Source organism: Pseudomonas sp. LBUM1646, assembly GCF_059716165.1.
Window position 1 is genome coordinate 4,619,885 of sequence record NZ_CP166810.1, and the last position, 115,343, is coordinate 4,735,227.

Below are 115,343 nucleotides of genomic sequence, written 5' to 3' on the forward strand. Positions count from 1 at the left end.
ATTACGGGTTGTGGTACCCGATTGTGATTGCGGTGATGACGGCGGTGCTGGGGATTTTCTTTATGCCGGAAACCAAGGATCGGGAGATTCATCACACGTAAGCAGATAGCTATTTGTAGGAGCCAGGCTTGCCGGCGAAGGCGTTTTTGAGGACGCCTTCGCCTGCAAGCCTGGCTCCTACAGGTGTTGGGGGTGTACGTGAGATTCGTGTCAGCGCTTGGGCAATTCGATCACGACTTTCAACCCACCCCACTCGCTTTCCTGCAACAGCAGTCCACCGCTCCAGGTGTCGACGATGTCGCGCACAATCCCGAGCCCCAACCCGTGCCCATCCGTTTGTTCATCCAGCCGCGTGCCGCGACTGAACACCTGAGCGCGCTGGTCTTCGGGGATGCCCGGGCCATCGTCTTCCACGCTCAGCTCAAACTTGTCTGCCCTCTCGACCACACTCAAGCGAACCTCGGCGTCCGCCCATTTGCAGGCGTTATCCAGCAGGTTGCCGAGCAGTTCCAACAAGTCTTCGCGATCCCAAGGCAGTTGCAAGCCGGCCGGGGCGCGATAGCTCAAATCAAGGTGCTCGCCATGAATCATGTTCAACGTGGCCAGTAACCCCGGCAACTCTGCATCGCAATCAAACAACACTCCCGGCAGCGCATCGCCGGACAAGCGCGCGCGATTGAGTTCGCGATTCAAGCGTTGCTGAACCTGTTCCAGCTGTTGCTGGATGACCTTGCGCAACTCCGGGTGAGCGTCGAGTTTTTCGCTGGAAGCCAGGCTGAGCAACACCGCCAGCGGGGTTTTCAAGGCGTGGCCGAGGTTGCCCAGGGCATTGCGCGAACGCTTGAGACTGTCTTCGGTGTGGGCCAGCAAATGGTTGATCTGCGCCACCAGCGGCTCCAGCTCCACCGGCACCTGATCATCGAGTTGCGAGCGCTGGCCCTGTTGCAGTTGAGCGATCTGCTCGCGGGCCTTTTCCAGCGGACGCAAGGCGCGGCGCACGGTGATTCGTTGCAGCAGCAGAATCAGCAGCAGCCCCGCCAACCCGAGCCCGAGGCCGACTTGCTGCATGCGCAGGAAACTCTGACGCACGGGCGTGTAATCCTGGGCCACGCTGATGGAAATCGACTGGCCGAGCCGTCGATAGTCCGAGCGCAACACCAGCAATTGCTGCCCTTCCGGGCCCAATTGCAGATTGCTCTCCAGACCGGGGGTCTCAAGGCGAGGCAGTTCCTGGTCCCACAACGAACGGGAGCGCCAGTGGCTGTCGGCAAAATCGATACGGAAGTAATGCCCGGAAAATGGCCGTTGATAGGCCGGCGCCAAATGTCGTTCATCCAGTTGCAGCCCCTGAGGTCCGCGCACCAGCGCCGACAGCAGGTTTTCACTGTCATTGCGCAACCCGGCTTCGAGATAACGCTGCAAACCCACTTCGAACAACCACAGACTGGTTTGCGCCAGCACCAGGCCGACAATCACCATCACGCTGATCAGGCCCAGGCTCAAGCGGCGCTGGATCGACCTCACTGGGATTGCCCGCCGAACAGGTAACCCTGGCCGCGACGGGTTTCAATGACGCTGCGGCCGAGCTTGCGCCGCAGGTGGTTGACGTGGACTTCGAGCACGTTGGAATCGCGTTCGGTTTCGCCGTCGTAGAGGTGTTCGGCGAGGTGGCTTTTGGAGAGGATCTGTTCCGGGTGCAGCATGAAGTAACGCAGCAGGCGGAATTCAGCGGCGGTCAGTTGAATGTCGGCGCCATCGCGGGTGACGCACTGGCGACCTTCATCCAGATGCAAGCCAGCGGCCTTGAGCGTTGGCTGATTGGCCTGGCCGTGAGAACGACGCAGCAACGCCTGGACCCGCAGGTGCAGTTCTTCGGGGTGAAAAGGTTTGGTCAGGTAATCGTCGGCGCCGGCCTTGAGGCCTTCGATCCGCTCGGCCCAGGAACCGCGCGCGGTGAGGATCAGCACCGGCGTCGACAAGCCGCCGGCGCGCCATTGGGTCAGCACCTCGAGCCCCGGCAAACCCGGCAGGCCGAGGTCGAGGATGATCAGGTCATAAGGCTCGCTGCTGCCCTGATACACCGCGTCGCGCCCGTCGGCCAGCCAGTCCACGGCGTAGCCCTGGCGGTTGAGGCCGGCCATCAATTCGTCGGCCAGGGGCACGTGGTCTTCCACCAGGAGCAAGCGCATCGATCAATCTTCCTTGTCTTTCAATAAACGGCCGGTGGCGGCCTCGATGTCGAGTTCACGAACCACGCCTTCGGTGGTCAGCAGCTCGACTTCATAAATGTAGACGTCGTGTTTTTCTTCAAGCTCCGCCTCCAGCAATTTGGAGCCGGGATAGCGGTCGAGCGCCTGCTGCAACAGCTGCTCCAACGGCAGGATCACGCCCTGCTGACGCAAGCGCAGCGCCTCGTCCTGATCCAGGTCGCGAGCCACGACCACCGAGCAAAACGCCAGAAGCACCAGCGCCGTGCGTGAAACTGAAAAAAACTTCATTACGTATCCTGATGATCCTTGAGAACCTGCCCGCTGACAGCGTCCAACTCCAGGTCCCACTCAATACCCTGCGGGTCGCGCATTTCCACCTGATAGATGTACTTGCCGTACTCTTCTTCCAGTTCGGTTTCGCTGATGGTGGAACCGGGATGTTTGGCCAGCGCGGTGGCATTGAGCTTCTCGAAAGACACAATGGTACCAGCGTCGCGCAGTCTCAGGGCTTCATCGGGACCGAGGTCACGAGCGTGAGCGAGGCTGGCGGTCATGGCTATGACGGACGCGGTGAACAGGGCAGTCAGGGTTTTCATGGGGTGTCTCCGTATTTTTTTATGTGTTGCGTACGGGGTGCACCATAGCGGGGCGAACTTAACTGAAACTGAATTGCCATCATTGGTCATGACAACACTGCACCCTGTAGGAGCTGCCGAAGGCTGCGATCTTTTGATTTTCAGCGGCTTCCCTATCGTCAAAGATCAAGATCAAAAGATCGCAGCCTTCGGCAGCTCCTACATTGATCGGGTGCGGCGCGTCTATAATCCCCCGCTTGCCCGACATCGAGACCGGTATGACCGCTATCCACATCAAGTTCCCCTCCCTGACCCTCAAGGCCGGCCCTCGGGCCTTTGCGCGGATTCGTGAAAACGGTCTGAGCGCCGCCGACGTCGGCACGCTGCCGGGAGCGGCCGGTGGCCCCAAGGCGTTGGGGATTCAAGGTCTGGACCTGGCGCTGTTCGGCGAATGGCTGCCCGCGGCACCGCGGGAGCGTTCGTTGATTGGTGCGTCGGTGGGTTCCTGGCGGTTCGCCAGCGCGTGTCTGCCGGATGCGGCCGAAGGCATTCGCCGCCTCGGGCATCTGTACACCGAGCAGAATTTCGACAAGGGCGTGACCATGGCGCAAATCAGCCAGAGCTCCCGGCGCATGCTCGATGAGTTGCTGGACGGTCGCGATGCCTTGATCCTCGACAATGCGCATTACCGACTGAACATCATGGTGGTCAAAAGCCACGGCCTGCTCGCCCACGACCATCGCGGCCGCCTCGGGCTGGGCCTGTCGTCGGTGATCGCCGACAACCTGCGCGGTCGGGCGCGGCTGTCTCGGCATTTCGAGCGACTGATCATCCACGACCCGCGCCTGGCACCGCCGGTCAATGCGCTGAATGACTTCCCGTCGCGCTTCGTTGCCCTGAATGCCGGCAACTTGCGCCAGGCCTTGCTGGCATCGGGCTCGATCCCGATGGTCATGGAAGGCGTGCGTGACCTGCCGGGGGCCGGTGCCGGGACGTTCCGCGACGGCGGTCTGCTGGACTATCACCTGGACCTGCCCTACAGCGGCAACGACATCGTGCTCTATCCGCACTTCACCGATCGGGTGATTCCCGGCTGGTTCGACAAGACCCTGCCGTGGCGCCGCGCCTGCTCGACGCGCCTGCAAGATGTCCTGCTGCTGGCGCCGTCGAAGGATTACCTGTCGCGCCTGCCCTACGGCAAACTGCCGGACCGTAACGACTTCAAGCGCTTCATGGGTGACGCCCCGAGCCGGCAGAAATACTGGCGCGCGGCGATGGATGAAAGCCGCCGCATGGGCGACGAGTTCCTCGAACTGGCCGCCAGCGGTCGCCTCGGCGAGCGCTTGCTGACCCTTTAGTCAGGACAAACTGGTAAACTCGCCGCCTGCCCACATCGCCGCGGCGATCGCCACCTGACAGAGCTGAAAATCACTGTGGAAATCTTCAAAGAGTTTACGTTCGAATCCGCCCACCGCCTGCCCCACGTGCCGGATGGCCACAAGTGCGGTCGCCTGCACGGTCACTCGTTCAAAGTGGCGATCCATCTGAGCGGCGACCTTGATCCGCACACTGGCTGGATCCGCGACTTCTCGGAAATCAAGGCGATCTTCAAGCCGCTTTACGAGCGCCTGGACCACAACTATTTGAACGACATTCCTGGCCTGGAAAACCCGACCAGTGAAGTGCTGGCCAAATGGATCTGGACTGAATTGAAGCCACTGCTGCCGGAACTCAGCGCGATTCGTATCCACGAAACCTGCACCAGCGGTTGCATCTATCACGGTGAGTAACAACACCTGATTGAGAAGAACCACCGGCGACGGTGGTTTTTTTATGCCTGTCGTTTCACCCTCACGCCGAGTACAGTCGGGCCCCATCCTTGGCCCAAAGGAACCTGTCTCATGTCGCTGCTTATTCGTCCCGCTACGCTTGAGGACATCGCGCAGATCGAGGCCATCGTCGAGGCGGCGTACTCGCCTTACATCGAGCGCATCGGCCGCAAACCCGCGCCGATGCTGGATGACTACGCCAGTCAGGTACTGGCCCGGCGCGTCCATGTCCTCGTGCATGAACAGACGCTAAGCGGTTTTGTGGTGCTGATCGACACGGAAGAATACTTGCTGCTGGACAACATCGCGGTCAGCCCGGCGGTCAAAGGGCAAGGTTATGGCCGGCAGTTGCTGGACTTCGCCGAACGCCATGCGCTCGACGCGGGTTACCCATCCATTCGGCTGTACACCAACGAAGCGATGAGTGAAAACATTGTGCTGTACATCCGCCGAGGGTATGTCGAAACCCATCGGGTCGAAGAAAACGGCCTGCGGCGGGTGCACATGAGCAAATCACTGAGCTAAAAAACACTCGCTCCCACGGGGAATAGGCATTTCGTCAGTGAATATAAAAACAGCCTTCAATGGCTGTTTTTTATGCCTATGCTTTTTGGCTCCCACTTGCCAAGAGGACACCCCCGATGACTGACTGGCCGCTGCCCCAGACCTATCGCTTCAATGGGCATTCCGTACGCTACGCCGTACGTGGCGACGGCCCGCCGTTGGTGTTCGTGCATGGCACGCCGTTCTCGTCTTACGTGTGGCATCGGATTGCGCCGCACTTCATCACTACTCATCGCGTGCATTACTTCGATCTGCTGGGTTATGGACAATCCGAGAAAATCGACGGCGATGTGTCCCTCGGCGTCCAGAACGAGTTGCTGGCCCAGCTGTTGGACCACTGGGGGCTGAAGCGGCCAGACGTGGTGGCCCACGATTTCGGCGGCGCCACCGCCCTGCGCGCCCATCTGCTCAACGGCAGGGATTACCGCAGTCTGACCCTGATCGACCCCGTGGCGCTGACGCCCTGGGGTTCGCCGTTTGTGCAGCATGTGCGCCAGCATGAGGCGGCGTTCAGCGGGCTGCCCGATTACATTCAGCGGGTGATTGTGCCGACCTATATTCGCGGGGCGATCAAGCGTGAGATTCCCGCCCCTGAGCTGGCGCCCTATGTGCAGCCGTGGTTGGGGGAGCCGGGGCAAGCGGCGTTCTACCGGCAGATCGCGCAGATGGACGAGCGCTATACCCGTGAGGCCGAAGGGTTGTACCCGACAATTCGTTGCCCGGTACAGATTCTGTGGGGGGAGGATGATCAGTGGATTCCCATCGAACGCGGGCGGGCGTTGCATGGAATGATTCCTGGCTCCCGTTTCCATGCAGTTCCCAACGCCGGGCATTTGGTGCAGGAAGATGCGCCGGAAGCGATTGTCGCGGCGTTGCTGCGGTTTTTGCCCTCGGTCGGGTGACGATCGTTCCCACGCTCCGCGTGGGAATGCAGCCCGGGACGCTCCGCGTCCTTGCCGAAGCGGACGCGGACGCAGAACGTCCATTGAGGCATTCCCACCAGAGCGTGGGAACGATCATCGCTCCCACATGGGTCTTGTGGTCCATCCGTTGCACTGCTTTCGCGCCCTGGTCCCCCGCCTCGTCTATAAATAACCCCACCACCCACGCTTGGCACGACCACTGCAACCCTCTTCGCGTCTCTCATCCAGCAAGGAACGCCCCATGACGCAGAACGACCCGGGTAACGATTACCCCCTCAGCGAAGTCCCAATGCACGCGCGCAAGGGCCTCGCCTCCACAGCCATGGTGCTGCTGGGTTTCACCTTCTTTACCGCGACCATGTTTGCCGGCGGCAAGCTCGGGGTAGCGTTCAGTTTTGGCGAGATGATGGCGGTGATTATCGTCGGCAATCTGCTGCTGGGGATCTACGCCGCCGGGCTTGGCTATATCGCCTTCAAGAGTGGACTCAACTCGGTGTTGATGGGGCGATTCTGTTTCGGCGAGGTCGGCAGCAAGCTCAGCGACCTGATCCTCGGTTTCACTCAGATCGGCTGGTACGCCTGGGGTACGGCCACGGCCGCCGTGGTGCTGGGCAAGTATTTCGAACTGGAGCAAGGCACGGTGCTCGGGCTGATGGTGCTGTTCGGCATGGCGTTTTGCGCCACGGCGTATGTCGGTTATCGCGGACTGGAGATTCTGTCGTACATCGCGGTGCCGGCGATGATGTTGCTGCTGATGCTGTCGATGTGGGTCGCGACGGTGAAGGTCGGCGGGCTCGACGGCTTGCTCGCGGTGGTGCCGAGCGGCACGCTGGATTGGTCGACCGCGATTACCCTGGTGTTCGGCACCTTCGTCAGTGGCGCCACCCAGGCGACTAACTGGACACGGTTCTCGCGCTCGGCGCGGGTCGCGGTGCTGGCCAGCCTGATCGGTTTTTTCATCGGCAATGGCCTGATGGTGCTGATCGGCGCCTACGGGGCGATCGTCTATCAGCAACCGGACGTGGTCGAAGTGCTGCTGTTGCAAGGCTTCGCCATGGCGGCGATGGCGATGTTGCTGCTCAATATCTGGAGCACCCAGGACAACACCATCTACAACTTCGCCGTCGCCGGCTGCAACCTGCTGCGCACCGGGCGGCGCAAAACCGTGACCCTGGCCGGCGCCGTGATCGGCACGTTGCTGGCACTGTTGGGCATGTACGACATGTTGGTGCCCTACCTGATTTTGCTGGGCACGGTGATTCCGCCGATCGGTGGGGTGATCATGGCGGACTTTTTCTTCCGTTATCGCGGCCAATATCCACGTCTGGCCGACGCCCGGCTGCCGGCGTTCAACTGGCCCGGCCTGAGTGCTTATGCGGTCGGGACTGTCGCCGCGTTCAGCTCACCGTGGGTCGCGCCGCTGGTAGGGATTGCCGCTGCCGCGCTAACGTATGTGATATTGACCGGCGTGCTGGGTGTCCGCACTGCCGATGCACCACTACAAGATCTCTAAAAGGATTCGCCTGATGCACATCATCAACGCCCGCCTGCGCAACCAAGAAGGCCTGCATGAGTTGCACCTGGAAAACGGCCTGATCGGCAACATCGCCCGCCAGACCGAAGCCCCGACCCTGGGCCCCGACGACCTCGACGCCGGCGGCAATCTGGTGGTGCCGCCCTTCGTCGAGCCGCACATTCACCTCGACGCCACCCTCACCGCCGGCGAGCCGCGCTGGAACATGAGCGGCACACTGTTCGAAGGCATCGAATGCTGGGGCGAACGCAAAGCGACCATCACCCTGGAAGACACCAAGACCCGCGCCAAGAAAACCATCCAGACCCTGGCCGCCCACGGTATCCAGCACGTGCGCACCCACGTCGACGTCACCGACCCGACCTTGACCGCGCTCAAGGCCATGCTCGAAGTGCGCGAGGAAAGCCGTCACCTGATCGACCTGCAAATCGTCGCGTTCCCCCAGGAGGGCATCGAGTCCTACCGCAACGGACGGGAGTTGATGGAAGAAGCCATTCGCATGGGCGCCGATGTGGTCGGCGGCATTCCGCATTTCGAGTACACCCGGGATCAAGGCGTGAGTTCGGTGAAGTTCCTGATGGACCTGGCCGAACGCACCGGTTGCCTGGTGGACGTGCACTGCGATGAAACCGACGACCCGCATTCACGCTTCCTCGAAGTGCTGGCCGAAGAAGCCCGCAGCCGCGACATGGGTTCGCGCGTCACCGCCAGCCATACCACGGCGATGGGCTCTTACGACAATGCGTACTGCGCCAAGCTCTTCCGCCTGCTCGGGCATTCCGGCATCAGCTTCGTCTCCTGCCCCACCGAAAGCATTCACCTGCAAGGACGCTTCGACAACTTCCCGAAACGCCGCGGCGTCACCCGGGTCAACGAACTGCTCGAAGCGGGCATGAACGTGTGTTTCGGCCAGGATTCCATCGTTGATCCGTGGTATCCGCTGGGCAACGGCAACATCCTGCGCGTACTCGAAGCCGGCCTGCACATCTGCCACATGCTCGGTTATCGCAACCTGCAAAGTGCGCTGGATTTGGTGACGGATAACAGTGCCAAGGCGATGGCTTTGGGGGATCGTTATGGACTTGAGCGCGGGCGCCCGGCGAACTTGCTGATCCTGTCGGCGGACAGTGATTACGAGGTGATTCGCAGCCAGGGCTTGCCGCTGTATTCGATTCGCGGGGGTGAGGTGTTGATGAAGCGGCAGATGCCGGTGGTGGAGTGGGCGGATCGGTCCTGAATAGACGGTGATTGAACGGACGCCATCGCGAGCAAGCTCACTGGGATCTGTGATGAACAGAACGTGTGCCCACTGAAGAACAACGGTGGGAGCGAGCTTGCTCGCGATGACGATCCTGAGTTCACCCCATTAATCGGGCCATGCCGAACAACCTCACCCGACTCAACTCGCCGCCCTGTTCTTCCAGCGAAATCGGCGCCGTCCCCCCGGGCATGACCACCTTCACCTCTCCCGCCTTCACCCAACCCACGCGCCACGCCGCGCACGCCACCGCACTGGCGCTGGTGCCCGACGATGCCGTCGGCCCTTCCCCACGCTCGAACACCCGAGCCACGATTCGTCTTTCAGACTCAAGCATTGCCCATTGCAAATTGACGCCCGCCGCGCAGGGCTGCCCGGCCCCGGTCGGCGTGGCATAAGCGATGCGGGTCAGGCCTTCGGACAACGTCGGTTCGCGCATTTGTTCATTGCTCGGCAGTGCGGCGGCGTCGGTGAGTAGCGTCACGCAATGGGGATTGCCGATTCGCACAAACTGGCTCCGCGTCCAGGCCGGATCGAGCGCCGACAATGGCTGCACATGGTTGAGGTCGCGACTGTTCAATGTCACGCGTTCAACCCCTTGCGCGCCCACCGCTTGCGGCCCGAACAGGGGCTTGCCCAAATCCAGCCAGAATCCGTGAACACCATCGACCTCGGCCGGTTTCACCGAAGTCTCCACCGGCGAAACCGAATCGCTTTTGTCGTGATGAACCCGCAGCTCGCAGGTTTCCTCGCTCGGCAGCAACCCTTGCTCACTGAGCGCCTGAGAGAAAATCGTCAAGCCATTACCACTGCGTTCGGCGAGGGTGCCGTCGGTGTTGACGATCAGCAGATCAAAGGGCGCCGCTGCTTGAAACGGGCCGACCAGCAGGCCGTCGCAGCGATGGTCCTTGCTGTCGGGCGGTTGAGTGCCAGGTGCCCAGCCGCAGAATGCCTCGATGGCTGATAACGCCCAATGCTCACGGTTTTGTGCGGCGTGACTGGCCTGTTCGGGTAATTCGATACCGCTGTGGCGAACTGCATCAGGCGTCACGACCGCATAGATATTGCCTCGGGCATCGTAGAACGGCGTCATGGATCGATCCTGAAGTCAGCGTGAAGAGTGCCTGTACTGTAGGCGTCAAAGCCCGGCAATAAAATACCGCCCCGGCGTCATCCCAAACGTGCGCCGAAACATCGCAATAAACGCGCTGACATTGTCATACCCCAACTCCAGCGCAACGTTCGTCACCGCCTCCCCTGCCGCCAGCAGTTCCAGCGCCCGCAACAATCGCGCGCGCTGGCGCCATTGGCTGAAGGTGAAGCCGGTTTCGCTGACAAAGCGTCGGGCGAGGGTTCGCGCCGACAACCCGCCCCACTGCGCCCATTGTTCCAGTGAGCGGTTGTCGGCCAGGTCATCGGCCAGTGCCTGGGTGATTCGCCGCAGTCGCGGATCCTGGGGCAGTGGCAGACCGAAAGGTTCGGCGGGTGATGTGGCGATTTCGTCGAGGATGAGTTGGGCGATCCGATCCTGGCGCTGATCGAGTGCGCCCTCGCCCCAGGTCGCGGCCCGGTCAACGGCTTCTCGGAGTAAACCCGAGGTCGCAATGATTAACGGCTGCTCCGGTAACCCGACGCAATCCGGCGCCACCACATAAACGCTCCAGCCATGGAACGGGCCGTGGGAGCGCAAGCCGTGCAGGCAGTCCGGCGGGATCCACACCGCATGGGTGGCCGGCACCACCCAATGATGATCCGCCGCGTCCACCGACAACAAACCGCGACGCGCCCCGAGCAATTGGCCACGAGCATGCTGGTGCAAGGCGCTTTGGCGCTCGACCGGGCTGTCCAGCATGACGGCGATCACCTGCGCAGCCGTGGCGGACTGTGCCAACTCTGTAGATATCAGCGGTTTAGCCATTGGCAGCTTCACAGTATCGAATGACCCAGATGACGCAGTTTAGCCACAACCAACGCTTTAGGCTGAGCACTCATTCAACAGGAGTCACCGTTATGCGCGCCGAAGACCTGCTTCCCGACGATTTGAACCAAGGCCAATTCAACGGCACCACCGTGCGCAAAGGCACGGTCGGGGCTTTCCTTATCAATGCGCGAGTGCTCGCCGACGCAGGCGCCAGCGATGAACAACGACGGCAGGCCGAGCAGGACATCATCGAGGCCTTGCCGGCGCTAAAGGCGTTGGGTTTGTTCGAAATCCTGCAAGTGCGGGACGAACAACTGCGCCGATTGTGCGAAGGCCAGTGACACCCGCGCTCGCGATGGAGGGTCAGGCTGTGCAAGGATGTCACCCTGCCTGACCGCGAACCGCTGCGGACGCTGATCGAACCTGACCGGTAAGTCACTGTCCCTTGGGTACGCGACGTTTTTTGCCAAGGATCGATATGACCAACCTCAACACGCAAGCCGCATTTGTTCCCGGACGCCTGGAACAGATGTCCACCCGCATCGCCTTTTTCATCGCCGGGTTCGGCATCGCCGCGTGGGCGCCACTGGTGCCGTATGCCAAGGCGCGGGCCGGACTGGATGAAGGGACCCTCGGCTTGCTGCTGTTGTGCCTGGGGGTGGGGTCGATTATTGCGATGCCCATGGCGGGTATTCTGGCCACGCGGTTTGGCTGTCGTCGCGTGGTCAGCGCCGGGGTGTTGCTGATCTGCGCGGCGTTGCCGTTGCTGGCGACGGTGTCGTCGATTCCGGCGTTGATCGCGGCGCTGTTCATGTTTGGCGCGGGGCTGGGAACGGTGGATTCGACGGTGAACCTGCAAGCGGTGATCGTCGAGCGGGCCAGCGGCAAGACCATGATGTCGGGCTTCCATGGCTTGTTCAGCCTCGGCGGGATCGTCGGTGCGGCGGGTGTCAGCGGTTTGCTCGGCCTGGGTGTTTCGCCGCTCGGCGCGACGCTGGTGGTGATTGTGATGCTGATCGTGGCGTTGCTCAAAGCGGCGCCGCATCTGTTGCCTTATGGCAGTGAAAGCTCCGGACCGGCGTTTGCCGTGCCCCATGGCATCGTGCTGTTTATCGGCATGATGTGTTTCATCGTTTTCCTCACCGAAGGCGCGGTACTCGACTGGAGCGCAGTATTCCTGGCCTCGGAGCGCGGTATCGACACGGCGTATGCCGGGCTCGGTTATGCGGCGTTTGCGCTGACCATGACCGCCGGGCGTTTGACCGGGGATGCAATTGTGCGGCGCCTGGGCGCGACAAAGGTGATGGTGTTTGGCGGGCTGACGGCTGCGGTGGGCTTGGCGCTGGCGACGTTTGCTCCAAGCTGGGAAGCGGCGCTGATCGGTTATGCGTTGGTTGGCGCGGGTTGCTCGAACATTGTGCCGGTGCTGTACACCGCGGTGGGCAAACAGACGGTCATGCCGGAAAGCATCGCCGTACCGGCCATTACCACCCTCGGTTACGCAGGGATTCTCGCCGGACCCGCGCTGATCGGGTTTATCGCCCATGGCAGCAGTTTGAGTTTTGCGTTTGGGTTGATGGCGGTGTTGCTGGTGGCGGTGGCCATTGGCGGGAAGGTGTTGAAGGTTTGAAGCGCTAAAAGATCGCAGCCTTCGGCAGCTCCTTCAGGGTGTACGACATCCGAATGTAGGAGCCGCCGAAGGCTGCGATCTTTTGCTTTTAGCCGTTAAAAGCCGACGCTAGCCTGCACAAAGAACGTGCGCGGCGCGCCAACGTAAATGCCCGAGTTGTTGTCGCTGGAACGGGTGAAGTACTGGTGGTCGAACACGTTCTTCACCCCGGCACCCAGTTTCAGGTTCGACAGTTGCGAACCGAAGTCATACCCCCCGCGCACGTTCCAGGTCACGTAGCCCGGCATGTCGCCGTACTGCCCATCGGCGCTGCCATCGGTGATGTAGTTGCCGGTGAAGCTGCCATCAGCATTCACGCCAGTGCCCGGCGAGTGCTGCTTGGACTGGGCAAAACCGTCGATGTTGTAAGTCCAGCGATTGACGTCGTAACGCAAACCGACCGTGGCCACCTGGCGCGAATAGAACGGCAAGTCACGGCCCTTGAAGCCCGGGATCTCACCCTCGTAAGTGGCGCGGGTGTAGGTGAAACCGGCGTTGGCGGTCAGCCCGTCGAGCCGTGGGTCGAGCGCGGACATGTCGTAATGCACCGACGCTTCCAGGCCCTGGTGCTTGGTTGCGCCGAGGTTGGTCCAGCCCACGTCGTTGCTGATGTATTGCAGTTCGTCATCGAAGTCGATGTAGAACAGCGTCACTTCCCCGCCCCACACATCATCGTTGTAGCGCGTGCTGATCTCGTAGGTCTTGGCCTTTTCCGGGCTCAGGCCGTTGGCGGTGCTGTCACCCGAACCGCCCTGGCCGAGCTGGAAATATTGCAGGCTGCCGAACGAGGTTTCGTAGTTGGCAAACAGCTTCCAGGCATCGGACAAGTGATACATCACGCTCAGGGCCGGCAGCGGCTCGTTGCTTTCGATGCTGCGGTTTTTCTCCGGGACGCGCTTGCCGGCAGTGTCGAGGACGGCGCGGTCGTGCCAGTCAGTGCTGATATGTTCGAAGCGGATGCCCGGCGTAATGGTCCAGTTGCCAACATCGATTTTGTTGTCGAGGTAAACCGAATTAGCCTCGGTGCCGCCGGTACGGTCCTGGAACACGTGGCCGTCAGACGTCGGGGTGATCACCGGTTGATTGTTCACCAACGCCACGCGGCTCGACTGCTCGTGCATGGCTTCTTTCAAGTAGCGATAACCGACGCTGACTTCCTGAGTGGTCGGCCCAACGTCGAACACATGGGACACCCGCGGCTCGACGCCCAAGGTGTAGTAGGAACGCGGATAGGAGCTGAGGGTTTTCTGGTCGCGGGCGGCGATGGTGCTGCCACGAAAGCTGTCCGTGTAGTAGGTCAGCACTTCGGCCTGGGTGCGATCGTCAATCTGCCGCGCCCACTTGAACGAGACATCCTTGCGCCGGCCGGTGAAGTTGTCGTAGTCGCGATCCGACTGAAACGGACTGGCGTCGTACTGCTTCTGCGTCAAGCCGCCTGGCATGTCGGCGTTGGCGTCGTAGTAATGGAAATTCAGGCTGAAATCATCAACATCGGTCGGCGCCCAGTGGGTCTTGAGAATCACGTCGTCGATGTCGTTGCCGTTGTTGCTTTCGCGATAACCATTGCCGTTCACCCCGGTATACAACAGCGCCACGCCCATGCCGTTGTCTGCGGTGCCGCCGACAAATGCGGTGTCGATGTGTTTCCAGCCGCCGTGTTGGGAGGTTTCCAGGGTGGTGCCGATTTCACCGGTGGCTTTCTCCGGGATCGCGCGGGTGACGAAGTTGATCACCCCGCCGACGTTCTGCGGCCCGTAACGCACGGAACCGGCGCCACGCACCACGTCGATGCTGTCGAGGTTACCTGAGGAGATCGGGGCCATCGACAGCTGCGGCTGGCCATACGGGGCGAACGCGGCCGGTACGCCGTCGATCAACACCGTGGAGCGCGGCGACAGGCGCGAGGTCAGGCCGCGCACGCCGACGTTCAGGGCGATATCACTGCCGCCAGTGCCGTTGGCGTCTTGCACTTGCACGCCAGGAACGCGACGCAGCACGTCACCGACGTTCATCGCGCCCTGCTCGATCATCGCTTCGCGGCGGATCACGGTGCGGGCGCCAGGGTGGTTTTGCACCACGGCGGCATCGGCGTCACCGAGCCAGTCGCCGACAACCTTGATGTCGGTCACGCCGAGTTCCAGCGGGCCGTTGGACGCGGCATTCGGCGCGGGCGTCAGGGTCACCGAGCCTTCATCTATCTGATATTCCAGACCGCTGCCTTGCAGCAATTGGCGCAAAGCTTGTTCCGGGGACAGGTTGCCGTCCACCGCCGGGGCCTGTTTGCCGGCGACCAGTTCAGGGCTGAAAAAAACCTGTAGCGAGGTTTGCTGGCCGAGCTGACTCAGGGCCTGGCCCAACGGCTGCGCCTGGATGTGAATCCCATCGGCGGCGAACGCCTGGGGCAGTGCAGCGCTGACAGCCAACGCCAAAGCGAGCGGCAGCCAAGGTGATTTGTTGTTTTTAGCGGTGGTTTTTTTCACGTCGAACGTTGTCCTGTGAATCGCAAGAATACGCGGCTGTTAATGCAAACCAGTTGCAGTTGGACAAGAAGACGAAGAACTCGAAAAAAACCTGAATCTATCGCGCAATTATTTCCTGACTGCCGTCAGAAAGCGTGCGCACGGCCACCGGCAGAATGCTCGGCAAGGCCTTGAGCAAGGCGTCGGTGTTGTCGGATTTGAACACGCTGGTCAGGCGCAGATTGCCCACTTTGTCGTTGCCGACCGTGAGCGGCTTCTCCCGATAGCGCGACACTTCGGCGGCGACTTCGGCCAGGCTGGCGTTGTTGAACACCAGTTTGCCGCCGCGCCAGGCGGTCAGTTCCTGTGGGTTGACCGCGTAGGCGGCGGCCACCTTGCCTTGGGCATCGATGTGCGTGCCCAGGCCGGCGGTGAGGCTAATGAAGTCGGCGCCCTGCCCCTGAACCTTGACCGTGCCCTGTTCGACCGCGACCTTGGTTTGCGTCAGGTCCCGGCGCACATCGAAGCGGGTGCCGGTGACCGTGACCTGGCCGTTGCCCGTCTCGACCACGAACGGCCGGGTGGTGTCGTGCTCGACGCTGAACATCGCCTCGCCTTCGGTCAGCTCGATGCCACGACGATCCTTTTCAAACCGCACCTGCACCCGACTGCGGCTGTTCAGGTCGATGATCGAACCGTCCGGCAACGCCACATGCTGGCGCTCGCCCAAGGCCGTGGAAAATTCCGCGGTGTAGGTCGCCGGGTGATTCAAACCGCTGAACAATCCCAAACCAAGCGCCACTGCCAACACACTGGCAGCCACCGCATAACGCACCAGCGGACGACGTTTGCGGCGCTCCGGCGGAGTTTCGCACAAGGCTTGAAGACGTTTGGCAGGCAACAAATCGGCCGCCGTCCACAAGCCCTGGAGCAATTGAAATTCATCGCGATGCTGAGGGTGCTCTTGCAGCCAAGTCTCGAAACGTCGATATTCTTCGACGTCCACGGCAGGCTCCTGCAAACGCACAAACCACCGTGCCGCCTCGTCGCGAACCGCTGTTTGCCCGCACGCACAATCACGAGTATCCATCATGGAAATTCCTGTTTGGCTGGGGATGAAAAGGCGCGGCCGATCATGGCTGCAATCCGTCGAGGCGATCACGCAAGTGCCGCAGGGTGCGGATCATATACTTTTCCACCATGTTCTTGGACAGCCCCAACCGCTCGGCAATTTCCGCCTGGGTCAGGCCTTCGATCTTCTGCCAGACAAACACCTTGCGGCAGTTGATCGGCAACTCGGTGAGCGCCCGTTCAATGGAATCGGCCAACTGGATCGCATGCATGAAATGCTCCGGGTCGCCGGACGACGACACACTGTGATCAATCGCCTCGGACTCCATGGCGCCCCGCCGATCCTCACGCCGATAGCCATCCACCGCAATGTTGCGTGCGGTCTGGTGCAAATACGCCCGAGGCTGCTCCACCGCCGCCGAATCCGACTCAAGCACCCGCACGAAGGTGTCATGGGCCAGGTCCTCGGCCTGCTGACGATTTCTCAGGCGACGGGTCCAGGTGCCGATCAACTCTTCGTAATGCTCGAAAAAGCCGTGTCTGCGGGGCAGCTTGGGGGTCATTGCGGTGTGCTGTGGGAGGGAGGCGTGAATACTAATGCTTCCTATTAAGCCCGGCAAATCATTCCTCAGGAGGTCGATACCTGCTCAAAGCAGCCAGCCCTGAAATAGTGCTTGGATTTCTGTGCCCGCCGCATATCTCAAGATCATCGTTTCGAAATCACGCCACTCATGTATTGATGCAGATCGCGAAAATCATTAACACTCCAAGCGTGCGGCGGAATCTTCACACCATTCTCTCGCAATGTTTTTGGAATCAAGTTTCCATTGGGGCGCAGTATTATCGACGACACAATAACGCCCGGATAATCATTCAGACGTTGCTTGAAAGTGGCGGTTGTAAGGTCAGGTGTTGGAGGATTGCTCTTATTAGCCAATGGCCCTGTTCCTTTGATATCTGCGCCATGGCATACGGAACATCGCTGTAAATAGAGGTTCTTCCCATTGGCCATGTCCGCAAAGGAAAGCGATGTTTGAATCAGTGATAAAACTCCCAGTAAAGCGATGAAGGATACTTTCATTTCCAAACGTCCTTGTTGGCTAAGTTAGAGGTGCGTAGCTGTACGCCGTACGTTAAACGCGCGATGAATTCTATTGGCAAAAACGGACGCTCGCGAGCACATTGCCAGTGAATAATCTCGGTTCAAATGTTATCGAGCGTATCGAGTGTTGCAGTGGCACTTCTGGAGTTTGCCGGCTGTGGGTCGTTGTGGCGGTGCAATGCTGCCTCGTGCCTTGATCATTTCCCCGCGCAACTGGTCGCAATCCATCAATCCCCAATCTCCCTCGCCCCCTAAATTAACTCCCAGAACAAGCCGCCGTGCCGTGCGGCCAGCCACTGTGGAGATCACCCCATGCAAAACTTCCAGACCCGCAAACAGCAAAGCCCCGTCGAGGGTTGGGATCATCAGGACCCGGAAGAAGCCTTCACCCTGCCCTCGCGTTATTTCTTCGACGAGACGTTGTTCAAGGCCGAGCGCGACAATATTTTCATGCACGCCTGGCACGTGGCCGGGCATGTCAGTGAGTTCGCCGAGCCGGGTCAGTACGTGGTGACGGATCTGTTTGATCAGAGCGTGGTGGTGGCGAGGAATCGTCAGGGCCAGATCCACGCCTTCCACAACGTTTGCCAGCATCGCGGCAATCGCTTGCTCGAAGAACGGCGCGGCACCACCGGTGGCGTGGTGCGTTGCGCCTATCACTCGTGGTGCTACGAGATGGATGGCACCCTGCGCGGGGCGCCGCGCTGCGAGAAGATGAAGAACTTCGAGTTGCAGCAGTTCAACATTCCGCAGGTGCGCACCGAAGAGTTGGGCGGGTTCATTTACTTCAACCTTGACCCGGCGGCGCCGTCGCTGCGCGATCTGTTTCCCGGTGCCGACGAAGAGATGCGCCGGGTGTTTCCGAACCTGGCGAACATGCGCCTGATCGAGGAGCAGGACGTGATCGTGCCGGCCAACTGGAAGGTGATCATGGACAACTCCATCGAGGGTTATCACTTCAAGTTGTCCGGGCCGTGCCATATCGACCTGGCCAAGCTGATCGATTTCAAAGGCTATCAGTTGACCAAACGCGACAACTGGTGGACTTACATTGCCCCGGCCAACCTCTCGGTGACCGAAGCCTACGGCGTTCCGTTGAAACCTGAGGTGAACCCCGACGAATGCTTCTTCAACATCGGCATGTGGCCGAACAACACCTTCTACACCTTCCCGTTCTCGGAGTTTCTGGGCTCGTTCATCATGATTCCGCTGGACGCCGAGCGCTCGCTGCTGCGCTTCGGTTACTACGCCAACAATGGCGAAACCGCGACGGTCAGTGCGTCCTGCATGAAGTGGATGAACGAGGATTTGGGGCCGGAAGATATCGCGCTGAATATCTCGGTGCAAAAAGGCCTGCATTCGCTGGGTTACGACCAGGGCCGCTACATGATCGACGCCCAGCGCAGTAATGAAAGCGAGCACCTGGTGCATCACTTTCACAAGTTGGTGTTCAACGGGATTCATGGTCCGTCCGCAGTCTGAATTTTCTTAGATGGAGCACAGCGAACCATGGCCGATCATGAGTTTGATTACCTGATTGTGGGCGCAGGGTCAGCGGGTTGCGTGTTGGCCAATCGCTTGAGCGAAGACTCAAAGGTGCGGATTCTGGTGCTGGAAGCAGGCCCGGCGGACCAGAGCTGGACCATCGACATGCCCTCGGCAGTGGGCATCGTCGTCGGCGGCACGCGCTACAACTGGAGCTACAGCTCCGAGCCGGAACCGTATCTGGATGGCCGCCGGATCGGCACACCACGGGGCCGGACGCTGGGCGGGTCGTCGTCGATCAACGGCATGGTCTACATCCGTGGTCATGCCCGGGATTACGACGGCTGGGCCGAGCAAGGTTGCACAGGTTGGCGTTATCAGGAGGTGCTGCCGTACTTCAAACGGGCGCAGACCCATGCCGATGGCGCCGACGATTATCGAGGCGCGACCGGGCATCTGCACGTCACCCCCGGCGACACGCAAACGCCGTTGTGCGCGGCGTTTCTGGCGGCCGGTGCCGAGGCCGGGTATGGCTTGAGCAGCGATTTGAATGGCTATCGTCAGGAAGCGTTCGGGCCGGTGGATCGCACGACTCGTAATGGGCGGCGCTGGAGCACTTCGCGGGGTTATCTGAGCGAGGCGCTGGCGCGGGGTAATGTGCGAGTGGTCACCGATGCGTTGGCGTTGCGCATTCTGTTCGATGGTCTGCGCGCCACCGGCGTTGAGTACGAGCAGAATGGTCAGACGCATCAAGCGTTCGCCCGCCGCGAAGTGTTGCTCACCGCCGGGGCGATCAATTCGCCGCAGTTGTTGTTGCTGTCGGGCGTGGGTCCGGCGGCAGAATTGCGGGATCTGGGGATTACGGTGAAACATGACCTGCCCGGTGTTGGCCGGCGGCTCAACGATCACCCGGACACGGTCGTGCAATACCTGTGCAAAAAACCGGTGTCGCTGTATCCCTGGACCACCGCGCCGGGCAAGTGGTGGATTGGCGCCCGCTGGTTCGTCAGCCACGACGGCCTCGCGGCGAGCAATCATTTCGAGGCCGGGGCGTTTATTCGTTCGCGGGCCGGGGTCGAGCATCCCGACCTGCAACTGACCTTCATGCCACTGGCGGTGAAACCGGGCAGTGTCGATTTGGTGCCGGGGCACGCGTTCCAGATCCACATCGACCTGATGCGCCCTACCAGCCTGGGCAGCGTCACCCTGAACAGCGCCGACCCTCGACAGCCGCCGCGTATCTTGTTCAATTACCTGAAAACCGAGCAGGATCGCGCCGACATGCGCGCCGGCGCACGGCTGGTGCGCGAGATTATCGAGCAACCGGCCATGGCGGTGTTCAAGGGTGAAGAATTGGTGCCCGGCCCTCAGGCCCAGAGCGATGAAGCGCTGGATGCGTGGGCCAGGCAGGTCACGGAAACCGGCTACCATGCCAGTGGCACCTGCAAGATGGGGCCGGTCGGCGACCCGCAAGCGGTAGTCGATCCGCACCTGCGCGTGCACGGTCTCGACGGCTTGCGCGTGGTGGACGCTTCGATCATGCCGGTGATCGTCAGCGGCAACACCAATGCGCCGACGGTGATGATCGCGGAAAAGGCCAGCGACCTGATTCGTGGCCTGCCAGCGCTGCCGTCTACCGAAGCACCGGTCTGGATTCATCCGCAGTGGCAGACTCGACAACGATAGAGATCGCTCATGACTGATCAGCCGTCCAACAGCCCGGAAACCCGTTTCACCTGGCGGCGCGGCGATGTCGCGCCGCTGCGGGTGGCGGTGTTGCTGCTGCCGTCGTTTTCCAACTTCGGCCTGGCGGCGGTGCTGGAGCCGTTGGCCATCGCCAATTGGCTGACCCAACGGCAACTGTTCGAATGGACATTGTTGTCGCTGGACGGCGAGCCGGTGCAAGCCAGCAATGGCCTGACCACTGCGGCCAACGACGGGTTGCGCGCCGATCAGGGTTTTGATGTGTGCCTGGTGATCGCCAGTTTCGATGTGCACAAACACAGCCGCAACCTGGCGCTCAAGAGTTGGCTGCGCAAACAGGCGTTGTTCGGCGCGGTGCTGATGGGCGTGGAAACCGGCACTGAACTGCTCGCAGCGGCCGGTGTTCTGGACGGTTATGAAGCGGCGGTGCACTGGGACAATCTCCAGGGCTTTCAGGAAAGTTATCCGCGGGTCCACGCCAAGCCGCAGCTCTACACCCTCGAACGTCAGCGCATGACCTGCGCTGGCGCGACCACAACCCTGGACATGCTGCTCGGCTGGATCGGCCAAAGTGTCGACGGCGACCTGTCCCGGGAAATCGCCATGCACCTGTTGATGGGCCATGTGCGGGCACCGGCAGACAATCAACTCGACGGCGGCTTGAGTAACACCGGGATGTACGGCAGCAAGATCCGCCGCGCGGTGCAGTTGATGGAAAAAGCCCTGGAGGAGCCGCTGGATTGTGAGGCGATTGCCGGCCAGGTCGGGCTGTCGCGGCGGCAACTGGAGCGTCAGTTCAAGCATCAAACCGGCTTGTCGCCGCTCAAGTACTACATCACCTTGCGCCTGGCCAAAGCCCACAGTTTGCTGCAACAAACGCAATTGAGCGTGGCGCAAGTGGCGGCGTGTTCGGGGTTTGGCTCGCTGGAGCATTTCTCCCGCACTTACCGCGCCCGCTTCGGCTGCCCACCCAGCGAAGACCGCAGCCAGGTCTTCACCGCCCCGGTGATGCGCCAGCCCTTGAGCAAGGAACGGCGCCCGGCCGAGGCGGACTGACTTTATACGAAACACACTCGTTGGTAGCAGCTGCCGAGGCACGAGGCTGCGTTCGGCTGCCGAGGCACGAGGCTGCGTTCGGCTGCGAAGCAGTCGTAAAACCAGAACACGCGGTTTTACTGAAACACCGCATCGCCTGATTTCACGACTGCTTCGCAGCCGAACGCAGCCTCGTGCCTCGGCAGTTGCTACAAACCGAACGCAGACTGCGCCAGCTGCTACAGATCGTGTTATGGCCTGATTAACCGATAGTCAGGTTCTTCCTCATCCAGAATGTCCATCAATGCGTTGAAATGCTTGTCGGCGAAGCCCGGGTAATCGAGCCATTGTCGGCAGGTCTTGCGCGCGATCTCGTCACTGGCGATGCGCAGCTCGCGGCCGGTTGAGAGCGCGGTGATGTAGGTCTCGCAGGCGCGTTCGAAATAGTACAAATCGTCGAACGCCTGGGCGATGGTCGGCGCTGCCACCAGCAAGCCGTGGTTGCCCATCAAAAGGATCGGTTTGTCGCCGAGCAAGTGGCTGACCCGCTCGGCCTCCTCGCCCAAACCCATGCCGTCGAAACCGTCGTCGATGGCCACGCGCTCGAAAAATCGCATCGAATTCTGCTCGATCGGGGGCAGCCGCGAATCCGTCAGGCAGGCTAGCGCTGTCGCGTATTTGGAATGTGTATGCAGGATGCAACGAGCGTGGGGCTGGTTACGGTGCAAGGCGCTGTGCAAGGCCGACGCGGTGATGTCCGGCGCGTCCGGGCGGTCGAGGCTGGCCGGTTCATCGGCATTCACCAGCAGCAAGTCACTGGCCTTGATCCGCGAGAAGTGCTTGCCATACGGGTTGATCAAAAACTCCCGACCGTCCTCTGACACCGCGACGCTGAAGTGATTGGCGACGGACTCGTGCAGGTTCAGCCGCGCCGCCCAGCGAAAGGCGCAGGCCAGGCGGATGCTCAGTTGCTCGACAGATTGACTCATCGTGTGCCCTCGACGTAGTGGATCGGCTTTTGCGCAGTGTAGAGAGACGCTGCGCCGGCACTTGATGGGAAACGACATTGACTGCCGTTATTTCGCGGCCCCGACGCCGCGGGAAAACGTTCGGTCAGACGACGGTGTATACCAATGTGCGCAAGGACTGCCTCACTGAGTGCAGCAACGTCGGCAAGCTGCTGCAGAACATAGAGTTCAGCCTGACGATGGAGAATCAGTTGATGGATGCGGTGTTGAACAGAATCAAAAACCAAGGGCGGCGGCGAAAGCGTGGTTGAAGGCTAATCCGAAGGTGCTGGAGGCTTGGTTGGCCGCTCAATAACGCTGATTGCATGATCGTTCCCACGCTCTGCGTGGGAATGCAGCCCGGGACGCTCCGCGTTCCAGAAGCGGACGCGGAGCGTTCATTGAGGCATTCCCACGCAAAGCGTGGGAACGATCAGTGGCAGGGAGGCGTGGGGCTTAGATGTTTTTCTCGTCAATGCCGGCCTGCAGCGATTGGCTGTCGTAATGACCGCCAATTGTCACGGGACCGAGTTTGACGCTGTGTTCACCCGCAGGCAAAACCTCGGGGTTGCTGCCCTCGGCTTTCGATTTTTCAGGCAGATCGAGACCGACCGTTACACCATAGTCGCGGCTGCTCAGGTCGGTGGAACGGACTTTCGAGCCACCCAGATCGACCCGGCCTTCGGTCGAAGCAATCCGTGCACCGGTCAGTTGTGTGGCGCCGTCGACCTTCAGGTTCACGCCTTGCGTGCCGCTGATACCGGAAGCCTGACCGACACTGTCTTTATGCTCGTAGTCGCCATCGAGTTTCAGCGTCGGCTTGTAATCCGTCCCGCCGATCTTGGTGTTTTCGGCCACTTTGTCTTTTTCGCCCGGCGCTGCTTTTTTGCCGGTCACGCCCAGGTCTACATCAACCTTGGCAGTGGTCTGGCTGTCCTGACGACTCTCCACGCTCAAGTCACCGCCCACCTTGCCACTGACCGTCGCCGCATCAACCCGCGCGCCGGCCAAATGCACATCCCCCGCGCTATTCAGCACCACACTGTCAGCCTTGATCTGGCTGTTCTGCTGGGTCGTGCCTTGCAAGTAATCAACGCCAACCTTGGCCCCGGCATTGAAACCGTGATCGCTCGTGGCGACGTTCTTTTCATCCACGACAGCCGGTGTGCTGTTGCTCAGGTTACCGCCGGCATTGAGCGCAACATTCCAATTGGTGCGGTTCTGCGTGGACTGCGCCGATTCCTGATTGATCCCGCCCTTCTGCGCATCAAGGCTCACGCTCGGGGCGCTGACCTGGGTGCCTTGCAGATGGATGGCATCAGCGCTGAGGGCAATCTTGTCCTGGCTGTTGAGTTGGCCGCCGGTCAGGGTCTGGGTCGATTCATTGACCCGACCGATGTTGAAATTGGCGCTGAGGTTGCCGCCCTGATCAGCACTTTTCTCGGTAGTGGTTTTGCTGCCACCGATCTTCAGACCACCGCCGAGATTGCTGCCGGTAGCGGTGTGAGTGTCGGTCGCCGCTTGCAGATCGAGTTTGCCGCCGGCCTTCAGGTCGATGGCGCCAACGGTGTCGACCTTCGTCCCTTGCAGGACTTGATCGACGCCGCTGCTCAACAGCACCGGCCCCTTGCCCTGAATGCTCGCCACCTGAGCCTGGCTGTCCCGAGTCTGATTGCCGGTGTGATCAAGCTGAAAACCAGCGCCCAGGTCGACATTGGTGCCGTTGGTTCCCGGTGCCGTGCCGACGTTCAGCGAGCCATTGCCGCGCAGGCTGGTAGTGTCGCTGCTCTGACGGTCGTTGGCCTGATTCAATGCCAACTCACCACCGGTCTTGATCGAAACACCACCCTGGCCGCCATCGAAATGGCTGCCTTCAAACTGGCCATCGCCCCGCAGGTTGATGTTCACCCCTTCGCTGCCGGCATAGCTGCCGACCACGGCGGTGGCGTTGTCCTTACGGGTCTGGCTACTGCCGCCCGCGCCGCTAGCAGCGACGTTCACGTCCTCACCGGTTTTGGTGTAGACCCGCACGTCAGCCTTGGCATCCAGTGCCTGATCGCTGCTGCTGTGGGTATTGCTCGCCGCGTTCGCCACTAACGAGTCGGCGCTGATGTTTACCTTGCCCGCGCTCGCCTGGTACTGCGTGCCCTGGTCCTGCAACGTGCCGTCGACCTTCACGTCCACGGTGCCGCCCTTGTACTGGCTGACCACGGCGTTAGTGTTTTGCTCGGTGTGGCTGGCCTCCTGATGCCCGATGGCCACGTCGATGCCGACATTCGGCTGGCCGAGATTGGCCAGCGCATCCTTGTCCGGCACTTTGCCGTTCAGCACTTCTTTGACCGCCCCGGCGATGGGCCGGGCGATGTCCTTGTACTCGACGTTGGCGCCGATGTCCGCCTGCCAGTTGCTCTCTGTATGCGTGCTGCTGTCGGTATTGCTTGCGGCCCGGTTGTCGACCTCGCCAGCCGCGACATTCAGCCCTTTGCCGGCATCAAGACGCGCGCCTTCGGTCGTGAGTTTTCCGGTGTTGATATTCAGGTTGCCGCTGCTCTGCACGCCGGTGGTTTGCGCCGTGGTTTTGCCAGTGGTGTCCTGCGAGGTGCTGTGGGCGAAATCGACGCCGCTGCCTGCACGGTCGAGACCGCCGGTGTAGTAGAAACCGCCGCTGGTGCTGGTTTTATCGGTCGAGGTGTTGTGACTGTCCTGCTCGGCCAGCAGCGAGACGTTTTTGCCGCTCAGGGTCGTGTCTCCATGAGTGGATTTGACCTCGGCGCCTTTAAGCGTCAAATCGCCGGCCGCCGAGAGCTGCACATCTGCGCCGCTGAGGCTGGCCCCCTGTTGCTTCACATCATTGCTGGTTACGGTTTGCTGTTTGTCTTCGTAATGCACACCGGCACGGTATTGGCCGGCGTCCGGGGCATTCTCCTTGGCGTAGGCGTCGAAGCCGCGCGTCTCGGCGGTCTTGCTGGTTTCGCTGGTGTTCTGGGTGGAATGCACCTTCACATCCCCCGCTGCCTCAGCGCTCAGGGTGCCGTCAGCCTTGACCGTGGCGCCGGCCACTTCGATGTCCTTGGCGCTCTTGAGTTTGAGGTTGCTGTCCGACGTCAGCTCGCTACGCACGGTAGTGCTGTCCTTGGCGTTCTGTCGGGTTTCGTCCTTGGTGATGCCGAAGAACTTGCTGTCCTTGTCGTGGCTGTTGGCGTGGGAGGTGTCCTGCACGCCATCGATGATCAGTGAACCCTTGTCGCTGATGACGCTGGCCTCGGTGCCGCCTCGGACCTGGCTGCCGCTGATGCGCACGTCGTCAGCCTTGACGATCAGTTTGCCGGCAGCATTGACCTTGCTGCCCTGGTTCTGCGTCTTGCCCTGATCGGCGTCGCCGGTCTTGCCGAAGAAACCGCCACCGACCAAATCGCCTGAGTAGCTGTTGTCACTCTTGCGCTGGGTGCGGCTGGCGCTGGTGATTTCAACCTGTTTGCCAGCCAGGTTGATGTCGCCCTTGCTGCTCAACTCCGCACCTTCGGAACGCAGCAACGCCGCCGAGGCCAAAGCGATATTGCCGCCCTTCAACTGGCTGGTGATGCTGCGTTGCTCTTCGCTGCTGGTGTCCCAGTTGGCTTTCCACAGGTGTTTGCGGTGGTTGCCCTGGTCGGTTGTGGTATGGCTTTCGGTGGCGGCGGTCAGGCGCAGATCGCCGCTGCTCTGGACGCTTAATGTATTAGCCGCTTCGACCTTGGCCGCTTTGAGTTCGGTGTCGCCCCCCGACGACAACACAGCATCACGACTGGCGAGAATCTGGCTGCCGTGCTGGCGCGAGTCGCTGTCGGTCTGGGTCCGGTCGTAAGTTTCCCAGGTGATACCGATGGTGCTGTTGTTCCAGTTTTCGCGGGTCTGCTGCAGCTTGCGGCTTTCGACGGTGCTCAGGGTCAGGTTGCGTTTGGCGTCGAGTTTGACGTCACGGCCACTGACGTCGGTGGCGGCCAAGGTCAAGTCTTTGCCGCTGCGTAAGGCGACATCGCCCTGACTGCTGCGCACGCCGGCACGCACCACATCGAGGCTGTCTGGAACCGCCTGGCCGCTGATGCTCAAGTCACCGGCGGAACGAATCTGCACACCGTCGCGGCCCGCCACTTGCACCGGACCAACCCGCACACCCGCGCCTTCCGCGGTGCTGACAATGTTGATGCGTCCGGCCTGCATGGCGCCAAACAGGCTGGCGTCGATGCGTTGGTCGGTGGTGTTGCCAGCCGGGTCCACGGTTTTCACCTGGCCTGTGGCGTAATCCACCTGATTGCGTCCGACCGTAAGGTTCAGTTGATCACGGGCCGTGAGGCTGCCCTGGCTGTCGATGCGTGGGGCGATCAGGTTGATCGAGCCTTCGCGGTTTTGCAGGCCCGCGCCTTGAATCTGCAAGTTGCCCGTGGCGTCGCGGGTGCTCAGGGCTTGCAGTTTGCCGTCGTTCAATTCGGGGCGACCGACCACCAGATTGGCGTTCGGCGTGTTGATGAAGCTGCCGCCATTCACCGAAATACCGTTGGGGTTGGCCAGCACGTAATCGGCGGACTTGCCGAAGATTTCCTGGGCGCCGTTGAGGGTCGAGGCGTTGCGGCTGATCACTTCGTTGAGGATCACGCTCGCCGCCTGGCCCTGGAACTGCGGGTTGGCCGCCAGTTGCCCGGCGAGCTGGGATTGCCCGGCCTGCAAGGCGTTGTTCAGCACCAGGCCCTGGCGATCGACGTTGTAGTCGAGAAACTGGTTATGCGACAGACCCGAACCGTTAGGCGCAACGATATTGACGATGGGCACGCCGCCCTGGGTTTGCAGTTGCGCAGTGCCGCCGGGGCCTGGCGCGACCACCACGCCACCCGCGAGGGCGCTGGGCAGATGGGCGATCAGGAACAGGCTGGCAATCGCCCAACGCAGTTTGCCCCGAGGGGAAAGATGAAACGCAAATGTCTGTGCAGGCATAAAAACCTCTCAATTAAAGTGCGGCATCACGTTGCGCGCTGTGTTGTTGGCCGTGGCTGTGGCGCTCAGGTCCGACGGCTGTTTTTAAATTCATAACGCCAGTCCCACACGCATCAGCCAGGTTTCTGGCTCCTGATGAAAACCGCTGGGCGTGTTGAGGCTGCGTTGGTAATCGACGTCCACTTGCAGGTTTTTCCAGCTCAGGTTGATCCCTGCGCTGGCCCCGCTCAGGCGTTGGCCCTGGGCGCCGTGGTCGGCCTTGATCCAGCCGTTGTCCAGGCCCAAACGCGGGGTGATCTGCACGGGCAAACCGCTTTTTAAAGGCAGGCGCAAGGTGTTGCGCCAAATCGCACCGCTGGCGCCGGAAGCATTGTTGACCCGGTAACCGCGCACTGCCGAATCGTCGGTGCCCAGCAGTTGTTCGATGGCCGGTAACGGATCAGGGCTGTATTGCACGTTGAACTGGCTCTGCCATTGCCAGGCCTGCCGGCCGAACTGGCCGTTGCGCCACTGACTGAGGCCGGCGCGGTACTTGCGAAACTGTGCCTTGGGCTGGTTGTTGACCTGTCGATTGGCGTCGTCGTAGGCGCCGAGCCAGCGCAGACCCTGGGCGACATTGACGTCGAGGTTCCACACCGCGCTGTTGAGCCAGAACAGGTTCAGCCCGGCTTCGGCCACGGTCAGGGTCGGGCTCTGGATGCCGAGGCGAACGTCTTCCAGGTAACTGTCGACGTCCTTGTGCGCCAGTTGCAGGTTGGCGCTGAGCTGATGGCTTTGGTCGCGCCACAACACCCGGTCGGCGCGCAGGCTGAGTTGATCGGTGATGCCGGTGCTGTGAAACGTCACGCTGGGGAGTTTGAATGGCGCGCGGTATTCGGCGTGGCTGGCGAACACACTGTAAGTCCAGTAACCGTAAGGGATTGCGTAATACAGGCTGGCGTTGCGGCTGTAGCGATCGCCCTGATTGAGGGTGTCGCTGGCGCTGAGGTTGAGTGAGTCGTTGAGTTCCAGTGGGCTGTCGAGGCTCAGGCTCACGGTGTCGCGATCACGCCCGGTGCTGGCGCTGCCCAGGTTGTCCACGCCCAAGCCCAAGGCCCAGCGCGATTGGCCGCTGGTGCGCGAACGCAGGATGATCCGCGAGGCGCCGGGCTGGCTGCCGGGGGCGATGTCGGCGGTCAGGTCTATCGAGCGCAAGCGGTTCAACTGGTCCAGACCCTGCTCCAGATCGCGCAGGTTCAGCGGTTGGCCGAGCATGCCGGGGAAGGCGCCGCCGAGGGACACCGGCAGGCTCTGGTCGGCCAGTTCGATGGACTCGACATAGCCTTCATCGACCACGATATCCAGCGACTGCCCTGCCGCTGGCGCACTGCTGAGGTAGGGTCGGCTGGCGATGTAACCGGCGTCCACGTACAGCGCGGTGATGGTCGCCAGCAGATGATTGATCTGGCCGACGCCCATGCACGCCGACAGTTGCGGCTTGATTCGCTCGTTGAGTTTTGTGCTGCTGATCAGCGTGACGCCGCCGATGCGCGTGCCGCTCAGGGGCCAGCAGCGTTCATCCGGGGTCACTTGGGCGGGCAGCGCTGGCGTGACCGGCGGCGCACTGAAGCTGCCGCGTTCCAGTTGCCGGCGGCGTTGCTCCAATTGCAGTTGTTGCAGGTCGCGCTGTTGCTGTTGCTGCTGGCGCAGCACCTCCTGACCTGGCGCAGAAGGCTCTGCGGCCTGAAGTGACGAAACACCCAGACTCGCCAGCAGAGCCGGCACCCACATACGACGAAGCACAGCGCAAAACGAATACGGCACTCAACATCCTTGCGATCATCAAATGGCTTAATGCCACTCCATCAATTTGCGTGATAGTCAGATCCATCCCACGCAAATGCAAGACACGTCCTACAACGCTTACATTTCTTAAACAATTGATCAGCTTTTTTGCCGCCGCCCTCCACCTGACGACCGGCAGCAAAATTAAATTGCCACAATATATTACCTACGTCATATTACATGCGTAATAAAGACCGATTCCCACAGGTATTTCCCCATGACCAGCATGCCCACCGTTGAACCCGACCTGGCTGTCCCGGTGAACACAAAGCCACCCGTGCTCAAACGTCTGCTGCTGTTGACCGTGGCCATCGCGGCGCTGGTGGGCCTCGGGCTGTACGGCGCGCACTGGTGGAGCGCCGGGCGTTTCCTTGAAGAAACCGACGATGCCTACATTGGCGGCGACGTGACGGTGATCGGGCCGAAAGTCGCGGGTTACATCGAAGAAGTGCTGGTGACCGACAACCAGAAGGTCAAGGCCGGCGATGTGCTGGTGCGCCTGGATTCGCGCGATTACCGCGCCAACCTGGCCAAGGCTGAAGGTGCGGTCGCCGCCGAAGAAGCCCTGCTCGCCAACCTCGACGCCACCGAACAACTGCAACATGCAGTAATCGGCCAGGCCCGCGCCGGGATTGATGCTGCCGGCGCCGAAACCGCCCGTTCGCGGGATGACGATGCGCGCTATAAAAAACTGGTCGGCAGCAACGCGGTCTCGGTGGAAAGTGCCCAACGCGCCAACGCGACCTTCAAGACTGCCCAGGCGATCAGCGCCCGGGCCCAGGCGGAATTGCTGGCCTCGCAGCGTCAGTTGGACGTGATCGAAACCCAGAAACAACAAGCCCGCGCGGCACTGATGCAAGCCAAGGCTGAACGGGATCTGGCGCAATTGAACGTTGGCTACACCGAACTCAAAGCGCCCGTGGATGGCGTGGTCGGCAATCGTCGGGCACGGGTTGGCGCTTACGCGCAGGCCGGTTCGCAGTTGCTGTCGGTGGTGCCGTCCAGCGGGCTGTGGGTCGATGCCAATTTCAAGGAAGATCAACTGGCGCGAATGACGTCGGGGCAGCGGGTGATCATTCGCGCTGACGTGCTTTCGGGTCAGGTATTCCACGGCCACCTGGACAGTCTCGCCCCGGCCAGTGGTGCGCAATTCAGTGTGTTGCCACCGGAAAACGCCACCGGCAACTTCACCAAAATCGTCCAGCGGGTGCCGGTGCGAATCGTGCTGGATCCGGCGGATGGCGTCCTCGGCCATTTGCGTCCGGGCCTGTCGGTGACCGCTGAAGTGGACACCCGGGCCGAAGATAAAACCCCAGCCGTGGCCAGCGCACCATGAGCACCGTCGCCGCCCCAGCGCAGCCATTCAATCCCGCGAACATGGCGACGGCGACCAAGGTCTTCGCCTTTGCCAGCATGTGCATCGGCATGTTCATTGCGCTGCTGGACATCCAGATTGTCTCCGCCTCCTTGCGTGACATCGGCGGCGGACTCTCGGCCGGCACCGACGAAACCGCATGGGTGCAGACCAGTTACCTGATCGCTGAAATCATCGTGATCCCGTTGTCAGGCTGGTTGTCCAGAGTGTTCTCGACCCGCTGGCTGTTCTGCGCCTCGGCGGTCGGTTTCACCCTGGCCAGCCTGCTTTGCGGTGTGGCCTGGAACATCCAGAGCATGATCGCCTTCCGCGCCCTGCAAGGTTTTCTCGGCGGTTCGATGATCCCGCTGGTGTTCACCACGGCGTTCTTTTTCTTCACCGGCAAACAACGGGTGATCGCGGCTGCGACTATCGGTGCAGTGGCGTCGCTGGCGCCAACCCTAGGCCCGGTGATCGGTGGCTGGATTACCGACATTTCGTCCTGGCACTGGCTGTTCTACATCAACCTGGTGCCGGGAATTTTCGTCGCCGTGGCCGTGCCGATGCTGGTGAAGATCGACCAGCCGGAATTGTCGCTGCTCAAGGGCGCTGACTACATCAGCATGGTGTTCATGGCGCTGTTTCTCGGCTGCCTGGAATACACCCTCGAAGAAGGCCCGCGCTGGAACTGGTTCAGCGACAGCACGATCCTGACCACCGCGTGGATCAGCGGCCTCGCCGGTCTGGCGTTCATCGGGCGGACGCTGCACGTGGCTAACCCGATCGTCGATCTGCGCGCCTTGAAGGACCGCAACTTCGCCCTCGGCTGCTTCTTTTCATTTGTCACCGGGATCGGCCTGTTCGCCACCATTTACCTGACGCCGCTGTTTCTCGGCCGGGTTCGTGGCTACAGCGCGCTGGACATTGGTCTGGCGGTTTTCTCCACCGGGGTGTTCCAGATCATGGCGATTCCGCTGTACGCCTTTCTGGCCAATCGCGTCGATCTACGCTGGATCATGATGACTGGCCTTGGGTTGTTCGCTTTATCGATGTGGGATTTCAGCCCGATCACCCATGACTGGGGGGCCAAAGAATTGATGCTGCCGCAAGCCTTGCGCGGGATTGCCCAGCAACTGGCGGTGCCTCCGGCGGTGACCCTGACCTTGGGCGGCCTGGCGCCGTCGCGACTTAAACATGCTTCGGGATTGTTCAACCTGATGCGAAACCTGGGTGGCGCGATTGGCATTGCTGCCTGTGCAACCATCCTCAATGACCGTACCAACCTGCACTTCACACGGTTGGCAGAACATCTGAACAGCACCAACGAAGCGCTCAACCAATGGCTGTCCCAGGTCGGCAGTAACTTCGCCGCCCTCGGCCAAAGCGGTGACGCCGGTATCACCGCCAGCCTGCATCAGCTGTGGTTGCTGACTTACCGCGAAGCCCAGACACAAACCTATGGCGACGCGTTTTTGATGATCATGGTCTGCTTCATTATTGCAACGCTGATGGTGCCCTTGATGCGCAAGGTGCAACCACCGGCCGCGCCGTCAGCAGACGCTCATTGATCAGGCTTGCGGCATTTTGCGAAAGCCGATCGCCAGGCGGTTCCAGGCGTTGATCGTGGTGATGGCCACGGTCAGGTCGACCATTTCCTTGGAGCTGAACTCGGAGACCGCCAGGTCATAATCTTCGTCCGGGGCGTGGGTCTGGCTGACCAGGGTCAGGGATTCGGTCCAGGCCAGCGCGGCACGTTCACGCGGGGTGAAGAACGGTGTTTCGCGCCAGGCCGACAGCGTGTACAGACGACGCTCGTCTTCACCGCCCTTGCGGGCATCGGCGCTGTGCATGTCGAGGCAGAAGGCGCAGCCGTTGATTTGCGAGGTGCGCAGCTTGACCAGCTCGATCAGGTTCTTTTCCAGTGGCAGTTTCGAGACCGCGGTTTCCAGGGCGATCATGGCTTTGAGAGCGTCCGGGGAAGCGGTGTAGAAATCGATACGAGGTTTCATGGAGGGGCTCCGTCACAAGTGGGTGTGGCGCTAAGTTAATCCCGCCCGCGCCTGTGACAAATAGCCAATATTCGGGAAGACGAGGAGGCCATTCACGCGCGATTTCTCAGCCACTGCAAAAACCCCTTCTTCGGCACCACCACCGGTTCGTCCTGGGTCAACGTTCGCGCCTTGTGCAGACGGAAATCCAGCAAGGCTTTCATGGCATCGTTGATGTCGTGACGGGCATCCAGGCATGGCTTGAGGTAGGCCTTTTCGATGCGATAAAGGGCGCAGAAGGTCTTGGCGGTAAATGCGGCGGGCACCGAGGTATCGGACAAAATGCCGGCCTCGCCGATCACCTCGCCCGGCCCCATGCGCCCCGATTCGAAGGGGGTGCCGTGGCGGGTCAGGGTCACCGAAATGACCCCGGATTCAATGATGAATAGATGATCGCTGACCTCCCCCGCCCCGAGAATCGTCTCGCCGGCACGGAAGGTTTGCAGGGTCATGTTCTGGCTGAATGTGTCTTTTTCTTCCTGACGCAGGGTGGAGAAAATCGTCGAGCTTTCCAGCAGCGCCCGTGGCCTGGACACGTTGCTTGGCGCGTTGGGTTCCACGCTCGACAGCAGATTGATGCCAGACGCCTGCAAGTGCCGGTACGCCAGGTCGAACAGCAAATTGCGCACCGTGCGCTTCTGGTCCATCGAGGCGACAAACCCGCTGATTTCGTATTCCACGCCGGTGCTGCTGGAGCTTTTCAAAGCAACACTCGGTGCCGGGTGGTCCAGCAGAAGGCGGCAACCCTGCATTGCGCGTTCGAGGGCTTCGACCACGGTATTGGGCCGCGCGTGTGGGCTTAGTTGCAGGCTGATCGACACACCGAACATGTCACTCGGCCGGCTGAAGTTGATGATCTTGGCCTTGGCCGCCAGGGAGTTGGGAATCACCGCCAGGCTGCCCTGGGCGGTTTGCATGCGCGTGGCGCGCCAGTCGATGTCGGTGACCCGGCCCTCGGTGCCGTCAATGGAAATCCAGTCATCGATTTGATAAGGCTTGGTGGTGTTCAAAACGATGCCGGAGAACACGTCGCTGAGGGTGCTTTGCAGCGCCAGGCCGACGATGATCGCCACTGCGCCGGAGGTGGCGAGCACGCCTTTGACCGGCAGGTCGAGCACATAGGCCATGGCTGCGATGATCGCGATCAGGAAAATCACCGCGCCGAGCAGATCCTGAAGCAAACGCCCGGTATGCCCGACCCGTTGCATCATCACCGCGCCGATCAGCACCGTCAGGGTCCGCGCGCCGAACAGCCACCAGCCGATCTGCAAACCGGTAGCGGCCAGGTGCAGCGGCACATTGTCGGCCCAGGGCGCCGGCTCCATCGGGTTCAAGCCTTCGTTGAACAGCACGACGCTGAACAACCCGAAAATCACCAGCCGCACGACCAGTTTCCAGTTGCTGCCATTGGTGCTGATCAAACGCCATAAGCCAAGATCAATCAGGATCAGGGCCAGCGCGGCGAGCAGCGGGTGATCGGTGAGCAGTGACAGCATCAAGCAACTCCACAAAGGCCAATGGCGCGAAGATCTCACACATTGTAGGAGCTGGCGAAGCCTGCGATCTTTTGATCTGGATCTTTTTGAGGAAGCCGAACACCAAAGGCCAGATCAAAAGATCGCAGCCTTCGACAGCTCTTACGGGCCGATCAGCTCATCCGCCCAAACCGCCCCGACTGAAAGTCGGCAAACGCCTGGTGGATTTCCTGCTCGGTGTTCATCACAAACGGACCATGGCCGACGATGGGTTCGTCGATCGGCTCGCCGCTGAGCAGCAACACCACCGCGTCGTTATTGGCTTCCAGGCTGAGCTGATGACCGTCGCGCTCGAACAGCGCCAACTGCCCTTCGCGCGCCAGTTCCAAGCCATTGACCAGCACCGTGCCGCGCAGCACCACCAGCGCGGTGTTACGACCTTCGTGCAAATCCAGGGTCAGCAACTTGTCGGCGTTCAAGCGAATGTCCCAGACGTCGATCGGCGTGAAGGTACGTGACGGGCCGGTGTGGCCGTCAAACTCGCCGGCGATCAGGCGCAGGCTGCCGGCCTGGTCCTTGAGCGGGATGTTCGGGATGTCGCTATCAAGAATCGTCTGGTAACCGGCGTCGGCCATTTTGTCCTTGGCGGGCAGGTTGACCCACAGTTGCACCATTTCCAGGGTGCCGCCGGTTTTGGCGAAACCTTCGGAGTGGAACTCTTCATGAAGAATCCCCGAGGCCGCCGTCATCCATTGCACATCGCCGGGGCCGATCGTGCCACCACTGCCGGTGGAGTCTCGGTGTTGCACTTCGCCGTCGTAGACGATGGTCACCGTTTCAAAACCACGGTGCGGATGCTGGCCGACGCCACGCCGCTCGGTGGTCGGGGTGAATTGTGCAGGACCGGCGTGATCCAGCAGCAGGAACGGGCTGATGTGTTTGCCCAGGGTGTCGTAGGAAAACAGCGTGCGAACCGGAAAACCGTCGCCGACCCAATGGGCCCGTGGACTGGTGTAGATACCGATGATGTTTTTCATCGTGCCTCCGAAAAAGGTGGGTGAAGCCATGAACCCAGCTTAAATCTGATATCAATTCTGCACTAGACGGCAACAATCAGCCTCAGCGTTCCATCAGTAGAACAATACGGTGTTGATTCAAGCAAACGAGGGCTGGCAAGGTTTTTATTTCGGACATAATATCGATGCGAATTACAGCCGTAATATCCGACTGAGGACCTGATCATGCAAAGCCCCACCCGCGAACCACCCTCTCCCAATGGATCGCCCAGGAACAAACCATACGCGCCCGCCTCGCCGGCCCTGGCAGCCTGTCGATGGCCGAGGTCAGCGCCCTTTCGCCCGCCGAGTTTTTCGAGGGCATAGGCAACGGTGAACTGCCCTCGCCGCCGATTGGCACGCTGATGGATTTCATCCCGATTGAATGGTCGGCCGGGCTGTTCATCTTTCAGGGCACGCCGGATTCGCGGCACTACAACCCGTTGGGCAGCGTGCATGGCGGCTATGCGGCGACCTTGCTGGATTCGTGCATGGGTTGTGCGATTCACACGCAATTGAAGAAAGGTCAGGGTTACACGACGCTGGATTTGCGCATCAGTTATGTCCGCGCATTGACCGGCACCAGCGGACCGGTGCGGGCCGAGGGCAAGATTGTGCATCTGGGGCGTTCGACGGCGTTGGCCGAGGGGCGGATTTATGACGTGGATGGGCGGTTGTATGCGACGGGGTCGACGACTTGCATGATTCTTGAGGCGCGGGGGTAAGGTTCCGGAATCGCGGCGCGGCTATCGCGGGCAAGAACAGTCACCCACAATTTCCCGATTCATGACTTCCCGTCAACATTGACTTGACCCACCTGCGGTTTTTCCCAAGGGCATCGGCGCGGATACTGGTGTCCATTCCCACTGCAACCCTGGAGTCATCAATGTCTATTCCCGCATTCGGTCTTGGTACGTTTCGCCTGCAAGGCCAGGTGGTCATCGATTCGGTGAGCACCGGTCTTGAACTGGGCTACCGGGTCGTCGATACCGCGCAAATCTACGAGAACGAAGCCGACGTCGGCCAAGCCATCACCGCCAGTGGCATTGCTCGCGAAGAGCTGTTCATCACCAGCAAGATCTGGGTCGCCAACTTCGCCAAGGATCGCTTGATCGACAGCCTCAAAGAGAGCCTGAGCAAGTTGCAGACCGACTACCTGGACCTGACGCTGATCCACTGGCCGTCCCCGGAAGATCAGGTGCCGGTGGCAGAATTCATGGGCGCGCTGCTCGAAGCCAGGAACATGGGCCTGACCCGCCAGATCGGTGTATCGAACTTCACCGTCGACCTGATGAAACAGGCCATCGCCGCGGTCGGCGCCGAAAACATCGCCACCAACCAGATCGAGCTGCACCCGTACCTGCAAAACCGCAAGGTCGTCGATTTCGCCCAGAGCCAGGGCATCCAGATCACGTCCTACATGACCCTGGCCTACGGCGAAGTGCTGAAGGATCCAGTCATCCAGCAGATCGCCGAGCGCCTGCAAGCGACACCGGCACAAGTCACCCTGGCCTGGGCCATGCAGTTGGGTTACGCGGTGATCCCCTCCTCCACCAAACGCGCCAACCTGGAAAGCAACCTGCAGGCTTGCGCCCTGACCTTGAGCGACGCCGACATGGCGTTGATCGCCGGTCTGGATCGCGGCCATCGCTTGACCAGCCCTAAAGGGATCGCCCCGCACTGGGATTGATCCTCAGCTAGCCAAGACTCTTGTCGAGGCGCGCCATGGTCTGCTGCAAACGCTCGACGGCATCGTCGATCAACGCCGCACGACCTTCGGCGCAGGCCTGTTCCAGTTGCTCGCAACACTCGATCAGGCGGATCGCCCGCACCATGCGCGCACCGCCCTTGATGCGGTGCGCCAGGTCCTGGAGATCCTGGCGATTACCCGCCGCATGCGCCTGAAGCAAGTGTTGGCGATCCTCGCGGTTGGTTACCGCCAGATCGTGTATCAGGCGATTGATCAACGTGCGGTCGCTGCCGACGTAGCGTTCCAGATTGCTCAAGTCGATCTGGACTTCAGATTGTGCCTCCTGTGGCATGGGCGATTCGCCGGCAAACCTGGCCGCCAGCCAGGAACTCAGATCCCCAAGACGAATCGGTTTGAACAGGCAATCATCCATGCCGGCTTCCAGACAACGCAGCTTTTCCTCGGGTTGGGCATTGGCGGTAAACCCCAAAATCAGCGTCGCGGGCAACCCTTGCGCCTGTTCTTCATCACGGATCGCCATCGCCAGTTCATACCCACTGAGGATCGGCATATTGCAGTCGGTGATGAGTACGTCGAGCACCTGTTTGCGCCATTGCTCCAGCCCCTCCCCGCCATCCTCGGCCTCCAGCACCCTGTGCCCCAGATAACTCAGTTGACGCGCCAGCAACAGTCGATTGGCCGGGTAATCGTCGACCACCAGAATCGTCAACGGCCGGGTCGGCAGTGGCATTTCACTCGGCGGCATCTCGTTGGACAGCAACGGCTGCAGGGCTGGTAAATCCAGATGGATTTCAACCTGCGTGCCCCAATCCAAGTCGCTGTGAAGTTGCAACCGCCCGCCCATCATTTCGCACAAGGAGCGGCTGATCACCAACCCCAGCCCCGAACCGTTGCGACCGGTTTGCGGGCTGTTACCCGCCTGGACAAACGGACTGAATAGCCGCTGCTGATCGGCAACGCTGATACCGACGCCGCTGTCTTCGATAGTCACTGTCACCGTCAAATGGCCGGACAGACCAGGCTCCACGCACAGGGTCAGGCTCACCTCACCTTCTTCGGTGAACTTGATGGCGTTGCTCAACAGGTTCGACAGCATTTGCTTGAAGCGCAGCGGGTCGATCAACACATCGCGGTTGCTGTGTTCGTCCAGCTCGACTCGCCAGTCCAGCACCTTCTGTCGTGCCAGGCCTTCGAACACCCGGCATACCGATTCCGTCAATTCGCGCAGGTTGGCCCGTTCCGGCGTCAACGACAAATGCCCGGATTCGATGCGGGCGATGTCTAGAATGTCGCCGATCAACTCCAGTAACTGCTGCGCGGAACTGGACGCCACCTCAATGGCGAAACGGTCGGTGATGCCCTCTTCGGAGCGTTTTAGGGCCAGTTCGAGCATGCCGATCAGGGCGTTCATCGGCGTGCGGATTTCATGGCTCATGGTCGCCAGAAACGTGGTTTTCGCGCGGTTGGCGTCGTCGGCGGCGTCCTTGGTGTCCTGCAACTGCTGCAACCACTGCTGGCGCTGGCGAATCTGTCGGCGTTGCCAGGCGATCCAGCCCAACGCCAGCAACAACAAGGCGCCGGCGCCGGCAAAGCCTTGCAAAATGGCGTACCGATAACGTGACCAATAGCTGTCGTCCACCATCACGTCATTGCTCCAGCGGGCCACCAACTCGTCCATTTCCTCGGGCGAGATGCTCAGCAGGGCCTTGTTCAGGATCGACTGCAATTCCCCGGCGCCACGATCGGTGGCCAGGGTGATGAGGGCCGGCTCATTGCCCACGGTACTGTGGATCTGCAGGCGGTCGCGGTAGTGCCGGGCAATCAGGTAACGGGTCAGGATCAATGAACTGAGTGCCGCGTCGGCTTGCCCCTTTATCACCAGTTCCAGCCCTTGAGCCGGACTTTCTACGTCCACCAGCCGGATACCTGGTGCCCGCGCCAGAATGAACCCGCGCAACGGATGACTGTGATTGATTGCCAGACGCTTGCCGGCTAGATCGTCCAGCGTCTTCGGGCTGTTTGGGGTGGCGGCACTGACCAACACGAACGGATTGCTCAGGTAAGCGCGGGTGAAGCGCAACTCGGCCTCACGCTCGGCGCTGGGAATGATCGCAGGCACCAGATCAATGTCACCGGCCTTGAGTTGCTGGATCTGCTGATCCAGTGAACGGCTGCGTTGCACCGTGAAGGTCAAGCCGCTGCGCTGACTGATCAAGGTCAACAACTGCGCCGTCAACCCGCTGAACCGGCCCTGGGCATCAAAAAACGTCAGCGGCGCGAAATCCTCGACAACGCCCACGGTGAGCGTCGGATGTCGCGCCAGCCAGCGCTGTTCACTGGCGCTCAACCGAACGCTTTGCTGGCCTGAGTTATTGACCCTGCCAGCACGCCAGCGCTGTTCGATGGCCGCGCGCTGATCCATCGGGATCGCCGCCAGTGCCTGATCGACAATGCCCGACAGTCGCCAATTGCTCCGGGCCAGGGCGAAGCCGAACGGATTGGCGTCCAGGCCGGATGGCCCGGTCAGGTGAACGTTGTTGAGGTAGTTATTGTTAATCAGGTAATTGGCGCTGATGAAGTCGCCCAGGTACACGTCATCCTGCCCGAAGGCGACGGCGCCAAGCGCTTCGAGTGTCGATGGATAAAGGTGCAGGCGCGCCTCGGGATAAAACGCCTCGACGCTGGACGCCGGCAAATAATCGTCCACCATGGCAATGCGCTTGCCGGCCAGATCGTCGGGCATGCGCTCGTCCAGACGGGTGACGAGCATCGGCTGGTCTTCGGCGTAGGCGCGCGATCTGGTCAGTTCGGGATCGGCCACCTCGAAATTATTCGATGTTCCGAGCAGATCCAGCTCATCGCGTTTAAGCGCCTGCATGGCCGCTTCGCGCGTACCGTAACGCAACACCTGGACCTTGACGTGCAGCAGCTGCGCCAACAGATCGGCGTAGTCGGCCGTGATGCCTTCCAGCTCATCGAGGTTGCGCGTCACTTCGAATGGCGGGTAGTCCGGCCCCGATACGCCCAGGCGCAACACCCGCTTGTTGCGCAGCCATTGCCAATCGGTTTCATCCAGCCGGACCTCGTACCCATCCACTGTCGAGCGACCGAGCAGACGCTGCGTCTGCGGCTCGTCAGCCCGCACATTGATTGCTGGCAGCACGCCGAACAACATCAGCAGGAACAGACAGGCGCGCACGATCCGGCTCATTCAAATCAGCTTGTTGCGTTTGGCGAAGTCACGCAGGTGCACCGCCGAGCTCACCCTGAGTTTTTCGACCAAACGCGTCTTGTAGGTGCTGACGGTCTTGTGGCTCAAGTGCATGACCTCGGCGATTGCCTTGTTACTCGTGCCTCGTGCCAGGTGCTGAAGGATGGCCAATTCGCGGTTGGAAAGACTGTCGATCATCTGCGTTTCACTGCGTTGCAGATTGTCCAGCGATACCGAAGGTAACCGGGCGAAATAGGTGTAGCCGTTCATGACGGCCTGCACCGCTTTATGCAATTGGCTCAGGTCGTTGGTTTTTGAGACATACGCCAAGGCTCCCGCACGCATGCAACGCTCTTGAAAATGCAAAGCGTCCTGAGACGTAAACGCCACCACCCGGCTCGACACATTGCTGACCTTGATCCGCTCCAGCACATCCAGCCCATCGAGGCAGGGCATGACCAGATCGAGCACCAACAGATCCGGCGAATGCTCGCGCAGCATCGCCATGACCTCATTACCGCTGGACACCTCGTAAATCCGTTTAAAGCCCTCCTGTTCAAGGACTATTCTGACGGCGGCCCGCACAACCGGATGATCGTCCGCAATCAATGCTGACTTCCTGGCGTGTTGCTGCGCAAATAGCGCTGGTTTCATGGCAACTCCCTATGCAAATAAAGGCGATATCGCGACACATGGCCATGGAACAGCCCCCGGATAGGCACAACGGCTGCGCAATGACTTTTGCACGGGAGGACAGGCAAAACTACCTGTCAGATCTGACAGTAGCGACGAACGGTCAACCGCTCTTTTGCTTATACAATCGGGTCAACCAGGGTTGGTCGTCCTCGTGCATCGGCGGATCAATGATTGCCATCAGCCGCTGGATGCAGGACAGATCAGGTTGTAGCGCGTGACTCACCTGCAACTTCTGCCGCCCACAGAGGGGGATCGGCGGTAACTGCGCCTGCTGACCGTTGAAGACCAAAGCGTGATGAACCTGCGGGTTGTCGAGGAAAAATCCTTGCAGGTTCAACGCCCCACCCGCCAGTGATGCATTGATGACCACCAGGTCGAAAGGCTCGCAACCGTATTCGATGACCGTCAACATTTCCGTAAGGCTGTGCACCGGCGCGACCCGGTAGTAATCGAGCGAATTGAACAGCCGCTCGATTTTCATCCGGTGAAAATGCTGCTCGTCGGCGATCAGGATTCGTAAGGCTTTGTTCGGCATCGTTGGACCCAGGACAGTGACAAGTTCGTGAGGGCGCAAGGCTACGGAACACTTGGCGGTTCTTCTGTAGGAACTTTCCTAAAATTGGCATCCGCTGGTCCAGGATCAACAGATCGCAGCCTTCGCCAGCGCCTGCAGGTGATGGCGTACACCTGCTGGCGTTGGCGAAGCCTGCGATCTTGATCTACGGCTTCAACGTCTGCGCCTCACCGCGCAATGGCAACCACCACAGCAAATCCTCACCACTCATGGGCCGCGCATACCAGTAGCCCTGCCCTTGCGTGCAACCGAGCGCCAGCAATTGCAAATTCCAGACCCAGCAGGGAAACGATTTGATGCACCGCCCGCCGCAAATCAGCCGACAGTGAACGGCTAATGATGATCGACTTCATCAGCGCCGAAGTGCCGGCCTGCTGCAAAAACGCCAGACCGTCCATACCTTCCATCTGCAAGTCACACAGGGCGATGTCCACCGGGCCGACCGTTTCCAGAACCTTCAGCGCCTGGGCGCCGTCGCTGGCTTCGAACACCAGGACACGCAGTGGCAGGTTGGGCATGGGGGCGGCTCGACGTTGGGGGCGTCCGACGATTGTCCGCGAGGCATCCACAAAACGATTTAGGAAACGTCCCAAGCTTTGTAGGAAACGTCCGAAAAAACCTCCCCCGGATCGTTCCCACACTCTGCGTGGGAATGCCGCCATGGACGCTCCGCGTCCGCTTCGAGAGGTGACGCGGAGCGTCACCGGATGCATTCCCACGCGGAGCGTGGGAACGATCGTCCTCAGCTTATTGCCAGCCAAACCGACGGATATAGAACCCCTTCACCGCCTGAGTCAGGCCCATGTACGCCAGCAAAATCACCGGCAGGAACACGAAGTACAGCGACGGCAGCGCCTGCAACTTGAAGTAGTGCGCCAGCGGCCCCATCGGCAGGAAGATGCCGACCGCCATGATGATCCCGGTCATGATCATCAGCGGCATGGCCGCGCGGCTTTGCAGGAACGGGATCTTCGGCGTGCGGATCATGTGCACGATCAGGGTCTGGGTCAGCAGCCCGACCACGAACCAGCCGGACTGGAACAGGGTCTGGTGGTCCGGGGTGTTGGCGTCGAACACGTACCACATCAAAGCAAAGGTGGTGATGTCGAAGATCGAACTGATCGGGCCGAAGAACAGCATGAAGCGCCCGACATCCGCCGGTTGCCAGCGTTGTGGTTTTTTCAGCATTTCTGCATCGACGTTATCGAACGGGATGGCGATCTGCGAAATGTCATAGAGCAGGTTTTGCACCAGCAGATGCATCGGCAGCATCGGCAGGAACGGGATAAATGCACTGGCCACCAGCACCGAGAACACGTTGCCGAAGTTCGAACTGGCGGTCATTTTGATGTACTTGAGCATGTTGGCGAAGGTCCGCCGCCCTTCCAGCACACCCTCCTCCAGCACCATCAGGCTCTTTTCCAGGAGGATGATGTCGGCCGCTTCCTTGGCGATGTCCACCGCGCTGTCCACCGAAATACCAATGTCGGCCGCACGTAGCGCCGGGGCGTCGTTGATGCCGTCGCCCATGAAACCGACCACGTGGCCGTTGCCCTTGAGCAAACGGACGATGCGCTCCTTGTGCGACGGCGTCAGTTTGGCGAAGACGTTGGTGGTTTCCACCGCCAGCGCCAGCTCGGCGTCGCTCATGCGTTCGACGTCGTTGCCCATCAGCAGGCCTTGCTGCTCCAGGCCGACTTCGCGGCAGATCTTGGCGGTCACCAGTTCGTTGTCGCCGGTCAGCACTTTCACCGCGATGCCGTGTTCGGCTAATGCGCGCAGGGCCGGCGCGGTGCTTTCCTTGGGCGGATCGAGGAAAGCCACGTAGCCGATCAGGGTCATCTGTTGCTCATCGGCGATGCTGTAGACCGCTTGATCTTTGGGCGTGTGCCGCGCCGCTACGGCCACCACACGTAGCCCTTCTTCGTTGAAGGAAGCGGTGACTTCACGGATGCGCGCCAACAGTTCATCGGTCAGCGGCTCGTCGTTGTCGCCGTGGCGAACCCGAGTGCAGCCAGCGAGGATTTCTTCCACCGCGCCTTTGCACACCAACAAGTGATGCTGTTGATCATGTTCCGCGACCACCACCGACATCCGGCGCCGGGTGAAGTCGAACGGCACTTCATCGACCTTGGCGAACGCCGTGGCCACTTCCAGTTCCCGGTGCACTTCGACGTGTTGCAGCACCGCCACGTCCAGCAGGTTTTTCAGACCGGTCTGGTAGTAGCTGTTGAGGTAGGCCATTTCCAGCACGTCGTCGGACTCTTCGCCCCACACATCCACATGCCGGGCAAGGAAGATTTTGTCCTGGGTCAGGGTCCCGGTCTTGTCGGTGCACAACACGTCCATGGCGCCGAAGTTCTGGATCGCGTCCAGGCGCTTGACGATGACTTTCTTGCGCGACAGAAACACCGCGCCCTTGGCCAGGGTCGAGGTGACGATCATCGGCAGCATTTCCGGGGTCAGGCCCACGGCAATGGACAGCGCGAACAACAGCGCCTGCATCCAGTCACCCTTGGTGAAGCCGTTGATGAACAGCACCAACGGCGCCATCACGAACATGAAGCGGATCAGCAACCAACTGACCTTGTTGACCCCGTTCTGAAACGAAGTGGGCGCCCGGTCGGTGGCGCTGACCCGCTGCGCCAAAGCGCCGAAATAGGTGCTGTTGCCGGTGGTCAGGATCACCGCGATGGCCGAACCCGACACGACGTTGGTGCCCATGAACAGGATGTTGTCGAGGTCCAGCGGGTTGCGGGTGTCGCCGTCCTGCTGGCGCGGGAATTTTTCCACCGGCATCGATTCGCCGGTCATGGCCGCCTGGCTGACGAACAGGTCCTTGGCGCTGAGCACCCGGCAATCGGCGGGGATCATGTCGCCGGCCGAGAGCACGATCAAATCCCCCGGCACCAGTTGCTTGATCGGCAATTCGATGCGTTGCGCACCCTGGCGCAGCACGGTGGCGGTGTTGCTCACCATGGCCTTGAGCGCATCGGCGGCCTGGTTCGACTTCGCTTCCTGCCAGAACCGCAGCAAGGTCGAGAGCACCACCATGGAGAAAATCACCACGGCGGCCTTGATGTCTTCCGTGAACCAGGACACCGCCGCCAACAACGTCAGCAGCAGGTTGAACGGGTTTTTGTAGCAGTGCCACAGGTGAACCCACCATGGCAGCGGCTGTTCGTGCTCGACTTCGTTGAGGCCGAATTGCTCGCGCAGGGTGTCGGCTTCGAGCTCGCTCAAACCATCGCTGTGACTGCCGAGGCTGTCCAGCAATTGGCCGGTATCGCTGTTGGCCGCCGACACCAGGGTTTGCGCCAGGGTCGGCGGTACTTCACGGCTGACCGTGGTGTCGTTGATGCTTTCCAGCAAGGCCAGGCGACGGAAGTGCCGGGCGATGTGGCGGGTGCGCAGGAATCCGGCGAAGAATTCTTTGAGCAAGGTCAGGTTCATGGCAGTTGTCCCCCAGGGTCAGCCGGGGAAACCGTCGAGCAGGCGCGTCGAGTCGCCGCGATGACGACAGGCAAGTCGACCATCACGCACGGTTCAGCGTCGATGAGAGGGACGTCGGGAATCGGGCCGCCACTGGCCGCGATCGGGATGCCGCTACTCGCTTTTCAGCAAGGTAACGGCACGAAAAAGGCTGCGCGTTACTTTGCCGAGAAGGTGCCGGTTACTGAAACCGGCCGACTACTGTCACTCGAACAAGTACCCACTGTGGGTCTCCGCTATTGATGAAAACGCGCGAAGCTTACGCCCCGATTTCTGGAGAGTAAACGATGCCGGGGGCTGTGCCGGGGGAATCGGCGGGTTCTTCAGGAAAGGTTCAGGATGATCGTTCCCACGCTTGATCGTTCCCACGCTCCGCGTGGGAATGCAGCCCGGGACGCTCCGCGTCCCATTGGAACGCAGAGCCCCTGGAGGCATTCCCACGCGGAGCGTGGGAATGATCTGGGTGGGGGATTAGCTGGCAGTGGCCAACAACAAATCCATCACCGAACGACCATGCCCACGGGATTTGCCATGGTCATACAACGACCCGGCAATCTCATCAGCCCGGATCGGCAGGATCGACAGCAAGGTGTCGCTCAAGCCGTGGCTGGCCTGGCAGAAGCCCTGCATGTAGATGCCGGCCTTGCAGCGCTCGTCGGTGATCAATTTGTAATTGCGATCGACCTCGAAGTCGCCCAGGTACTCTTCCAGCGGCGCCAGCAGTTTGCGGTGCATTTGCCGCTCGTAACCGGTGGCCAGCACCACGGCGTCGTAATGCCGAACCGTGACTTCGCCAGTGGCGTTGTTGCGTACAGCCAGCTCGATGCCGCGCTCGGTGGCGGTGGCTTTTTCGATCGTGGTCAGGGTGCGGAACGCATGGCGGGCAATCCCGGAAACCTTCTGGCGATAGAAGATGCCGTAGATGCGTTCGATCAGATCGATGTCGACCACCGAGTAGTTGGTGTTGTGGTACTCGTTGACCAGGCGCTCACGCTCGCTGCTGGCCTGCTGGAACACCAGGTCGGTGAACTCCGGCGAAAACACTTCGTTGACGAACGGGCTGTCGTCCGCCGGTTTCAACGCCGAGCCGCGCAGGATCATGTCCACTTGCACCGACGGGAAGCTGTCGTTCAGATCGATGAAGGCTTCCGCCGCGCTCTGCCCGCCGCCGATGATCGCGATGCTCATCGGTTGGTTGTTCACGCACGGCTGCTTGGCCATCTGCGCCAGATACTGGGAGTGGTGGAACACGCGGCTGTCATCCTTGAGCGCCTTGAACGCTTCGGGAATACGCGGCGTACCGCCAGCACTGACCACCACCGAACGAGTAGTGCGAATGTGCTGCTGGCCCTGTGCATCACGGGAAATTACCCGAAGCGCTTCCACTTGCTGCTGGTGCAGCACCGGCTCGATGGTCAGCACTTCTTCGCCGTAGCGGCTCTGTTCGGTGAACTGCCCGGCAACCCAGCGCAGATAGTCGTTGTACTCCATGCGGCACGGATAGAAGGTGCCCAGGTTGATGAAGTCCACCAGACGGCCGTGATGCTTGAGGTAATTGACGAACGAGTACGGGCTGGTCGGGTTGCGCAGGGTCACCAGATCCTTGAGGAAGGAAATCTGCAACTCGCTCTGGGTCACCAGGGTGTTGCCGTGCCAGCGGTAGTCGGCCTGCTTGTCGAGAAACAGTACATCCAGCTCACCCTGGCTCGGCCCGCGCTCTTGCAGAGCGATGGCCAGCGCCAGGTTCGAAGGGCCGAAACCGACGCCGATCAGGTCGTGAACGATGGGCGATGCAATTGCCTGTGTCATTTCCAGTGTCCTCTGGATGAACCCCTCAACAAGGGGAGGAAGCCTAAGTGACCTGGCCGGCCTTGAGCAGCACAGCAGATCGTCTGTTGAGTAGGAACGAGGACAATGAAAAAAAATTTAATGGGAGGGGATCAATGGGCGTCCCATTGCTTGATGCGCACCCGGCAATGCTTCATGGCATTGACGATGTGCTTCTCCACCAGCGCCCGGGAAATACCCAGGTGCTCGGCGATCTCGGGGTGCGACAGGCCATCGATCTTGCGCAGCAAAAAACTCTCGCGGCACAGTCTTGGCAATTCCGCCAAGGCACGTTGGAGCATGGCCAGGCGTTGGCCGTGATCGAGGCTGGTATGCGGCGATGGGGTGAAGTAGCGCTCTTCGTTATCGAGCACTTCCAGGGATTCGACCTGACGCAGGGCATTGCGCCGATGGTCGTCGATTACCAGATTGAGCGCGGTGCGATAAAGGAAGGCCCGGGGCTGCTCGATCGGCGTGTCGCTGGAACGCTCCAGTACCCGCAGATAAGCGTCATGCACCACATCTTCGGCCACCTGACGGTTGCCCAGCTTGGCGTTCAGGAAACACACCAGCTCGCGATAGTAGTTTTCCAACATGACTCCCGGCCGCACGGGGTGCGGTTTCTGTCCTTGAGCCAAATCCACGACCGCCAAATGGGCAGTAGCCGGATGATGGCAATTTGAGCCGCGTAATTTATAGTAATTCTCATATAGATTTAAAGTGCTGTTTCGGTTTGCCCGACAAATAGTGCTGCTCTATACCTGTAACACTGTATGTCCGCGCTTAAATTCCGCCCTTCTCTCCTCGTTTACAGGACAGCTCCCCGTGTCTGTCGCCCTGCGACAGCGCCCGGTTGTCGCCTGATTGTGGGCGGCATTCGGGCGACGGGCCGATTTCCATTGGCCGGAACCCTGCATGAAACGTCCCCGCACCGCACGACGCGCCTTGCTTGTAGCACTGTGTCTGATCCCCGTTATCGCCGTCGCCGCCTGGCAGATCCTCCCGCCCGGCCGTGATCAGTTCGCCACGGTACAAGTCACCCGCGGCGACATTGAAAGCAGCGTCACGGCCCTCGGCACCCTGCAACCGCGGCGTTATGTCGACGTCGGCGCCCAGGCCTCGGGGCAGATCCACAAGATTCATGTGGAAGTCGGCGACGTGGTCAAGGAAGGTGATCTGCTGGTGGAAATCGATCCGTCCACCCAACAGGCCAAACTCGACGCCGGGCGGTTTTCCATCGACAACCTCAAGGCCCAGCTGCAAGAGCAAAAGGCTCAGCACGAACTGGCCCGGCAGAAATTCCAGCGCCAGCAGAACCTCGCCGCCGGCGGCGCGACCCGGGCCGAAGACGTGCAAACCGCCCAGGCCGAGCTGCGCGCCACCCAGGCCCGCGTCGACATGTTCCAGGCGCAGATCCGCCAGGCCCAGGCCAGCCTGCGCAGTGATCAGGCCGAACTTGGCTACACGCGCATTTATGCGCCAATGAACGGAACCGTGGTCGCCCTCGATGCCAGGGAAGGCCAGACGCTCAACGCCCAGCAGCAGACGCCATTGATTCTGCGCATCGCCAAACTGTCGCCGATGACGGTTTGGGCGGAAGTCTCGGAAGCCGACATCGGCCACGTAAAACCCGGCATGCACGCCTGGTTCACCACCCTCAGCGGCGGCAACCGTCGCTGGAACAGCACCGTGCGGCAGATCTTGCCGATCCCGCCCAAACCGCTGGACCAGACCAGCCAGGGCGGCGGCAGCCCCGCCAGCGCCAGTAAAAGCGGCACCGGTCGCGTCGTTCTGTACACCGTATTGCTCGACGTCGATAACGCCGATAACGCCTTGATGGCGGAGATGACCACCCAGGTGTTCTTCGTCTCCGACCAGGCGAAAAACGTCCTCACCGCGCCGATTGCCGCGTTGCAGGGAGGCCCGCAGGCCGATAGCCAGATCGCGCAAGTCGTCGCGAAAAACGGCGCCATCCAACAACGCGAGGTGCGCACCGGCATCAGCGATCGGCTGAAAGTGCAGATCCTTGATGGCCTCGACGAAGGCGATCACCTGTTGATCGGCCCCGCTGACGGGAGTGGCGGCTGAATGCAGACGCCCCTGATCGACCTGCAGGACATCCGCAAAGCCTACGGCGGCGGTGACGCTCCGGAAGTTCACGTGTTGCGCGGCATCGACCTGGCGATCCATGCCGGCGAGTTCGTCGCGATTGTGGGCGCTTCCGGCTCCGGCAAATCGACGCTGATGAACATCCTCGGTTGCCTCGACCGGCCGACCTCGGGCGAATACCGCTTCGCCGGGGAAAACGTCGCCGGCCTGGACAGCGATGAACTGGCCTGGCTGCGCCGCGAAGCCTTTGGCTTTGTGTTCCAGGGTTATCACCTGATTCCGTCCGGCTCGGCCCAGGAAAACGTCGAGATGCCGGCCATCTATGCCGGCACCCCGGCCGCCGAACGCCACGCCCGCGCCGCCGCCCTGCTCGATCGCCTCGGCCTGGCCACGCGCACCGGCAACCGCCCGCACCAGCTCTCCGGCGGTCAGCAACAACGGGTGTCGATTGCCCGCGCTTTGATGAACGGCGGCCACATCATCCTCGCCGACGAACCCACCGGCGCCCTCGACAGCCACAGCGGCGCCGAGGTCATGACCTTGCTCGATGAACTGGCGAGCCAGGGCCACGTGGTCATCCTCATTACCCACGACCGCGAAGTCGCGGCGCGGGCCAAGCGCATCATCGAAATCCGCGACGGCCTGATCATCCACGACAGCGCCCATGACGATCCTGGCGCACAAACCTCGACCAACCCCGGCGCGTTGCAAGCGGTGGACCTGCGCAAGCGCCTGACCGAAGGCGCCGAAGCCACTGGAGCGTGGAAAGGCGAACTGGTGGATGCGGTGCATGCGGCCTGGCGGGTGATGTGGATTAACCGTTTCCGGACGGCTTTGACCCTGCTCGGAATCATCATCGGCGTCGCGTCGGTGGTGGTGATGCTGGCGGTCGGTGAAGGCAGCAAGCGGCAGGTCATGGCGCAGATGGGCGCCTTCGGCTCGAACATTATTTACCTCAGCGGCTCGGCGCCAAACCCGCGCACACCGCCGGGCGTGGTGACCCTGGAGGACGTCGCCGCGCTGGCCAGCCTGCCGCAAGTGCGGCGGATCATGCCAGTCAATGGCGCCGAAGCCGGGGTGCGTTTCGGCAACGTCGACCATATGAGTTACGTCGGCGGAAACGACACCAACTTCCCGGCAATCTTCAACTGGCCGGTGGTCCAGGGCAGTTACTTCACCGAGGCCGACGAACGAAACGCCGCGGCGGTCGCGGTGATCGGCCACAAAGTTCGCAGCAAACTGCTCAAGGACGTCGCCAACCCCATCGGCCAGTACATCCTGATCGAAAATGTGCCATTCCAGGTGGTCGGTGTACTCGCCGAAAAAGGCGCCAGCTCCGGCGACTCCGACAGCGACAACCGGATTGCCATTCCCTATTCAGCGGCCAGCGTCCGGCTGTTCGGCACCCACAATCCCGAATACGTGGCCATCGCCGCGGCCGACGCGCGCAAGGTCAAGGAAGCGGAAGTCGCCATCAAGCAATTGATGCTGCGCCTGCACAGCGGCAAGCAGGATTTCGAATTGACCAACAACGCGGCAATGATCCAGGCCGAAGCCCGGACCCAGAACACCTTGTCGCTGATGCTGGGCTCGATTGCCGCGATCTCGCTGTTGGTCGGTGGCATCGGCGTGATGAACATCATGCTCATGACCGTGCGCGAGCGGACCCGCGAGATTGGCATTCGCATGGCCACCGGCGCCCGTCAGCGCGACATCCTGCGTCAGTTCCTCACCGAAGCGGTGATGCTCTCGGTGGTCGGCGGCATTGCCGGGATTGCCCTGGCGCTGATCGTCGGCGGCGTGCTGGTGCTCAGCGAAGTCGCCGTCGCGTTTTCCTTGATGGCGGTGTTCGGCGCCTTCGGCTGCGCCCTCGTTACCGGTGTTGTCTTCGGCTTCATGCCGGCCCGCAAAGCTGCCCGGCTCGACCCGGTCACGGCCCTTACCAGTGAATGATCGACCTATGAAGCCGCAATTGAGCCTGTTGACCCTCTGCCTGTTACTCAGCGCATGCGGCAGCCCTGCCCCGCGCCCGGACAGCGGCCTCGCGCCGCCCGCCACGTGGCAATCGCCCCACAGTGACAGCGCCACATTGAATAACCGGCAATGGTGGGCGCAGTTCGGCAGCCCACAACTGGATCGCCTGATCGAACAGGCGCGAGTCGGCAGTTTCGATCTGGCGGCAGCGGTCGCCCGCGTGCGTCAAGCCCAGGCCGGGACGGTGATTGCCGGCGGTTCGTTGCTGCCCGAGGTGAAGGCCGCAGGGAATGCCAACCGACAGAAACTGCTGCGTGGCAATGGCTACAGTCAGCTCGATGCCGACAGCAGCAACCAGGCGGTGGACTACTTCGATGCCAACCTCAGCGCCAGTTATGAAATCGACTTCTGGGGCGGCAAACGCGCTTCCCGGGACAGCGCGCAATTCGGCTTGAAGGCCAGCGAGTTTGATCAAGCCACGGTTGAGCTGACCTTGCTCAGTGGCGTGGCCAACAGTTATGCGCAAACCTTGTCGCTGCGAGAGCAAAGTCGTATCGCCGAGTTGAACCTGGCCAATGCACAAAACGTCCTGAAGCTTGTGCAGACCCGTTTCGATTCAGGCTCGGCCACGGCACTGGAACTGGCCCAGCAGAAAAGCCTGGTGGCCGCCCAGCAACGGCAATTGCCATTGGTGCAGCAACAGGCTCAGGACGCGCTGATCAGCCTCGCCGCCCTGCTCGGCCGACCGGTTCAGGAACTGGCCCTGAGCCAGGAGCTGTTCGATGGCCTGCAATGGCCGAGCATCGGCGCCGGTCTGCCCAGTGAACTGCTGAGCCGACGCCCGGACATCGCCCGCGCCGAAGCGCAATTGGCGGCGGCCCAGGCAGATGTCACCGTCGCCCGCGCGGCCATGCTGCCGACCGTGACCCTGAGCGCCAACATCGGTTCAGGGGCCAACAACTTCTCCGACGTCATGCGCAGCCCGTTCTACAACCTCACCGCCGGGCTGGTCGCGCCGATCTTCAACAACGGCCGCCTCGGCGCCGAGCGCGACAAGGCCACGGCACGCCAGGAAGAACTGTTGGAGATCTATCGCGGGGCGATCATCAATGGCTTCGCCGACGTCGAAAAAGCCCTCAACAGCATTCGCGGGCTGGATGAACAACGGCAGTGGCAAAGCGAGGAATTGAATCAGGCACAGACCGCTTTCAACATCGCGCAAAGTCGCTATCAGGCCGGTGCCGAGGATTTGCTGACGGTGCTGGAGACGCAGCGCACGCTGTATGCGGCGCAGGATTTGAATGTGCAACTGCGCCTGGCGCGGGTGCAGGCCAGTGTGGCGTTGTACAAGGCATTGGGCGGTGGGTGGCAGAGACTTTAAAGATCAAAAGATCGCAGCCTTCGGCAGCGCCTACATAGGATGGCGTACACCCTGTAGGAGCTGCCGAAGGCTGCGATCTTTTGCTCTAGGCTTTGGCCTTCAGATTGCGCGCATACCACGGCCGTTTCGGCACGCGGCGGAACAGGTCGGCGAGTTTCTTTTCGTCCTCGCCAAAGGTGATGCGCAAGGCGAGCTTCATGGTTTCCGGGTCCATTTCCACTGACTTGCCGACCTGCAATCCGGGTGTAGTGCTGCAACCGTGGGTGGTCGGCCCGAGCCACGGGTCATCGACCTCGACCCAACGCCCAGGGGCGAACCAGTGCACGCCGTTGACTTGCAGGCGACTGACTTCGCCCGGATGGAAACGCTCATGCGCACGGAACCAGTCCTCCACCCGATCATCGATCCAACCATGGAAATGCCAGAACACCGGGTTCACATGGGACGAAAACGGATCGCCGAGAAAGTCGTTCTCCGGGGCAAACCAGCGCGCGGCAAAGTCGTCCAGATCGCGGGCAAGCGGCACCGGTGCGCCGTTCGAAGGGTCGTGTGGCACCGAAGCCCAGCGCATGTGCAGCCAGTCGTGCAAGCCCAGTTCCACCTCGGAACCGAACTGACCCAGGGTCAGCTTCGACAAGTACTGCGGATCGCGGTACTGCGATTCCCAGACCTGGAAATTGGTTTGATAGGTCTCGGCGGTCTTGAGATCGGCGACCCACTGGGTGTACTCATCATCGCCTTCGGCCAGCCAGGTCGGCGGCAGCGCGGTGCCGTCGTGGTTGTCAAAATAACGGGCGAAGCCGGCACGATCACGCACCAGTTCTGGCTGCGGCAGCGGGAAGTACTGCCAGGACGGCAAGTCCTGCATCGAGCGCGCAGTGCCGAGCATGTGCCGGTGCATGAAAAAGAAGTCGATCCCGGAGCCATTGCGATCTTTGTGCTTGCCTCGGGCATCGCGCTCTTTGTCGCGGGGGCCGGGCTGCCAGCCAACACCGCGCAGGGCATCGCGCTTGTCCTCGGACAAGGTGTGCCATTTGTCCCGGGAGGCATGCCAGAGTTGGTGAAACAACCGATGCTCGGGCGATACCAGCCAGGCCAGCAGTGGCGGGTTCAGCGCCGTGCGTTCCCGGGCTTCCGGGAATACGTGTTTGACGGCGATAAAGCGATTGTCCTGCGCCGGCAGGACCAACGGACGATCAAGGCGCGACACCCGACCACTGAGGCTGCCGCTGCCGGCATTGCCAAACGCGGCCCAGACTTCATCCAGGCGCATGTTGAATTCGTAATCGGTCTTGCCACTGGCCCCGACCAGTCGCCAGCTCAACTGCGCCGCATTGGCGTCCGCGAGGTCGCCGAAGATCCGGTAACGCGGCGCATCGACGCCGCGCAAACGCTCGGCTGTGTCGAGAAAACCACTGACACCACGGCCCTTGTGGCCAATATCGAGAAACACTTCTAGCCCGTCCCGGGGCAAGCCTTCGATGCCGGCATCACGGCCTTCGAAACGAATCGTCCAGACACCGCGCAAGGCATCCGCCAATCGCTGGCCGGCGACATCCGCCACATCGAACGACGCTTCACCGGGGGTGATCGTCGGGTCCGGTTTCGTCCATTCGCGATGCCCATAAAAAGCCGCAGGCACGGCGGCGCCGGTCAGCGCCAGGCCCGCCATGAACCATCGTCGAGAAATCGTCATTGCCCTACCTGTGTCAGCCATGAAGCAGGCTTTATCCAAGCTAGAACGTTCATCCCCGCCACAAATTTATGGTGCAGCCAAAAGATCGCAGCCTTCGCCAGCGCCTACAGGGCTACGCATTCCAATGTAGGAGTTGTCGAAGGCTGCGATCTTTTAAAGTAGGGACCTAAATTCCTGTGCCGATCACTCGTTCTTCCCAGATAGCAAAGGCCCCTGCGCCTGCACCGGGGCGGCGAACCTGACTGAGATGGCAATGACAAAACCACGTTCGAAAAAGGCTCTTTACATTGGCCTGCCGCTGGCCCTGGCGATCAGCGCCGGTGCAGGTTTTGCGGTTTGGGATCATTGGTTCAAGGACAATCCGGGTTACCCGCTCAAAGTGCTGCAACAAGCCGATGAGCTGCACGAACGCATGCTCTCTTTCGACAGCCACATCACCGTGCCCCAGGATTTTGGCACCGTCGGCAACGAAATCGACAAGGACGGCACTGGCCAGTTCGACCTGGTCAAGGCCAATCGCGGACGGCTGTCTGGCGCCGCCCTGACGATCTTCGGCTGGCCGGAACTGTGGAACGGCCCCAACGCGCCGCACAAGCCCACCGCCGGCTTTGTCGCCGAAGCGCGCAACCAGCAAGAGATCCGCTACAAGATCATCTCCGGCATGGTCCGCGACTTCCCCAACCAGGTCGCCATCGCCTACACCCCCGCCGATTTTCGGCGTCTGCACGGCGAAGGCAAGTTCGCGATCTTCATGAGCATGCTCAACGCCTATCCCCTGGGCTATGACCTGAACCTGCTGGATCTGTGGGCCGCTCGCGGCATGCGCATGTTCGGCTTCAGTTACGTGGGCAACAACGATTGGGCCGACTCTTCGCGCCCGCTGCCATTCTTCAATGATTCGCCTGATGCGCTGGATGGGTTGTCCGACATCGGCAAACAAGCCGTGCAGCGTTTGAACGACCTCGGCGTGATCATCGACGTCTCGCAGATGTCGACCAAGGCCCTGGAGCAAGTCGCGCAGTTGAGCCGCGCACCGCTGGTGGCCTCGCACTCGGCACCACGGGCGATGGTCGATATCCCGCGCAACCTCAGCGACAAGGAATTGCAGCTGATCAAAAACAGCGGCGGCGTGGTGCAAATCGTTGGCTTCTCCCAATACCTGCGCCCGCTGACCCAAGGCACCCAGGACAAACTCAATGCTCTGCGCGCCCGCTTCGACCTGCCGCCGCTGCCGAACCTGGCCTACGCCTTGATGCCAGGCGACCCGATCATCGCTGCGTGGTCCGAGCAGAAGTTCGGCGAGTACGCCGGTCAGCTCTACGCCATCCTTGAAGAAGAGCCGAAGGCCAGCCTCAAGGACCTGGGCGACGCCATCGATTACACGGTCCGCAAGATCGGCATCGACCACGTTGGCATCAGCTCCGACTTCAACGAGGGTGGCGGCGTCAAAGGCTGGGAGAACGTCGGTGAAATCCGCAACGTCACCGCCGAGCTGCTGTCGCGCGGTTATTCCGAGGCGGACATCGCCAAGCTGTGGGGTGGCAACTTCCTGCGGGTTTGGGATCAGGTTGAGAAGCTCTCCAAACCGGCGCTGATTTCTGCCCGGGAAGCCGCCAAGCCATGAGCAACCGTCGAGACTTTCTCAAGCAAGCCGGGATTCTCGCGGCCGCCCTGCCCTTGGGCGCCGGCCTTCAAAACGTCGCCAGCGCCAGCCCGATCCCGCCGCTGCCCCGGGACAAATGGGCGCAGTTGCGCCAGTTGTTCAATCAGGACCAGGATTACCTGCACTTCTCCAACTTCCTGATCACCACCCACCCGAAACCGGTGCGTGACGCCATCGAAATGCACCGCGCCGCGCTGGATAAAAACCCGGGGCTGGCGATGGATTGGGACCTGGGCGTGATCGAACAACGGGAAGGAAACGTACGGGTCTGGGCCGGCAAATACCTGCAAGCCGACCCGAAGCAAATCGCCCTGACCGGCAGCACCACCGAAGGCCTGGCGATGATCTACGGCGGCGTGCACGTACGTCCGGATCAGGAAATCCTCACCACCGAGCACGAACACTACGCGACCCACACCATCCTCGAATTGCGCACGCAACGGGACGGCACCAAGGTGCGCAAGATCAGGCTGTTCAAGGACCCGCGGACCGTCACCAAGGAAGAAATCCTCGCGGCCATCGACCGCAGCATCAAACCCGAAACCCGGGTCCTCGGCATGACCTGGGTGCACTCCAGCAGCGGTGTGAAAACTCCGATTGCCGAGATCGGCGCCTTGGTGGACAAGCACAACCGCAACCGCAGCGACGAGGACCGCATTATTTACCTGGTCGATGGCGTGCACGGTTTTGGCGTCGACGACTTGAGTTTTCCGGCCATGAACTGCGACTTCTTTATTGCCGGCACGCACAAATGGATGTTCGGCCCGCGCGGCACCGGCATCGTCTGCAGCCGCACCAGCGAGGTCAAATACGTCACGCCGATCATCCCGACCTTCTCCGAAGCCGAGGACTTCTCCACCACCATGACGCCGGGCGGTTATCACTCGTTCGAGCATCGCTGGGCGCTGGACGAAGCCTTCAAGTTGCACCTGCAACTGGGCAAGGCCGAGGTTCAGGCGCGCATCCACGAGCTGAACAGCTACCTGAAAAAACGCCTGCAAGAACGTCCGCAGGTTGAGTTGGTCACGCCGCTGAGCCCCGAACTATCGGCCGGTTTCACCTTCTTCCGGGTCAAGGGCAAGGACAGCGACAAGATCGCCGCCTACCTGATGAAAAACCGCGTGGTCGCCGATGCCGTCGAGCGCGACGTCGGGCCGGTGATCCGCACCGCGCCGGGCCTGCTCAACACCGAAGCGCAAATCGACCAATTACTGGCGCTGCTCGACAAGACCCTCTGAACCCAGGCGATCCCTTTTACCTTTTATCGAGATCAATGATGAACAGTGACCTGCGACGTTTTTCCTTGAAGGCACTCCCGGCCCTGCTGCTGGCTGCCCTGGCCGCCGGCCTGGTGCCAGGCGTTGCCCAAGCCGCCGAGCCCGCCAAACCGGGCAAAGTATTCAAGGACTGCAAGGACTGCCCGGAAATGGTCGTGCTGCCCACCGGCACCTTCACCATGGGCACCCCGGACGATGAAGTCGGCCGCGAGCCCGATGAGGGCCCGATGCACCCGGTGACTTTCGCCAAACCGCTGGCGATCAGCCGCTTCCAGGTGTTGAAAGGCGAATGGGATGCCTATACCCGCGACACCGGCTACGTCATGCCCGACGGCGACGATCGCCCGGGCCGCGAATGCAAGGCTGGCATCCCGCGCTATGAATACACCAACAAGCACCCGGCCGTGTGCATGGACTTTGCCGAGGTCAACGCCTACGTGGCATGGCTGTCGAAGAAAACCGGGCAGCAATATCGACTGGTCAGCGAGTCCCTGCGCGAGTACGCCGCGCGCGGCGGCACCAGCGGCCCGTTCCCCTTCCCGTTCGATGAGGGCAAGGAATACAGCATCGCCAAACACGCCAACACCTACGGCGCGGCCGACGGTTACAACTTCACCGCCCCGGCCGGCAGCTTCCCGGCCAACGCCTTCGGCGTGTACGACATGCACGGCAACGTCTATGAGTGGACCGCCGATTGCTACAACGAAAACTACGTCGGCGCGCCGAGCGATGGCAGTGCCTGGTTGACCGGCAAGTGCGAATTCAAGCGCATTCGCGGCAATGACTGGGGCGAAGCGCCGGTGTTCTCCCGCTCCGGCAACCGCAACGCACTGGTGCCGGGTGATCGCGGCGACTGGATCGGCTTCCGCGTCGCCCGCGACCTGTAAGCCCGGGCTGTAGCAGCTGCCGAGGTACGAGGCTGCGTCCGGTGTAGCAGCCGCCGAGGCACGAGGCTGCGTCCGGTGTAGCAGCCGCCGAGGCACGAGGCTGCGTTCGGCTGCGAAGCAGTCGTAAAACCTGAGCACGCGGTCTTCCTGAAACACCGCGCCGCCTGATTTCACGACTGCTTCGCAGCCGAACGCAGCCTTCGGCAGCTGCTACATGAGCCGAACGCAGTAAAACCTGAGCACGCGGTCTTCCTGAAACACCGCGCCGCCTGATTTCACGACTGCTTCGCAGCCGAACGCAGCCTTCGGCAGCTGCTACATGAGCCGAACGCAGCCTCGTGCCTCGGCAGCTGCTACAGGGTGCGTGTTTCGTCTGAGATTTTTTTACGGCGGGTGGCCGCTAAATTAGCTACCCCGCCAGTCGTTCTATAGGAGTGCGCGTGCGTCTGCGGCGCGCCACCGCCCTCCATGTCCTTCAGCGATGCCCGGCCGTCGCCACTCTTTTCAAGCAGGGAACCTCCATGAGCAAACCAACACGCGGGGTGATCAATGAATTGTTCACCCTGCTCAAACCCTTTCGGCTGATCGTCGCCGGCTCCATCCTGCTCGGCATGGTCGGCGGTCTGAGCGTCACCGCGTTGCTGGCGACGATCAATAATGTGCTGCACTCCGAGGGCGGCCTGACCAATACCGTGGTCGCCGCCTTCGCCGCCCTCTGCCTGTTGGCATTGATCAGCTCGATCTTCTCCGACATCGGGACCAACTTCGTTGGCCAGCACATCATCGCCAAGCTACGTAAAGAGCTGGGCGAAAAAGTGCTGTCGGCGCCCATCGAGCAGATCGAACGCTACCGCAGCCATCGCCTGATCCCGGTGCTGACCCACGACGTCGACACCATCAGCGACTTCGCTTTCGCCTTCGCGCCGCTGGCGATTTCCCTGACCGTGACCCTCGGTTGCATGGGTTATCTGGCGATGCTGTCATGGCCGATGTTCCTGATGATGGTGGTGGCGATCGTGATCGGTACGGTCATCCAATACATCGCCCGTGGGCGCGGCATGATGGGGTTCATGAAGGCACGGGATTACGAAGACGAGCTGCAAAAGCACTACAACGCAGTGGCCGAAGGCGCCAAGGAACTGCGCATCCATCGCCCGCGTCGGCATCGCATGTTCGTCTCGGGCATCGAGGCCACGGCGGACAAAATCTGCGACACCCAGGTGCGTTCGGTGAACATTTTCGTGGTGGCCAAGACCCTCGGCTCGATGCTGTTCTTCGTGGTGATCGGCCTCGCCCTCGCCCTGCAATCGCTGTGGCCGAGCGCGGACAAAGCGGTGATGAGCGGCTTCGTTCTGGTGTTGCTGTACATGAAAGGCCCGCTTGAACACCTGATCGGCACCTTGCCGATTGTCAGCCGCGCGCAGATCGCCTTCCGCCGCATCGCCGATTTGTCGGAGCAATTTTCATCGCCCGAGCCGCACTTGCTGCTCAGTGATCAGGGCCACAAAAGCACTGTCGTCCATAATCTGGAACTGAACGAGGTGTCCTACAGCTTCCCGGCCACCGAAGGCAGCGCGCCGTTCCGCCTCGGGCCGGTGAACCTGAAGATCGATCAAGGCGACATTATTTTCATCGTCGGCGAAAACGGCTGTGGCAAGACCACGCTGATCAAGCTGTTGCTAGGCCTGTATGCGCCGCAGCACGGCGAGATTCGTCTCAACGACCAAGTGGTCACCGCCGTGACCCGCGATGATTACCGTCAACTGTTTACCACGATCTTCGCCGACTATTACCTGTTCGACGACGTGGTGCAGGGCGACACCCATATCCCCGAAGACGCGAACAAATACCTGCAACGCCTGGAGATCGCGCACAAGGTCAGCGTGCGCGACGGCTCGTTCACCACCACCGACCTGTCCACCGGCCAACGCAAGCGTTTGGCGCTGGTCAATGCGTGGCTGGAAGAGCGCCCGGTGCTGGTGTTCGACGAATGGGCCGCCGACCAGGACCCGACGTTCCGGCGCATTTTCTACACCGAGCTGCTGCCGGATCTGAAACGCCTGGGCAAGACCATCATCGTCATTTCCCACGACGATCGTTACTTCGATGTGGCCGATCAACTGGTGCGCATGGACGCCGGCAAAGTGGTTACCGAGCTTCAAACTGCCTGATTGTGAAAATTTCGTAAAAAAAGACGTGGAGTCTTTCCGGTTTCCGGAAGGCTCAACGTCTCACTAACAGTTAATAGAAATAGTTCTCAGTCAACACTTTGAAGAGTAGAAGAATAATGCCCGCACCGCACGGACTCAACCCGCTCGCCAAGGCTCTGCTGATTCGCCATTCACTTCGCCCGACGCTGCCGGCCCTTTGCGCCCTGGCACTGACGTTGCCGATGATCGGCCAGGTCCAGGCCCAGACCGCCGCGATCAATATTCCAGCGCAATCGCTGGGCAGCGCCCTGCAGGAATTCGGTCGCCAGACCAACCTGCAAGTGCTCTACAGCCCGGATGAAGTCAGCGGCCTGCGCAGCACCGCCGTCAACGGCAGCCTGGAACCGGCCGCCGCCATGGCCCAGATGCTTCAGGGCACCGGCATCGCCTACTCCGTTGAAGGCAACAGCGTTGCCCTACGTGCGCGCAGCAGCGGTGGCAACACCCTGGACCTGGCGCCGACCAGCATTTCCGCCACCCAGGAATCGGCCTATGGCCCGGTGGACGGGATCGTGGCCAAGCGCAGCGGCACTGGCACCAAAACCGATACACCGTTGAATGAAATCCCGCAGACCATCAACGTCATCACCGCCGATGAAGTGAAGATGCGCGGCGCGCAATCGGTCACCGAGGCCCTGCGCTACACCGCCGGCATGACCGGTGGCGGCTTCTCCGACCGGGTGAAGATGTTCGACGAGCCAACTTCCCGTGGCTTCTCCCCTACCCCGCTGTACCTCGACGGCCTGCACTTGCCTTACGGCGGCGGCAGCACCGGCGGTTCGCTGCAGATCGACCCGTACACCCTGGAGCGCATCGAAGTGCTCAAAGGCCCGGCCTCGGTGCTGTACGGCCAGAACCAGCCTGGCGGTATCGTCAACATGGTCGGCAAGCGTCCGACCGCGACCCCGCTGCACGAAATCGTGTTGGGCGGCGGCAGCTACGATCGCAAGTACGGCGCCTTCGATATCGGCGGCCCGATCGACGATCAGGGTGAATTCCTTTATCGCCTCACCGGCCTGGTCAACGACAGCAACTCGGAAATCGACTACGCCGACCAGAACCGCATGCTGCTGGCGCCGAGCCTGACCTGGCTGCCGAACGATCGCACCAGCGTCACCGTGTTCGCCCAGTACCAGAAGGACCGCGATACCCCGGAAGCCCAGGGTCTGCCGGCTGAAGGCACCGTGTTCAACAGCCCTAACGGCAAGATCAGCCGCAAGCTGTTCATCGGCGAACCTGGCCTGAACAAGTACGATCGCGAGCAGTTCGTGACCGGCTATGACGTGTCCTACGAGCTCAACGACGTCTGGACCCTCAAGCAACGCGGCAGCTACGCCTACATTGATGACCAGTATGTCGCGCCATTGCACGGCTACTCGTTCCCGACCAACCCGGTCACCGGCCGCGATGACAACAGCTACCAGAGCCGCTTCGGGGTGGACTGGTCGCAGACCAACAAGGTCTACGGCATCGATAGCACCGCGCAAGCCAAGTTCAAGACCGGTGAGCTGGACCACACCGTGCTGCTGGGCGTGGACTACTACCACTTCAACACCAAGTTCCTCGGTCTGTATGACCGCCAGGGTCCGGGCATCGACCTGTACCACCCGGTCTACGGCAGTGAGTTCAACTTCACCCAACCGTATCGCTGGGACAACACCATCAAGCAGACCGGCCTGTACGCACAGGATCAGTTGCGCTGGAACCAGTGGTTCCTGACGTTGGGCGGTCGTTATGACTTCGCCGAGACGGACAACAAAGAACCACTGGCCGGCACTCACTCCAACATCAAGGATGAGAAATTCACCGGCCGTGCGGGCCTGGGCTACGAATTCGAAAACGGCCTGACGCCTTACGTCAGCTACTCGGAATCGTTCCTGCCCCAGACCGGCGTCGACATGAACTCGCAGCCGTTCAAGCCGACCACCGGCAAGCAGTACGAAGCGGGCATCAAGTACGAGCCGAAGTCCATCGACGGCTTCATTCAGTTGTCGGTGTACCAGATCGACCAGGACAACATGCTGACCAACGACCTGCAAAACCCGGGTTTCAGCAGCCAGAGCGGTTCGGTGCGTTCGCGCGGTGTGGAACTGGAAGGCAAGGTCAACGTCACGCAGAACCTGCGTGTGCTGGCCGCCGTGTCGCGTAACCAGAACAAATGGCGCAGCGTCAACGATGGTCGCGAAGGTCGCACCCTGGCCATGAGCCCGCCACTGACCGCCTCGACTTGGGTCAACTACGACTTCGACAACACCACCGTGCTCGCCGGTCTGGGCGCCGGTATTGGTTTGCGTTACGTGCGCAGCAGCTACGGTTCGGACTACGAGGAAGATTCCTTCCAGATTCCGTCCTACACCGTGTATGACGCAATGGTCTCCTACGACCTGCAAAAATCGCCGCTGCACATCAAGGGCACGAAGCTGAAGCTGAACCTGGAAAACCTCGACAACAAGAAATACGTCGCCAGCTGCAACAGCACCCTTGATTGCTACTACGGCGAAGGTCGTACGGTGACAGCCGATGTGACCTACAACTGGTAACAGGCTACACAACGCAATAAAAAACGCCGGCTGATGCCGGCGTTTTGCTGTCCAGGACTTGATGCCCTGACACTAAACCTGTGGTGAGGGAGCTTGCTCCCTCGCCACAAAAGTGTTCAGTGCAGTGAGGGAGTGGCCTCCCTCACTGCCGTGCCTGTTCTACCCAGGCTTGTGGTTATCCAGTACGCGATTGACCGCCAACTCACCCAACATGATCACCCGTTGCAACACCAGCATCGTGTAGCGTCGCGAGCCGTCCGTTAAGTCAACAAGGTCGTTGACCATCTCGCGGGCTGAGGCCAACGATTCGCTGGCATCGACGAGCAACGTTTCGTCATCCACCGCTGCGTCGATGGTGTAAAAGATGCCGGATTTGCGGGGCGGTATCTGCGTTTTCGTCGCCCCGGGGTTCAGGTAGAACTTGAGCGCGCGGTCGGCCGCTTCTTTCATTTTCTTGGGGTCAAGATCGAAAGAAGCGTCGTAGGGTACTGGATTGGTATCTGGGGGATTAGGCGTTACTTTGAACATAGACGGATCTCTACTTGAATATTGAGGAGCCATCACCCTCGCTACCAAACGAAGGGTAGCGGCCATACGTGGGTTGGTAGACCGGCTCAAGTAGTAAACCCGGCGCTCACAATGGAGCCCCACGCATGCCCACCATAAAAGCAGAATCCCAAAACAGAGACTGCACAAGGTGTCGCCATACGACTACTTAATGAGCAGGGCTACCAAACCCGATCACTGTTTTGCAGTGACCAGCAAACGATATAGCCCGCCCCAAAGCCGCACAAGCCGGCGGATTCTGGCGTACGCGTAGGTAACGGCGCAAGGCGTTGTAGCCTCTTATGACGTAACAGCGAGTGTCTTTAAACGCGCATCCGTAAACATGTTTATCCGCATCAAAAATCGGCAATTGCTTCGCCCGTTTTTTTGATGGGGGGTTGCCTGCAGATTTTGCAGTGGGCAGCAAAACGCCGGCAATCGCCGGCGTTTTGTTGTAACTGATGAAGCAATCAATCCACCGCAAACACCTGCACCAACCGCTCGGCAATGTGCTGCTGCGCTTCTTCGGCCTCGTCGATGATCGCGCCCATGCGCATGAAGTCGTGGGTCATGCCCTCAAAGATTTTCAGCTCCACCGCCACCCCCGCCGCCTGCAAATGGCGGGCATACGCCACGCCTTCGTCGTGCAGCGGGTCGCATTCGGCGAGGATCAGCAGCACCGGCGCCATGCTCGCCGAGACCTGGGCCAGCAACGGCGAAAAGCGTGGATCAAGACGATCGCTGACGTCGCGCTGATAGTGCTCGTAGAACCAGCTCAGGGAATCCTTCTCCAGCAAATGCCCCACGCCATAACGCTCAATGGACGCGGTACTTTGGCTGGCATCGGTGACCGGGTAGATCAACACCTGCAACAACGGCTGCACCAACGGTTGCGCGGCCAACACCGTGGCCAAACTGCCGCCAACGCTGTCGCCGCCCACCGCCAGACGCTGGGCATCGATGCCCAAATCATCGGCGTTGGCCACCAGCCAGTCCCACGCATCCAGCGCATCATCGGCGGCGGTCGGAAAGCGAAACTCCGGCGCCAGCCGATAGGCCACCGACAACACCACGCAATTGGCCATGACCGCCAACGCGCGGCACAGCGAGTCATGGGAGTCGAGGCTGCCGACCACATAACCGCCGCCATGGAAATACAACAGCGCCGGACGCTTGGCGCCCTTTTCCAATGAGTGGTTACTGTAGATCCGCGCGTTCAGGCGCGTGCCGTCACGCACCGGCAGTTGCAGTTCATCGACCACTTCCAGTTCTTCACCCCCCGCGTCCATCAACAGCGACGACTGATCGAACTGTTCACGGGCCTGCTCGGGGCTCAGCTCATGCATGCCTACGCGTTTGCCGCTGGCCCGGCCGTTGCCGACCAGCTCCAGAAATGCGGCGATATCAGGGTTCAACGACATTACCAATTCTCCAAACCGGTCGAGCACAGCGCTCGACCGGTTTTCAGGTTTATTACAGGGCTACTGATTCAACGATCGCGCCGAGCATTTCTTCAGCCTCGGCGAGGAACGTTTCATCGCGCGGAATCTGGAAGTGCCCGCAATCGATCCATTCACCCACCAGCGCCGGTTGCGCCAATTGATTGGCCAGTTCGACGGCTTCGTCTTCACGCCCCAGGGTCCACCAGCAGGTTGGCTCGACGTTCAGCGCTGTGCAGCGATCCAGCTTGAGGGACAACAGCTTGAGGCGCCGCGCGACGCTGAACACATGGGCCAACTCATCGGCGCCCAGTGCCGCGTAAGTCGAAGCCGCTGCGGTCATCGCCGTAGTCAACACCGTCCGCACGTTTTGCGATGTCTCCTCGCCCTCGATCACCCAACCGTGCGCGGCATCGCCCAAGGTCACCCGCAAGAAGTCCCGCAGATCGGCTTGCCAGTCATCCACCGCGCCGGCATTGATCGCCGCCGACGGTACGAAGCTGTCCACCAGGCCGACGACCTCCACACGCTGGCCTTCGCCCTCCAGTTGCGCCGCCATCAGCAACGCCAATGTGCCGCCCAACGACCAGCCCAGCAGGTGATACGGCCCCTGCGGCTGTTTCTCGCGGATCTGCGCCACGTAAGCACTGGCCATGCTTTCCAACGAAGCATCGTTCCAGGCCGGATCCAGAAGCATCCGGCACTGGATCGCCAACACCTGGCGTTGACCGCTCAAGCGACGGGCCAGCGGTTCGTAGTCGAACACCGTGCCGAAGCCGGCGTGGATGCAGAACAGCGGCGCGACGCCTTTGACTTCAGCGTTCATCGCCAACAGCCCCGAGGTTTTCTCGACGGTGCCCTGAGTGCTGGCCACCAGCTCGGCGATGGTCGGTTTCTGCATCAAGTCGCGCAGTTTCAAGCTCAGGCCCTGGGCCTTCAGCGGTCGGCTGCGGGCAATCACTTGCAGGCTGAGAATCGAATCGCCGCCCAGTTCGAAGAAGTTGTCGGTCAGGCCGACGCGCTCGATTTTCAGCACGTCCTGCCAGATTTTCGCCAAGGCTTTTTCCAACACGGTGGACGGCGCCACGTGCTCTTGACGCTGATCCGCCTCAGGACTTGGCAAGGCCTTGCGGTCGAGTTTGCCGTTCGGCGTCAGCGGCATGCGCTCCAGCAATACCAGGTGCGTCGGCACCATGTAGTCCGGCAGGCTGGCCTTGAGCTGTTCGCGCAGTCCTTCGCACAAACCGCTTGCCGGGGCGTCGGCATTGGCCAGCACATAACCGACCAGTTGCTTGCCGCTGACCCCTTCGCGAGCCACCACGGCGGCGTCGCGCACACCCGGTTGCTGCTTGAGGCGTGCTTCGATTTCACCCAGCTCGATGCGGAAACCGCGAATCTTCACTTGATGGTCGATGCGCCCCAGGTAATCGATGGTGCCGTCCTCGCGCTGGCGAACCAGGTCGCCGGTGCGGTACAGGCGACTGCCATCGGCGCTGAACGGGTTGGCCACGAATCGCTCGGCAGTTCCAGCGGAACGTCCCAGATAACCCCGAGCCAACGCGCCGCCGAGGTACAGTTCCCCGGCGATACCGGCCGGCAAACGGTTGAGGTCGCTGTCCAGCACATAACCGCTGCGCTCACCGACCACACTGCCAATCGGGGCGTAAGCCGCGCCGCACACATCCTCGGCGCCGGCCTTCCAGATCAGTGGCGTGACCACGGTTTCGGTCGGGCCGTAGCCGTTGATGATGTATTGCGGTTTCAATGCACGCTTGGCCAGTTCGAAACTCGCCGCTGGCACTGCATCGCCGCCGAAGCAGTAGATGCGCACCGGCGGTGGGTTGCCCTGCTGCTCGGCGTGTTCGGCCAGTTGCTGCAAGTACACCGGCGGGAATGCCGCCACGGTGACGCCATGCTCGTGCAACGCCGTGAAGGTTTGCTCGGCGGTCCACAGGCTGTCGTCACGAATCAGCAAGCGCCCGCCGTGGGTCAGGGTGGTCAACCAGCGTTCATGGGCACCGTCGAAGGCGAACGACATAAAGTGCAATTCGCAGTCGGCTTCGCTCATTTCATAACGCTGACCGATCGCCTGGCAGTGCATCGCCAGCGGCCCGTGGGCCACGCCAACACCCTTCGGTTGCCCGGTGGAGCCGGAGGTGTAGATCACGTACGCGAGGTTGCCCGGTTGCACGTCGATTTGCGGCGCGTGGCTTGGCTGCGCGTCGAGGTCCAGTTGATCCAGGGCCATGACGTGCAAGTTGTCCTGACTCGGCAGCACCTCGCGCAGGCTCGAATCGCTGAGCAGCAAGGCGATCCCGGAGTCGCGCATCAGGTAGCTCAACCGCTCACGGGGATAAGTCGCGTCCAGCGGCACATAGGCACCACCGGCCTTGAGCACCGCGAGCAGCGCGACAATCATGTTTTCGCTACGCGGCAACGCCACGCCAACCCGCACTTCCGGGCCGACGCCTTCGGCGATCAACGCATGGGCCAGGCGATTGGCCCGGGCCTCGATCTGGCCGTAGCTGAACGCCTGACTGTTGAAGATCACGGCGGTTTTTTCACCAAGAGGCGCTGCCCATCGCGCGATGCGCTGGTGAACCGGCGCTGCAACTTTTTGCGTCTCGACCGCTGTCGTCGGCAACGCCTGCCCTGTCACCAAACCGATACGGCCCAGTGGCTGCGCCGCGTCCTGCGTCAGCGCCGCGAGCAAGCCTTCCATGTTGCTGCGGATGCCTTCCACGGTCGCCAGATCAAAATGCTCGCGCAGGAACATGTACTCGATCACCAAACCTTCTTCGAGGGTGACCATCAGGTCCATCGGGAAGTTGGTCAGGCCGGCGCTGTTGGTTTCGCCAAACTTCAGCGAGTCGTCGCGCCACTCGCGCAGCGCCTGGTCGATAGGATGGTTCTCGAACACGATGATGCTGTCGAACAGCGATTGCCCGGCACGACCGGCCCAGCGCTGCACATCACTGAGCGGCGTATATTCGCGCTCACGCATTTCCAGGTTGAAGTCCTGCAAGTCGCGCAGCCAGTCACCGACCGCTTGCTCGGCGCGCACATCCTTGATCACCGGCAAGGTGTTGATGAACAGGCCGAGGATCGATTCCGACGCCGGCAGACTCGCCGGACGCCCCGCCACCGTGGCGCCGAACGCCACGCAACGCTGACCGCTGTAACGGCTGAGCAGCACCAGCCACGCACCCTGCACCAAGGTGTTGAGGGTGATTTGCTGGGATTGCGCGAAGGCCTTGAGTTGCTCGGTGCGGGTTTCGCCCAGGCGGCTGTAAAGCGCTTCGTGACCATGACCCTGCCCAACCCGCGGCACGGCGTCGGCCAGATAGGTCGGCTCATCCAGCTGCGCCAGTTGCTCACGCCAGAACCCTTCGCTGGCGTTGGCATCCTGTTGTTGCAGCCAATTGATGTAACGACGGTACGGCACCGCCTCGGACAAGGCCTGGCCGGAATACTGGCTCAGCACTTCGCCGATCAGTTGCGAGGAACTCCAACCGTCGATGAGGATGTGGTGGTAGGTCCAGATCAGCTGATAGCTGTCCTCCCCTACCCGCACCAGTGTCAGGCGTTGCAGCGGCGGACGATCCAGGTCGAAGCCCTTGGCCCGTTCGCTGTCGGCCAGTTGCTGCAAGGCTTCGGGCGAACTGTCCTGGTCGCGCCAGTCGAGCAGGCTGATCGGCAATTGCGGATCGGCGAGCACGAATTGCAGCGGCTCGGCCATGTCCTGCCAGAGGAAACCGGTGCGCAGGATGTCGTGACGCAAGCTCACTGCTTCCCAGGCAGCCTTGAACCGCAGCGGCTCCAGGCCTTGCACCGGAATGCACAACTGGTTGATGTAGAGGTCGGCGTCCGGCGAGTTCAAGCCGAGGAACAGCATGCCTTGCTGCATCGGTGACAAGCGGTACAAACCGTCGAGCTGACCTTCCGGCAACGGCAACGCGGCCAATTGCGCGTCGTTCAAGCCATGCAGCGGCATGTCGATCAGCGCCACCGGTTGTTGATGCGTGCCTTCGGTGGCTTGCGCTCGCAGGGCCAGTTGCTGGATGGTCGGCTGCTGGAACAGGTCTTTGGGGCTCAGTTCGATCCCTTGCTGACGCGCACGGCTGACCACCTGAATCGAGATGATCGAATCGCCGCCCAACGCAAAGAAGTTATCGGTGGTGCTGATCCGCTCCAGGCCGAGCACCGCTTGCCAGATGTTGACCAGCGTCTGCTCGGTAGCGTTGGCCGGTTCGACGTGTTGCTGCGAAGCGGCAAACTCCAGCGCCGGCAGACGTTTGCGGTCGAGTTTGCCGTTGGGGCTGAGCGGCATCTGCGCCAGCCACACGCGGTGCGCCGGGACCATGTAATCCGGCAGGCTTTCGCCCAGCCAAGTGGTCAGGTCGTCGTTCAGCGATTCGGCGACATCGACAGTGGCCGGATCGACCGACACCAGGTACGCCACCAGTTGCTTGCTGCCCAATACGTCTTGAGCTACAACCACCGCTTCGCGCACGGCGGCATGTTCCATCAGCCGTGCTTCGATCTCCCCAAGCTCGATCCGCAGGCCACGCAGCTTGACCTGATGGTCGATGCGCCCGACGTACTCGATCACGCCATCAGCGCGATAACGCGCCAGGTCACCGGTGCGGTACAGGCGCTGGCCATCACCGAACGGGCTGGCGACGAAACGCTCGGCGCTCAACCCGGCACGGCGATGATAACCACGGGCCAGACCGACGCCGCCGAGATACAACTCACCGGCGACGCCGATTGGCAGCGGATTAAGGCCGCTATCAAGAATGTAGGTGGTCAGGTTGGCAATCGGTTGCCCGATCGGCACGCCGTCGCGACCTTCATCGCGGCAGGTCCAGTGCGTCACGTCGATCGCCGCTTCGGTCGGGCCGTAGAGGTTGTACAACCCGGCGCCCGGCAGCTTGGCGAACACTTGGGTTGGCGCGTCCACCGGCAGCGCTTCACCACTGCACACGATGCGCGTCAGGCTGCTGCAACTGCCGACGTTGGCATCTTGCAGGAACGCTTGCAGCATCGACGGCACGAAGTGCAGCGTGCTGACCTGCTGCTGGTTGATCAGCGCAATCAGTTTCGCCGGATCGCGGTGATCGCCAGGGGCGGCCACCACCAGACGTGCGCCGGTCATCAGCGGCCAGAAGAACTCCCAGACCGACACGTCGAAACTAAATGGGGTTTTCTGCAATACCGTGTCGGCAGCGCCCAGCCCATAAGCCTGTTGCATCCACATCAGACGGTTGGTCAGCGCTTTGTGCGAGTTGCCCGCGCCCTTCGGCATGCCGGTCGAGCCGGAGGTGTAGATCACGTAAGCGAGGTTGCTCGCGTCGTAACTGACCTGCGGATCGCAACTCGGGAACCCGGCAAAATCTGCGCCGGACGCTTCCAGGCACAGGGTCTGCACACCGTCGGGAATCGGCAGGCTGGCCAGCAGGTGCGGCTGGGTCAGCAACTGGTCGATGCCGCTGTCGGCGATCATGTAGCTCAAGCGATCACGCGGGTATTCCGGGTCCAGCGGCACGTAGGCGCCGCCCGCCTTGAGAATCGCCAGCAGGCCGACGACCATTTCCAGGCTGCGTTCCACCGCGATACCCACCAGCACGTCCGGGCCAACCTTGCGTGCGATCAAGGCATGGGCCAACTGGTTGGCGCGGGCGTTGAGTTGGGCGTAGCTCAAAGACTCGGCGCCAAACGCCAGCGCAGGAGCATCCGGCGTGCGTCGGGCCTGGGCTTCGATCAGGGTGTGCACGCCCTGCTCCAGCGAGTAGGCAACCCCGGTGGCATTCCATTGCTCGACCATCAATTGCTGCTCGACGATGCCCAACAGGTTCAGCGAACCGAGGGTCGCTTCGCCGGACTGGACCATTTGCTGCAACAAGGTGTCGAGGTGTTGGCTCAACTGCACGATCACCGAGTCGGCGAACTGTGCGCGCTGGTAGCTGTAATGCAGCGACAGTTCCTCGCTGACATTCACCGCCAGGGTCAGCGGGTAGTTGGTCTGCTCGTGGTTGTTGACGTTGCCAAAGCGCAGCTCCGAAGGCGCGCCCTGCTCCAACGCCTCGGACACCGGGTAGTTCTCGAACACCAGGATGTTGTCGAACAGCGCTTCGCCGCTCTTGCCGGCCCAGCGCTGGATGTCGAACAACGGCGTGTGTTCATGCTCGCGCAGGGTGATGTTCTGCGCCTGCACACTCTGCAACCATTGGCCCACGGTGAGTTCCGAACGGGGGCTAGCGATGACTGGCAGGGTGTTGATGAACAGGCCGATTTGCTGCTCGACGCCTTTAAGCTCGCTTGGACGACCGGAAACGGTGGCGCCGAACGCCACGCTGTCCTGGCCGGTCAGGCGTTGCAACAGCAACAGCCACGCGGCCTGGATCAAGGTGTTGAGGGTGACTTTCTGTTGGCGGGCGAACTCACCCAACTCCCGAGTCTGCTCGGCGCTGAGGAAGCAATAACGCTCGCCATGGCCGTCGAGGTTTTCATCAGTTTGCTGACGCTGGATCGCCTGGGCCAGGCGCGTCGGTTCCTGAAGGTTGGCCAGTTGACCTTTCCAGTAGCTTTCGCTGACCGCCACGTCCTGGCGTTGCAACCAGTCGATGTAGTCGCGATAACGCCCGGCCAACGTCGGTATCGGCTCGCCGCTGTAGCGTTGCAATACTTCGCCGAGCAACTGCGAGTTGCTCCAGCCGTCCATCAGGATGTGATGGTTGGTGTAGATCAAATGGCAGCGCTGATCATCGAGGCGCACCACGACCATGCGCAGCAACGGCCCTTGGGCCAGGTCGAAACCTTGCGCCTGTTCAGCGACGGCCAGTTCGTCGAGGGCTGCTTGCCAATCGCTGCGATCACGCCAGTCGAGCACGCTGAACGGCATGTCCAACTGCTTGTGCACCACTTGCACCGGGCGCACCACCTGCCCTTGCCAGACAAAACTGGTGCGCAGGATGTCGTGGCTGTCCACCGCCGCTTGCCAGGCTTGCTGGAAGTGCTGCGGGTCGAGGCCTTCGACGTCGAGGCGGACCTGGTTGATGTAATCGCCGCTCGATTGCTCGTAGAGGCTGTGGAACAACATGCCTTGCTGCATCGCCGACAGCGGGTAGACATCGGCGATCTGCTGCGCGGCCACCGGCAGGCTATCGAGTTGCAGCTGGGTCAGGCCGGCCAGCGGGAAGTCCGAAGGCGTCAGGCCCTGGACGCCAGGGGTCACGCAATGCGCGATCAGCGCCGCCAGTTCGTCGGCGTAGTCCTCGGCCAGGCGTTCGATGGTGGCGCTGTCGAAGCGCTCGCTGCTGAAGCTCCAACCGACACTCAGTTCGCCGCCATACACCTGACCATTGAGGGTCAGCCAGTTGCCCATCGGCGCGTCGAGGCTCTGCTCCAGCCCGGCATTGTCTTGCGCCGGGGTGAACAGCGCCGCGTCATCGCCCTCGAAACTGCCGTCGAACTGGCCGAGGTAGTTGAAGGTGATCCGTGGGCTCGGCAAGGCGCGCAGGGTTTGCTGCGCCTGCTCATCGCCGAGGTGACGCAGGGCGCCGAAGCCGATGCCCTTGTGCGGGATCGAACGCAGTTGTTCCTTGATCTGCTTGATCGAGTCACCGGGCTCGGCGGCCGGGGTCAAACGCACCGGGAACAGGCTGGTGAACCAACCGACGGTGCGGGTCAGGTCAACGCCGTCGAACAGCTCTTCGCGGCCATGGCCTTCGAGCTGGATCAGCGTCGATTCCTGACCGGTCCAGCGACCGATCACCCGCGCCAGTGCAGTCAGCAAGAGGTCGTTGACCTGAGTGCGATAGGCCGCCGGGGCTTCTTGCAGCAATTGCCGGGTCAGGTCCTGATTCAGGCGCGTCTGCACGTTCAGCGCCAGACGATTCTGCTGGCCGGCATCAATGCGCTTGCACGGCAGATCGGTGCTGACGTCGCTCAAACAGGCTTGCCAGTACGCCAGCTCCTGCTGCAACGCCGGGCTGTTGGCGTAGCGCTGCAAGTGTTCGCTCCAGTCCTTGAAGGCACTGGTCTTGGCCGGCAGTTTCAGCGCCTGGCCGTCGAGCAGTTGCTGATAAGCGTTTTGCAGGTCTTCGAGCAGGATTCGCCACGACACGCCGTCCACCGCCAGGTGATGGATCACCAGCAACAGGCGCTGACTGCCATCGGCGAAAGTCGCCAGCACGGCGCGCAGCAGTTGACCCTGTTGCAGGTCGAGACTGCGTTGCGCGCGGTTGCCCAAGGCTTCGAGCGCGGCGGCATCGGCCACCGATTCCTGCCATAGCAATGGGTGCTGCAGTTGTTCAATCGACTGATGTTCCGCCACCCAAGCATCGTTCTGTTGGGTGAAACTCAGGCGCAACGCATCGTGATGCGCCACCAACGCCAGCAGGACTTGCTCGACTGTTTCCGCATCCAGCACCACTCGCGGCTTGAGCAGTACCGACTGGTTCCAGTGGTGACGCTCAGGGATTTCATCGTCGAAGAACTGCTGCTGGATCGGCAACAGCAACGCCGCCCCGCTCACTGCTTGTTGATCGATGCCGGATTCGTTTTCGCCGACCTGCGCCACCAGCGCCAGACGTTGCACGGTCTGGTGCTGGAACAGGTCTTTGGGGCTCAGGCGAATGCCCAGTTGTCGGGCACGGCTGACCACCTGAATCGAGATGATCGAATCGCCGCCGAGTTCGAAGAAGTTGTCGTTGAGGCCCACTTGCGGCAGCTTCAGCACGTCTTGCCAAATCGCCGCGATGCGCTGCTCCAGCTCGCTTTGCGGGGCCTGATAAGCCTGCTGCGCCTGGCTGGCGTCCGGGGACGGCAAGGCGTTGCGGTTGAGTTTACCGTTGGCGGTCAACGGCAGTTGCGCCAACAGCAACAGGTGCGCCGGGATCATGTGATCCGGCAGGTTTTCCTTGAGTGCGGCGCGCACGCTGTCGCGCCATTGGCCTTGTTCGGTCGCAGTGGCATCCAGCAATGCGGCATCGCTGGGCACCAGATACGCCACCAGTTGCTGACCGCTGAGGCCCGGCTGCGCCAGCACAACCGCCTGACCGATGACGCTCTGTTCCAGCAGTTGCGCTTCGATTTCACCGAGCTCAATGCGGAAGCCGCGAATCTTCACCTGATGGTCGATTCGACCGACGTATTCGATCACGCCGTCAGCGCGATAACGCGCCAGGTCGCCGGTGCGGTACAAGCGGCCACCGTCAGCGGCGAATGGATCGGGGATAAAGCGCAGGCAGGTCAGGTCGGCGCGGTTCAGGTAACCCCGGGCCAGGCCGGCGCGGCCGACGTACAGTTCGCCGATGCAACCTTTGGCGACCGGGTTCAGATCACCGTCGAGCAAGTACCACGATAAGTCCGGGATCGGCTCGCCAATCGGGCTGCTCGCTTCGCGTTGCAGGTCAGCCAGGGTCAACGGCCGGTAGGTCACGTGGACCGTGGTTTCGGTAATGCCATACATGTTGATCAGTTGCGGGGCCTGGTCGCCAAAACGCTCGAACCATGGACGCAGGCTCTTGACCTCCAGCGCCTCGCCACCGAACACCACGTAACGCAGGGACGGTTGCAGCGCGGCGTGTTCCGGCGCGCAAGCGACTTGCATCAGTTGCTTGAACGCCGATGGCGTCTGGTTGAGCACGCTGATGCGCTCGCGGCACAGCAACGCGTAGAAGTCTTCCGGCGAACGGCTGGTCTCGTAAGGCACCACCACCAATTTGCCGCCGTAGAGCAGCGCGCCAAAGATTTCCCAGACCGAGAAGTCGAACGCGTAGGAGTGGAACAGGCTCCAGACATCCTGCGGGCCGAAATTGAACCAGTCCTGGGTCGCTTCGAACAGGCGCAGCACGTTGTGATGGGCGAGCAAGGTGCCCTTCGGCTGGCCGGTGGAACCGGAGGTGTAGATCACGTAAGCCAGGTTGTCCGGGCTCATGACCACCTGCGGATTGGCATCGCTGTAGCCTTCGAGGCCATCGCGATCCTGATCCAGCATCAGGCTGCGCACCGAATCCGGCACCGGCAGACGACCGAGCAGATGGCTTTGGGTCAACAGCAGGCCTATACCGCTGTCGCCGATCATGTAGGCCAGGCGTTCTTCGGGATAGCTCGGGTCCAGCGGCACGTAGGCGCCGCCGGCCTTGAGGATCGCCAGCAGACCGATCAGCATCTCCAGGCTGCGCTCGACCGCGAGGCCGACGCGCACATCCGGGCCGACGCCGCTGTCGATCAGTTTGTGCGCCAATTGGTTAGCGCGGGTATTCAGCTCACCGTAGCTCAGGGTCTGCTCGTTGTAGCTCACGGCAATGGCTTCGGGCGCACGCAAAGCCTGGGCTTCGATCAGTTCATGCAGGCAACCCTGGCTCGGGAAATCGACCACCGTCGGGTTCCACTGCAACAACGTGGCCTCGCGTTCGGCGTTGTCCTGCAACGGCAACTCGGCGATGCGTTGGCCGCAATCGGCGACGATGGCGTTCAGCAGGTTCGACCAATGCCCGGCCAGACGCTGCATGGTGGCGGCGTCGAACAGGTCGGTGGCGTAAGTCAGTTCGGCCCAAACGTTATCGGCGGACTCAAAGGTGTCCAGGGTCAGGTCGAACTGAGCAGTGTGCGAGACCCAGCTCAGGCCTTCGATTTCGATCTGCGGCAAACGCGCCGCGCCCCGCCCTTCCCGGGCCTGACTCTGGTGGTTGTGCATCACCTGGAACAACGGACTGTGGCTCAGGCTGCGTTCCGGTTGCAGCGCATCCACCAGTTGCTCAAACGGCAGGTCCTGATGGGCCTGGGCGCCAAGCACGGTGTTTTTGACTTGGGCCAACAGGCTGCGGAAGGTCTGCTGACTGTCGATCTCGGCCTTCAGCACCTGGGTGTTGACGAAGAAGCCGATCAAGCCTTCGGTTTCGAGGCGATTGCGGTTGGCTACCGGCACGCCGACGCGGATGTCGGCCTGACCGCTGTAGCGATGCAGCAAGGTCTGGAACGAGGCCAGCAACAGCGCGAACAGCGTGACGTTTTCCTGCTGCGCCACGTGCTTGAGGCCGGCGGCCAGTTCGGCGCTCAGCAGAATATCCTGACGGGCACCGCGATAGCTTTGCTCGGTTGGGCGTGGACGGTCGGTCGGCAGTTCCAGCAACGGTTGATCGCTGCCCAATTGCGCAGTCCAGTAAGCCAGTTGACGCTCACGCTCACCAGCCTCCATCCACTGCCGTTGCCACACGGCGTAGTCGGCGTATTGCACCGCCAGCGCCGGCAATTGCGGCGTCTGGCCCTGGCTGAAACCGGCATACAGCGCGATCAGTTCATCGACCATGATCCCCATCGACCAGCCATCGGACACGATGTGGTGCAGGGTGATGATCAACGCATGGTCATCGGCGGCCAGGCGCAACAGCTTGACCCGCAGCAGCGGGCCTTGTTGCAGGTTGAACAGGTGCAGGGTTTCTTCGGCCACCAGGGCCTGAAGTGCGGCGTCGTCGAGTTCACTGTCGAGCGCCAGCACTTGCAGATCCAGCGAGGCGTTAGCCTGGATCAATTGCAAGGTCTGCCCCTGCTCTTCAACGAAGCAGGTGCGCAAGGATTCGTGACGGGCGATCAAGCTGTCGAAGCTTTGCTGCAACGCCGACAAGTCCAGCTCCCCGCGCAGTCGCAGCGCCGCCGGGAGGTGATACGCGGTGCTGGTCGGTTCCAGTTGCCAGAGGAACCACTGACGTTCCTGGGCATACGACAACGCCATCGGTTGCGAGCGCGGCAACGCCACAATCGGCGGTTCCTGCTGAGCCTGCTCGACGCCGAGCGCGGCAACAAAATCCTGCAAGGTGCTGTGCTCGAACAGCGTGCGCAGCGGCACTTGCACATTCAGCGCCTGCCGCACCCGCGAGACTACCTGGGTCACCAGAAGCGAGTGGCCGCCGAGTTCAAAGAAGTTGTCGCTCAAACCGACCTGTTCCAGCTTGAGCACCGCTTGCCAGATTTCGGCGACGGTGTGCTGGGTGACGGTTTGCGGGGCGATGTAAGTCGATTGCAACTGACTGGCATCAGGCGCCGGCAATGCCTTGCGATCTACCTTGCCATTGGGGGTCAGCGGCAGTTGCGCGAGGAACAACAAGTGCGCCGGCACCATGTATTCCGGCAGCTCGGCCTTGAGATTGGCCTTGAGTTCGGCGCGCAGTGCGGCTTCATCATCAACCGCCACCGCCGCAACTACATAAGCCACCAACTGTGGACCGGTCGGACCGTCCTGCGCCACCACCACGGTTTCGCGAACGCTGTCGAGGGCCAACAAACATGCTTCGATCTCGCCGAGCTCGATGCGGAAACCACGGATTTTTACCTGGTGGTCGATCCGCCCGATGTACTCGATCACACCTTCGGCGCGATAACGGGTCAAGTCGCCGGTGCGGTACAAGCGTTCGCCGCTGAACGAGAACGGGTCGGGTACGAAGCGTTCGGCAGTCAGCGATGGACGCTCGAAGTAGCCACGGGCCAGGCCTTCTCCGCCGATCAGCAGTTCGCCCGGTGCGCCGACCGGGTTCAATTCCAGGTCGCTGCCCAGGATGTACAGCGCCGTGTTGTCGATCGGTTTACCGAGGAATGGACGACTGTTTTCAGCGGACAACGGGTGCAGCGCCGACCAGATGGTAGTTTCGGTCGGACCGTAGAGGTTCCAGACTTTGGCCGACAGCGCGAGCATGCGCTGAGCCAGTTCCTGCGGCAGCGCTTCACCGCCACACAGGAACATGCGACCCGCCAGAATCTGTACCTGCTCGCTGTCGAGCAGCATGCGCCAGGTCGAAGGCGTGGCTTGCAACACGGTCACGGCGTGGCGCTCGATCAGTTCGAGCACCGCTTGCGGGTCTTGGTGTACGTCCTTGCCGGTCAGCACCACGCTGGCACCGGCCAGCAGCGGACCGTAGATTTCCAGGCCGAAAATATCGAACGAGAACGTGGTCAGCGACAGCATCCGGTCCTGAGCATTGAGGCCCGGTTGATTGACCATGCTCGCAACGAAATTGCACAGCGCCGCATGGCGCACCATCACGCCTTTCGGCTTGCCAGTGGAACCCGAGGTGTAGATCACGTAAGCCAGGTGTTCGCCATTCAGCGCCACCGTTGGGCACGTCTGTGGATAAGCGGCCAGCCACGCTTGCGGCTGATCGAGCAGCAAGGTGTTGAGCCCGGTCGGAATCGGTAGCTGCGCTTGCAAATGGGATTGGGTCAACAGCAGTTCGAGGCCACTGTCTTCGATCATGTAGGCCAGGCGATCCTCGGGATACGCCGGATCCAGCGGCACGTAAGCGCCGCCGGCCTTGAGGATCGCCAGCAGGCCGACGATCATTTCCACGCTGCGTTCGACGGCGATGCCCACCAGTCGATCCGGGCCGACGCCCGCCTCGATCAGTTTGTGCGCGAGCTGGTTGGCGCGGGTGTCGAGCTGAGCGTAAGTCAGGGAGTCTTCGCCAACGATCAGGGCAATCGCGTCCGGCGTTTGTTCAGCCTGAACGGCGATGCGCTGCTGCACGCACGGTGCTTGCGCGCGGTGTTCGACCACGCGGTGCCAATCCTGCAACAGCGCGGTTTGCTCAGTGCTGTCGAGCAGCGGCAGTTCGCCGATGCGCTGGTTCGGCTCATCGACGATGCCTTGCAGCAAATTCTGCCAATGCCGCGCCAGGCGTTCGATGGTCGCAGGTTCAAACAAATCGGTGGCGTAGGTCAGTTCGGCCGCGACGCCTGCGCTGGACTCGTAAGTGCCGAGGGTCAAATCAAACTGCGCGGTGCGGCCCTCCCAAACGATGTCTTCGACGCTCAGTTGCGGCAGTTGCACCTGGCTCTGGCGTTGGGTCTGGTCGTTGACTGCCTGGTGGTTGTACATCACCTGGAACACCGGGCTGTGGCTCAGACTGCGTTCCGGTTGCAGGGCTTCGATCAATTGTTCGAAAGGCAAATCCTGATGGGCCTGGGCGGACATCGCCGACTGTTTGACCTGAGCCAGCAACTGCCTGAACGGCAGTTGCCCGTTCACTTCGGCGTTGAGTACTTGAGTGTTGACGAAGAAGCCGATCAGCCCTTCCGTCTCCACCCGATTGCGGTTGGCCACCGGCACGCCGACGCGGATTTGCGGCTGGCCGCTGTAGCGATGGAGCAAGGCCTGGAACGAGGCCAGCAACACCATGAACAGGCTCGCGCCTTCGCGTTGGGCCAGTTGCTTGAGGGATTCACCGAGGTTCGCCGACAGGTTCAGGTCCAGGCGCGCACCGCGAAAGCTTTGCACCGCTGGGCGTGGATGATCGATCGGTAGTTCCAGCACCGGTTGCTCGCCACCCAGGGTTTCCAGCCAATAGGCCAACTGACGCTCGCGCTCGCCGGCCTCCAGCCAGTGACGCTGCCAGATTGCGTAGTCGGCGTATTGCACCTCCAGTTCGGGCAGGGTCAGCGACTGACCGCTGGTGTCGGCGGCGTAGTGTTTGATCAGCTCACCGACCAGCACTTGCATTGACCAGCCATCGGAGATGATGTGGTGCTGGATCAGCGCCAGCACATGATCGTCTTCGGCAATTTTCAGCAGCGAAACGCGTAGCAGCGGCCCTTGTTGCAGATTGAACGGGCGCGCGGTTTCGTTCTCGACGAAGGCCTTGATGTGTGCTTCGACGCCGGCGGCATCCAGGCCTTGGGGCAACGCCTGCAACGCGATGCTCAAGGGCATCTGCGGATGAATCACCTGGCAGGTCTTCTCGTCCTGCTCGACGAAGGTGGTACGCAAGCTTTCGTGGCGCGTGACCAGGGCGTTGAAGCTGCGCTCCAATGCCGCCACATCCAGCCGACCCTTGAGGCGCAGGGCGCTGGGAATGTGATACGCGGTGCTGTGCGGGTCCATCTGCCAGAGGAACAACTGGCGTTCCTGGGCGTAGGACAGCGGGATCGCCTCAAACCCGGAGCGGGTCTCGGGGATCGGCAGGTTCGCCGGGGACACGCCCTCTTCCAGCATCTTGGCCAGGTACAGCTTACGTTTGTCCAGCGGCAGAGTGATAAAGCGCTTGGCAATCCTCAAAGCAACACTCTTGTCCATTAGACTTCCTCCATTTCGTCAAGCAGGGCTTCCAGCTTGTTCAGTTTCTGTTCATCGATGGCCCCGTCTTCGGCATCGAGGTGAGCGACAAAATCGCTCAGGACGGGGTGCTGGAATAACAATTGCGGCGTCAGCGTCAGCCCCAGTTCAAGGGCAATACGCGACACCACGTTGACCGCCAGCAGCGAATGCCCGCCCAGTTCGAAGAAGTGGTCGTTCAAGCCGATGCGCTCAACGGTAAGAACTTGCTGCCAGATCGCCGCGACCTGTTGTTCGAGTTCGCTGACCGGCGCGACATAACGGGCTTGCATCTGGCTGGCGTCCACCGCCGGCATGGCCTTGCGGTCGAGTTTGCCGTTGGGGGTCAGGGGCAATTGCCCGAGGAACACCAGATGCGCCGGAATCATGTAGTCAGGTAACGAAGACTTGAGCGCAGTCTTTAGTCCCTCGCGCAGTTGTCGTTGCGCTTCGCTGTCGTCCAGCGCCAGTTGCGGAGCGACCACATACGCCACCAATTGCGCGCCGCCCTCGGCATCCAGCGCCAACACCGCCACTTCCGTGACGGTTGGTTGCGCCAGCAGTCGCGCCTCGATTTCACCCAGTTCGATGCGGAAACCACGGATCTTCACTTGATGGTCGATGCGGCCCATGTACTCCAGCTCGCCATCCTCGCGATGACGGGTCAGGTCACCGGTGCGGTACAAACGTCCGCCATTGCTGGAGAACGGATTAGGCACAAACTTCTCGGCAGTCATGCCCGGCCGTACCAGATAACCGCGCGTGATGCCGGCGCCGGCCAGGTACAACTCGGCGGAAACGCCTTGTGGAACCGGCTGCAAATCGGCGTCCAGCAGATGGCTGCTGGTGTGTTTCAGTGCGCGGCCGATACTTGCGGTGCCACCGGACTGGCGGCGAGTCCAGGTCGAATAGGTGGTGTCTTCGGACGGGCCGTAGAGGTCGTAGACGTGTTCGATAGTCGCTTGCTCATACAGCGTGTCCACCAATGCCTGTTTCAGCGGTTCGCCGGCCAGGTTGATGATGCGCACGCTGACCGGAATCTGCCCGGCGCGCTGCAATGCGGCAATCGCCGACGGCACGGTGTTGATCAGACGCACCTGATCCCGGGCCGGCAGTTGCGGCAGTTCCAATGCATTGCGGGCGATGATCAGCGAGCCACCGTTGGCCAGGGTGACAAACAGCTCCCACACCGACAGGTCGAAGCACACCGAGGTCGAGGCCAGCACGCCTTGAATGTCGTCGCGGCTGTACACCGATTGCGACCAGTCGATCAGCGCCATGACATTGCGATGGGCAATGGCCACGCCTTTCGGCTTGCCGGTGGAGCCGGAGGTGTAGATCACGTAGGCGAGGTTGTCCGGAGTGACCGACGTTTGCGGAGCGCTGGCCGAATAATTGCCGAGCTGGATCTCATCCATCAGCAACACCTGTGTACCCGCGCCGACTTGCAAGGTTGCAGCCACTGCTTGTTCGGTCAGCAACACCAGGGCGCGGCTGTCTTCGAGCATGTAGGCCACGCGTTCGGCCGGGTAATCCGGGTCGAGCGGCACGTAGGCACCGCCGGCCTTGAGCACCGCCAGCAGCGCGATCAACAGTTGCTCGGAACGCTGCATCGCAACACCGACCCGCACTTCCGGGCCGACACCCAGCTCAATCAGCTTGTGCGCCAGGCGATTGGCCTGGCCGTCGAGTTCGGCGTAGGTCAGTTGCGTTTCAGCGAAAGTCACGGCCAGAGCATTCGGTGTCGCGGCAACTTGGCGAGTGATGCGCTGGTGAATGCACAGGTCCGTCGCGAAGTTGGCCTCGGCGGTCAGGCTGATAGTGTCCTGCAAGGTCAACTCGCTGAGCGAGCGCTCGCCGGCCTCGCTCATCTGCGCCAACAGATGCTGCAAATGCGCGCCCAACTGCGCCACGGTGGCCGACGCAAAACTGTCGTTCTGATAACTGAAGTGCACCGACAGTTGATTGCCGAGGCTCACCAGCAAGGTCATCGGGTAGTTGGTCTGTTCATGGTTGGCCACCGGGCCGAAACGCAGCCCTTGCGGCGCACCTTGTTCCAGAGCTTCGGAGATCGGGTAGTTCTCGAACACCATCAAGGTGTCGAACAACGCCTCACCGCCCTGCCCGGCCCAGCGCTGGATATCCGCCAGCGACGCGTGCTCGAACTCGCGCAATGCCAGGTTCTGCGCCTGCACGCTTTGCAGCCAACTGGCCAGGCTCTGCTCTGCACGCGGGCCGGCAATCACCGGCAGGGTGTTGATGAACAAACCGATCTGCTGTTCGGAACCCGGCAGGTCTGCCGGACGCCCTGCGACCGTCGCGCCGAACGCCACATTGTCTTTACCGGTATAGCGCTGCAACAGCAGCAACCACGCGGCTTGCACCAGGGTGTTGAGGGTGACTTTCGAGGCGCGGGCAAACTCGCCCAGGCGCTGGGTCAGCTCGACGTCGAGCACTTGATAGTGATCGCCATAACCGACGCTGACGTCTTTCGGCCGAGCAATGGCGTGGGCCAGTCGGGTCGGCTCCTCCAGTGTGCTCAGTGCCGACAGCCAGAACGCTTCGCTGACCGCAGCGTCCTGACGTTGCAGCCAGGCGATGTAGTCGCGATAACGCCCCGGCTGGCGCGCCACGCCCTGACCGCTGTAATGCTGCAACACCTCACCGAGCAACTGTGCGCTGCTCCAGCCGTCCATCAGGATGTGATGGTTGGTGTAGATCAGGTGATGACGGTCGGCGGCGGTTTGCACCAGCACCAGACGCAACAGCGGCGCCTGGGTCAGATCCAGGCCTTGAGCACGCTCTTCGTCGGCCAACGCCTTTAAAGCAGCGTCGAGATCGACTTGATCACGCCAGTCCAAGACACGGAACGGCACTTCAATGTGGCGATGCACCACTTGCACCGGCTGTTCAAGATCGCCCTGCCAGTGGAACGCGGTGCGCAGGATGTCGTGGGCATCGAGCACCGCTTGCCAGGCGTCGCGGAAGCGTTGCGGGTCGACGCCATCGACGTCCAGGCGCATCTGGTTGATGTAGTCGCCAGTGCCGTGTTCCAGCAGCGTATGGAAGAGCATGCCTTGCTGCATTGGCGACAATGGGTAGATGTCATCGATGGCTTGCGGCTGCTCGACCAAAGCATCCAGTTGCGCTTGCGACAGCCGCGCCAACGGGAAGTCCGACGGCGTTACGCCACGGTTGGCGCTGTCGCAGCAATGGGTGATCAGCGCAGTAAGCTCTTGCAGGTAGTCATCGGCCAGGCGCTGGATCGTCGCCTCGTTGAACATCTCGCCGCTGAAGGTCCAGCTCAGGTCCAGTTCACCACCGAATACCTGGCCGTCGAGGGCCAACTGGCTGCCGAGCGGACCTTGCATGTTGACTTCCTGGCCGCCGGATTCGCTGGTCGGCACGAACAGGGCATCGTCCGCCGCATCGAAACTGCCGTCGAACTGGCCGAGGTAGTTGAAGGTCAGGCGTGGTTTGGGCAAGGCTTGCAGGGTTTGCCGCGCGTGGTCATCGCCCAGGTGCGCGAGGGCGCCGAAGCCGATGCCTTTGTTCGGGATGGCGCGCAGTTGTTCCTTGATCTGCTTCAGCGAGGTGCCGAGCTCGGTGACCGGGGTCAGTTTCGCCGGGAACAGGCTGGTGAACCAGCCCACGGTGCGGGTCAGGTCCACGCTGTCGAACAGGTCTTCGCGACCGTGACCTTCAAGTTGCACCAGCACGCTGTCGTCGCCGGTCCAGCGCACCATCACCCGCGCCAACGCGGTCAGCAGCAGGTCGTTGACTTGGGTGCGATAGGCCGCCGGGGCTTCTTGCAACAGCTGCTGGGTCAGGGTTTTGTCGAGGCGGCTACGGATTGCCAGGGCTTGTTGATGTTGCTGCCCGCCCTGCGGGTTATCGCACGGCAATGCGACCGGCGCGCCTTGCAACGCTTGCTGCCAATAATTCAGCTCGGCCTGCAACGGTACGCTGGCGGCATAGCCTTGCAGCGCTTCGGCCCAGGCTTTGACGGCGCTGGTCTTGGCTGGCAATTGGCCTTGGCGATAGGCGGTCTGCAAGTCTTCGAAGAGGATGCGCCACGACACGCCATCCACCACCAGGTGATGGACGATCAACAGCAAACGTTGCGAGCCGTCGGCGAGGTTCGCCAGCACGGCGCGGATCAGCGAGCCGCCGCTCAATTGCAGGCTGCGCTGGGCTTCGTTGCCCAAGGTTTCGAGGGCGGCCAGATCGGCGACGTTGGCTTGCCGCAAGATCGGTTCGGCATTGTTGTTGCCGTACTGCGCGGACCAGCCTTCGCCCTGCTCGACGAAACTCAAACGCAGACTGTCGTGATGAATCACCAGCGCAGCCAAAGCCTGCTCCAACGTTTCAGGATTCAACGCTTGGGTCGGCTTGAGCATCACCGACTGGTTCCAGTGATGACGATCAGGTATCGCCTGGGCAAAGAACACCTGATGCACTGGCAGCAACGGCATTTCACCGCTCACCGGACCTTGATCGATCCGTTGCAACGGTTCGCCGGTCTGCACCACCGCCACCAAGGCCTGAATGGTCTGGTGCTGGAACAGGTCTTTCGGCGTGAAGCGCAATCCAGCCTGACGGGCGCGGCTGACCACTTGAATCGAGATGATCGAATCGCCGCCGAGCTCGAAGAAGTTGTCGCTCAAACCGACCCGCTCCAGCTTCAGCACGTCTTGCCAGATCGTTGCCAGTTGCTGCTCCACGGCGCTTTGCGGCGCGACGTAGGCCTGCTGCAATTGGCTGATGTCAGGGCGTGGCAGGTTCTTGCGGTCGAGCTTGCCGTTGGGGGTCAGCGGCATGCGTTCGAGCAGCAACACGTGGGCCGGCACCATGTGTGCCGGCAGTGCTGCTTTCAGTTGTTCGCGCAGTTGCTCGGCAAAATCCTTACGTGTCGCGTCGCCGACCACATAAGCGACCAGACGTTTGCTCCCGCCGGTTTCCTGAGCCACTACCACTGCTTCACGCACGCCGTCGAAGGTTTGCAAGCGCGCTTCGATTTCGCCCAGCTCGATACGGAAACCGCGGATCTTCACCTGGTTGTCGATACGTTCCAGGTAATCGAAGGTGCCATCGGCGCGTTGGCGCACCAGGTCACCGGTGCGGTAGAGCAAACCACCGGTGCTGCTGAACGGATCGGCGACAAAGCGCTCCGCCGTCAACCCCGGACGATTGAGGTAACCCCGGGCCAGCCCGGTACCGCCGAGGTACAACTCACCGGCCATGCCTTGGGGCAACAGGTTCAGGTCGGCGTCGAGCACGTAGGCGCTGCGATCACCGATGCGGCTGCCGATTGGCGCATAAGCGGCGCCACACTGCACGTCACGCCCGGCCTTCCAGATCAGCGGCGTGACCACGGTTTCGGTCGGGCCGTAGCCGTTGATGATGTACTCCGGGTTCAGCGCACGCTTGACCCGTTCAAAACTGGCATTCGGCACCGCATCGCCGCCGAAGCAATAAATGCGCACCTTCGGCGGGTTGCCTTCACGCTCGGCGTGTTCGGCCAGTTGTTGCAGGTAGACCGGCGGGAACGCGACCACGGTGACGCCGTGTTCGATCATGGCGTTGTAGGTCTGCTCCGGGGTCCACAGGCTGTCGTCGCGAATCAGCAGCGAAGCACCATGGGTCAGGCTGGTCAGCCAGCGTTCATGGGCGCCGTCAAAAGCGAACGACATGAAGTGGAATTCGCAGTCGCTGTCGCGCATTTCATAACGTTCACCGATGGCCAGGCAATGCATCGCCAGCGGACCGTGGGTCACGCTCACACCTTTCGGATTGCCGGTGGAACCAGAGGTGTAGATCACGTAGGCGAGGTTGTCCGGATCGAGGTTTACCGTCGGTGCCGTGGCCAGACGCGCACTCAGGTCGAGGCGATCCAGCTCCAGAACGTTCAGCACGTTTTCGATCGGCAGTTGCGCCGCAATCCGCGAGTCGGTCAGCAGCAACGCCAGACCCGAATCCTGCATCAGGTACGCCAGCCGTTCGCGTGGGTAACTGGTGTCCAGCGGCACGTAGGCGCCACCGGCCTTGAGCACCGCCAGCAGCGCCACGATCAAGCCTTCCCCGCGCGGCAAGGCCACGCCGACCCGCACTTCCGGGCCGACGCCTTGCGCCACCAGTTCATGGGCTAGGCGATTGGCCCGCAGGTCGAGTTCGCCGTAGCTGAAGCGCTGTCCGTCGAAGATCACCGCCGTGCGATCGGGACGCTCAGCCGCCAGCGCTGCAAAACGCTGATGCACCGCGACATTCACCGGGTACGGTTGCGGCTGATTATTCGCTTGTTGCAGGGCGTGTTCTTGAGCCGTGACCAGGGCGATTTCACCCAGACGTCGCTCGGCGGACTCGGCAAAGGTGTCGAGCAAGTGCAGCAAATGAGCACTGAGACGCTCGACGGTCGCGACGCTGAACTTCGCCTGATCGAAACTTAAATGCAGTGTCAGGGTTTCGCCTAACGTCACGCCGACGGTCAGCGGATAGTGGGTTTGATCCTGGTTGGCGACTTCGCCAAACACTACGCCTTGGGCGGTGCCGTGTTGCAGGGCTTCGGAAATCGGGAAGTTTTCGAACACCAGCAAAGTGTCGAACAACGACTCACCGCCCTGCCCGGCCCAACGCTGGATATTCGCCAGCGGCGTGTGTTCGAACTCACGCAGGCTGAGGTTCTGCGCCTGCACGGCGGCCAGCCACGCGCCGACGCTCTGGTCCGGGCGCGAACCGGCGATCACCGGCAAGGTGTTGATGAACAGGCCGACCTGTTGCTCGATGCCCACCAGATCCGCCGGACGCCCGGCCACGGTGGTGCCGAACGCCACGCACTCGCTGCCGGTATAGCGCTGCAACAGCAGCAACCACGCAGCCTGGACCAACGTGTTGACGGTGACTTTCTGCTGACGGGCAAAATCATTCAGACGACGGGTCCGCAACGCGTCCGCCTCGAAATGACGCAGCGTGTGGCCGGTTTCGACCAACACTTCGCCGCCGCTCGCCGCAGCCTGGGCCAACACGGTCGGCTCCTGGAAATCCCCCAGTTGCGCCAGCCAGAACGCCTCACTGACCGCCCCGTCCTGACGTTGCAGCCATTGAATGTAATCGCGATAACGACCGACAGGACGCGGCGGCTGTTGACCGCTGTAGCGCTGCAACACCTCGCCGAGCATCTGCGCGCTGCTCCAGCCATCCATCAGGATGTGGTGGTTGGTGAAGATCAGGTGATGACGGGTGTCCCCGGTCTGGATCAGGGTCAGGCGTAGCAAGCCGGCCTGGGTCAGGTCGAAGCCTTGGGCGAGGTCAGCTGCGGTGAAATCGACGAGTGCCTGGGCGATATCGCTGCGTTCGCGCCAGTCGAGCAGCACGTAAGGCAGTTCCAGGTGGCGATGGATGATTTGCAGCTGTTCCTGCAATTCACCCTGCCAGATGAAGCCGCTGCGCAAGATGTCGTGGGCGTCCATGGTCGCCTGCCAGGCCTCACGGAAACGTTCGGCGTCGAGGCCGTCGACATCGACACACAATTGGTTGATGTAAGTGCCGGTGCACTGTTCATACAAGGTGTGGAACAACATGCCTTGCTGCATCGGCGACAGCGGGTAGATGTCCTCGATACCAGCGGCCAGCACTGGAATCGCGTCCAGTTGCGCTTGATCGATGCGCGCCAACGGGAAGTCCGACGGCGTCACGCCCATCGACTCCGCCAGACAGCAATGACTGATCAGCGCTTCGAGTTCGCGGGCATATTCGTCGGCCAAACGGGCGATGGTCGCTTCGTTGAACACGTCGTTGCTGAAGGTCCAGCGCAGGTCCAGTTCGCCCTCGAACACCTGGCCTTCGACACCCAGCCAGTTGTCCAGTGGCGCTTCGGCACTTTGCTCAAGGCCGGCACTTTCACCGGCAGGGCTGAACAGCGCACCCTCGTCGGCATCGAAACTGCCATCGAACTGGCCGAGATAGTTGAAAGTGATGCGCGGTGCGGGCAAGGCGTTGAGGGAAGATTGTGCCGCCTCATCGCCCAGGTATTTGAGCACGCCAAAACCAATGCCTTTGTTCGGGATCGCCCGCAGTTGTTCCTTGATTCGCTTGAGCGTCGCTGCCAGGGAATCGGCAGGTGTCAGGCGCACCGGGAACAGGCTGGTGAACCAGCCGACGGTGCGGGTCAGGTCGATGTCGTCGAACAGGTCTTCACGACCGTGGCCTTCGAGCTGGATCAAAGTGTCGGCGTGGCCGGTCCAGCGGCAGATTACTCGGGCCAGAGCCGTCAGTAACAAATCGTTGACTTGGGTGCGGTAGGCGGCCGGCGCCTGTTGCAACAGTTGTTGGGTGAAGGCTTTGTTGAGTCGGCTGTGAACGACATGGGCATGGCGGCTTTGCTGGCTGCCTTGTGGGTTGTCGCACGGCAACTCGACGGTTGCGCCGTTCAGTTGCTGGTGCCAGAAACCCAGCTCCGCTTGCACGGCTTCAGTGCGCGCATAAGCTTGCAGATGTTCGCCCCAGACCTTGTAGGAACTGGTTTTGGCCGGGAGTTTTGCACTCGCGCCCAACGAGGCTTGCTCGTATGCGAACTGCAAGTCTTCCAGCAGGATGCGCCAGGAGACGCCGTCGACCGCCAAGTGATGGATCACCAGCAACAGGCGCTGACTGCCATCAGTCAAGGTCGCCAATACGCCGCGCAGCAGTGGGCCGTTTTGCAAGTCGAGGCTGCGCTGGGCCTTGGCGTAGAGTGCGTCCAGTTCGGTGTTGCTGACGTTGTCGGCGGTCCACAGCAATTCGTTGTCGGCAGCGATGGCCGCCACTTCAGCACACCCTTCGATAAAGCGCGAACGCAATACATCGTGGTGCGCCAGCAACGCGTTCAACGCTTGAAGCAATGGTGCCGAATGCAGCCCTTGATGGGTGCGCAGCAGCACAGCCTGGTTCCAGTGGTGACGTTGCGGAATCAGTTCTTCGAAGAAGGTTTGCTGGATCGGCAGCAACGGCAGTTCGCCGCTGACCGGTCCCTGATCGATGGTCAGCGACGCGATGCCTTGCTGCGCCACGCCTGCCAAACCCTGCACGGTCTGATGCTGGAACAGGTCACGCGGGCTGAAATGAATCCCGGCCTGACGCGAGCGGCTGACCACTTGAATGGAGATGATCGAGTCGCCGCCCAATTCGAAGAAGTTATCGGTCAGGCCGACCTTCTCCAGCTTGAGTACGTCCTGCCAGATCCCGGCGATTTTCTGCTCCAGTTCACTGCGCGGCGCCACATAAGCCTGCTGCATCTGGCTGGCATCCGGGGCCGGCAAAGCCTTGCGGTCGAGCTTGCCATTGGGACTCAACGGTAATGCCGCGAGGAACAGCAGGTGCGTCGGCACCATGTAATCCGGCAGGTTGTCTTTGAGTTGAGCCTTGATCGCTTCACGAGCCGCGTTTTGCTCGTCGGCGGTCGCGTCCACCAGCGAGGCGTCCTTCGGCACGACATAGCCAACCAATTGCAGGCTGCTACCGCCCTGCACCGCCAGCACTACCGTGTCAGCCACGGCCTCCAGTTCCAGCAGTCGCGCTTCAACTTCACCCAGCTCGATACGGAAACCGCGAATCTTCACCTGGTGGTCGACGCGACCGACGTATTCGATCACCCCTTGGGCATTGAACCGGGCCAGGTCGCCGGTGCGGTACAGGCGTGCGCCGGAACCGGAAAACGGATCAGGCATGAAACGCTCGGCGCTCAGGTCCGGACGCTGGAAGTAACCGCGGGCCAGCAGCTCACCGCCGATGACCAGCTCGCCGATCACCCCCACCGGGGCTGGCTGGCCGTTTTCATCGAGCAGGTAAGTGTGGCGACCGGGCAGTGGTTTGCCGATCGGCAAGGTCAGCGGCAGCGGCAAGCGGCCAAAGATGTAATCGCTGCAATCGAGCGTAGTGGCCGTTACGGTTGCTTCGGTCGGGCCGTAGGTGTTCAGCAGTTTGACGTGTTCGAGCCCAGCCTGACGCCAGGCCAGTACACCTTCCGGCGGCATCGCTTCACCACCGCTGTGCACCTGGCGCAGCGCCGCGTAGTCACGTGGGCCGACGGCGGCGAATTCCTTGGCCACCATATTCCAGTAGGCCGTGGTCAGGTCCATCACGGTGATGCCCTGCTCGACGATCTGCCGATACAGGGTTTCGCTGTCCCAAATGTCGTTACCGCGCAGCACCACCGAGGCGCCGCAGGTCAGCGGGCCGAAGAGCTGCTCGCCAAAAGCATCGAAGTTGAAGGTCGCGAATTGCAGTGCGCAATCGGCGGTGCTGAGGTTGTAGTAATGCTGCGAGGCAAAGGCGTGTTTGCTCAATGCACCGTGGCTGATACCGACGCCTTTCGGGCGACCGGTCGAGCCCGAGGTGAACATGACGTAAGCCAGGCTATCAGCCCATACCGGGCGAGCCAGGTTGCTTTCGTCCGGGGACATCCAGGCGTCATCCTGATCCAGGCACAGGCAATCCACGCCGTCCGGCACCGGCAGACGTTCCAGCAAATGGCTTTGGCTGAGGAGTAACTCAGTGCCGCTGTCTTCGATCATGCACAGCAGACGGTCGCGAGGATATTGCGGGTCCAGCGGCACGTAGGCGCCGCCAGCCTTGAGCACCGCGAGTATGGCGACGATCAGGTCCAAGCCACGGTCGACCGCGATCCCTACCAGCACGTCCGGACCGACACCTCTGGCCACCAGCGTACGCGCCAAGCGGTTGGCCCGGGCGTTGAGCTGACCGTATACCAGGCGTTGGCCGTCGAAGATCAGCGCGGTGGCGTCGGGGGTTTTCTCGGCTGCGGCTTCAAACAATTCATGCACCGGCCGTTCACTTGGCCAAACCGTGTCATTGCGGCCCCAGTCAGCGACCAGTTGCTGATATTCGTCAGCCTCCAGCAGCGGGATCTCGCCTACTCGTTGCTGCGGATCATTGACGATGCTGCGCAGCAGGAACGTCCAGTGCCGAGCCAGACGCTCAATGGTTTCAGGCTCGAACAGGTCGCTGGCATAAGTGAACGCCGCGTGCAGCTGCCCGCCCTTCTCATAAGTATCCAGGCTCAGGTCGAACTGGGTGCTGCGGCTTTCCCACTCGATAACGCCCAGTTCCAGACCGGTGCCGACCTTCAGCGTGGTGACATCCGCCACTTCCGGCTGATGGTTGTACATCACCTGGAACAGCGGGTTGTAGCTCAGGCTGCGTTCCAGTTTCAGCGCCTCAACCAGGCGCTCGAACGGCAGGTCCTGATGGGCCTGGGCACCGAGGGCGGTTTCCTTGAGGTCGCGCAGCAGATCGCCAAGACGGGTCTGCCCGTCCAGTTGCACACGCAAAACCTGGGTGTTGACGAAGAAGCCGATCAGCCCTTCGATTTCCCGACGATTGCGGTTGGCAATCGGCACACCAATGCGCAGGTCGTTCTGGCCGGTGTAGCGGTGCAGCAGAATGTTGAAGGTGCCCAACAGCAGCATGAACAGCGTCACGCAGTGCTGACGAGCAACGCCGCGCAGTTGCTCGGCCAGTGCGGCATCGACCACATGCTCATGACGACGACCGCGATAGCTCGGCAATACCGGGCGCGGATGATCAACCGGCAGTTCCATTACCGGGTGTTCGTCACCCAGTTTCGCCAACCAGTAATCCAGTTGTTTTTGCTGCTCACCGGCTTCCAGCCAGCGGCGCTGCCACAAGGCGTAGTCGCTGTATTGCACCGCCAGCGGGGAGAAATCTGGGATGTTGCCTTGATCGTGGGCATCGTAGAACCGGCAGAATTCGTCGATCAATACGTTCATCGACCAGCCGTCGGACACGATGTGGTGCAAGGTCAGCAGCAGCACGTGCTCCTGCTCCGCCAGCTTCAGCAAGCGCACCCGCAGCAACGGGCCTTGGGCCAGATCGAAAGGAATCAACGATTGTTGCTCGGCCGCTTCGGCCACTCGGGATTCACGATCCGCCGGCGGCAAGGCGCTCAGGTCGATACGTTCAATGTCCAGGGGTTGTCGCACCGACACTTGCAGCAGGCTGTCGTCGGGTTGTTGCTGGAACACCGTACGCAGGGTTTCGTGACGCGCAATCAGGCTGGCGAACGCTTGCTCCAGCGCAACCTGGTTCAAGCGACCGGTCAGGCGCACCGCCGCCGGCAGGTTGTAGGCGCCGCTTTGCGGGTCCAGGTGCCAAAGAAACCACATGCGCTGCTGGGCATAGGACAACGCCTGGCGATCCTCGGCCTCCACCCCTGCCGGGATCGGGAACTGCGAGAAATCCACGCCTTCCTTGTGCAAGGCCGCAAGGAACATCTGGCGCTTTTCCAGGGGCAACCCGATAAACCGGCGAGCAAGTTTCAAGGAGTCTTCAGCATTCATTTCTTAGCATCCGGATCAGTAGGCAGGAAGCACAAAGGCACGTCGTCCCTATAAAACGAATGCAGACCGGAAAAATTAGCGAATGAGAACAACTATCAGAAGGGAGGTTGACTGACGGGATTGGAGGGAGAACGCGGTGACTGTAGGCGCTGGCGAAGCCTGCAATCTTTTGATCTTGCCTTTAATGCGAAGAGCAAAAGATCGCAGCCTTCGGCAGCTCCTAAGGGAGGTCGGGGTTAAGCGATGGCGAGGGCATGGCGCCGATGATGCACATCCAGTTGATCCTTGATCACCCGCAACACCTTGGCCTCGTGCTCATGAATGAAAAAGTGCCCACCCGCCAGCATATCCACGGAGAAACTGCCCTGGGTTTCCTTGCTCCAGCCGATCAGTTGTTCGGTGGTGGCCTTGTCGGCCTTGCCGCCGAGCACATGCACCGGGCATTTGAGCAAGGGCCGCTGCACCGGCTGAAAACGTCCGCACAACAGAAAGTCGGCGCGCAGGATCGGCAGGGTCAGGCTCATCAACTCTTCATTGGCCAGCACTTCTTCGCTGGTGCCATTGAGGGTGCGCAGTTGCTCGATCAGCTCGGCATCGGTCTTGGGCTCGGCAAAACCGCGATCATAGTCGGCGCGCATGGTGGGTGCCGCAGTACCGGAAGCGAACAGCGCCACCGGCTCCGGGCAACCGAGTGCGCGAAAAGCGTGGGCCAATTCACAGGCCATCAACGCACCGAGGCTGTGGCCGAACAACGCATACGGCGCCTTGAGCGTCGGGCGCAACTCCTTGGCCAATTGCAGGGCCAGCGCGCGCATGTCTGTGTGCAAGGGTTCGTCGAAGCGGGCGCCACGGCCGGGCAACTCGACAGGTTGTAATTGCAACCACTCTGGCAACTTGCGCCGCCAGCGGCTGTAGACCATGGCGCTGGCGCCGGAATACGGCAGGCACAGCAGGGTCAGCTTGGTCACCATGGGCTCCTCAAAAAGATGTCTGTACTAAGGAACGGCCCAGCGCGCGTGCAAATTAGTCATCTCGGGTTAAATTCTGCGCGCAGGTGCTCGTTCTCTCATCAGACCAAAACCAACAAGAGTGAACGTCGTGGACCTGCAGACCATCCTGGGCAAACTGTTCGCCAATGCCGGCGCCGTCGGTATCGAAGGGGTTTTTCAATTCGTCTTCGGCCCGCACCAGGCGTACTGGTCCGAGGTCAAGGCCAGCAGCCGCACCGAAGCCGGACGCCACGCCAGCCCCGACGTAACCATTGAAGTCGCGGAAAAAGACTTTCTCGGGATCATGGGCGGCGTGGCCAACGTCGAGGAGCTGTTCGCCAGCGGCCGCTTGAAAATTGGCGGCAACATGGGCCTGGCGACGATGCTGCCGCAGATCATCGACCATGCTCGTCATGGCGGCGCCGTGGTGGAAAAGGTCGACATGAACAAGCGCTACCCGACCCCGCCGCGCCTGAGCGAACGCCTTACCGCCGGTCTGCCGACCCAGCGCACGGTAGAGCGCCGACCGCGCAGCGCACTGTCCAAGCGTGAGTTCGACACCCATTATTTGCCCCACGGCATTCCACTGGTCATCAGCGATGCCTTGCAGGATTGGCCACTGTTCAAGCTGAGCCGCGAAGAATCCCTGGCGCATTTCGCCGAATTGCAGGGCATCACCCGTCATGGCGACTACGTGAAGAAGACCTTCTCCACCGAGCGGGATTTCCGCTCCACGTCCATGGCTGACTTCATCGCTTCGCTGGACAAGCCCGCGGTCAAAGGCGCGAACGGCGAACCACCGGCGTACATGGGCAACAACATCCTGCCGGCGCAGTTAATGCAGCAGATCAAATACCCGCCCTACTTCGATCAATCGCTGTTTATTCCGCCGCGGATCTGGATCGGCCCAAAAGGCACCCTGACGCCGCTGCATCGCGACGACACCGACAACCTGTTTGCCCAGGTCTGGGGCCAGAAAACTTTTACCCTTGCCGCACCGCATCATCGCGAGGCACTGGGCACCTGGTCCACGGCGCCTGAGGGTGGATTGGACGGTTGCGACTTCAACCCCGATGCACCGGACTATCAGCGCTTTCCCAAGGCGCGCGACGTGACGTTTATGCGCGTGACCCTGGAAGCTGGGGATTTGCTGTTTTTGCCGGAGGGCTGGTTCCATCAGGTGGAATCGGTGTCAACATCGTTGTCGGTGAATTTCTGGGTCAACTCGGGCCGGGGTTGGTAATCCAGAACCCTGTGGGAGGGAGCTTGCTCGCTCCCACAGGTAAAGCATCATTTCAGGTGACGGAAGCTCTGAATCGCCGCCCCCAACACCACCACACCCGCCGCAATCGCCACCCAAAACCCGCTACGCGCCCCGAACGCATCCACCAGCCAACCCGAACTTGCCGCGCCAATCGCCACGCCGATGCTCAACCCGGTGATCAGCCACGTCAGGCCTTCAGTCAGTTTGGCCGGGGTCACGATGCGCTCCACCAACGCCATCGCCACAATCAGGGTCGGCGCAAAGAACAACCCGGCCACAAACACCGCCAGCGACAACCCGAGAATGTTCGTCGCCAACAGCAACGGCAACGTCGTCACTGCAGTCATCACACCGCCATAAAGGAATAGCCGCGGCAACGGCAATTTCGAGCGCAGCGCGCCAAACGCCAACCCGGCCAGGCACGAACCGATGGCGTACACCGACAACACGATACTCGCCGCCGCCGGTTGGCCCTGCTGCTGGGCGAAGGCGACGCTGACCACGTCCACCACACCGACGATGATGCCCATGGCGGTCATCAACAGCATCAGCAGGCGGATTTCCCCGGAGCGAATGATCGAGCCTTGATGATGAACTTCGTGCGGATGCACAGGTGGTTCGGTGCCACGTTGCAAGACAAACGCCGTGACCCCGATCGCCAGCATCAGCAATGCCGCCAACGGCCCGGCCTCGGGGAACGCCACCACGCACAGGCCCACTGACACTGGCGGCCCGACGATAAAGCAGACCTCGTCCAGCACCGATTCCAGGGCATAGGCGGTTTGCAATTGCGGCTGGCCGCGATAGAGCTCGGTCCAGCGGGCCCGGACCATCGCCGACATGCTCGGCATGCACCCGGCCAACGCGGCGAAGAAGAACAGCGTCCAGTTCGGCGCTTGTAACCGCGTGCAAAGCAACAGTAGCGCCAACGAACCACCACCCAGCAGCGCCGACACCGGCAAGATCCGCCCCTGACCGTAGCGATCCACCAGCCGCGACACCTGCGGTGCGCAGAATGCCGTGGCCAGGGCGAAGGTCGCCGCCACGGCGCCGGCTAATCCATAGCCACCCTTTAGCTGCGCGAGCATGGTGATCAGGCCGATGCCGGTCATGGAAATCGGCATGCGCGCGATCATCCCGGCCAGCACGAAGGCCCCGGCGCCAGGGGCTTTGAACAGTTCGCGGTAGGGGTTTGCCATGGGTCGGCCTCATTCAGGGCCTGCAAGTTGCCATAAAGGCTGGTTTGGGGGAAAGCGGGGAATTGTTGGTTGAATGTTAAGCCCCCTTCGCGAGCCTGCTCGCGAAGGGGCCGCACCATCACCGCACAAATGAACTCTCTGCCCTGCAAACCAGTCAGCTAATTAGGCCCTCCCTTCAAGGCGCTAACCTGCATGCAGATTTCCCTCGACCAACAAGTCGCCCTGGTCACCGGCGCCAGTTCCGGCATCGGTGCCGGCGCCGCCAAAGCCCTGGCCGCGGCCGGTGCTGCCGTCGTGATCAACTACAACTCCCAGGCCGAACCCGCCGAAGCACTGGCGCGACAGATCAACGACAGCGGCGGTCGCGCCATCGCTATCGGCGCCGATGTCTCCAAAGAAGCAGACGTCGAACGCCTGTTCGCCCAGACCCTCGAGGCCTTCGGTTTCCTCGACATTCTGGTGGCCAATTCCGGGATGCAAAAAGACGCCAAAGCGGTGGACATGAGCCTCGCCGACTGGAACCAGGTAATCGGCGTCAACCTCACCGGCCAGTTCCTCTGCGCCCGCGCCGCCCTGCGGATTTTCAATCAACAAGGCATTCGCCAAGGCGTGTCCCGATCCGCCGGCAAGATCATCCACATGAGTTCGGTGCACCAGCGCATTCCCTGGGCCGGCCATGTCAATTACGCCGCGTCCAAGGGTGGCGTCGACATGCTGATGCAGACCCTGGCCCAGGAAGTCAGTCAGCAGAAAATCCGCATCAACGGCATCGCGCCGGGAGCGATTCGCACGGCGATCAACCGCGCCGCTACCGAGGGCGATGCCGCACAAGAGTTGCTCAAACTCATTCCTTACGGCCGCATCGGTGACGTCGAAGACGTCGCCAACGCAGTGGTGTTCCTCGCCTCCGATGCGTCCGACTACATCGTCGGCACCACCCTGTTTATCGACGGCGGCATGAGCCTCTATCCGGAGTTCCGTGGCAATGGCTGATCATCATCCCGAACGACAAAGCGCCATCGACGCCCACGGCATCATTGGCGACATGCGCAGTGCGGCGCTGGTCAACGACAAGGGCAGCGTGGATTTTTTCTGCTGGCCGGAATTCGACAGCCCGTCAATCTTCTGCTCGCTGCTGGACACCCCCGAGGCCGGAATCTTCCAATTGGCTCCGGACCTGCCCGACGCTCGCTGCGAGCAAATCTACCTGCCGGACACCAACGTGCTGCAAACCCGCTGGCTGAGCGAGCGTGCCGTGGTCGAAGTCACCGACCTGTTGCCCATCGGCGACAGCGAAGATGACCTGCCGATGCTGATGCGCAGGGTGCGGGTGGTCAGCGGCACCGCGACGATGCGCATGCGTTGCGCGGTGCGGCATGACTACGCCCGGGCCAAGACCCGCGCGCGCATGGACGAAAAGGACGTGGCCTTCGAGGCGGCGGATCAGCCGTCCCTGCGCCTGTCTTCGGATCAAGCGCTGAGCCTCGATGGCAACGCTGCCATCGCCGAATTCACCCTCAAACAAGGTGACAGCGCGGCGTTTCTGCTGGGCGCCATCGACGACCCACGTTTCAAGGAAGGCGCCGCCGAACTGTGCATGGAGCGCACCCTGAAGTTCTGGCGCGACTGGATCGGCCAGTCCAACTATCGCGGTCGTTGGCGGGAAATGGTCAACCGCTCGGCCCTCGCGCTGAAGCTGCTGACCTCGCGCAAACACGGCGCCATTCTCGCCGCCGCGACCTTCGGCCTGCCGGAAACCCCGGGCGGCGAACGCAACTGGGATTACCGCTACACCTGGATCCGCGACGCCTCGTTCACCGTGTATGCCTTCATGCGCCTCGGGTTCGTCGATGAAGCCAACGCCTATATGAAATGGATGCGCCATCGGGTCAGCGATTGCCACGGCCAGTCGATGAAAATCAACATTCTCTACGCCATCGACGGCCGCCAGGAATTGCCGGAAACCGAACTCACGCACCTGGCTGGCCATGGCGGCGCGAAACCGGTGCGCATCGGCAACCAGGCTTACGATCAGATCCAGCTCGACATCTTTGGCGAGCTGATGGACGCGGTGTACCTGGTCAACAAGTACGGTGAAGCGATTTCCCATGAGGGCTGGAAGCACGTCGTGGAAGTGGTCGATCAGGTCTGCGAAACCTGGCAGAGCGAAGACGTTGGCATCTGGGAAATGCGCGGCGAGCAGCATCACTTCCTGCACTCGCGACTGATGTGCTGGGTCGCCGTGGACCGCGCGATTCGCCTGGCCTCCAAACGCTCCCTGCCCGCGCCGTTCGCCCGTTGGGACCAGACCCGGCAAGCGATCTACGCTGACATCTGGGAAAAATTCTGGAATGAAGAGCGCGGGCACTTTGTGCAGCACATCGGCGGCACCGCCCTCGATGGCTCGATGCTGTTGATGCCACTCGTGCGTTTCGTCAGCGCCAAGGACCCGCGCTGGCTCTCGACCCTGGAAGCCATCCAGAAAACCCTGGTGCGCGACGGCATGGTCTACCGCTACCGCAACGACGACAGTCAGATCGACGGCTTGCCCGGCACCGAAGGCGCCTTCGCCGCGTGCTCGTTCTGGTACGTCGAATGTCTGGCCCGGGCCGGTCAAGTAGAAAAGGCCCATCTTGAGTTCGAACAGTTGCTGAGGTACGCCAATCCGCTGGGGCTATACGCCGAAGAGTTCGACAGCCATGCGCGGCATCTGGGGAATACACCGCAGGCACTGACGCATCTGGCGTTGATCAGTGCGGCGAGCTTTCTGGATCGCAAGTTGAGTGGGGAGAAGAACTACTGGCAGCCTTGAGAACCGTCGCCGGCCATCATCCTGCCCAATGCCGGCGACTCACACATTAAACTTACAAACAATGATCAGATCATCGCCAACAATACAACAGCCGCACTTTATTGAATCTTATCGCTACACTTTCAAACTTCCTCTTTCACCCGATACCCGATTATAAGTATTTCAAGCCCACGATTCATATGACACACCACAAGAAGGGCTTACTACTTTATCAACCATTCAATAGACCCATTTATTATGACCCCTACAACAACTCGCAATAACTACGCCAACTGGATGAGCGCGACCCCACACATTGACAGTTTGAACATCGGCCAATTTGTCTGGCCGGGCTGCCACAATGCGGGCATGGATTGGGACATCGGTCATCCGTTCCCTGAATCTGTATTAGCCAACTGGGTGCTTTGTCAGAACCATGACTTACTTTGGCAAATGAGGAATGGTGCACGCTCGTTTGATCTACGCATCATGCTGAAAAACAATGAATTCAAGACCTATCACGGGACGACCCGCGGTCGACTGCTTAAAGAAATCATCGCTGCAGCCAATACTTTTCTCGATGAAAACCCTGACGAGTTCATAATTCTTGACTTCAATACGCTGCTTAACGAAAAAGATAACCGGTTTGATCACCAGGCCTTCAAAGCGGAAGTACTTCGTGGCTTGAAAGAGCGTTTGATTCCTTTTAGCGACAGAGACCTTAGCTTTGCCCAACTGAAACACATCAGCCCAAAACGACGAATCATTCTTTCCATTGAGTACTATGAAACGTTTTCTACCGAACTGTTCTGGCCCGCCTTTAAAAACCGTTGGCAGGGAGACACCTTTGTTTCAACGGAACTTCTTGCAAAATACATCACTGACGTGATGCAAAACCCACCCACATCCACTTATCCGTGGAGACTGTCCATGACTCAATATACAGTTGCGCGCGGCCCCACAAAATTAACCAAAGAAATCAACAACTGGTTTGATATGGATAGTTACTTCCTTTACCGATCGAGCATTATCAGTGTCGATTTTTTTGACGAAAGCAAACTCGTGGAGTATTGCATCGGCGCCAACAGCCGCCTGGTTAAGGACCCCTATTTAAAATATCCTTTTAATTGAGGCGGGTACGTCGACGGCCCTGACAGCTTTCGGGGTCAGACATAACCAACAGAACGTGTCGGAAATATCTCTTTTTTAATCACCGCAATACACAAAAACGTGAGCCCTCTGATGGCCGCACATCCATGTGCCGAGGGGGCTTGCCCCCGTTGGGTCGCGCAGCGGCCCCTCTAATCTGCCACCCCCCTTATGCCAAAAGCACCGCGTTTGTTGGTCTACGACTGTTTCGCAGCCGAACGGGGGCAAGCCCCTCGCCACAAAGACGTGTAGGCCAGCACCTACAACAGCCAAACAGATTGGAGTGTTACACCCTCCTCCACCTGCTTCCGGCCGCCACAAATAGCTTGTTGCCAGCTGTTACATCCCCCCTAACATCCACCGTCAACGGGTACAGCGGAGCTGTCCAACAAAACCCGAATTCAAGGACACAGAATGATCCAGCGCATCCACCGCACCATCGACGCCCCCCTGCGCTCCGGCCTGAACCGGGACGAACTGTGGGAAGCCCACGACAAGGGCCTGATCAAATGCTGGGAAATCGGCCGCCAACGCGCCGCCCGATTCCCGGGCGTCGCCCAACAGTGCCTCGCCGGCGAACTGCCGGTGCTGGGCTGGAAAGGTGGCGTAAGCCGCAGCCTGAAAAAACTCGAAAAGTACGGATCGCTCAAATACCTGGCGCAATGGCAAGGATTGCGAGGGGAGGATCTGGATATTGATTTGGCTACGGAGCGGGCGTTGACCTGCTCCCGGACCAAAATGATAGTGACGTTTACACCGGATCGGTCCAAGTACTTTAATCAGGTGGCGGAAGTGGAAGCTTAAGGAGAAGGATCGATGGTCGATTTACATCAGGAATTTCAAAACAGTGGCTTCTTCCACGAAGCACGAATTAACCGACGCTCAGCTGACGCGTTAGTCGGCATTGCTGCAGGACTGGCCGCTGATGGCACGATCAACCAACAGGAAGCCGAATTCCTTAAGTCCTGGATCGAAACTCATCTGATCCACCTTGGCGACCCGGTTGTCAATATTCTCTACAAGCGCATCGCCGGCATGCTGGATGACGGTGTTCTGGATGCAGAAGAATCCACCGAATTGTTGGAAATGCTCCGTCAATTCGCGGGTCTTCCGATAGGCTCGGCCCAGATTTTCACAACTCCAACCAGCCTGCCTCTCGATAACCCGGCCCCCAATTTGAATTGGGTTGATCGCGTTTTCCTGTTTACAGGTGTGATGGCATACGGACCACGTAAAGATTGCGAGTCGTTGATAGTCGAACGTGGCGGGCTGATTGGAGGATCTGTCAGCAAGAAAACTCACTACTTGGTTGTCGGAAGCATTGGCAATGATCAATGGCTTCACAGCACGTATGGAACCAAAATCAAAAAAGCCGTTGAGTTGAGAGAAAGCGGCGTACCGATTGCGATCATCAGCGAAGAACATTGGCAAAAGGTGCTGTTCGGTTAGGGTGAACATCCCCTTTTTGGAGTGTCGCAATGAACCATGACGTACTGATTCAATATGTCCCGACACCTAATCTAACTTTCGCTTACGAACAACACGGCCCCACCACTGGCGAGCCAATCATCCTGCTCCACGGCTTCCCCTACTCCCCCCGTGCCTACGACGAAATCGCTCCAACCCTCGCGGCACAAGGCTATCGCGTTATCGTTCCGTACCTGCGCGGCTACGGCCCGACTCGCTTCAACAGCCCCGACACCCTGCGCTCCGGCCAACAAGCCGCCCTTGCCCAGGATTTGCTGGACCTGATGGACGCCCTCGGCATCTCGCAAGCCGCGCTCTGCGGGTATGACTGGGGCGGTCGGGCGGCGTGCATTGTCTCGGCGCTATGGCCGGAGCGGGTTCGCTGCCTGGTGACTGGCGATGGCTATAACCTGCAGAACATTCCCGGCTCAACCAATCCGCTGGACCCCGAGACCGAACATCGCCTCTGGTATCAGTACTACTTCCACACCCCGCGCGGCGCTGAAGGCTTGACCCGGAACCGCCGAGCCCTATGCAAATTGCTCTGGCGTTTGTGGTCGCCGACCTGGGCCAGGAACGACGAGCGCTATCCCTTGAGTGCACCGGCCTTCGATAACCCGGACTTCGTCGAGGTGGTGATTCAGTCGTATCGGCATCGCTTCATGTATGCCCCCGGCGATCCGGCGCTGGAATGGATCGAAGAGGCTCTGGTCAAGCAACCGCCGATCAGTGTGCCGACGATTTCCCTGTGCGGTGCCGACGACGGCGTGGGACCGGCGCCGGAGGCAGACGAAGACATCGAGCACTTCACTGGCCGCTATGAGCGCCGCGTGTTGGCAGGCGTGGGACATAACATCCCCGAGGAAGCCCCCGAGGCGACGATCAAGGCGTTACTGGATCTACTGAAAGGCTGACGCTGAAGCGCTCGCGATACGCCTGTGGCGTCACGCCCATGGCCCGCAGGAAACCGCGGCGCAAGGTCTCTTCGCTGCCGAACCCGCATTGCACCGCCACCCGTTTGATCGGCACGCCGGTATCGCTCAGCAGCCGCCGCGCGGTTTCGACCCGAATCAATTCGATGGCCCGCGCCGGGGTCTGGCCGGTGTCGGCGCGGTAGTGGCGGATAAAGCTGCGTTCGCTCATCCCGGCCTGCAGGGCCAGGGTCGGGACGCCGAGGTCCATGGTGAGATTTTCGCTGATCCAGGCGTGAAGTTCGTCGAAACGGTTGCCTACCTGCTGCAGGGACAGGGTCACACTGAACTGCGACTGACCGCCCGGACGCTTGAGAAACACCACCAGTTGCCGGGCGACGTCCAGGGCCATGGCGCGACCGAGGTCTTCTTCGACCATGGCCAGCGCCAGGTCAATGCCGGCGGTGACCCCGGCCGAGGTCCAGACCGGGCCGTCGTTGATAAAGATCGGGTTCGGTTCGACTTGCAGGCGCGGGTGCTTTTGCGCCAACTCCTCACAACGGGTCCAGTGCGTCACTACCCGGCGACCGTCGAGCCAGCCACTGGCCGCCAGCAAAAACGCCCCGGTGCACACCGAAGAAACTCGTCGACAACCCGTCGCGTGTTCACGGACCCACGCCACCAGAGACGCATCCTCCGAAGCCGAGTACACGCCCCAGCCACCCGCGACGATCAAGGTGTCACTGCGGCCCGATGGCAGCGACTCCGCCAGCAGCGCCAGCCCGGCCGACGACATCACCGCCCCGCCACCACTGGCAATCACCGTCGGCGCATAGGGCGGCGGCATGCCCTGTTGACGGGCAATGTCGTTGGCCGAGGCAAACACCTGCAACGGCCCGGTGACGTCCAGCAGCTGTACGTTGGTAAACGCGAGCACATGAATAGCTTTGGGCATGATTGGCGTAATTCGTGGGGTAATTGGCGGATGCGCCAAATCCTACGAGCCTACAGTGAAGCCGTCCACCCCCAACCCGGAGAAAAACACCATGACGTTGCAGATCGGTTTTCTGCTGTTTCCACAGGTTCAACAACTGGACCTGACCGGCCCCTATGACGTGCTGGCCTCGCTGCCGGACGTGAAGGTGCATTTGATCTGGAAGGACCTGGTGCCGGTCACTGCCAGCACTGGCCTGGTGCTGAAACCGACCACCACGTTCGACGATTGCCCCGCGCTGGACGTGATCTGCATTCCCGGTGGCAGCGGTGTCGGACCGTTGATGGAAGATGAAGTCACCCTGACGTTCATCAAGGCCCAGGCGGCCAATGCCCGTTATGTGACCTCGGTGTGCACCGGCTCGTTGGTACTCGGGGCGGCGGGTCTGCTCACGGGCAAACGCGCCACCACGCATTGGGCCTATCACGACTTGCTCGGGACATTGGGGGCGATCCCGGTGAAAGATCGGGTAGTGCGCGACGGCAATCTGCTGACCGGCGGCGGGATCACGGCGGGCATCGACTTTGCCCTGACGCTGGCCGCCGAGTTGTTCGATAAGGACACGGCGCAAGTGATACAGCTGCAATTGGAATACGCGCCAGCCCCGCCGTTCCAGTCCGGCAGTCCGGAAACGGCACCGCAGAACATCGTGCAAGAGGCGCAACGGCGAGCGGCGCCCTCGTTCGTGCAACGCAAGTTGATCACCGAGCGGGCAGCGGCCAGGCTCGATCTTTGATCCTTCCTGTGCCGTAGGAGCATGGCTTGCCCGCGATGATCGATGACGCGGTTTTGTCTGAAGCACCGCGTCAGCTTCTTCGCGGGCAAGCCTTGCTCCTACAAAAAGCGAGGTACGACGGATGATTTTCGGCAGACGAAAAAAAACCCGCCTAAGCGGGTTTCTCAAGACCATTGCGACATCCTGTCGGCAGCCATCCTGGCTAATGGTCGATCATCCGTGATCCTGAGCACTTCCTGTGCTTCAGTTGATGGATTCAGAATATGCGCATCGCAGAAACTTAAACAGACGACATACCCGTGAGAGCGTGTAAGCCTTTGACCATTGATAGCCAAAATCCCTGCTCGCCTCGCTCCTACAACAACGTGATACGCCGGATGATTTACGACAGACGAAAAAAAACCCGCCGAAGCGGGTTTTTCCCAAGACCATTACGACTCCCTGTCGGCAGCGTGTCCTTGCTTATGGTCGATCATCCATGATCCTGAGCACTTCCTGTGCTTCAGTTGATGAAGCTAGATTACGCTTCGGATCCAATGTGCAATAGACGACATAGCTACTACCGCGTGTAAGACATTCGCCATAGCGCTCCTTCCGAAAACCCTTAGAGGCATCAGGCATCCAGCCTGCAAGCCGCGAGTTTAGCGACCTGCAGCTGACCTTCGGCCGCCAGGGTGTCGTCGTCCTCAAGAAACCAGGCTGCCGACAATCCGGCAAAGGCCAGCACCCATTGCAGCAAGCGCCGATGCTCAAGCCCTGCCGCTTCGCTCACCACTTGAATTTGCCGCTCAAAGCGCAGCGGATCCCCCGCCGTCGGCAGTTCGGGATTACAGATCAGGTTCGCGTAATCAAAACCCCGCTCACCGGTCACCCGCTTGGGATCGATGGCCAACCAGCCGCGTGGGCCAAAATCCAGAATGTTTTCGTGATGGATATCGCCGTGCAGCACGACCACGTCTCGCGGCTCGGCCAGCAATGCTTTGGCAGTGGTCAAACTGAGGGAATAGAGGCCGCCGTGTTGCTCGGCCGCCAGGCGTAACGATCTAAACCACTCCGGCAACGGCACCAGCGGCGGCAACGGCCACGGACGCGGCGCATGCAAACGCGCCACCGCCGCACAGATAATCCCGCTGGCCTCGTCATCCTGCCCGTTGAGCGCCATGTGCATCAGCGAGCGCTCACCCATGGCGCGTTCGATCAACAACCCGTCACCGTGATGGGCGAACACTTGGGCGGCGCCCTCACCGTCCCACCAGGTCATCAGCAGATTGCCGAATTTTTCCTCGGCATCCACTGCAACCTTCAACATGGCCGGTACATCAGCCATCCGTACCGGCAGCAAACGACTGCCAGGGGTGATGATTGGCACGCCGTCCGGCACCAATGCCCAGCGCTTCAACCAGGGCTCAAACATTCACTCTCCCTGATGTTCGCGGGCCTTGGCGCTGGTTTTCAGAAATTCTTCGATATTGTTCATCTGCTCATCCCAGCCACGACTGTCCATGCGGAAGGCCTTGAGCCGGCGTTCCTGGGGAACGTGGTCGAAACCCGACTCTGTGACCTTCAGCAAGGTGCCGTCATCCATGTCTTCGAGTTCGAACAGCACCAGGGTGGTGGGTTCCTGGGAGTAGTCGATGTGGGGCTCCACGGCATACGGATGCCAGCGAAACGAAAACACGCGCTCCGGCTCGACCCGCTCCACCAGGACATTCCACAGCAAGTGCTCATAACCGGGATAAGTAATCTGGCCCTGGGTCCATTCACCGGCGACAAAGCGCTTGCCTTCGAGCGACACGCCAAACCACTGGCCGAACGCTTCGGCATTGGCGACCACGCGCCACACATGCGAACGCGGCGCCTTGAGCAAAATCTTCCTTTCGATGCGATCTGATGCTGGATTCATAAGTCACCTCCTGTACTGAACAGTAGGCCTGTAAGACCACAAGACCAACCCTAAAGTTGTATCAAGCGGGTGCGACAATCTACATAACCTGAAATATTAGGCTGTATTTCAGACCATCAGTTCTGGATTAAGGACAAGAGTCAGCCAACCGAAACTGCTAACGTTTGCAGCAAAGTTGAATCAGACAAGGAAGATTCATGCAGCCTTCACTCTCGGAGCGTTATCGCGGGGCCCTGCTGGGACTGGCGTGCGGTGATGCCGTTGGCACCAGTGTCGAATTCCAGCCACGCGGCTCGTTCCTGCCCCTGACCGACATGGTTGGCGGCGGCCCTTTCAGCTTGAAGCCGGGACAATGGACCGACGACACCTCAATGGCGCTTTGCCTGGCGGAAAGTCTGTTGAACAAAACCGGTTTCGACGCCGTCGATCAAATGGGCCGTTACCTCAACTGGTGGCATTGGGGCTACTTGAGCTCAACTGGCGAGTGCTTCGACATTGGCATGACCGTGCGTGAAGCCCTGACCCGTTATCAGGAAACCGGCGACCCTTTTGCCGGCTCTATCGATCCGAACACCGCCGGCAACGGCTCGTTGATGAGGTTAGTGCCGGTTGTGCTGTATTACTTTCCCGACCGGGAGCGGATCAGGATCTTTGCCGCGAACAGCTCCCGGACCACCCATTCGGCGCCGGAAGCGATCGAATGCTGCCAGTTGTTTGCCGAATTGATTGGCAAAGCGCTGCTCGGCGCACCCAAAGCGGATTTACACAGCCCGTCAGAGACGACATTCGTTGAACCAAAGGTCGCAGCCATCGCCCGAGGCGATTACCTGAGCAAATCGAAAAACGAGATCCGTGGCAGCGGTTACTGCGTGGCCTCGCTGGAAGCGGCCTTGTGGTGTTTTCACCATACCGACAGCTTTGAAGGCGCCATCCTGGCGGCCGCGAACCTGGGCGACGATGCCGATACGACCGCTGCAATCGTCGGTCAGTTGGCCGGGGTCCATTACGGTGTACAGGCCATTCCCCCGAGTTGGCTGGCAAAGTTGCACCAACGCCATGACATCGAAGCCACGGCGCAAGCCTTGTTTCATGCGGCAACGGACTCCACCGGAGAAACGTCATGAGTGGCCTGCTTGGCAGCTGCTTGTGCAAAACCATCGAATACCAACTCGACGGCCTCGATATGCCGATCGTTCATTGCCATTGCCAGACTTGCCGCAAAGCTCACGCCGCAGCTTTCGCCTCGACCGCCGGAGTCCGGCGCGAGCACTTTCGCTGGACCAAGGGCCAGGACCGGCTGAGCAGCTACGAATCGTCGCCCGGCAAGCTTCGGCATTTCTGTTCGGTCTGTGGTTCGCAGTTGATGGCGGAACGCTTGGCTCAGCCGCATGTGATCGTGCGGGTGGCGACGCTTGATGATGATCCGGGGATGATGCCGCAAGCGCACATCTGGACGTCTCATGACGTGCCGTGGCTTGAATATGAATCGAACGAGAAATGTCCGCAGTGGCAGACATAGATTCACCGTCCGCTTCGCGACACTGCATCCCGACTTTCCAACATCACCACGAGAATCCCCCATGCACCCACGCTTTCTCCTGGCGCTGATGCCGCTGCTGTTCACCACCGTGGCTCACGCCGTGGACTGTGACAATGCCAGTAACCAGAGCGACATGAATCAGTGCTCCGCCGAGCAGAACAAGGCTGCGGATAAGGAACTGAATGCGCTTTACCAGCAGATCACCAAAAGGTTGAAGGACAGTCCCGATGCCAGGAAGCTGTTGGTCAGCGCCCAACGTAGCTGGGTGGCGTTTCGGGATGCTGAGTGTGAGTTTTCGGCTTCCGGAGTGGCGGGTGGCAGCATGGAAGGGCTGATCTACAACCAGTGCACCACCGACGTGACCAAGGCTCGCGTCGAAACCTTCAAGCGCTACCTGAAGTGCGAGGAAGGCGATATGAGTTGCCCGGTGCCTGGGGCTTGATGCGCCAGTGGCGGTGATGGCCTCATCGCGGGCAAGCCTTGCTCCTACAGCTGATTTTCGGTGTACGCGCGATTTATCTATCACCGTCAAACAGTGTAGGAGCAAGGCTTGCCCGCGAAGGCGATCTGTTCAGGCCCTTTCAAACTCAGATCTGCCACACCTCGGCATTCACAAAAAACGCCCGCGCATTATCCTCAAGACTCTCCAGGTGATACCCACCCTCCTGCACTATCAGACACGGCACCCCAAGGCTGCGAATCCGCTCGCCGAGCACCGCAAACCCTTCCCGGGTCACCGCCACTTTACTCTGAGGGTCCAGCTCGAAAATATCGAAGCCCAGGGACAACACCAACACCTCGGCACCGAAGTCTTTCACCGCCGTCAGCGCCACCTCAAGTTGCCCGAGGAAGTCCGCCTCACTGGCGCCATGGGCCATCGGCAAGTTCAGGTTGAAGCCTTCGCCTGCCCCGGCCCCACGCTCATCGGCAAACCCGGCCACTCCCGGATAGAAGTTGGTCGGATCGCCATGCACCGAGACGTACAGCACGTCATCGCGGTCGTAGAAAATCTCCTGAATGCCTTGACCGTGATGCATGTCGGTATCGAGCACCGCCACTCGCTCGAACCCTGCGCGCAAGACCTGCGCCGCTACTGCAGCGTTGTTGATGTAGCAGAAACCACCGGCCGCTTCTGCACGGGCGTGATGCCCTGGCGGACGGCATAAAGCGTAAGCAGCCGGTTCACCATCGAGCAACGCCTGGGCCCCGGCAATCGCGCTTTGCGCCGACCAATAAGCCGAGCGCCAGGTCTGCTCGCCCACCGGGCAACTGCCATCGGCCAGGTAGCGGGCAGCCTGGGCGAGAATCCCGCGCAGGGCGTTGGGCTCGCGGACGAAGATATTCGACATCACCTCATCGCCCCAGTCCTCGGGGATTTCCTTCCAGCGTTGATGGGCTTCCTGCAGGAACGTCAGGTACGGCGCACCGTGGACAGCCAGCAATGGCGCCAGTCCGGCGTCGGCCGGTTGCTCGACGTTGAAGCCTAAAGAATGCGAGGCCTGCACCAGTCGCTGAGCGCGCTCTGGCACTTCCTGTGGCGTGCGCATCTGCCCGCGGGAGTAGTAGCTGCGTGGGTGATGGAGCAATTGTTCGGGGTGGAAAAAACTGCGCATGGGATAAATTCCTGTCAGTTAACGCACATCTTGAAACCAGGCATGCCCCCTGCAGGAGCGAGGCTTGCCCGCGAAGGCGGTGTGTCAGTCAACGTCGATGTTGAATTTGCTGACGCCTTCGCGGGCAAGCCTTGCTCCTACAGGGATTGGGGTTATTCAGTTGTTCCGGCGCGGGCCAGGACGGCGTTGAGCAACACGTCCGTGCCCTGGCGTACGTCTTGCGGCAACACATCCTCGGCTTCGTTATGGCTCAAACCACCGACGCAAGGGATAAACACCATCGCCGTCGGGCAGTACCGCGCCAAGTGAATCGCATCATGCCCGGCACCGCTGACAATCGATTGCTGAGCGTAGCCCAAGGCATCCACCGCTTGCTGCACCGCTGCCACGCACTCGGCGTCGAACGGCGTGGCCGGGCTGATCCAGTGTGGGGTGATGGTCAGCTTCAAACCGCGACCATCGACAATCGCCTGAAGTCGTGCGCGCACTTGCTGCTCCATCGCCTCAATCGCGTCGTCGCGGTGATGTCGCAAATCCACCGTGAAGTTCACCAGCCCCGGAATGGTGTTGCGCGAAGACTTGTTGATGCTCAACTCGCCGACCGTGGTCAGGCCTTCCGGGGCGAAATCCGTGGCCAAAATTTCGATAGCCTGGATCATCCGCGCGACGCCGTAGAGCGCGTCTTTGCGCAACGGCATCGGCGTGGTGCCCGCGTGGGCGGCCATGCCTTCGACCCGCACGTCGAGCCAGCGAATCGCCTGGCCGCCCGTGACCACGCCGATGCTCTTGGCGTTGTCTTCGAGGATCGGGCCTTGCTCGATATGCGCTTCAAAGTACGCATCCACCGCACCGCCCAACGGACGCTCGCCGGCATAACCGGTGCGTTGCAGGGCTTCGGCGACGCTGATGCCATCGATGTCACGCACCGCCAGCGCCGCGTCCAGTTGCATGATCCCGGTGAACACCGCCGAGCCGAACATCGCCGGGGTGAAGCGTGCGCCTTCTTCGTTGGTCCACACCGCCACTTCCAGCGGTTTGCGGGTCTGGATGCCGAGGTCATTGAGGCAACGGACCACTTCCAGACCGGCCAGTACACCGTAGACGCCATCGAAACGGCCGCCTTCCGGTTGGGTATCGAGGTGGCTGCCCATCATCACCGGCGCCGCATCGGGATCGGTGCCTGCGCGGCGGGCGAACAGGTTGCCGATGGCGTCCACGCTCAGGGTCATGCCGGCTTCGCGGCACCAATGGGCAAACAGTTCGCGACCGGCCTTGTCTTCATCGCTCAGGGCCAGACGGCAGCTGCCGCCGCGCGCCGTGGCGCCGATTTCGGCCATGGCCATCAGGCTTGCCCACAGGCGTTCACCATTAATCTTCAACATGAGTTACTCCTCAAAAACCGGGATTAAGCGTTGGCCAGTTCGATGCGCTCAGCACTGGCATGGCGACGGGCAAGGGACAAAACGCAGATCAGCGAAGTCGCAGCGATCAGGCTGTAGAACACCGCCAACGGCCACCATTGCCCGGCGAATTTGTGCGCCAGCATCGTGCCAACCAGCGGCGTCAGGCCTCCGGCCACGGCACCGCAAATCTGATAAGCGAGAGAGATCGCGGTGTAGCGCACCCGCGTCTCAAACATGCCGCTGACGTAACCGGCGATCACCGCGTAGAACGACGCCATGCACACCACCGCCAGGGCGATGCCGAGGATGATCAGCGACGGCTGGGCCGAGCTGACCAGCACAAACATCGGGTACGGAGAGGCCATCGCCAGCACCGACATCAGGCACAGGAACCGCGTCGCGCCGATCTTCTCGGCAGTCCACGCCGCCAGCGGTTGAATGCAGAACTGAATGATCGCCACCACAAACAAACACTCGAGAATCAACGAGCGCGGCAACTCAAGTTGCTGGGTGGTGTAGGCGATCATGAAGGTGTTGGTGAAGTACACGCCGGCGATCCCCAGCGTGTTGGCGCCGATGCACAGCAGCAGCGGACGCCACGCCGTACGCAGCACTTCCATCACCGGCGCCTGCTCCTTGCGCGTGCTTTTGCTGGCCAGTTCGCGGCTGGCGAGGAACTCGGGCGATTCATTCACGCCGAGACGAATCGCCAGGCCCACCAGCAACAACAGCGAGCTGGCGAGGAACGGCAGACGCCAGCCCCAACTCATCAAGTCTTCTTCCGGCAAGCGAGTGACTGCGCTGAAAGCCAGCAGCGACAGGATCAAACCGGCCGGGCTGCCCAGCTGCGCAAACGAGGCGAAGAAGTTGCGACGGCCCTTCGGCGCATGTTCACCGGCCATCAACACTGCCCCGCCCCACTCACCACCGACGGCGATGCCCTGGACGATGCGCAGCAGGATCAACAGCACCGGCGCAGCGACGCCGATTTGTGCGTAAGTCGGCAGCAAGCCGATGCACACGGTGACCACGCCCATCATCAGCAAGGTGATGATCAGCGACTTCTTGCGCCCGATGCGATCGCCGATATGGCCGAAGATTATCCCGCCCAACGGTCGAGCGAAAAAGCCCACGGCGAAGGTGCCGAATGCAGCCATGGTGCTGAACAGTTTGTCGTCGGAGGGGAAGAACAGCGCGCCGAACACCAAAGCGGCGGCGGTGGCGTAGATGTAAAAATCGTACCACTCGATCATGGTGCCGATAAAGGCTGCGGCTGCCGCACGGCGCGGCTGTGACGAAGCTTGAGGCTTCATGGGTCTGGGCTCCTTTGGTTATTTTTTTGGCAGGAGTGGAACAGCAAATCCGAGGCGCTCTGATGGCGCCTGTCTGGGAGTGATTTATCGTCTCGGGGCTATGATTAGTCAATTTTCTATTTATTATGCGGACTATTACGCCAGCTTATAATCGAGAGTCACCATGGCCGAACGCGAAGTGCAACGCCTGCTCAATGACCGTCTGGACTGGAACCTGCTGCGCACCTTCCGGGTGATCGGCCAGGAACTGAGCATCAGCCGCGCCGCCGCCCGCCTGCACTTGACGCAACCGGCGGTGAGCCAGGCGCTGAAGCGGCTGGAAGAACAATTGGGCCGGCAACTGATCGCCCGGCGCGGGCCACGATTTGCCCTGACCGAAGTCGGCGAGCAGATCTTCGAACTGGCCGGGGAAATCTACGGGCAGATGTCGCAAGTCAGCAGCGTGCTGGAGCAACCGGCCGATGAAGTGATCGGCAAGGTGCGGTTGCTGATCATCAGCCGGATTTTCTCCGAGCGTTTCGATGACTTCCTCGCCGATTTCCACCGTCAGCACCCGCGAGTGGATCTGGAAGTGGATGTGATGCGCAGTTCCGACATCGTCAGCGCCTTGCAGGAGAAGACCGCCACCCTTGGTTTGAGCCTCAATCGTCGGCCACAACCGCGCCTGGAACAGCGGCTGTTCCTGCGTCAGCGCTATGCGTTTTTCTGCGGCAAGCACCATGCGCTGTTCGGCCAGCAGAACGTCGCCGAAGGGGATTTGCAGCGGGAGAATTTCGTCAGTTTCACCAGCGACCAAATTGGCGGCATGCTTTCGCCGCTGACGATTTTTCGAGATCAGCAGGGTTTTAGCGGGCGGATTGTGGCGTCGTCGCCGAGCCTGGAAGAAGTCCGGCGACTGGTGATCGCCGGCTTCGGCATCGGCTGCTTACCCGAGCACGTGGTGGCGGCCGACGTCGACGCCGGATTGCTCTGGCGCCTGCCGCCCCACGAAGGGATTGCCGATGTGGACATTCATTTGCTGTGGAACCGCGAGCAGCGCATGAGCCGCGCGGAGACACTGTTTATCGAGAGCTTACAGGCGTGCCTGACGGCTTAAACCTTTAAAACCTGAGCAACCGGCTCGCCGGCGTTTAAGCGTTCCAGCAAACGCGGCTCGTCGCGGTCGGAAGCCAAAGCCTGATCGATGACCGCGGCCGCGGTTGGCCCATCGAGAAACAGCACGCCGTTGTCGTCCGCCAGCACCAAATCTCCCGGATGCACCGTGACGCCAGCACATTGGATCGGCTGATTGATCTGGCTATCACCCCGACCATGCAACTTGGTGGTCAGCAGGCTGGTGCCGCGAGCGAAGACCGGCAGCCCGGCCTCACGCAGCTCCAGCAGATCAGTGACCGCGCCGTCCACCACAATGCCCACCGCTCCAGCACATCGGGCCGCGCAACTGGTAACGGCACCGACCGGCGCGTGCTGGTGATCGCCACCGGTGTCGATCACCAGCACATCGCCAGGCTTGATCAGCGCCAAGGCCTGGTTGACCGCGATAGCATCGGCGCCGACCAGTTTCAGGGTCAGCGCCCGGCCCACCACTTTCACATTCGGCACCATGGCCCGCAGTTGCGAATCGGCAAAGCCTTCCTCCAGGAAATGCCCGAGGGTTGGAAAACTTACGGCTTTGAGCTGCTCGATCAATCGGGACTCATCCATGTTGTGGCTCCTTGGCAATCAACTCGGCGACACAATCAATTTCCAGCGACACGCCCCACAGTGCGACACAAACGGTGGTGCGAGCCGGTGGTGCATGGCCGAGAAACTCGCGATACACCGCGTTGAACGGCTCCAGTTGCACCGGATCGGTGAGGTAGGCGTTGACCTTGATCACATGGCTGAAATCGGACCCGGCTTCAATCAGGATCGCCTCCAGATTGCGCAAGGTTTGCCGCACTTGTTCGGTGAAATCGGTGGGTTGGTCATCCAGATTGTTCTGGGCCGGAATCTGCCCGGCGGTGAACACCAGATGGCCACTGACCACCGCTTGGGAGTAAGGGCCGACCGGGCCGATGAAGCCCGGGGCGGATTGAATTCTGCGCATGGCTTGGAACTCCTGGGCTTAGGCCGCAGCCGATTTGAAGGGTTTGTGCTGCGAGTCGGCCGGAGCCTCGACCGGGACTTCGCTGATGTCGCGCTTGAAGGTCTCGGTCAGCAACAACAACGCCAGCAACGAAATCAACGCCGCGCCGATCATGTACCAGGCCACCGAAGAGCCCTTGCCGGTCGCCGCCAGCAACGCGGTAGTGACAATCGGCGTCGCCGCGCTGCCCAGCAGACCGGACAACATGTAGCTGATCGACAACCCCGAATAACGCACCCGCGTGCCAAACAACTCGGCGAGAAAAGTCGCTATCGGCCCGTAGTTGGCAGCGAACGCCGTCATCAATAGCAGGTAACCGAAGATCACCAGCGGCAGCTCTTTGGTGTCCATCAACCAGAACATCGGGAACGCCACCAACGCTTCCGCGACGATGCCGGCGACGATGATCGGCTTGCGTCCAAAGCGGTCCGACAGCGCCCCGAACACCGGCAGCATGACGATGCACCAAGCGCAGGACAGCAACACCACGCCGAGCATCGTGCTGCGGCTGAAGCCAAGATTCTGCGTGCCATAAGTCAACCCGAACGCGACGATGATGTTGAACGAAGCCCCGGTCGACATGGTGGCGATGCCACCGAGCACCACTTGCTTCCAGTACTTGCGAAAGACTTCCGCCAGGGGCATTTTCACCTGCACTTCGGCTTCCTTGACCTTGTTGAAGGCCGGGGTTTCGGCGATGTTCAGGCGGATGTACAAACCTACGGCGATCAGCAGCACGCTGGCCAGAAACGGGATTCGCCAGCCCCAGGCCAACAGGTCTTCCGGGGACAGGTAGGCGGCGATCAACAGGAAGGCCAGGTTGGCGATCATGGTCCCCGCCGGAACGCCGATCTGCACCCACGAACCATACAAGCCGCGCTTGTTGGCCGGCGCATGTTCCACCGCCATCAACACCGCCCCGCCCCACTCGCCGCCCAGCGCCAGGCCTTGAATCACCCTGAGCAACAGCAACAGGATCGGCGCCCAGATGCCAATGGCTGCGTAGTTGGGCAACAAGCCAATGGCGAAGGTCGCGGCGCCCATGGTCAGCAGCGAAATCAGCAGCATCGATTTGCGGCCCAGCTTGTCACCGAAGTGCCCGAACAGGGCGGCGCCAACGATGCGTGCCAGATAGGCCGAGGCGAAGGTGCCAAAGGCCAGTAACGTGCCGATCAACGGCACGAAGTCCGGGAAGAACACTTTGTTGAAGACCAGCGCGGACGCCGTGGCGAAAACGAACAAGTCGTACCACTCCACGGTGGTGCCGATGACACTGGCCACGGCGACTTTTTTCATACTGATTGGCGCTTGCGGCGGCGTGCCGGACTTTTCTGCGGACGATAGATCGCTCATCACTGACTCCAGGAATTTATTTAATTGTTTTGACTGGCAGTAAATCGTTTCGAGGCGAAGGATTGTTGTTATGTCTCGCCCAACTTAGTGGGCGAGTTTGTTGTTAGTAACCGAGTGTTCTGTCCGCACAATTCAATAGCGGTTCATCGGCGTTCAATCGGCGAAAGTTCTCCGCTATTTGTTCGGCAATACAATCGTGGGAGGCGGCCGAGGCCATGTGCGGGGTGATCGTGACGCCGGGCAGGGTCCAGAGGCGATGATCGGCCGGTAGCGGTTCCTGTTCGAAAACATCCAGTAAGGCGCCGCGCAGTTTTCCTCGTTTCAGGGCGTGTTCGAGGTCGTCGATATTCAGGTGGCCGCCGCGACCACAATTGACCAGCGCGGCGCCATTGGCCAAGTGTTCGAACGTCCCATTGCCGAGAATGCCGCGGGTCTCGCTAGTCAGTGGCAGCAGGTTGATCAACACCTCCAGGCCATCGAGAAACGGGTTCAATTGTTCCGCACCCGCGAAGGTCTGGACTCCGCTCAGATCCTTGCCACGACGTGCCCAACCACGAACGTCATAACCCGCGTTGGCCAGATCCTCGGCAATGGCGCTACCCAACGAACCCAGGCCCATCACCCCGACCTTGAACTGCCCCGCAGCCCGTTGCAGCGGTCGTTCCCAATGCTGTTTCCGCTGTTGTTGCAGTACCTGATCGAAGCCACGGTGATAGTGAATCACCGCCCAGCGCACGTACTCGGTCATGCCCTGACGGTGGCCGGGATCGACCACCCGACACACCGGCAAATCCGGGCACGACGGGTCGTGTTCGAGGTGATCGATCCCGGCGGCGACCGAGTGAA

76 protein-coding genes and 1 pseudogene (2 of these 77 running past the window's edge) are annotated in these 115,343 nt (G+C 61.1%); 37 read left to right on the plus strand and 40 right to left on the minus strand.

Translation table 11 applies throughout. From position 1 onward, the window contains the following. Positions 1-101, plus strand: partial view of an MFS transporter gene (locus tag ACA071_RS21110; protein ID WP_497640934.1) — the 3' end only. It extends 1,576 nt beyond the left edge of the window; the window shows 101 of its 1,677 coding nt (coding positions 1,577-1,677); the start codon falls outside the window, past its left edge; it ends in the stop codon at positions 99-101. A gap of 109 nt (positions 102-210) precedes the next feature. Here the strand turns inward: ACA071_RS21110 and ACA071_RS21115 are convergent, their stop codons facing one another. The 4 genes from ACA071_RS21115 to ACA071_RS21130 are packed head-to-tail and all read right to left on the minus strand — an operon-like array spanning position 211 to position 2,806. Next, entirely contained in the window at positions 211-1,524 is a 1,314-nt protein-coding gene (locus tag ACA071_RS21115; protein WP_497640935.1) for a sensor histidine kinase, read from the minus strand. Beyond that, a complete protein-coding gene (locus tag ACA071_RS21120; protein WP_497640936.1) occupies positions 1,521-2,189 on the minus strand; it encodes a response regulator transcription factor in 669 nt (222 codons plus the stop codon). Before ACA071_RS21120 ends, ACA071_RS21115 begins: the two co-directional genes overlap by 4 nt. A gap of 3 nt (positions 2,190-2,192) precedes the next feature. Next, on the minus strand, positions 2,193-2,498 hold the full coding sequence (locus ACA071_RS21125; protein WP_497640937.1) for a PepSY domain-containing protein: 306 nt from the start codon (positions 2,496-2,498) through the stop codon (positions 2,193-2,195). Continuing rightward, positions 2,498-2,806, minus strand: coding sequence for a PepSY domain-containing protein (locus ACA071_RS21130; RefSeq protein ID WP_497640938.1), 309 nt, complete (start codon positions 2,804-2,806; stop codon positions 2,498-2,500). The genes ACA071_RS21125 and ACA071_RS21130 overlap by 1 nt, the downstream gene beginning before the upstream one ends. Positions 2,807-3,063: 257 nt before the next feature. Here ACA071_RS21130 and ACA071_RS21135 point away from each other — a divergent pair, with 257 nt between their 5' ends. The 6 genes from ACA071_RS21135 to codA all read left to right on the plus strand — a co-directional run bounded on the left by ACA071_RS21135 (position 3,064) and on the right by codA (position 8,872). Beyond that, positions 3,064-4,143, plus strand: coding sequence for a patatin-like phospholipase family protein (locus tag ACA071_RS21135; RefSeq protein ID WP_497640939.1), 1,080 nt, complete (start codon positions 3,064-3,066; stop codon positions 4,141-4,143). A gap of 75 nt (positions 4,144-4,218) precedes the next feature. After that, complete coding sequence (queD, locus tag ACA071_RS21140; RefSeq protein WP_201190933.1) at positions 4,219-4,575, plus strand: 6-carboxytetrahydropterin synthase QueD; 357 nt, start codon at positions 4,219-4,221, stop codon at positions 4,573-4,575. 111 nt (positions 4,576-4,686) lie between these two features. Further along, complete coding sequence (locus ACA071_RS21145) at positions 4,687-5,139, plus strand: GNAT family N-acetyltransferase (RefSeq protein ID WP_497640940.1); 453 nt, start codon at positions 4,687-4,689, stop codon at positions 5,137-5,139. Positions 5,140-5,255: 116 nt separating this feature from the next. Further along, positions 5,256-6,080, plus strand: a complete 825-nt coding sequence (locus tag ACA071_RS21150; protein WP_497640941.1) for an alpha/beta fold hydrolase — start codon at positions 5,256-5,258, stop codon at positions 6,078-6,080. 262 nt (positions 6,081-6,342) lie between these two features. After that, positions 6,343-7,614 carry a cytosine permease gene (gene codB, locus ACA071_RS21155; protein ID WP_497640942.1) on the plus strand — a complete coding sequence of 424 codons (1,272 nt, stop codon included), beginning with the start codon at positions 6,343-6,345 and terminating at the stop codon, positions 7,612-7,614. Positions 7,615-7,627: 13 nt separating this feature from the next. Further along, the gene (gene codA / locus ACA071_RS21160) at positions 7,628-8,872 is read left to right on the plus strand and encodes a cytosine deaminase (RefSeq protein ID WP_497640943.1); all 1,245 of its coding nucleotides are present in this window, start codon (positions 7,628-7,630) and stop codon (positions 8,870-8,872) included. Between the two features lie 121 nt (positions 8,873-8,993). On the opposite strand, the gene ACA071_RS21165 is transcribed toward codA, so the two are convergent. Continuing rightward, complete coding sequence (locus ACA071_RS21165) at positions 8,994-9,986, minus strand: diaminopimelate epimerase (RefSeq protein WP_497640944.1); 993 nt, start codon at positions 9,984-9,986, stop codon at positions 8,994-8,996. A gap of 45 nt (positions 9,987-10,031) precedes the next feature. Then, on the minus strand, positions 10,032-10,811 hold the full coding sequence (locus ACA071_RS21170; RefSeq protein WP_497640945.1) for an AraC family transcriptional regulator: 780 nt from the start codon (positions 10,809-10,811) through the stop codon (positions 10,032-10,034). 92 nt (positions 10,812-10,903) lie between these two features. On the opposite strand from ACA071_RS21170, the gene ACA071_RS21175 reads away from it, so the two are divergent. Beyond that, on the plus strand, positions 10,904-11,155 hold the full coding sequence (locus ACA071_RS21175; protein ID WP_497640946.1) for a hypothetical protein: 252 nt from the start codon (positions 10,904-10,906) through the stop codon (positions 11,153-11,155). Between the two features lie 137 nt (positions 11,156-11,292). Next, positions 11,293-12,444 carry an MFS transporter gene (locus tag ACA071_RS21180; protein ID WP_497640947.1) on the plus strand — a complete coding sequence of 384 codons (1,152 nt, stop codon included), beginning with the start codon at positions 11,293-11,295 and terminating at the stop codon, positions 12,442-12,444. Positions 12,445-12,539: 95 nt separating this feature from the next. On the opposite strand, the gene ACA071_RS21185 is transcribed toward ACA071_RS21180, so the two are convergent. The 4 genes from ACA071_RS21185 to ACA071_RS21200 form a co-directional block, all read right to left on the minus strand. After that, complete coding sequence (locus ACA071_RS21185; RefSeq protein ID WP_497640948.1) at positions 12,540-14,963, minus strand: TonB-dependent siderophore receptor; 2,424 nt, start codon at positions 14,961-14,963, stop codon at positions 12,540-12,542. Positions 14,964-15,060: 97 nt separating this feature from the next. Further along, positions 15,061-16,035 carry a FecR family protein gene (locus tag ACA071_RS21190; protein ID WP_497640949.1) on the minus strand — a complete coding sequence of 325 codons (975 nt, stop codon included), beginning with the start codon at positions 16,033-16,035 and terminating at the stop codon, positions 15,061-15,063. A gap of 40 nt (positions 16,036-16,075) precedes the next feature. Then, entirely contained in the window at positions 16,076-16,576 is a 501-nt protein-coding gene (locus ACA071_RS21195; RefSeq protein ID WP_497640950.1) for a sigma-70 family RNA polymerase sigma factor, read from the minus strand. Between the two features lie 143 nt (positions 16,577-16,719). Further along, positions 16,720-17,094, minus strand: a complete 375-nt coding sequence (locus tag ACA071_RS21200) for a c-type cytochrome (RefSeq protein WP_497640951.1) — start codon at positions 17,092-17,094, stop codon at positions 16,720-16,722. Positions 17,095-17,427: 333 nt separating this feature from the next. On the opposite strand from ACA071_RS21200, the gene ACA071_RS21205 reads away from it, so the two are divergent. The 3 genes from ACA071_RS21205 to ACA071_RS21215 are packed head-to-tail and all read left to right on the plus strand — an operon-like array spanning position 17,428 to position 21,360. After that, positions 17,428-18,597: an aromatic ring-hydroxylating oxygenase subunit alpha gene (locus ACA071_RS21205; protein ID WP_497640952.1), complete on the plus strand. Its 1,170-nt coding sequence runs from the start codon at positions 17,428-17,430 to the stop codon at positions 18,595-18,597. A 27-nt stretch (positions 18,598-18,624) separates the two neighbouring features. Beyond that, positions 18,625-20,286 (plus strand): choline dehydrogenase, encoded by a 1,662-nt coding sequence (locus ACA071_RS21210; protein ID WP_497640953.1) that lies wholly within the window; start codon positions 18,625-18,627, stop codon positions 20,284-20,286. A gap of 9 nt (positions 20,287-20,295) precedes the next feature. Beyond that, positions 20,296-21,360 carry a GlxA family transcriptional regulator gene (locus tag ACA071_RS21215; RefSeq protein WP_497640954.1) on the plus strand — a complete coding sequence of 355 codons (1,065 nt, stop codon included), beginning with the start codon at positions 20,296-20,298 and terminating at the stop codon, positions 21,358-21,360. Between the two features lie 230 nt (positions 21,361-21,590). Here the strand turns inward: ACA071_RS21215 and ACA071_RS21220 are convergent, their stop codons facing one another. Further along, complete coding sequence (locus tag ACA071_RS21220) at positions 21,591-22,328, minus strand: class II aldolase and adducin N-terminal domain-containing protein (RefSeq protein WP_497640955.1); 738 nt, start codon at positions 22,326-22,328, stop codon at positions 21,591-21,593. Between the two features lie 77 nt (positions 22,329-22,405). Here ACA071_RS21220 and ACA071_RS21225 point away from each other — a divergent pair, with 77 nt between their 5' ends. Beyond that, positions 22,406-22,618, plus strand: a complete 213-nt coding sequence (locus tag ACA071_RS21225; protein ID WP_497640956.1) for a hypothetical protein — start codon at positions 22,406-22,408, stop codon at positions 22,616-22,618. Between the two features lie 184 nt (positions 22,619-22,802). Here the strand turns inward: ACA071_RS21225 and ACA071_RS21230 are convergent, their stop codons facing one another. Beyond that, positions 22,803-27,314, minus strand: a complete 4,512-nt coding sequence (locus ACA071_RS21230) for a hemagglutinin repeat-containing protein (RefSeq protein ID WP_497640957.1) — start codon at positions 27,312-27,314, stop codon at positions 22,803-22,805. Positions 27,315-27,404: 90 nt separating this feature from the next. Next, the gene (locus tag ACA071_RS21235) at positions 27,405-29,117 is read right to left on the minus strand and encodes a ShlB/FhaC/HecB family hemolysin secretion/activation protein (RefSeq protein WP_497640958.1); all 1,713 of its coding nucleotides are present in this window, start codon (positions 29,115-29,117) and stop codon (positions 27,405-27,407) included. A gap of 238 nt (positions 29,118-29,355) precedes the next feature. Here ACA071_RS21235 and ACA071_RS21240 point away from each other — a divergent pair, with 238 nt between their 5' ends. Further along, a complete protein-coding gene (locus ACA071_RS21240) occupies positions 29,356-30,474 on the plus strand; it encodes an HlyD family secretion protein (protein WP_497640959.1) in 1,119 nt (372 codons plus the stop codon). Then, positions 30,471-32,060 (plus strand): DHA2 family efflux MFS transporter permease subunit, encoded by a 1,590-nt coding sequence (locus ACA071_RS21245; RefSeq protein WP_497640960.1) that lies wholly within the window; start codon positions 30,471-30,473, stop codon positions 32,058-32,060. Before ACA071_RS21240 ends, ACA071_RS21245 begins: the two co-directional genes overlap by 4 nt. Here the strand turns inward: ACA071_RS21245 and ACA071_RS21250 are convergent, their stop codons facing one another. The 3 genes from ACA071_RS21250 to ACA071_RS21260 all read right to left on the minus strand — a co-directional run bounded on the left by ACA071_RS21250 (position 32,061) and on the right by ACA071_RS21260 (position 35,052). Further along, positions 32,061-32,501, minus strand: coding sequence for a carboxymuconolactone decarboxylase family protein (locus tag ACA071_RS21250; protein WP_497640961.1), 441 nt, complete (start codon positions 32,499-32,501; stop codon positions 32,061-32,063). 92 nt (positions 32,502-32,593) lie between these two features. After that, positions 32,594-34,036: a mechanosensitive ion channel domain-containing protein gene (locus ACA071_RS21255; RefSeq protein ID WP_497640962.1), complete on the minus strand. Its 1,443-nt coding sequence runs from the start codon at positions 34,034-34,036 to the stop codon at positions 32,594-32,596. A gap of 152 nt (positions 34,037-34,188) precedes the next feature. Continuing rightward, complete coding sequence (locus ACA071_RS21260; protein WP_497640963.1) at positions 34,189-35,052, minus strand: pirin family protein; 864 nt, start codon at positions 35,050-35,052, stop codon at positions 34,189-34,191. Between the two features lie 204 nt (positions 35,053-35,256). Here ACA071_RS21260 and ACA071_RS21265 point away from each other — a divergent pair. Further along, positions 35,257-35,795 (plus strand): annotated as a pseudogene (locus ACA071_RS21265) (PaaI family thioesterase). A 161-nt stretch (positions 35,796-35,956) separates the two neighbouring features. Next, entirely contained in the window at positions 35,957-36,760 is an 804-nt protein-coding gene (gene dkgB, locus ACA071_RS21270; protein ID WP_497640964.1) for a 2,5-didehydrogluconate reductase DkgB, read from the plus strand. Between the two features lie 7 nt (positions 36,761-36,767). On the opposite strand, the gene ACA071_RS21275 is transcribed toward dkgB, so the two are convergent. From ACA071_RS21275 to ACA071_RS21305, 7 genes are all read right to left on the minus strand, one after another. Next, a complete protein-coding gene (locus tag ACA071_RS21275; protein ID WP_497640965.1) occupies positions 36,768-39,992 on the minus strand; it encodes a transporter substrate-binding domain-containing protein in 3,225 nt (1,074 codons plus the stop codon). Then, the gene (locus tag ACA071_RS21280) at positions 39,993-40,646 is read right to left on the minus strand and encodes a response regulator (protein ID WP_497640966.1); all 654 of its coding nucleotides are present in this window, start codon (positions 40,644-40,646) and stop codon (positions 39,993-39,995) included. It lies immediately after the preceding gene. A 142-nt stretch (positions 40,647-40,788) separates the two neighbouring features. Next, entirely contained in the window at positions 40,789-41,223 is a 435-nt protein-coding gene (locus tag ACA071_RS21285) for a response regulator (protein ID WP_497640967.1), read from the minus strand. A 239-nt stretch (positions 41,224-41,462) separates the two neighbouring features. Then, a complete protein-coding gene (locus ACA071_RS21290; protein ID WP_497640968.1) occupies positions 41,463-41,780 on the minus strand; it encodes a response regulator in 318 nt (105 codons plus the stop codon). Between the two features lie 229 nt (positions 41,781-42,009). Further along, the gene (gene mgtA / locus ACA071_RS21295; RefSeq protein WP_497640969.1) at positions 42,010-44,715 is read right to left on the minus strand and encodes a magnesium-translocating P-type ATPase; all 2,706 of its coding nucleotides are present in this window, start codon (positions 44,713-44,715) and stop codon (positions 42,010-42,012) included. 510 nt (positions 44,716-45,225) lie between these two features. After that, positions 45,226-46,563 (minus strand): lysine N(6)-hydroxylase/L-ornithine N(5)-oxygenase family protein, encoded by a 1,338-nt coding sequence (locus tag ACA071_RS21300; protein ID WP_497640970.1) that lies wholly within the window; start codon positions 46,561-46,563, stop codon positions 45,226-45,228. A gap of 131 nt (positions 46,564-46,694) precedes the next feature. Then, a complete protein-coding gene (locus ACA071_RS21305; protein WP_054051507.1) occupies positions 46,695-47,177 on the minus strand; it encodes a sigma-70 family RNA polymerase sigma factor in 483 nt (160 codons plus the stop codon). A gap of 319 nt (positions 47,178-47,496) precedes the next feature. Between ACA071_RS21305 and ACA071_RS21310 the strand changes: the two genes are divergently transcribed. Genes ACA071_RS21310 through ACA071_RS21320 form a run of 3 tightly spaced genes read left to right on the plus strand, consistent with a single transcriptional unit; the run spans position 47,497 to position 52,045 of the window. Further along, entirely contained in the window at positions 47,497-48,669 is a 1,173-nt protein-coding gene (locus ACA071_RS21310; protein WP_497640971.1) for an efflux RND transporter periplasmic adaptor subunit, read from the plus strand. Beyond that, positions 48,670-50,643, plus strand: a complete 1,974-nt coding sequence (locus ACA071_RS21315; RefSeq protein WP_497640972.1) for a MacB family efflux pump subunit — start codon at positions 48,670-48,672, stop codon at positions 50,641-50,643. A gap of 7 nt (positions 50,644-50,650) precedes the next feature. Next, the gene (locus ACA071_RS21320) at positions 50,651-52,045 is read left to right on the plus strand and encodes an efflux transporter outer membrane subunit (protein WP_497640973.1); all 1,395 of its coding nucleotides are present in this window, start codon (positions 50,651-50,653) and stop codon (positions 52,043-52,045) included. Positions 52,046-52,130: 85 nt separating this feature from the next. Here the strand turns inward: ACA071_RS21320 and pvdP are convergent, their stop codons facing one another. Next, positions 52,131-53,741 (minus strand): pyoverdine maturation tyrosinase PvdP, encoded by a 1,611-nt coding sequence (gene pvdP, locus ACA071_RS21325; protein ID WP_497640974.1) that lies wholly within the window; start codon positions 53,739-53,741, stop codon positions 52,131-52,133. Between the two features lie 253 nt (positions 53,742-53,994). Here pvdP and pvdM point away from each other — a divergent pair, with 253 nt between their 5' ends. From pvdM to ACA071_RS21350, 5 genes are all read left to right on the plus strand, one after another. Further along, positions 53,995-55,365: a pyoverdine-tailoring dipeptidase-like protein PvdM gene (gene pvdM / locus ACA071_RS21330; protein ID WP_497640975.1), complete on the plus strand. Its 1,371-nt coding sequence runs from the start codon at positions 53,995-53,997 to the stop codon at positions 55,363-55,365. Then, positions 55,362-56,642 (plus strand): pyoverdine-tailoring periplasmic protein PvdN, encoded by a 1,281-nt coding sequence (gene pvdN / locus ACA071_RS21335; RefSeq protein ID WP_497640976.1) that lies wholly within the window; start codon positions 55,362-55,364, stop codon positions 56,640-56,642. Before pvdM ends, pvdN begins: the two co-directional genes overlap by 4 nt. A 38-nt stretch (positions 56,643-56,680) precedes the next feature. Further along, positions 56,681-57,568 carry a dihydropyoverdine dehydrogenase gene (gene pvdO, locus ACA071_RS21340; RefSeq protein ID WP_497640977.1) on the plus strand — a complete coding sequence of 296 codons (888 nt, stop codon included), beginning with the start codon at positions 56,681-56,683 and terminating at the stop codon, positions 57,566-57,568. Positions 57,569-58,089: 521 nt separating this feature from the next. Continuing rightward, positions 58,090-59,739 (plus strand): cyclic peptide export ABC transporter, encoded by a 1,650-nt coding sequence (locus ACA071_RS21345; protein WP_497640978.1) that lies wholly within the window; start codon positions 58,090-58,092, stop codon positions 59,737-59,739. 116 nt (positions 59,740-59,855) lie between these two features. Beyond that, a complete protein-coding gene (locus tag ACA071_RS21350; protein WP_497640979.1) occupies positions 59,856-62,318 on the plus strand; it encodes a TonB-dependent siderophore receptor in 2,463 nt (820 codons plus the stop codon). Positions 62,319-62,477: 159 nt separating this feature from the next. Here ACA071_RS21350 and ACA071_RS21355 read toward each other — a convergent pair whose 3' ends face one another. From ACA071_RS21355 to ACA071_RS21375, 5 genes are all read right to left on the minus strand, one after another. Beyond that, on the minus strand, positions 62,478-62,846 hold the full coding sequence (locus tag ACA071_RS21355) for a DUF6124 family protein (RefSeq protein ID WP_497640980.1): 369 nt from the start codon (positions 62,844-62,846) through the stop codon (positions 62,478-62,480). A 488-nt stretch (positions 62,847-63,334) separates the two neighbouring features. Then, positions 63,335-64,285 carry an alpha/beta hydrolase gene (locus ACA071_RS21360; RefSeq protein WP_497640981.1) on the minus strand — a complete coding sequence of 317 codons (951 nt, stop codon included), beginning with the start codon at positions 64,283-64,285 and terminating at the stop codon, positions 63,335-63,337. A gap of 52 nt (positions 64,286-64,337) precedes the next feature. After that, positions 64,338-79,373, minus strand: coding sequence for a non-ribosomal peptide synthase/polyketide synthase (locus tag ACA071_RS21365; protein ID WP_497640982.1), 15,036 nt, complete (start codon positions 79,371-79,373; stop codon positions 64,338-64,340). Then, complete coding sequence (locus ACA071_RS21370) at positions 79,373-91,744, minus strand: non-ribosomal peptide synthetase (protein ID WP_497640983.1); 12,372 nt, start codon at positions 91,742-91,744, stop codon at positions 79,373-79,375. Before ACA071_RS21370 ends, ACA071_RS21365 begins: the two co-directional genes overlap by 1 nt. 236 nt (positions 91,745-91,980) lie before the next feature. Beyond that, on the minus strand, positions 91,981-92,715 hold the full coding sequence (locus tag ACA071_RS21375) for a thioesterase II family protein (protein WP_497640984.1): 735 nt from the start codon (positions 92,713-92,715) through the stop codon (positions 91,981-91,983). Positions 92,716-92,842: 127 nt separating this feature from the next. Between ACA071_RS21375 and ACA071_RS21380 the strand changes: the two genes are divergently transcribed. Further along, positions 92,843-93,976 (plus strand): cupin-like domain-containing protein, encoded by a 1,134-nt coding sequence (locus ACA071_RS21380; protein ID WP_497640985.1) that lies wholly within the window; start codon positions 92,843-92,845, stop codon positions 93,974-93,976. Between the two features lie 47 nt (positions 93,977-94,023). Here the strand turns inward: ACA071_RS21380 and ACA071_RS21385 are convergent, their stop codons facing one another. Continuing rightward, complete coding sequence (locus ACA071_RS21385) at positions 94,024-95,196, minus strand: MFS transporter (protein ID WP_497640986.1); 1,173 nt, start codon at positions 95,194-95,196, stop codon at positions 94,024-94,026. Between the two features lie 192 nt (positions 95,197-95,388). On the opposite strand from ACA071_RS21385, the gene ACA071_RS21390 reads away from it, so the two are divergent. The 6 genes from ACA071_RS21390 (at position 95,389) to ACA071_RS21415 (ending at position 101,517) form a co-directional block, all read left to right on the plus strand. After that, on the plus strand, positions 95,389-96,189 hold the full coding sequence (locus ACA071_RS21390) for a glucose 1-dehydrogenase (RefSeq protein WP_497640987.1): 801 nt from the start codon (positions 95,389-95,391) through the stop codon (positions 96,187-96,189). After that, complete coding sequence (locus tag ACA071_RS21395) at positions 96,182-98,008, plus strand: glycoside hydrolase family 15 protein (protein WP_497640988.1); 1,827 nt, start codon at positions 96,182-96,184, stop codon at positions 98,006-98,008. The genes ACA071_RS21390 and ACA071_RS21395 overlap by 8 nt, the downstream gene beginning before the upstream one ends. Before the next feature lie 237 nt (positions 98,009-98,245). Beyond that, positions 98,246-99,118 (plus strand): PI-PLC domain-containing protein, encoded by an 873-nt coding sequence (locus ACA071_RS21400; RefSeq protein WP_497640989.1) that lies wholly within the window; start codon positions 98,246-98,248, stop codon positions 99,116-99,118. 432 nt (positions 99,119-99,550) lie between these two features. Further along, positions 99,551-99,940 carry a hypothetical protein gene (locus tag ACA071_RS21405; RefSeq protein WP_497640990.1) on the plus strand — a complete coding sequence of 130 codons (390 nt, stop codon included), beginning with the start codon at positions 99,551-99,553 and terminating at the stop codon, positions 99,938-99,940. 12 nt (positions 99,941-99,952) lie between these two features. Further along, positions 99,953-100,585 carry a BRCT domain-containing protein gene (locus ACA071_RS21410; protein WP_497640991.1) on the plus strand — a complete coding sequence of 211 codons (633 nt, stop codon included), beginning with the start codon at positions 99,953-99,955 and terminating at the stop codon, positions 100,583-100,585. A gap of 29 nt (positions 100,586-100,614) precedes the next feature. Further along, positions 100,615-101,517 (plus strand): alpha/beta fold hydrolase, encoded by a 903-nt coding sequence (locus ACA071_RS21415; RefSeq protein ID WP_497640992.1) that lies wholly within the window; start codon positions 100,615-100,617, stop codon positions 101,515-101,517. On the opposite strand, the gene ACA071_RS21420 is transcribed toward ACA071_RS21415, so the two are convergent. Further along, entirely contained in the window at positions 101,486-102,469 is a 984-nt protein-coding gene (locus tag ACA071_RS21420) for a GlxA family transcriptional regulator (protein WP_497640993.1), read from the minus strand. The two genes, ACA071_RS21415 and ACA071_RS21420, sit on opposite strands and share 32 nt — an antisense overlap. Positions 102,470-102,560: 91 nt before the next feature. Between ACA071_RS21420 and inhA the strand changes: the two genes are divergently transcribed. Continuing rightward, positions 102,561-103,244, plus strand: a complete 684-nt coding sequence (gene inhA, locus ACA071_RS21425; protein WP_497645364.1) for an isonitrile hydratase — start codon at positions 102,561-102,563, stop codon at positions 103,242-103,244. Positions 103,245-103,857: 613 nt separating this feature from the next. On the opposite strand, the gene ACA071_RS21430 is transcribed toward inhA, so the two are convergent. Further along, positions 103,858-104,658: an aminoglycoside phosphotransferase family protein gene (locus tag ACA071_RS21430; RefSeq protein ID WP_497640994.1), complete on the minus strand. Its 801-nt coding sequence runs from the start codon at positions 104,656-104,658 to the stop codon at positions 103,858-103,860. Next, a complete protein-coding gene (locus ACA071_RS21435) occupies positions 104,659-105,147 on the minus strand; it encodes an SRPBCC family protein (RefSeq protein ID WP_497640995.1) in 489 nt (162 codons plus the stop codon). A 197-nt stretch (positions 105,148-105,344) separates the two neighbouring features. Here ACA071_RS21435 and ACA071_RS21440 point away from each other — a divergent pair, with 197 nt between their 5' ends. The 3 genes from ACA071_RS21440 to ACA071_RS21450 all read left to right on the plus strand — a co-directional run bounded on the left by ACA071_RS21440 (position 105,345) and on the right by ACA071_RS21450 (position 107,129). After that, positions 105,345-106,271, plus strand: coding sequence for an ADP-ribosylglycohydrolase family protein (locus ACA071_RS21440; RefSeq protein WP_497640996.1), 927 nt, complete (start codon positions 105,345-105,347; stop codon positions 106,269-106,271). Continuing rightward, positions 106,268-106,666, plus strand: coding sequence for a GFA family protein (locus ACA071_RS21445; RefSeq protein ID WP_497640997.1), 399 nt, complete (start codon positions 106,268-106,270; stop codon positions 106,664-106,666). Before ACA071_RS21440 ends, ACA071_RS21445 begins: the two co-directional genes overlap by 4 nt. Positions 106,667-106,727: 61 nt before the next feature. Next, positions 106,728-107,129, plus strand: coding sequence for a lysozyme inhibitor LprI family protein (locus tag ACA071_RS21450; RefSeq protein ID WP_497640998.1), 402 nt, complete (start codon positions 106,728-106,730; stop codon positions 107,127-107,129). 145 nt (positions 107,130-107,274) lie between these two features. Here the strand turns inward: ACA071_RS21450 and ACA071_RS21455 are convergent, their stop codons facing one another. The 3 genes from ACA071_RS21455 to ACA071_RS21465 form a co-directional block, all read right to left on the minus strand. After that, positions 107,275-108,300, minus strand: a complete 1,026-nt coding sequence (locus ACA071_RS21455) for a histone deacetylase family protein (protein ID WP_497640999.1) — start codon at positions 108,298-108,300, stop codon at positions 107,275-107,277. Between the two features lie 152 nt (positions 108,301-108,452). Continuing rightward, positions 108,453-109,682, minus strand: a complete 1,230-nt coding sequence (locus tag ACA071_RS21460) for a Zn-dependent hydrolase (protein ID WP_497641000.1) — start codon at positions 109,680-109,682, stop codon at positions 108,453-108,455. A gap of 23 nt (positions 109,683-109,705) precedes the next feature. Continuing rightward, a complete protein-coding gene (locus ACA071_RS21465) occupies positions 109,706-111,016 on the minus strand; it encodes an MFS transporter (RefSeq protein ID WP_497641001.1) in 1,311 nt (436 codons plus the stop codon). Between the two features lie 163 nt (positions 111,017-111,179). On the opposite strand from ACA071_RS21465, the gene ACA071_RS21470 reads away from it, so the two are divergent. Further along, positions 111,180-112,112, plus strand: coding sequence for a LysR family transcriptional regulator (locus ACA071_RS21470; RefSeq protein WP_054053465.1), 933 nt, complete (start codon positions 111,180-111,182; stop codon positions 112,110-112,112). On the opposite strand, the gene ACA071_RS21475 is transcribed toward ACA071_RS21470, so the two are convergent. From ACA071_RS21475 to ACA071_RS21490, 4 genes are all read right to left on the minus strand, one after another. Then, positions 112,109-112,720 carry an RraA family protein gene (locus ACA071_RS21475; RefSeq protein WP_497641002.1) on the minus strand — a complete coding sequence of 204 codons (612 nt, stop codon included), beginning with the start codon at positions 112,718-112,720 and terminating at the stop codon, positions 112,109-112,111. The genes ACA071_RS21470 and ACA071_RS21475 overlap by 4 nt on opposite strands. Then, complete coding sequence (locus ACA071_RS21480; RefSeq protein ID WP_497641003.1) at positions 112,713-113,105, minus strand: RidA family protein; 393 nt, start codon at positions 113,103-113,105, stop codon at positions 112,713-112,715. Before ACA071_RS21480 ends, ACA071_RS21475 begins: the two co-directional genes overlap by 8 nt. Positions 113,106-113,123: 18 nt before the next feature. After that, on the minus strand, positions 113,124-114,497 hold the full coding sequence (locus ACA071_RS21485; RefSeq protein ID WP_497641004.1) for an MFS transporter: 1,374 nt from the start codon (positions 114,495-114,497) through the stop codon (positions 113,124-113,126). A 103-nt stretch (positions 114,498-114,600) separates the two neighbouring features. Next, positions 114,601-115,343, minus strand: the 3' portion of a protein-coding gene (locus tag ACA071_RS21490) for a 2-hydroxyacid dehydrogenase (RefSeq protein WP_497641005.1). It continues 187 nt past the right edge of the window; the window shows 743 of its 930 coding nt (coding positions 188-930); its start codon lies beyond the right edge, outside the window; its stop codon occupies positions 114,601-114,603.

Excerpts from the sequence above, each read along its gene's own strand:
- ACA071_RS21250 (WP_497640961.1), bottom strand. The coding sequence starts at position 32,501 with ATGAAACCTCGTATCGATTTCTACACCGCTTCCCCGGACGCTCTCAAA.
- ACA071_RS21375 (WP_497640984.1), bottom strand. The coding sequence starts at position 92,715 with ATGGTGACCAAGCTGACCCTGCTGTGCCTGCCGTATTCCGGCGCCAGC.
- ACA071_RS21165 (WP_497640944.1), bottom strand. The coding sequence starts at position 9,986 with ATGACGCCGTTCTACGATGCCCGAGGCAATATCTATGCGGTCGTGACG.
- ACA071_RS21470 (WP_054053465.1), top strand. The coding sequence starts at position 111,180 with ATGGCCGAACGCGAAGTGCAACGCCTGCTCAATGACCGTCTGGACTGG.
- ACA071_RS21305 (WP_054051507.1), bottom strand. The coding sequence starts at position 47,177 with ATGTTGGAAAACTACTATCGCGAGCTGGTGTGTTTCCTGAACGCCAAG.
- ACA071_RS21220 (WP_497640955.1), bottom strand. The coding sequence starts at position 22,328 with ATGAGTCAATCTGTCGAGCAACTGAGCATCCGCCTGGCCTGCGCCTTT.
- ACA071_RS21230 (WP_497640957.1), bottom strand. The coding sequence starts at position 27,314 with ATGCCTGCACAGACATTTGCGTTTCATCTTTCCCCTCGGGGCAAACTG.
- ACA071_RS21240 (WP_497640959.1), top strand. The coding sequence starts at position 29,356 with ATGACCAGCATGCCCACCGTTGAACCCGACCTGGCTGTCCCGGTGAAC.
- ACA071_RS21210 (WP_497640953.1), top strand. The coding sequence starts at position 18,625 with ATGGCCGATCATGAGTTTGATTACCTGATTGTGGGCGCAGGGTCAGCG.
- ACA071_RS21460 (WP_497641000.1), bottom strand. The coding sequence starts at position 109,682 with ATGTTGAAGATTAATGGTGAACGCCTGTGGGCAAGCCTGATGGCCATG.
- ACA071_RS21390 (WP_497640987.1), top strand. The coding sequence starts at position 95,389 with ATGCAGATTTCCCTCGACCAACAAGTCGCCCTGGTCACCGGCGCCAGT.
- ACA071_RS21385 (WP_497640986.1), bottom strand. The coding sequence starts at position 95,196 with ATGGCAAACCCCTACCGCGAACTGTTCAAAGCCCCTGGCGCCGGGGCC.
- ACA071_RS21485 (WP_497641004.1), bottom strand. The coding sequence starts at position 114,497 with ATGAGCGATCTATCGTCCGCAGAAAAGTCCGGCACGCCGCCGCAAGCG.
- ACA071_RS21215 (WP_497640954.1), top strand. The coding sequence starts at position 20,296 with ATGACTGATCAGCCGTCCAACAGCCCGGAAACCCGTTTCACCTGGCGG.
- ACA071_RS21455 (WP_497640999.1), bottom strand. The coding sequence starts at position 108,300 with ATGCGCAGTTTTTTCCACCCCGAACAATTGCTCCATCACCCACGCAGC.
- ACA071_RS21255 (WP_497640962.1), bottom strand. The coding sequence starts at position 34,036 with ATGCTGTCACTGCTCACCGATCACCCGCTGCTCGCCGCGCTGGCCCTG.
- ACA071_RS21205 (WP_497640952.1), top strand. The coding sequence starts at position 17,428 with ATGCAAAACTTCCAGACCCGCAAACAGCAAAGCCCCGTCGAGGGTTGG.
- ACA071_RS21175 (WP_497640946.1), top strand. The coding sequence starts at position 10,904 with ATGCGCGCCGAAGACCTGCTTCCCGACGATTTGAACCAAGGCCAATTC.
- ACA071_RS21200 (WP_497640951.1), bottom strand. The coding sequence starts at position 17,094 with ATGAAAGTATCCTTCATCGCTTTACTGGGAGTTTTATCACTGATTCAA.
- ACA071_RS21480 (WP_497641003.1), bottom strand. The coding sequence starts at position 113,105 with ATGCGCAGAATTCAATCCGCCCCGGGCTTCATCGGCCCGGTCGGCCCT.
- ACA071_RS21475 (WP_497641002.1), bottom strand. The coding sequence starts at position 112,720 with ATGGATGAGTCCCGATTGATCGAGCAGCTCAAAGCCGTAAGTTTTCCA.
- ACA071_RS21365 (WP_497640982.1), bottom strand. The coding sequence starts at position 79,373 with ATGGACAAGAGTGTTGCTTTGAGGATTGCCAAGCGCTTTATCACTCTG.
- ACA071_RS21310 (WP_497640971.1), top strand. The coding sequence starts at position 47,497 with ATGAAACGTCCCCGCACCGCACGACGCGCCTTGCTTGTAGCACTGTGT.
- ACA071_RS21405 (WP_497640990.1), top strand. The coding sequence starts at position 99,551 with ATGATCCAGCGCATCCACCGCACCATCGACGCCCCCCTGCGCTCCGGC.
- ACA071_RS21370 (WP_497640983.1), bottom strand. The coding sequence starts at position 91,744 with ATGAATGCTGAAGACTCCTTGAAACTTGCTCGCCGGTTTATCGGGTTG.
- pvdM (WP_497640975.1), top strand. The coding sequence starts at position 53,995 with ATGACAAAACCACGTTCGAAAAAGGCTCTTTACATTGGCCTGCCGCTG.
- ACA071_RS21350 (WP_497640979.1), top strand. The coding sequence starts at position 59,856 with ATGCCCGCACCGCACGGACTCAACCCGCTCGCCAAGGCTCTGCTGATT.
- ACA071_RS21395 (WP_497640988.1), top strand. The coding sequence starts at position 96,182 with ATGGCTGATCATCATCCCGAACGACAAAGCGCCATCGACGCCCACGGC.
- ACA071_RS21195 (WP_497640950.1), bottom strand. The coding sequence starts at position 16,576 with ATGACCCCCAAGCTGCCCCGCAGACACGGCTTTTTCGAGCATTACGAA.
- ACA071_RS21290 (WP_497640968.1), bottom strand. The coding sequence starts at position 41,780 with ATGCCCAACCTGCCACTGCGTGTCCTGGTGTTCGAAGCCAGCGACGGC.
- ACA071_RS21415 (WP_497640992.1), top strand. The coding sequence starts at position 100,615 with ATGAACCATGACGTACTGATTCAATATGTCCCGACACCTAATCTAACT.
- ACA071_RS21260 (WP_497640963.1), bottom strand. The coding sequence starts at position 35,052 with ATGAAAAACATCATCGGTATCTACACCAGTCCACGGGCCCATTGGGTC.
- ACA071_RS21145 (WP_497640940.1), top strand. The coding sequence starts at position 4,687 with ATGTCGCTGCTTATTCGTCCCGCTACGCTTGAGGACATCGCGCAGATC.
- mgtA (WP_497640969.1), bottom strand. The coding sequence starts at position 44,715 with ATGAACCTGACCTTGCTCAAAGAATTCTTCGCCGGATTCCTGCGCACC.
- inhA (WP_497645364.1), top strand. The coding sequence starts at position 102,561 with ATGACGTTGCAGATCGGTTTTCTGCTGTTTCCACAGGTTCAACAACTG.
- codA (WP_497640943.1), top strand. The coding sequence starts at position 7,628 with ATGCACATCATCAACGCCCGCCTGCGCAACCAAGAAGGCCTGCATGAG.
- pvdP (WP_497640974.1), bottom strand. The coding sequence starts at position 53,741 with ATGACGATTTCTCGACGATGGTTCATGGCGGGCCTGGCGCTGACCGGC.
- ACA071_RS21440 (WP_497640996.1), top strand. The coding sequence starts at position 105,345 with ATGCAGCCTTCACTCTCGGAGCGTTATCGCGGGGCCCTGCTGGGACTG.
- ACA071_RS21130 (WP_497640938.1), bottom strand. The coding sequence starts at position 2,806 with ATGAAAACCCTGACTGCCCTGTTCACCGCGTCCGTCATAGCCATGACC.
- ACA071_RS21275 (WP_497640965.1), bottom strand. The coding sequence starts at position 39,992 with ATGAGCCGGATCGTGCGCGCCTGTCTGTTCCTGCTGATGTTGTTCGGC.
- ACA071_RS21315 (WP_497640972.1), top strand. The coding sequence starts at position 48,670 with ATGCAGACGCCCCTGATCGACCTGCAGGACATCCGCAAAGCCTACGGC.
- ACA071_RS21180 (WP_497640947.1), top strand. The coding sequence starts at position 11,293 with ATGACCAACCTCAACACGCAAGCCGCATTTGTTCCCGGACGCCTGGAA.
- codB (WP_497640942.1), top strand. The coding sequence starts at position 6,343 with ATGACGCAGAACGACCCGGGTAACGATTACCCCCTCAGCGAAGTCCCA.
- ACA071_RS21410 (WP_497640991.1), top strand. The coding sequence starts at position 99,953 with ATGGTCGATTTACATCAGGAATTTCAAAACAGTGGCTTCTTCCACGAA.
- ACA071_RS21445 (WP_497640997.1), top strand. The coding sequence starts at position 106,268 with ATGAGTGGCCTGCTTGGCAGCTGCTTGTGCAAAACCATCGAATACCAA.
- ACA071_RS21360 (WP_497640981.1), bottom strand. The coding sequence starts at position 64,285 with ATGTCGTTGAACCCTGATATCGCCGCATTTCTGGAGCTGGTCGGCAAC.
- ACA071_RS21300 (WP_497640970.1), bottom strand. The coding sequence starts at position 46,563 with ATGACACAGGCAATTGCATCGCCCATCGTTCACGACCTGATCGGCGTC.
- ACA071_RS21285 (WP_497640967.1), bottom strand. The coding sequence starts at position 41,223 with ATGCCGAACAAAGCCTTACGAATCCTGATCGCCGACGAGCAGCATTTT.
- pvdO (WP_497640977.1), top strand. The coding sequence starts at position 56,681 with ATGAACAGTGACCTGCGACGTTTTTCCTTGAAGGCACTCCCGGCCCTG.
- ACA071_RS21120 (WP_497640936.1), bottom strand. The coding sequence starts at position 2,189 with ATGCGCTTGCTCCTGGTGGAAGACCACGTGCCCCTGGCCGACGAATTG.
- ACA071_RS21435 (WP_497640995.1), bottom strand. The coding sequence starts at position 105,147 with ATGAATCCAGCATCAGATCGCATCGAAAGGAAGATTTTGCTCAAGGCG.
- ACA071_RS21450 (WP_497640998.1), top strand. The coding sequence starts at position 106,728 with ATGCACCCACGCTTTCTCCTGGCGCTGATGCCGCTGCTGTTCACCACC.
- ACA071_RS21420 (WP_497640993.1), bottom strand. The coding sequence starts at position 102,469 with ATGCCCAAAGCTATTCATGTGCTCGCGTTTACCAACGTACAGCTGCTG.
- dkgB (WP_497640964.1), top strand. The coding sequence starts at position 35,957 with ATGTCTATTCCCGCATTCGGTCTTGGTACGTTTCGCCTGCAAGGCCAG.
- ACA071_RS21345 (WP_497640978.1), top strand. The coding sequence starts at position 58,090 with ATGAGCAAACCAACACGCGGGGTGATCAATGAATTGTTCACCCTGCTC.
- ACA071_RS21320 (WP_497640973.1), top strand. The coding sequence starts at position 50,651 with ATGAAGCCGCAATTGAGCCTGTTGACCCTCTGCCTGTTACTCAGCGCA.
- ACA071_RS21430 (WP_497640994.1), bottom strand. The coding sequence starts at position 104,658 with ATGTTTGAGCCCTGGTTGAAGCGCTGGGCATTGGTGCCGGACGGCGTG.
- ACA071_RS21400 (WP_497640989.1), top strand. The coding sequence starts at position 98,246 with ATGACCCCTACAACAACTCGCAATAACTACGCCAACTGGATGAGCGCG.
- ACA071_RS21355 (WP_497640980.1), bottom strand. The coding sequence starts at position 62,846 with ATGTTCAAAGTAACGCCTAATCCCCCAGATACCAATCCAGTACCCTAC.
- ACA071_RS21190 (WP_497640949.1), bottom strand. The coding sequence starts at position 16,035 with ATGATGGATACTCGTGATTGTGCGTGCGGGCAAACAGCGGTTCGCGAC.
- ACA071_RS21465 (WP_497641001.1), bottom strand. The coding sequence starts at position 111,016 with ATGAAGCCTCAAGCTTCGTCACAGCCGCGCCGTGCGGCAGCCGCAGCC.
- ACA071_RS21245 (WP_497640960.1), top strand. The coding sequence starts at position 30,471 with ATGAGCACCGTCGCCGCCCCAGCGCAGCCATTCAATCCCGCGAACATG.
- ACA071_RS21135 (WP_497640939.1), top strand. The coding sequence starts at position 3,064 with ATGACCGCTATCCACATCAAGTTCCCCTCCCTGACCCTCAAGGCCGGC.
- ACA071_RS21170 (WP_497640945.1), bottom strand. The coding sequence starts at position 10,811 with ATGGCTAAACCGCTGATATCTACAGAGTTGGCACAGTCCGCCACGGCT.
- pvdN (WP_497640976.1), top strand. The coding sequence starts at position 55,362 with ATGAGCAACCGTCGAGACTTTCTCAAGCAAGCCGGGATTCTCGCGGCC.
- ACA071_RS21125 (WP_497640937.1), bottom strand. The coding sequence starts at position 2,498 with ATGAAGTTTTTTTCAGTTTCACGCACGGCGCTGGTGCTTCTGGCGTTT.
- ACA071_RS21280 (WP_497640966.1), bottom strand. The coding sequence starts at position 40,646 with ATGAAACCAGCGCTATTTGCGCAGCAACACGCCAGGAAGTCAGCATTG.
- ACA071_RS21150 (WP_497640941.1), top strand. The coding sequence starts at position 5,256 with ATGACTGACTGGCCGCTGCCCCAGACCTATCGCTTCAATGGGCATTCC.